This window comes from Kribbella sp. NPDC000426 (genome assembly GCF_040300265.1).
In the GTDB taxonomy this organism is placed as follows: domain Bacteria; phylum Actinomycetota; class Actinomycetes; order Propionibacteriales; family Kribbellaceae; genus Kribbella.
This window is the reverse complement of record NZ_JBEPDK010000001.1, coordinates 507,664-618,762: the sequence shown is the minus strand read 5'-3', so window position 1 is coordinate 618,762 and position 111,099 is coordinate 507,664. Positions and strand designations below refer to the sequence as shown.

General features: G+C 68.5%; 118 protein-coding genes and 1 tRNA gene (2 of these 119 cut by a window edge). 77 read left to right on the top strand and 42 right to left on the bottom strand.

From position 1 onward, the window contains the following. From ABT313_RS03010 to ABT313_RS02985, 6 genes are all read left to right on the top strand, one after another. Positions 1-965, top strand: partial view of a histidine kinase gene (locus tag ABT313_RS03010; protein WP_350848030.1) — the 3' portion only. 148 nt of this gene lie to the left of the window's left edge; the window shows 965 of its 1,113 coding nt (coding positions 149-1,113); its start codon lies off the left edge, out of view; it ends in the stop codon at positions 963-965. Next, entirely contained in the window at positions 962-1,690 is a 729-nt protein-coding gene (locus ABT313_RS03005; protein WP_350848028.1) for a response regulator, read from the top strand. Before ABT313_RS03010 ends, ABT313_RS03005 begins: the two co-directional genes overlap by 4 nt. A 51-nt stretch (positions 1,691-1,741) precedes the next feature. Further along, complete coding sequence (locus ABT313_RS03000; protein ID WP_350848026.1) at positions 1,742-2,431, top strand: FadR/GntR family transcriptional regulator; 690 nt, start codon at positions 1,742-1,744, stop codon at positions 2,429-2,431. Further along, entirely contained in the window at positions 2,428-3,171 is a 744-nt protein-coding gene (locus ABT313_RS02995; RefSeq protein WP_350848024.1) for a creatininase family protein, read from the top strand. Before ABT313_RS03000 ends, ABT313_RS02995 begins: the two co-directional genes overlap by 4 nt. A gap of 93 nt (positions 3,172-3,264) precedes the next feature. Next, a complete protein-coding gene (locus tag ABT313_RS02990; RefSeq protein ID WP_350848022.1) occupies positions 3,265-4,221 on the top strand; it encodes a CE1 family esterase in 957 nt (318 codons plus the stop codon). Between the two features lies 1 nt (position 4,222). After that, the gene (locus tag ABT313_RS02985) at positions 4,223-5,761 is read left to right on the top strand and encodes an AbgT family transporter (RefSeq protein WP_350848020.1); all 1,539 of its coding nucleotides are present in this window, start codon (positions 4,223-4,225) and stop codon (positions 5,759-5,761) included. Here ABT313_RS02985 and ABT313_RS02980 read toward each other — a convergent pair. Together ABT313_RS02980 and ABT313_RS02975 are read right to left on the bottom strand one after the other, a co-directional pair. Then, entirely contained in the window at positions 5,754-6,332 is a 579-nt protein-coding gene (locus ABT313_RS02980) for a nicotinamidase (RefSeq protein ID WP_350848018.1), read from the bottom strand. The genes ABT313_RS02985 and ABT313_RS02980 overlap by 8 nt on opposite strands. A 74-nt stretch (positions 6,333-6,406) precedes the next feature. Then, positions 6,407-7,186, bottom strand: coding sequence for an SDR family NAD(P)-dependent oxidoreductase (locus ABT313_RS02975; protein WP_350848016.1), 780 nt, complete (start codon positions 7,184-7,186; stop codon positions 6,407-6,409). A gap of 136 nt (positions 7,187-7,322) precedes the next feature. Here ABT313_RS02975 and ABT313_RS02970 point away from each other — a divergent pair, with 136 nt between their 5' ends. Both ABT313_RS02970 and ABT313_RS02965 read left to right on the top strand, forming a co-directional pair. Next, on the top strand, positions 7,323-8,474 hold the full coding sequence (locus tag ABT313_RS02970) for a cation:proton antiporter (protein WP_350848014.1): 1,152 nt from the start codon (positions 7,323-7,325) through the stop codon (positions 8,472-8,474). 132 nt (positions 8,475-8,606) lie between these two features. Next, positions 8,607-10,172 (top strand): fibronectin type III domain-containing protein, encoded by a 1,566-nt coding sequence (locus ABT313_RS02965; protein ID WP_350848012.1) that lies wholly within the window; start codon positions 8,607-8,609, stop codon positions 10,170-10,172. Between the two features lie 209 nt (positions 10,173-10,381). Here ABT313_RS02965 and ABT313_RS02960 read toward each other — a convergent pair whose 3' ends face one another. After that, complete coding sequence (locus ABT313_RS02960; RefSeq protein ID WP_350849881.1) at positions 10,382-10,705, bottom strand: hypothetical protein; 324 nt, start codon at positions 10,703-10,705, stop codon at positions 10,382-10,384. Here ABT313_RS02960 and ABT313_RS02955 point away from each other — a divergent pair. After that, complete coding sequence (locus ABT313_RS02955) at positions 10,613-11,512, top strand: MFS transporter (RefSeq protein WP_350848010.1); 900 nt, start codon at positions 10,613-10,615, stop codon at positions 11,510-11,512. The two genes, ABT313_RS02960 and ABT313_RS02955, sit on opposite strands and share 93 nt — an antisense overlap. Here ABT313_RS02955 and ABT313_RS02950 read toward each other — a convergent pair. After that, positions 11,497-14,466, bottom strand: coding sequence for an AfsR/SARP family transcriptional regulator (locus ABT313_RS02950; protein ID WP_350848007.1), 2,970 nt, complete (start codon positions 14,464-14,466; stop codon positions 11,497-11,499). The two genes, ABT313_RS02955 and ABT313_RS02950, sit on opposite strands and share 16 nt — an antisense overlap. 76 nt (positions 14,467-14,542) lie before the next feature. Here ABT313_RS02950 and ABT313_RS02945 point away from each other — a divergent pair, with 76 nt between their 5' ends. Further along, the gene (locus ABT313_RS02945) at positions 14,543-15,307 is read left to right on the top strand and encodes a sulfite exporter TauE/SafE family protein (protein ID WP_350848005.1); all 765 of its coding nucleotides are present in this window, start codon (positions 14,543-14,545) and stop codon (positions 15,305-15,307) included. On the opposite strand, the gene ABT313_RS02940 is transcribed toward ABT313_RS02945, so the two are convergent. Next, complete coding sequence (locus ABT313_RS02940; RefSeq protein ID WP_350848002.1) at positions 15,304-16,299, bottom strand: ElyC/SanA/YdcF family protein; 996 nt, start codon at positions 16,297-16,299, stop codon at positions 15,304-15,306. The two genes, ABT313_RS02945 and ABT313_RS02940, sit on opposite strands and share 4 nt — an antisense overlap. A gap of 82 nt (positions 16,300-16,381) precedes the next feature. On the opposite strand from ABT313_RS02940, the gene ABT313_RS02935 reads away from it, so the two are divergent. Beyond that, positions 16,382-17,617, top strand: a complete 1,236-nt coding sequence (locus tag ABT313_RS02935; RefSeq protein WP_350848000.1) for a D-arabinono-1,4-lactone oxidase — start codon at positions 16,382-16,384, stop codon at positions 17,615-17,617. On the opposite strand, the gene ABT313_RS02930 is transcribed toward ABT313_RS02935, so the two are convergent. Both ABT313_RS02930 and ABT313_RS02925 read right to left on the bottom strand, forming a co-directional pair. After that, complete coding sequence (locus tag ABT313_RS02930) at positions 17,607-18,305, bottom strand: cache domain-containing protein (protein ID WP_350847998.1); 699 nt, start codon at positions 18,303-18,305, stop codon at positions 17,607-17,609. The genes ABT313_RS02935 and ABT313_RS02930 overlap by 11 nt on opposite strands. Continuing rightward, complete coding sequence (locus ABT313_RS02925; RefSeq protein WP_350847996.1) at positions 18,302-19,048, bottom strand: FadR/GntR family transcriptional regulator; 747 nt, start codon at positions 19,046-19,048, stop codon at positions 18,302-18,304. The genes ABT313_RS02930 and ABT313_RS02925 overlap by 4 nt, the downstream gene beginning before the upstream one ends. 119 nt (positions 19,049-19,167) lie before the next feature. On the opposite strand from ABT313_RS02925, the gene ABT313_RS02920 reads away from it, so the two are divergent. The 6 genes from ABT313_RS02920 to ABT313_RS02895 all read left to right on the top strand — a co-directional run bounded on the left by ABT313_RS02920 (position 19,168) and on the right by ABT313_RS02895 (position 25,350). After that, the gene (locus ABT313_RS02920; RefSeq protein ID WP_350847994.1) at positions 19,168-20,604 is read left to right on the top strand and encodes a gamma-aminobutyraldehyde dehydrogenase; all 1,437 of its coding nucleotides are present in this window, start codon (positions 19,168-19,170) and stop codon (positions 20,602-20,604) included. Further along, positions 20,601-21,671 carry an ABC transporter ATP-binding protein gene (locus tag ABT313_RS02915; RefSeq protein ID WP_350847992.1) on the top strand — a complete coding sequence of 357 codons (1,071 nt, stop codon included), beginning with the start codon at positions 20,601-20,603 and terminating at the stop codon, positions 21,669-21,671. The genes ABT313_RS02920 and ABT313_RS02915 overlap by 4 nt, the downstream gene beginning before the upstream one ends. A 35-nt stretch (positions 21,672-21,706) precedes the next feature. Continuing rightward, positions 21,707-22,906: an ABC transporter substrate-binding protein gene (locus tag ABT313_RS02910; protein WP_350847990.1), complete on the top strand. Its 1,200-nt coding sequence runs from the start codon at positions 21,707-21,709 to the stop codon at positions 22,904-22,906. After that, a complete protein-coding gene (locus ABT313_RS02905; RefSeq protein WP_350847988.1) occupies positions 22,903-23,745 on the top strand; it encodes an ABC transporter permease in 843 nt (280 codons plus the stop codon). Before ABT313_RS02910 ends, ABT313_RS02905 begins: the two co-directional genes overlap by 4 nt. Further along, entirely contained in the window at positions 23,745-24,554 is an 810-nt protein-coding gene (locus ABT313_RS02900; protein WP_350847986.1) for an ABC transporter permease, read from the top strand. Before ABT313_RS02905 ends, ABT313_RS02900 begins: the two co-directional genes overlap by 1 nt. A 64-nt stretch (positions 24,555-24,618) precedes the next feature. Continuing rightward, positions 24,619-25,350, top strand: a complete 732-nt coding sequence (locus ABT313_RS02895; protein ID WP_350847984.1) for a hypothetical protein — start codon at positions 24,619-24,621, stop codon at positions 25,348-25,350. Positions 25,351-25,374: 24 nt separating this feature from the next. Here ABT313_RS02895 and ABT313_RS02890 read toward each other — a convergent pair whose 3' ends face one another. Both ABT313_RS02890 and ABT313_RS02885 read right to left on the bottom strand, forming a co-directional pair. After that, a complete protein-coding gene (locus tag ABT313_RS02890) occupies positions 25,375-25,839 on the bottom strand; it encodes a MarR family winged helix-turn-helix transcriptional regulator (protein WP_350847982.1) in 465 nt (154 codons plus the stop codon). Next, positions 25,836-27,125: a nicotinate phosphoribosyltransferase gene (locus tag ABT313_RS02885; RefSeq protein WP_502883944.1), complete on the bottom strand. Its 1,290-nt coding sequence runs from the start codon at positions 27,123-27,125 to the stop codon at positions 25,836-25,838. The genes ABT313_RS02890 and ABT313_RS02885 overlap by 4 nt, the downstream gene beginning before the upstream one ends. A gap of 94 nt (positions 27,126-27,219) precedes the next feature. Here ABT313_RS02885 and clpS point away from each other — a divergent pair, with 94 nt between their 5' ends. From clpS to ABT313_RS02850, 7 genes are all read left to right on the top strand, one after another. Beyond that, positions 27,220-27,507 (top strand): ATP-dependent Clp protease adapter ClpS, encoded by a 288-nt coding sequence (clpS, locus tag ABT313_RS02880; protein WP_130444963.1) that lies wholly within the window; start codon positions 27,220-27,222, stop codon positions 27,505-27,507. Beyond that, positions 27,504-28,055, top strand: coding sequence for a DUF2017 domain-containing protein (locus ABT313_RS02875; protein WP_350847977.1), 552 nt, complete (start codon positions 27,504-27,506; stop codon positions 28,053-28,055). Before clpS ends, ABT313_RS02875 begins: the two co-directional genes overlap by 4 nt. Next, positions 28,056-31,097: an isoleucine--tRNA ligase gene (gene ileS / locus ABT313_RS02870; protein WP_350847975.1), complete on the top strand. Its 3,042-nt coding sequence runs from the start codon at positions 28,056-28,058 to the stop codon at positions 31,095-31,097. It abuts the gene before it with no gap. Between the two features lie 123 nt (positions 31,098-31,220). Then, positions 31,221-32,198: an aldo/keto reductase gene (locus ABT313_RS02865; protein WP_350847973.1), complete on the top strand. Its 978-nt coding sequence runs from the start codon at positions 31,221-31,223 to the stop codon at positions 32,196-32,198. 81 nt (positions 32,199-32,279) lie between these two features. Further along, positions 32,280-32,738 (top strand): M67 family metallopeptidase, encoded by a 459-nt coding sequence (locus ABT313_RS02860; RefSeq protein ID WP_350847971.1) that lies wholly within the window; start codon positions 32,280-32,282, stop codon positions 32,736-32,738. Between the two features lies 1 nt (position 32,739). After that, a complete protein-coding gene (locus ABT313_RS02855; protein ID WP_350847969.1) occupies positions 32,740-33,033 on the top strand; it encodes a MoaD/ThiS family protein in 294 nt (97 codons plus the stop codon). Between the two features lie 2 nt (positions 33,034-33,035). Next, positions 33,036-33,983 carry a PLP-dependent cysteine synthase family protein gene (locus ABT313_RS02850; protein WP_350847967.1) on the top strand — a complete coding sequence of 316 codons (948 nt, stop codon included), beginning with the start codon at positions 33,036-33,038 and terminating at the stop codon, positions 33,981-33,983. 31 nt (positions 33,984-34,014) lie between these two features. Here the strand turns inward: ABT313_RS02850 and ABT313_RS02845 are convergent, their stop codons facing one another. Continuing rightward, positions 34,015-34,308: a hypothetical protein gene (locus ABT313_RS02845; RefSeq protein ID WP_350847965.1), complete on the bottom strand. Its 294-nt coding sequence runs from the start codon at positions 34,306-34,308 to the stop codon at positions 34,015-34,017. Positions 34,309-34,539: 231 nt separating this feature from the next. Between ABT313_RS02845 and murI the strand changes: the two genes are divergently transcribed. The 3 genes from murI to ABT313_RS02830 all read left to right on the top strand — a co-directional run bounded on the left by murI (position 34,540) and on the right by ABT313_RS02830 (position 37,043). Beyond that, positions 34,540-35,343: a glutamate racemase gene (gene murI, locus ABT313_RS02840; RefSeq protein ID WP_350847963.1), complete on the top strand. Its 804-nt coding sequence runs from the start codon at positions 34,540-34,542 to the stop codon at positions 35,341-35,343. A gap of 127 nt (positions 35,344-35,470) precedes the next feature. Then, positions 35,471-36,217: an MBL fold metallo-hydrolase gene (locus ABT313_RS02835; RefSeq protein ID WP_350847961.1), complete on the top strand. Its 747-nt coding sequence runs from the start codon at positions 35,471-35,473 to the stop codon at positions 36,215-36,217. Beyond that, complete coding sequence (locus ABT313_RS02830; RefSeq protein WP_350847959.1) at positions 36,198-37,043, top strand: alpha/beta fold hydrolase; 846 nt, start codon at positions 36,198-36,200, stop codon at positions 37,041-37,043. Before ABT313_RS02835 ends, ABT313_RS02830 begins: the two co-directional genes overlap by 20 nt. Here the strand turns inward: ABT313_RS02830 and ABT313_RS02825 are convergent. Further along, the gene (locus ABT313_RS02825) at positions 37,023-37,859 is read right to left on the bottom strand and encodes an alpha/beta fold hydrolase (protein ID WP_350847957.1); all 837 of its coding nucleotides are present in this window, start codon (positions 37,857-37,859) and stop codon (positions 37,023-37,025) included. The two genes, ABT313_RS02830 and ABT313_RS02825, sit on opposite strands and share 21 nt — an antisense overlap. Positions 37,860-37,933: 74 nt before the next feature. Between ABT313_RS02825 and ABT313_RS02820 the strand changes: the two genes are divergently transcribed. The 3 genes from ABT313_RS02820 (at position 37,934) to ABT313_RS02810 (ending at position 40,786) form a co-directional block, all read left to right on the top strand. Further along, positions 37,934-38,635: a TetR/AcrR family transcriptional regulator gene (locus ABT313_RS02820; RefSeq protein WP_350847955.1), complete on the top strand. Its 702-nt coding sequence runs from the start codon at positions 37,934-37,936 to the stop codon at positions 38,633-38,635. Between the two features lie 61 nt (positions 38,636-38,696). Beyond that, the gene (locus ABT313_RS02815; protein WP_350847953.1) at positions 38,697-40,205 is read left to right on the top strand and encodes a DHA2 family efflux MFS transporter permease subunit; all 1,509 of its coding nucleotides are present in this window, start codon (positions 38,697-38,699) and stop codon (positions 40,203-40,205) included. Then, on the top strand, positions 40,202-40,786 hold the full coding sequence (locus ABT313_RS02810) for an acyl-CoA-like ligand-binding transcription factor (RefSeq protein ID WP_350847951.1): 585 nt from the start codon (positions 40,202-40,204) through the stop codon (positions 40,784-40,786). Before ABT313_RS02815 ends, ABT313_RS02810 begins: the two co-directional genes overlap by 4 nt. Here ABT313_RS02810 and ABT313_RS02805 read toward each other — a convergent pair whose 3' ends face one another. Continuing rightward, positions 40,787-41,587, bottom strand: a complete 801-nt coding sequence (locus tag ABT313_RS02805) for an SAM hydroxide adenosyltransferase (RefSeq protein WP_350847948.1) — start codon at positions 41,585-41,587, stop codon at positions 40,787-40,789. A gap of 164 nt (positions 41,588-41,751) precedes the next feature. After that, the gene (locus ABT313_RS02800; RefSeq protein ID WP_350847946.1) at positions 41,752-42,924 is read right to left on the bottom strand and encodes a Gfo/Idh/MocA family protein; all 1,173 of its coding nucleotides are present in this window, start codon (positions 42,922-42,924) and stop codon (positions 41,752-41,754) included. A gap of 146 nt (positions 42,925-43,070) precedes the next feature. Between ABT313_RS02800 and ABT313_RS02795 the strand changes: the two genes are divergently transcribed. The 4 genes from ABT313_RS02795 to ABT313_RS02780 are packed head-to-tail and all read left to right on the top strand — an operon-like array spanning position 43,071 to position 45,889. Beyond that, positions 43,071-43,967: an SGNH/GDSL hydrolase family protein gene (locus ABT313_RS02795; protein WP_350847944.1), complete on the top strand. Its 897-nt coding sequence runs from the start codon at positions 43,071-43,073 to the stop codon at positions 43,965-43,967. Beyond that, positions 43,939-44,694: a ribonuclease PH gene (gene rph / locus ABT313_RS02790; RefSeq protein ID WP_502883928.1), complete on the top strand. Its 756-nt coding sequence runs from the start codon at positions 43,939-43,941 to the stop codon at positions 44,692-44,694. Before ABT313_RS02795 ends, rph begins: the two co-directional genes overlap by 29 nt. Next, entirely contained in the window at positions 44,691-45,296 is a 606-nt protein-coding gene (gene rdgB / locus ABT313_RS02785; protein ID WP_350847940.1) for an RdgB/HAM1 family non-canonical purine NTP pyrophosphatase, read from the top strand. Before rph ends, rdgB begins: the two co-directional genes overlap by 4 nt. A gap of 2 nt (positions 45,297-45,298) precedes the next feature. Beyond that, positions 45,299-45,889, top strand: coding sequence for a hypothetical protein (locus ABT313_RS02780; RefSeq protein WP_350847938.1), 591 nt, complete (start codon positions 45,299-45,301; stop codon positions 45,887-45,889). Between the two features lie 26 nt (positions 45,890-45,915). Here the strand turns inward: ABT313_RS02780 and ABT313_RS02775 are convergent, their stop codons facing one another. Together ABT313_RS02775 and ABT313_RS02770 are read right to left on the bottom strand one after the other, a co-directional pair. Next, positions 45,916-46,524 carry a transcriptional regulator gene (locus ABT313_RS02775; RefSeq protein ID WP_350847937.1) on the bottom strand — a complete coding sequence of 203 codons (609 nt, stop codon included), beginning with the start codon at positions 46,522-46,524 and terminating at the stop codon, positions 45,916-45,918. Further along, on the bottom strand, positions 46,521-46,889 hold the full coding sequence (locus ABT313_RS02770; protein WP_350847935.1) for a hypothetical protein: 369 nt from the start codon (positions 46,887-46,889) through the stop codon (positions 46,521-46,523). Before ABT313_RS02770 ends, ABT313_RS02775 begins: the two co-directional genes overlap by 4 nt. A 67-nt stretch (positions 46,890-46,956) precedes the next feature. Here ABT313_RS02770 and ABT313_RS02765 point away from each other — a divergent pair, with 67 nt between their 5' ends. Continuing rightward, positions 46,957-48,177, top strand: coding sequence for a PEP/pyruvate-binding domain-containing protein (locus tag ABT313_RS02765; RefSeq protein ID WP_502883927.1), 1,221 nt, complete (start codon positions 46,957-46,959; stop codon positions 48,175-48,177). Position 48,178: 1 nt separating this feature from the next. Here the strand turns inward: ABT313_RS02765 and ABT313_RS02760 are convergent, their stop codons facing one another. From ABT313_RS02760 to bcp, 4 genes are all read right to left on the bottom strand, one after another. After that, the gene (locus ABT313_RS02760) at positions 48,179-48,508 is read right to left on the bottom strand and encodes a nucleoside triphosphate pyrophosphohydrolase family protein (RefSeq protein ID WP_350847931.1); all 330 of its coding nucleotides are present in this window, start codon (positions 48,506-48,508) and stop codon (positions 48,179-48,181) included. 1 nt (position 48,509) lies between these two features. Continuing rightward, a tRNA-Leu gene (locus tag ABT313_RS02755) sits at positions 48,510-48,590 on the bottom strand. A gap of 53 nt (positions 48,591-48,643) precedes the next feature. Next, complete coding sequence (locus tag ABT313_RS02750; RefSeq protein WP_350847929.1) at positions 48,644-50,275, bottom strand: substrate-binding domain-containing protein; 1,632 nt, start codon at positions 50,273-50,275, stop codon at positions 48,644-48,646. A gap of 326 nt (positions 50,276-50,601) precedes the next feature. Beyond that, complete coding sequence (gene bcp / locus ABT313_RS02745) at positions 50,602-51,069, bottom strand: thioredoxin-dependent thiol peroxidase (protein ID WP_350847927.1); 468 nt, start codon at positions 51,067-51,069, stop codon at positions 50,602-50,604. A gap of 54 nt (positions 51,070-51,123) precedes the next feature. On the opposite strand from bcp, the gene ABT313_RS02740 reads away from it, so the two are divergent. The 6 genes from ABT313_RS02740 to ABT313_RS02715 all read left to right on the top strand — a co-directional run bounded on the left by ABT313_RS02740 (position 51,124) and on the right by ABT313_RS02715 (position 56,216). Next, complete coding sequence (locus ABT313_RS02740; RefSeq protein WP_350847925.1) at positions 51,124-52,701, top strand: circularly permuted type 2 ATP-grasp protein; 1,578 nt, start codon at positions 51,124-51,126, stop codon at positions 52,699-52,701. Positions 52,702-52,717: 16 nt separating this feature from the next. After that, the gene (locus ABT313_RS02735) at positions 52,718-53,662 is read left to right on the top strand and encodes an alpha-E domain-containing protein (protein WP_350847923.1); all 945 of its coding nucleotides are present in this window, start codon (positions 52,718-52,720) and stop codon (positions 53,660-53,662) included. Further along, on the top strand, positions 53,659-54,501 hold the full coding sequence (locus ABT313_RS02730) for a transglutaminase family protein (RefSeq protein ID WP_350847921.1): 843 nt from the start codon (positions 53,659-53,661) through the stop codon (positions 54,499-54,501). The genes ABT313_RS02735 and ABT313_RS02730 overlap by 4 nt, the downstream gene beginning before the upstream one ends. A 4-nt stretch (positions 54,502-54,505) precedes the next feature. Then, positions 54,506-55,549: a glucose 1-dehydrogenase gene (locus ABT313_RS02725; protein WP_350847920.1), complete on the top strand. Its 1,044-nt coding sequence runs from the start codon at positions 54,506-54,508 to the stop codon at positions 55,547-55,549. Positions 55,550-55,617: 68 nt separating this feature from the next. Then, entirely contained in the window at positions 55,618-55,881 is a 264-nt protein-coding gene (locus ABT313_RS02720; protein WP_137253290.1) for a DUF3618 domain-containing protein, read from the top strand. Next, positions 55,878-56,216 (top strand): GroES family chaperonin, encoded by a 339-nt coding sequence (locus ABT313_RS02715; protein ID WP_132210994.1) that lies wholly within the window; start codon positions 55,878-55,880, stop codon positions 56,214-56,216. Before ABT313_RS02720 ends, ABT313_RS02715 begins: the two co-directional genes overlap by 4 nt. Here ABT313_RS02715 and ABT313_RS02710 read toward each other — a convergent pair. Together ABT313_RS02710 and ABT313_RS02705 are read right to left on the bottom strand one after the other, a co-directional pair. Continuing rightward, on the bottom strand, positions 56,207-57,271 hold the full coding sequence (locus tag ABT313_RS02710; RefSeq protein WP_350847918.1) for an FAD-dependent oxidoreductase: 1,065 nt from the start codon (positions 57,269-57,271) through the stop codon (positions 56,207-56,209). The two genes, ABT313_RS02715 and ABT313_RS02710, sit on opposite strands and share 10 nt — an antisense overlap. A 29-nt stretch (positions 57,272-57,300) precedes the next feature. Next, positions 57,301-57,678, bottom strand: coding sequence for a DoxX family protein (locus tag ABT313_RS02705; protein ID WP_350847916.1), 378 nt, complete (start codon positions 57,676-57,678; stop codon positions 57,301-57,303). Positions 57,679-57,765: 87 nt separating this feature from the next. On the opposite strand from ABT313_RS02705, the gene ABT313_RS02700 reads away from it, so the two are divergent. The 7 genes from ABT313_RS02700 to ABT313_RS02670 all read left to right on the top strand — a co-directional run bounded on the left by ABT313_RS02700 (position 57,766) and on the right by ABT313_RS02670 (position 64,872). Further along, positions 57,766-58,236 carry a MarR family winged helix-turn-helix transcriptional regulator gene (locus ABT313_RS02700; protein WP_350847914.1) on the top strand — a complete coding sequence of 157 codons (471 nt, stop codon included), beginning with the start codon at positions 57,766-57,768 and terminating at the stop codon, positions 58,234-58,236. Between the two features lie 64 nt (positions 58,237-58,300). Then, on the top strand, positions 58,301-59,401 hold the full coding sequence (dapC, locus tag ABT313_RS02695) for a succinyldiaminopimelate transaminase (RefSeq protein ID WP_350849840.1): 1,101 nt from the start codon (positions 58,301-58,303) through the stop codon (positions 59,399-59,401). Between the two features lie 84 nt (positions 59,402-59,485). Beyond that, positions 59,486-60,832, top strand: a complete 1,347-nt coding sequence (locus ABT313_RS02690) for a M15 family metallopeptidase (RefSeq protein ID WP_350847912.1) — start codon at positions 59,486-59,488, stop codon at positions 60,830-60,832. 149 nt (positions 60,833-60,981) lie between these two features. Then, on the top strand, positions 60,982-61,632 hold the full coding sequence (locus tag ABT313_RS02685) for a hypothetical protein (protein ID WP_350847910.1): 651 nt from the start codon (positions 60,982-60,984) through the stop codon (positions 61,630-61,632). A 42-nt stretch (positions 61,633-61,674) separates the two neighbouring features. After that, on the top strand, positions 61,675-62,829 hold the full coding sequence (locus tag ABT313_RS02680; RefSeq protein WP_350847908.1) for an amino acid deaminase/aldolase: 1,155 nt from the start codon (positions 61,675-61,677) through the stop codon (positions 62,827-62,829). Further along, positions 62,826-64,124 carry a D-arabinono-1,4-lactone oxidase gene (locus ABT313_RS02675; protein WP_350847906.1) on the top strand — a complete coding sequence of 433 codons (1,299 nt, stop codon included), beginning with the start codon at positions 62,826-62,828 and terminating at the stop codon, positions 64,122-64,124. Before ABT313_RS02680 ends, ABT313_RS02675 begins: the two co-directional genes overlap by 4 nt. Before the next feature lie 28 nt (positions 64,125-64,152). Then, the gene (locus ABT313_RS02670) at positions 64,153-64,872 is read left to right on the top strand and encodes a PIG-L deacetylase family protein (protein WP_350847904.1); all 720 of its coding nucleotides are present in this window, start codon (positions 64,153-64,155) and stop codon (positions 64,870-64,872) included. Here ABT313_RS02670 and ABT313_RS02665 read toward each other — a convergent pair. From ABT313_RS02665 to ABT313_RS02650, 4 genes are all read right to left on the bottom strand, one after another. Continuing rightward, positions 64,862-65,278, bottom strand: coding sequence for a hypothetical protein (locus tag ABT313_RS02665; protein ID WP_350847902.1), 417 nt, complete (start codon positions 65,276-65,278; stop codon positions 64,862-64,864). The genes ABT313_RS02670 and ABT313_RS02665 overlap by 11 nt on opposite strands. A 31-nt stretch (positions 65,279-65,309) precedes the next feature. Beyond that, a complete protein-coding gene (locus ABT313_RS02660; RefSeq protein ID WP_350847901.1) occupies positions 65,310-66,239 on the bottom strand; it encodes an alpha/beta fold hydrolase in 930 nt (309 codons plus the stop codon). A gap of 9 nt (positions 66,240-66,248) precedes the next feature. Further along, entirely contained in the window at positions 66,249-66,809 is a 561-nt protein-coding gene (locus ABT313_RS02655) for a DUF6817 domain-containing protein (RefSeq protein WP_350847899.1), read from the bottom strand. A 373-nt stretch (positions 66,810-67,182) separates the two neighbouring features. After that, on the bottom strand, positions 67,183-68,130 hold the full coding sequence (locus tag ABT313_RS02650) for a LysR family transcriptional regulator (RefSeq protein WP_350847897.1): 948 nt from the start codon (positions 68,128-68,130) through the stop codon (positions 67,183-67,185). A gap of 97 nt (positions 68,131-68,227) precedes the next feature. On the opposite strand from ABT313_RS02650, the gene ABT313_RS02645 reads away from it, so the two are divergent. After that, on the top strand, positions 68,228-68,971 hold the full coding sequence (locus ABT313_RS02645; RefSeq protein WP_350847895.1) for an SDR family oxidoreductase: 744 nt from the start codon (positions 68,228-68,230) through the stop codon (positions 68,969-68,971). A gap of 37 nt (positions 68,972-69,008) precedes the next feature. Further along, positions 69,009-70,022, top strand: a complete 1,014-nt coding sequence (locus ABT313_RS02640; protein WP_350847893.1) for an alcohol dehydrogenase catalytic domain-containing protein — start codon at positions 69,009-69,011, stop codon at positions 70,020-70,022. Positions 70,023-70,183: 161 nt separating this feature from the next. Here ABT313_RS02640 and ABT313_RS02635 read toward each other — a convergent pair whose 3' ends face one another. Beyond that, positions 70,184-70,633, bottom strand: coding sequence for a DUF6319 family protein (locus ABT313_RS02635; RefSeq protein ID WP_350847891.1), 450 nt, complete (start codon positions 70,631-70,633; stop codon positions 70,184-70,186). 41 nt (positions 70,634-70,674) lie between these two features. After that, positions 70,675-71,292 carry a TetR/AcrR family transcriptional regulator gene (locus tag ABT313_RS02630; protein WP_350847889.1) on the bottom strand — a complete coding sequence of 206 codons (618 nt, stop codon included), beginning with the start codon at positions 71,290-71,292 and terminating at the stop codon, positions 70,675-70,677. A 70-nt stretch (positions 71,293-71,362) separates the two neighbouring features. Here ABT313_RS02630 and ABT313_RS02625 point away from each other — a divergent pair, with 70 nt between their 5' ends. Both ABT313_RS02625 and ABT313_RS02620 read left to right on the top strand, forming a co-directional pair. Continuing rightward, positions 71,363-71,740 carry a nuclear transport factor 2 family protein gene (locus ABT313_RS02625; protein ID WP_350847887.1) on the top strand — a complete coding sequence of 126 codons (378 nt, stop codon included), beginning with the start codon at positions 71,363-71,365 and terminating at the stop codon, positions 71,738-71,740. Next, positions 71,740-73,167, top strand: coding sequence for an MFS transporter (locus tag ABT313_RS02620; RefSeq protein ID WP_350847885.1), 1,428 nt, complete (start codon positions 71,740-71,742; stop codon positions 73,165-73,167). The genes ABT313_RS02625 and ABT313_RS02620 overlap by 1 nt, the downstream gene beginning before the upstream one ends. On the opposite strand, the gene gnd is transcribed toward ABT313_RS02620, so the two are convergent. Then, entirely contained in the window at positions 73,095-74,534 is a 1,440-nt protein-coding gene (gnd, locus tag ABT313_RS02615) for an NADP-dependent phosphogluconate dehydrogenase (RefSeq protein WP_350847883.1), read from the bottom strand. The two genes, ABT313_RS02620 and gnd, sit on opposite strands and share 73 nt — an antisense overlap. Positions 74,535-74,643: 109 nt before the next feature. On the opposite strand from gnd, the gene ABT313_RS02610 reads away from it, so the two are divergent. After that, positions 74,644-75,165: an isochorismatase family protein gene (locus ABT313_RS02610; RefSeq protein ID WP_350847881.1), complete on the top strand. Its 522-nt coding sequence runs from the start codon at positions 74,644-74,646 to the stop codon at positions 75,163-75,165. Here the strand turns inward: ABT313_RS02610 and ABT313_RS02605 are convergent, their stop codons facing one another. The 3 genes from ABT313_RS02605 to tyrS are packed head-to-tail and all read right to left on the bottom strand — an operon-like array spanning position 75,166 to position 78,378. Then, positions 75,166-75,987: an NAD(P)H-binding protein gene (locus ABT313_RS02605; RefSeq protein ID WP_350847879.1), complete on the bottom strand. Its 822-nt coding sequence runs from the start codon at positions 75,985-75,987 to the stop codon at positions 75,166-75,168. It lies immediately after the preceding gene. Next, complete coding sequence (locus tag ABT313_RS02600; RefSeq protein WP_350847877.1) at positions 75,984-77,180, bottom strand: aminoglycoside phosphotransferase family protein; 1,197 nt, start codon at positions 77,178-77,180, stop codon at positions 75,984-75,986. The genes ABT313_RS02605 and ABT313_RS02600 overlap by 4 nt, the downstream gene beginning before the upstream one ends. A gap of 4 nt (positions 77,181-77,184) precedes the next feature. Next, positions 77,185-78,378, bottom strand: a complete 1,194-nt coding sequence (gene tyrS / locus ABT313_RS02595; RefSeq protein WP_350847875.1) for a tyrosine--tRNA ligase — start codon at positions 78,376-78,378, stop codon at positions 77,185-77,187. A gap of 202 nt (positions 78,379-78,580) precedes the next feature. Here tyrS and idi point away from each other — a divergent pair, with 202 nt between their 5' ends. Then, on the top strand, positions 78,581-79,138 hold the full coding sequence (gene idi, locus ABT313_RS02590) for an isopentenyl-diphosphate Delta-isomerase (protein WP_350847873.1): 558 nt from the start codon (positions 78,581-78,583) through the stop codon (positions 79,136-79,138). Here idi and ABT313_RS02585 read toward each other — a convergent pair. Continuing rightward, complete coding sequence (locus ABT313_RS02585; RefSeq protein WP_350847871.1) at positions 79,115-79,987, bottom strand: NAD(P)/FAD-dependent oxidoreductase; 873 nt, start codon at positions 79,985-79,987, stop codon at positions 79,115-79,117. The two genes, idi and ABT313_RS02585, sit on opposite strands and share 24 nt — an antisense overlap. 80 nt (positions 79,988-80,067) lie before the next feature. Here ABT313_RS02585 and ABT313_RS02580 point away from each other — a divergent pair, with 80 nt between their 5' ends. Next, entirely contained in the window at positions 80,068-80,976 is a 909-nt protein-coding gene (locus tag ABT313_RS02580; protein ID WP_350847869.1) for a GNAT family N-acetyltransferase, read from the top strand. Here the strand turns inward: ABT313_RS02580 and ABT313_RS02575 are convergent. From ABT313_RS02575 to ABT313_RS02550, 6 genes are all read right to left on the bottom strand, one after another. Then, positions 80,941-81,933, bottom strand: coding sequence for a 2-dehydropantoate 2-reductase (locus ABT313_RS02575; protein WP_350847867.1), 993 nt, complete (start codon positions 81,931-81,933; stop codon positions 80,941-80,943). The genes ABT313_RS02580 and ABT313_RS02575 overlap by 36 nt on opposite strands. A gap of 136 nt (positions 81,934-82,069) precedes the next feature. After that, positions 82,070-83,029 (bottom strand): ABC transporter permease, encoded by a 960-nt coding sequence (locus tag ABT313_RS02570; RefSeq protein WP_350847865.1) that lies wholly within the window; start codon positions 83,027-83,029, stop codon positions 82,070-82,072. Between the two features lie 3 nt (positions 83,030-83,032). Then, on the bottom strand, positions 83,033-83,959 hold the full coding sequence (locus ABT313_RS02565; RefSeq protein ID WP_350847863.1) for an ABC transporter permease: 927 nt from the start codon (positions 83,957-83,959) through the stop codon (positions 83,033-83,035). Between the two features lie 76 nt (positions 83,960-84,035). Continuing rightward, entirely contained in the window at positions 84,036-85,052 is a 1,017-nt protein-coding gene (locus ABT313_RS02560; protein WP_350847861.1) for an ABC transporter ATP-binding protein, read from the bottom strand. Beyond that, positions 85,049-86,029 carry an ABC transporter ATP-binding protein gene (locus ABT313_RS02555; RefSeq protein WP_350847859.1) on the bottom strand — a complete coding sequence of 327 codons (981 nt, stop codon included), beginning with the start codon at positions 86,027-86,029 and terminating at the stop codon, positions 85,049-85,051. Before ABT313_RS02555 ends, ABT313_RS02560 begins: the two co-directional genes overlap by 4 nt. 7 nt (positions 86,030-86,036) lie before the next feature. Beyond that, positions 86,037-87,830 carry an ABC transporter substrate-binding protein gene (locus ABT313_RS02550; protein ID WP_350847857.1) on the bottom strand — a complete coding sequence of 598 codons (1,794 nt, stop codon included), beginning with the start codon at positions 87,828-87,830 and terminating at the stop codon, positions 86,037-86,039. Between the two features lie 148 nt (positions 87,831-87,978). Between ABT313_RS02550 and ABT313_RS02545 the strand changes: the two genes are divergently transcribed. From ABT313_RS02545 to ABT313_RS02500, 10 genes are all read left to right on the top strand, one after another. Beyond that, positions 87,979-88,680: a response regulator gene (locus ABT313_RS02545; RefSeq protein ID WP_502883926.1), complete on the top strand. Its 702-nt coding sequence runs from the start codon at positions 87,979-87,981 to the stop codon at positions 88,678-88,680. A gap of 35 nt (positions 88,681-88,715) precedes the next feature. Beyond that, on the top strand, positions 88,716-90,092 hold the full coding sequence (locus ABT313_RS02540) for a HAMP domain-containing sensor histidine kinase (RefSeq protein WP_350847855.1): 1,377 nt from the start codon (positions 88,716-88,718) through the stop codon (positions 90,090-90,092). A gap of 116 nt (positions 90,093-90,208) precedes the next feature. Next, the gene (locus ABT313_RS02535) at positions 90,209-91,807 is read left to right on the top strand and encodes an ABC-F family ATP-binding cassette domain-containing protein (protein WP_350847853.1); all 1,599 of its coding nucleotides are present in this window, start codon (positions 90,209-90,211) and stop codon (positions 91,805-91,807) included. Between the two features lie 118 nt (positions 91,808-91,925). Continuing rightward, on the top strand, positions 91,926-92,408 hold the full coding sequence (locus tag ABT313_RS02530; RefSeq protein WP_350847851.1) for a hypothetical protein: 483 nt from the start codon (positions 91,926-91,928) through the stop codon (positions 92,406-92,408). Positions 92,409-92,426: 18 nt separating this feature from the next. Continuing rightward, on the top strand, positions 92,427-93,575 hold the full coding sequence (locus ABT313_RS02525; protein WP_350847849.1) for a sensor histidine kinase: 1,149 nt from the start codon (positions 92,427-92,429) through the stop codon (positions 93,573-93,575). Continuing rightward, a complete protein-coding gene (locus ABT313_RS02520) occupies positions 93,572-94,204 on the top strand; it encodes a response regulator (protein ID WP_350847847.1) in 633 nt (210 codons plus the stop codon). Before ABT313_RS02525 ends, ABT313_RS02520 begins: the two co-directional genes overlap by 4 nt. Before the next feature lie 103 nt (positions 94,205-94,307). Beyond that, positions 94,308-95,372 carry a Nickel transporter NicT gene (nicT, locus tag ABT313_RS02515; protein ID WP_350847845.1) on the top strand — a complete coding sequence of 355 codons (1,065 nt, stop codon included), beginning with the start codon at positions 94,308-94,310 and terminating at the stop codon, positions 95,370-95,372. Between the two features lie 286 nt (positions 95,373-95,658). Further along, positions 95,659-98,769, top strand: a complete 3,111-nt coding sequence (locus ABT313_RS02510) for a sugar-binding protein (protein ID WP_350847843.1) — start codon at positions 95,659-95,661, stop codon at positions 98,767-98,769. A gap of 101 nt (positions 98,770-98,870) precedes the next feature. Continuing rightward, positions 98,871-99,209, top strand: coding sequence for an ArsR/SmtB family transcription factor (locus ABT313_RS02505; protein ID WP_350847841.1), 339 nt, complete (start codon positions 98,871-98,873; stop codon positions 99,207-99,209). Beyond that, on the top strand, positions 99,206-100,189 hold the full coding sequence (locus ABT313_RS02500) for a cation diffusion facilitator family transporter (RefSeq protein WP_350847839.1): 984 nt from the start codon (positions 99,206-99,208) through the stop codon (positions 100,187-100,189). Before ABT313_RS02505 ends, ABT313_RS02500 begins: the two co-directional genes overlap by 4 nt. Here ABT313_RS02500 and ABT313_RS02495 read toward each other — a convergent pair. Continuing rightward, positions 100,143-100,655: a GNAT family N-acetyltransferase gene (locus tag ABT313_RS02495; protein WP_350849836.1), complete on the bottom strand. Its 513-nt coding sequence runs from the start codon at positions 100,653-100,655 to the stop codon at positions 100,143-100,145. The genes ABT313_RS02500 and ABT313_RS02495 overlap by 47 nt on opposite strands. An 84-nt stretch (positions 100,656-100,739) precedes the next feature. On the opposite strand from ABT313_RS02495, the gene ABT313_RS02490 reads away from it, so the two are divergent. The 3 genes from ABT313_RS02490 to ABT313_RS02480 all read left to right on the top strand — a co-directional run bounded on the left by ABT313_RS02490 (position 100,740) and on the right by ABT313_RS02480 (position 102,671). Next, positions 100,740-101,027: a DUF1905 domain-containing protein gene (locus ABT313_RS02490; RefSeq protein ID WP_350847837.1), complete on the top strand. Its 288-nt coding sequence runs from the start codon at positions 100,740-100,742 to the stop codon at positions 101,025-101,027. 194 nt (positions 101,028-101,221) lie between these two features. Then, positions 101,222-101,524, top strand: a complete 303-nt coding sequence (locus ABT313_RS02485; protein ID WP_350847835.1) for a hypothetical protein — start codon at positions 101,222-101,224, stop codon at positions 101,522-101,524. Between the two features lie 28 nt (positions 101,525-101,552). Continuing rightward, on the top strand, positions 101,553-102,671 hold the full coding sequence (locus ABT313_RS02480) for an epoxide hydrolase family protein (protein ID WP_350847833.1): 1,119 nt from the start codon (positions 101,553-101,555) through the stop codon (positions 102,669-102,671). On the opposite strand, the gene ABT313_RS02475 is transcribed toward ABT313_RS02480, so the two are convergent. Continuing rightward, on the bottom strand, positions 102,661-103,611 hold the full coding sequence (locus tag ABT313_RS02475; protein ID WP_350847831.1) for a quinone oxidoreductase family protein: 951 nt from the start codon (positions 103,609-103,611) through the stop codon (positions 102,661-102,663). The genes ABT313_RS02480 and ABT313_RS02475 overlap by 11 nt on opposite strands. Before the next feature lie 42 nt (positions 103,612-103,653). Here ABT313_RS02475 and ABT313_RS02470 point away from each other — a divergent pair, with 42 nt between their 5' ends. From ABT313_RS02470 to ABT313_RS02445, 6 genes are all read left to right on the top strand, one after another. Continuing rightward, positions 103,654-104,280 carry a DUF2461 domain-containing protein gene (locus tag ABT313_RS02470; protein WP_350847829.1) on the top strand — a complete coding sequence of 209 codons (627 nt, stop codon included), beginning with the start codon at positions 103,654-103,656 and terminating at the stop codon, positions 104,278-104,280. A gap of 93 nt (positions 104,281-104,373) precedes the next feature. After that, complete coding sequence (locus tag ABT313_RS02465) at positions 104,374-105,234, top strand: helix-turn-helix domain-containing protein (RefSeq protein ID WP_350847827.1); 861 nt, start codon at positions 104,374-104,376, stop codon at positions 105,232-105,234. 127 nt (positions 105,235-105,361) lie between these two features. Then, positions 105,362-105,739 carry a hypothetical protein gene (locus ABT313_RS02460; protein ID WP_350847825.1) on the top strand — a complete coding sequence of 126 codons (378 nt, stop codon included), beginning with the start codon at positions 105,362-105,364 and terminating at the stop codon, positions 105,737-105,739. 63 nt (positions 105,740-105,802) lie between these two features. Continuing rightward, entirely contained in the window at positions 105,803-106,090 is a 288-nt protein-coding gene (gene tgmA / locus ABT313_RS02455; protein WP_350847823.1) for a putative ATP-grasp-modified RiPP, read from the top strand. Further along, positions 106,090-107,040 carry an ATP-grasp ribosomal peptide maturase gene (gene tgmB / locus ABT313_RS02450; RefSeq protein ID WP_350847821.1) on the top strand — a complete coding sequence of 317 codons (951 nt, stop codon included), beginning with the start codon at positions 106,090-106,092 and terminating at the stop codon, positions 107,038-107,040. The genes tgmA and tgmB overlap by 1 nt, the downstream gene beginning before the upstream one ends. Further along, a complete protein-coding gene (locus ABT313_RS02445) occupies positions 107,033-108,187 on the top strand; it encodes a methyltransferase domain-containing protein (RefSeq protein ID WP_350847819.1) in 1,155 nt (384 codons plus the stop codon). Before tgmB ends, ABT313_RS02445 begins: the two co-directional genes overlap by 8 nt. Before the next feature lie 31 nt (positions 108,188-108,218). Here ABT313_RS02445 and ABT313_RS02440 read toward each other — a convergent pair whose 3' ends face one another. Beyond that, positions 108,219-109,091, bottom strand: coding sequence for a Sco1979 family transcriptional regulator (locus ABT313_RS02440; RefSeq protein WP_350847817.1), 873 nt, complete (start codon positions 109,089-109,091; stop codon positions 108,219-108,221). A 462-nt stretch (positions 109,092-109,553) separates the two neighbouring features. On the opposite strand from ABT313_RS02440, the gene ABT313_RS02435 reads away from it, so the two are divergent. After that, positions 109,554-109,748 (top strand): hypothetical protein, encoded by a 195-nt coding sequence (locus ABT313_RS02435; protein WP_130445044.1) that lies wholly within the window; start codon positions 109,554-109,556, stop codon positions 109,746-109,748. Beyond that, positions 109,745-109,963, top strand: a complete 219-nt coding sequence (locus tag ABT313_RS02430) for a hypothetical protein (RefSeq protein ID WP_233714578.1) — start codon at positions 109,745-109,747, stop codon at positions 109,961-109,963. The genes ABT313_RS02435 and ABT313_RS02430 overlap by 4 nt, the downstream gene beginning before the upstream one ends. 239 nt (positions 109,964-110,202) lie before the next feature. Here ABT313_RS02430 and ABT313_RS02425 read toward each other — a convergent pair whose 3' ends face one another. Continuing rightward, positions 110,203-110,436, bottom strand: a complete 234-nt coding sequence (locus ABT313_RS02425) for a DUF397 domain-containing protein (RefSeq protein WP_350847814.1) — start codon at positions 110,434-110,436, stop codon at positions 110,203-110,205. A gap of 270 nt (positions 110,437-110,706) precedes the next feature. Here ABT313_RS02425 and ABT313_RS02420 point away from each other — a divergent pair, with 270 nt between their 5' ends. Continuing rightward, on the top strand, positions 110,707-111,099 hold the 5' portion of the coding sequence (locus ABT313_RS02420; protein WP_350847812.1) for a SigB/SigF/SigG family RNA polymerase sigma factor. 429 nt of this gene lie beyond the right edge of the window; only the first 393 of its 822 coding nucleotides appear in the window; its start codon is at positions 110,707-110,709; its stop codon lies off the right edge, out of view.

Here is a 111,099-nt window from a genome sequence, read left to right as displayed (position 1 = left end):
GCGGGATGGTGATCCGTCGGCGGTTCCCCTTGCTGTTCGCCGTGCTCGCCCCGGTGAGTCAGGTGTTCCCGAGCGTGCCGGTGTCGATCGCGGCGTACACGACGGCGAGCCGCAAGGGCCTGCATTGGTATACCGCGATCTCGGCCGTGATCGGGGCGGTAGTGATCGTCGTCTGGCCGGTTCCCGGGCGGAGCCACCTGTCGTGGGCCGAAGAGGCCGCTTCCGTCGTGTTGTTCGTCGGGGGTCCGCTCCTGCTCGGACTTTGGGTATACCAAAGGCGCGCCTTGCTGGCCGCCCTGCGCGATCGCGCCGACCAGGCCGAGCGCGAGCGCGACCTCCGTTCAGAGCGCGCTGTGACCGCCGAGCGACGCCGGATCGCCCGCGAGATGCACGACGTGGTCGCGCACCGCGTGAGCGCGATCGCGCTGCAGTCCGGCGCGCTGACGATGACCGCGCCCGACGAGCAGACCGAGAAGGTTGCCGAGATCATCCGCAAGACGAGTACGTCGGCGCTCACCGAGCTGCGCGAGATCCTCCAGGTACTTCGAGACGAGCTGCCCGGGGAGCCAGGACATGTCGCGCCGTCGATCGGTGCGGTGCCCGTGCTGGTCGCGGATGCGGAATCGACGGGACAGGCTGTTTCGCTGGACCTGCCGGATCCGGTTCCCGAGGTGTCGTCGATGGTCGGCCGGGCGGCGTACCGGGTGGTGCAGGAGGCGCTGACGAACGCGGCCAAGCATGCGCCGGGTGTTCCCGTCGCCGTGAAGATCGTTGCTGAGGGCGACGAGTTGAGCGTCGAGGTGACGAATCCGCGCGGCGTCGCGGCAGTCGCCGTACCGGGGTCGGGGTACGGGTTGCTGGGGATGCGGGAGCGGGTGTCGCTGGCCGGCGGTCGGCTCGAGACCGGGTGGGACGGCGGAGTGTTCCGGGTGAGTGCGGTGTTCGGGTTGAAGGCGGAGGAATGACGATCAAGGTGCTGCTCCTCGACGACGAGGAGCTCGTGCGCAACGGCATCCGGCTGATCCTGCAGGCCGGCCGGACCGCCGAGGTCGTTGCCGAGGACACCGATGGTTCGCGGGTGGTCGAACTGGTCGAGAAGTACACACCCGACGTGGTGCTAACGGACATCCAGATGCCCACGGTGAACGGCATCGAGGTCACCCGCCGCGTGAACGCCTTGCCGGATCCGCCGCCCGTCGTGGTACTCACGACCTTTGACTTGGACGAGTACGTCTACGAAGCACTCCAGGCGGGTGCCACCGGGTTCTTGCTGAAGGACATCGCACCCCGAGCGCTCGTGGATGCGGTGGAGCAGGCCGTCCGGGGTGACGCGATGCTGTCGCCGCAGATCACCAAGCGCCTCATCTCCGCCTACACGGCCCGCCCGGCTCGACGCGCGTCCGGTGGTGCTGCAGGCGCCGGGCAGCGCGAACACCGCGGCAGTGACGGGGGTGACGCAGCTTCGGGAAGCGACGCCGCCTGGGGTCAGGACGTCCTGGCGGAGCTGACGCCGCGGGAGCGGGAAGTTGCTGTGGCGGTTGGCGAGGGGCTCAGCAACGGGGAGATCGCGCGGCGGCTGGAGCTGCGGGAGTCGACGGTGAAGGTGCACGTCACGCACATCATGGCCAAGCTCGGCGCATCCAACCGCACGAAGATCGCCTTGCTGATCCATGACGCGGGCTTGGCCTAGAACCGGCCCGAGGTCTTGACCGCGGGAAAGGCTAAGTGATTTAGTCAGTTTGTGACTTACTCAGCGGCTGAGGTGCCGCCCAGCCTGTCGGACCGGTTGACCGAGTCGATTCTCGGCATCATCCGGGACGGCGGGTTGCGGCCGGGGGATGCGATTCCGTCCGCGCGGGAGCTGGCGAAGCGGTTCGCGATCACGACGCCGACGGTGCGGGAGGCGCTGCGGAAGCTGGAGGCGACCGGGGCGGTCGAGTTCCGGCACGGCTCCGGCACGTACGTCGGTCCGACCATCAACAACGTCGTCCTGGCGAACCCGCACCGGCCGCCGATCACCAAGGACTCGGTGCTGCAGTTGATCAGCGCCCGTCTCGTCCTCGAGCCGGCCGTCGCCGCACAATCCGCGGTCGCACGCCGACCCGAGAACCTGGAGCGCCTCGAGGCCGCCGTCACCAACGCACTCGTCCCGCCCGGCGGTCCGGCGTTCGCGCTCAACTTCCACGTCGAGCTCGCCGCCGCTTCCGGGAACCCTTTGCTGCAAGAGGTTCTGTCGTCCCTGCTGAAGGTGCGCGTCCGCGAGCAGCAGCAGATCCGCGCCCTGTACGACAACCGCGAGCGCGACCACGAAGAGCACCAGGCGATCGTCGAGGCGGTCCGTGCGCAGGATGCCGCCGAGGCCGAACGCCTCACCCGCGAGCACCTCGACAACATCCGCCGCGCGATCGAGTCCGCCCCGGAGTGGTCATGAACCTTGCCGAGATGACGACGGACGAAGCGCTCGTCGCCGTCCGCCGTTCCCCGCTGGTGATCGTTCCGGTTGGGGCGCAGGAGCAGCACGGCGGCGGGATGGCGATGTCCACCGACACCGTTCGCGCGGTCGGCGTGGCCGAGCGGGTCGCCGAGCGGCTGGCCGGTCGTGCGGTGATCGCACCGGCCGTCCCGTACGGCGTCTCGCCGCACCACATGGCGTTCGCCGGCACCATGACGTTGTCCCCGGCAACGTTCATGCAGGTACTCCGGGATGTCGTCGCCAGCCTGTACGAACACGGCTGGCAGCGGTTCCTGGTGATCACCGGGCACGGCGGGAACAATGCCGCCCTGTCCGTGCTGGCGCAGGAGTACGTCCGCAGCGAGCTCACGTTCGCGTGGACCCCGGTCACGTCCGTGGTGTCGGACCTGATCACCGGCGTCAGCGAAGTGCACGGTCACGCCGGCGAGGCGGAGACCGCGCAGATGCTGTACCTGGCGCCGGACCTGGTCCAGGCCGATCGCCTGGAGCCGGGCGCCACCCTGCTCGACGAACTGACCACGACAGCCCGGCTGTCCCGGCAGTCGCGCGGACCGCGGCTGTCCGTCGGGTTCGACGCGTACCACAAGCGTGGCGTACTGGGTGACCCCCGGCGCGCCACCGCCGAGGACGGCCGGCTCCTGGTGGAGACCGCCGCCGACCGGATAGCCGCCTTCGCCGACGAATTGCTCTCAGCCTGACGCCGCACCACCCCGAACACTGGACCTTCGCTCAGGGAGGTCCAGGCGCGAGCCTGCCCGCCCGCAGGCCGCCTGCCCGAGGAGGCACCCCTGATGAATCTCGCACGCCCGAAAACCCCCAGCCCGTCCGGTTGGTATACCACCCGGCGACTTGGCGCCCTGCTGGCGTCGGCGGCTCTGGTGACCGCCGCCACCACGTTGCCCACAGCAACCGCATCCGCCGCGTCCGGCACCTCCGGCTGCGGCAAGCAGGCCGCGCCGAGCGGCGACTACACGATCCAGAGCGGCGGCCTGACCCGCACCTACCGCCTGCACGTGCCGGCCAACTACAAGAGCTCCAAGGCGTCCGAGCTCATTTTGGTATACCACGGTCGCGGCAAGACCGGCGCGCAGACCGAGGCCTTCTCGGACCTGTCGAAACTCGACGCGATCGTTGCCTACCCCAACGGTGTGATCGGCGACGAGGACAAGCAGGCCTGGCAAGGAGCGCCGTACTCAGCAAAGGGGGTCGACGACGTGAAGTTCACCGCCGACCTGCTCGACGACCTGGAGTCGAAGTACTGCGTCGACACCCGCGCCGTCTACGCGACCGGCAAGTCCAACGGTGCCGGCTTCACCGGGATTCTGGCCTGCCAGCTGGCCGACCGGTTCGCGGCGATCGCTCCGGTCTCCGGCGCGTTCTACATCCAGGGCACGCACTGCGCGCCGAGCCGTCCGATCCCGGTCCTCGACATCCACGGCACCGGCGACACGACGATCCCGTACGGCGGCGACGGCGAGCGCGACCTGCCGAGTATCCAGACCTGGGTCCGCGACTGGACGGTCCGCGACCACTGCAACCCCGATCCGAAGACCAGCCAGCTCGGTGACGACGTACTGAAGTTCACTTACAAGGGTTGCAAGGCCGACGTCGTACACGTCGCGGTCACCGACGGCGGGCACAGCTGGCCGGGCTCGGACTCCACGTCCGGGCCGGGCTACGTGACGCAGACGTTCGAAGCGCACGAGCTGATCGGCGCCTTCTTCCAAGCGCACCGGTTGAGGAGCTGACATGAGCACGGCTACAACCACCGACCGCAGGGAGCTACCCCGGCTGGTCCGGGCGATGGCTGTCATCGAGAGGGTCGGGAACGCACTGCCGCATCCGTTCTGGCTGTTCTGGATCCTGTCCGCGATTCTCGCCGTCGTCAGCGCGATCCTGTCGGCGCTGGACGTCTCGGTGCTCTCACCGAAGGACGGCAAGGAGGTCGCGGTACAGAACCTGCTGTCCGGCGACGGCCTGCAGATGGCGGTTTCGACGGCGATCTCGAACTTCGCCGAGTTCCCGCCGATGGCGACGATCGTCGTCGTGATCATGGGCGTCGCGCTGGCCGAGCGGACCGGATTCCTGCAGGCGCTGATGCGGGTCAGCGTGTCCCGCGTGCCGACGTCGATGGTGGTGTTCGCGGTCGCGTTCGCCGGCACGATGGCCCACGTGGCGTCGGCCGCGGCGTACATCATCCTGGTGCCGTTGGGCGGGCTCGCGTTCCGGGCGGTGGGTCGGTCGCCGATCCTCGGCATCGTGGTGGCCTACACCGCGATCGCCTCCGGGTACGACGCAAGCCCGATCCCGACGCCGAACGACGCGATCTTCGCCGGCATCACCACCGCGGCCGCAAAGACGATCGACCCGGACGCACACGTCTCGGTGCTGTCGAACTGGTTCTTCAACATCGCGTCGTCGATCCTGCTGGCGCTGGTCATCACGCTGGTCACGAGATTGGTCCTGAGCAAGCGCGCCGACCTCGACGCGGACCCCGACGCACCGGGCGACGATCCCGATCAGCTCGCGGTATCGGTTGCCGAACGCAAGGGTCTGCGCCGCGCCGGCATCGTGTTCCTGGTCGCCGCGGTGGCGATCGTCGCTGTACTGCTGCCGCACGATTCCCCGTTACGCGGCAAGGACGGCAGCATCGTCGACTCCCCGTTCCTGGACGGGATCGCGATGGTGGTCGCCGTGCTGTTCGGTCTCGTCGGCATCACGTACGGCGTGACCGTGACGGCGATCGAGCGCGCGGCCGACGTACCGAAGCTGATGGCCGAGGGGATCAAGCAGATGGCGCCGGTGCTGGTGCTGTTCTTCGCGATCGCGCAGTTCCTCGCGTACTTCGACTGGAGCAACATCGGCGACCTGCTGTCCGCGGAATCGGCCCGCTGGCTGGGCGACCTCGGCGCCCCGAAGGTGGTGATCTTCCTCGGCATCCTCGCGCTGCTCACGGTGATCAACGTGCTGGTGACGAGCGGATCGGCGATGTGGTCGCTGACCGCGCCGATCCTGGTTCCGATGATGCTCCTGCTCAACGTCCCCGCCGAGACCACGCAGGCGCTGTTCCGCATCGCCGACTCGGGCTCGACGGCCATCACCCCGATGAGCCCGTACTTCGTGATGGCGCTCGGCTTCCTGCAGCGCTACCGGAAGGACGCCGGCGTAGGCACGCTGGCGTCGTACACCGTGCCGCTCGCCGTGGCGATGACCATCGCGTGGACCCTGCTCTTCCTGGCGTGGTGGGCCTTGGGCATCCCTCTCGGCCCGGGCGCGCCGGTCAGGTGACGTTGACCCCGGCCGTGCGCAGGTCGGTCAACGCCTGCTCGGTGCTGGAGGGAGCGACACCCGCCGTCAGATGGATGAGGACGGTTGTGTCGAAGCCTTCCTTACGAGCGTCCAGGGCAGTAGCGCGGACGCAATAGTCGGTAGCGATTCCGCAGACATCGACGTCGGTCACGCCCTTGCCGCGCAACCAGTCGGCCAGGGCGTGACCGCCCTCGTGGGACTTCCCCTCGAACCCGGAGTACGCCGCCGCGTACTCGCCCTTGTCGAAGATCGCGTCGAACGGCTGCGGGTCGAGGTTCGGATGGAAGCTGACCCCGTCCGTCCCGGCCACGCAGTGCCGCGGCCACGAGTTGACGTAGTCGGGCTCCCTGGAGAAGTGGTCGCCGGGGTCGATGTGGTGGTCGCGGGTGGCAACGACGTACGCGTACTGGCGGTCGTCGGGCTCCGCCTCGTGCCACTGGTGGAGGAGTTCGCCGATCCGGAACGCAACGTCGGCGCCGCCGGCGACGGCCAGGCTTCCGCCCTCGCAGAAGTCGTTCTGCACATCCACCACGATCAAAGCCCGGGCCATTGCGACGCTCCTTCATCGGGGAGTTCCCTCTGCCCACGGTACAAGCGTCGACGCCGTCACGGCGGTATTGCGCGTCAGGCAGGAAGCAGGTTCCCGCCGGTCACCCGCAGGATCTGCCCCTGGATGGCCTTGGTCCGCGGCGAGGTCAGGAACAGGATCGCGTCCGCGAGTTCGGTCGTCTCCGGCAGGTGCCGCGCGGTGAACCCGGCCGCGATCTGCTCGAGCGCGGGCTTCGGGATCACCCGGTGTTCGCCGTTCTCGAGCGTGATGCCCGGCATGACCACGTTGACCAGTACGCCGTCCGCACCGAGATCGTGCTGCACGCTCGCGACCAGTCCGTGCAGTCCGGCCTTGGCCGCGCTGTACGGCCACGAACCCGGCAGGCCGCGCTCAGCAAGGTCCGTCGAGATCAGCACGAGCCGCCCGTGACCGGACCGCCGCAGCGCCGGCGCGACCTGCTGGACCAGGTGGTAGTTGCCTTCCAGGTTGGCCCGCATGATCGGAACCCACCACTCCGCCGGCCCGTCCTCGACCTTCGTTGGCCGCTCGTGGAACCCGGCGTGGCCCCAGTCGACCGCGTTCCCCACGACGGCGTCGAGCCCGCCCCAGTGCTCCACAACGGACGAGACCGCTGATGCGATCGTCTCGGGCACGCCCAGCTCCATACCGACGATGTACGCCGTACCGCCCGCCGCCTCGATCTCCGCCGCGACCGCCTCGGCCGCGTCCTTGCGCGAGTTGTAGGTGATCGCGACCCGCGCCCCTTCGGCGCCGTACGCGATCGCCGTCGCCCGCCCGATCCCCGACGATCCGCCGGTCACCAGCACCGCCGCGTCCTTGAATCCCAGGTCCATGACCCGTCCTTCCGGTATTTGTTAGTCGGCTAATCAGAAAACTTAGCCGACTAACAAATGCAATGCAACCCGTCCGCCTCCGCGGGATCTCAGTCGGGTGGGAGCACAATGGCGCTCTCCGGGGAAAGGAGCTGCGGTGAGCTTCACCGTGCTGGCGGTGGTGGTCGCGGTGGGTCTGATCGGTCCGCTGCTGGCGTTGCCGCGCGGCTGGCACCTTCCGGTGGTGCTCGGCGAGCTGCTGGCCGGCGTCGTCCTCGGCAAGACGGGGTTCGGGTACTTCGTCGCGTCCGACGACAAGTTCACCTTCCTCGCCGAGATCGGGTTCGGGCTGGTGATGTTCGTTGCCGGCACCCACGTTCCGGTCCGGGACGAGAGCCTGCGCAAGGCGATCCGGCCGGGGCTGCTGCGGGCGGTGATTGCCGGCATCGTCGCGACCGGTCTGGCGTATGCGCTGAACGCGGTCTTCGACACCGGGCACGTCGCGCTGTACGCCGTACTCATGGCCTCCTCGTCCGCGGCGCTGGTGCTGCCGATCGTCGACTCGCTCGGACTCGGCGGGCGGCCCGTGGTCGAGCTGCTGCCCCAGGTCGCGGTCGCCGATGCCGCCTGCATCGTCGCGCTGCCGCTGGCAATCGATCCGCCGCATGCCGGCCGGGCGGCGCTCGGTGCGCTCGCGGTGGTCGGCGCGGGTGTGGTGACGTACTTCCTGCTGAACTGGGCCGAGCGGTCCGGCGCCCGGCACCGGGCCCACAAGGTGTCGGAGGACCGCCAGTTCGCGATCGAACTGCGGGTCAGCCTGATCGTGCTGTTCGCGCTGGCCGGTCTGGCGACGGCGACGCATGTGTCGATCATGCTGGCCGGGTTCGTCCTCGGGCTGGCGGTCGCGGCCGTGGGTGAGCCGCGGCGGTTGGCGCGGCAGCTGTTCGCGCTGACCGAAGGGTTCCTCGGGCCGGTGTTCTTCGTCTGGCTCGGCGCGTCGCTCGACCTACGGGAGCTCGCGACGAAACCGGAGTTCCTTGGGCTCGGCATCGCGCTCGGCCTCGGCGCCGTGATCAGCCACCTGTCCGGGATGCTGACCCGCCAGCCCTTGAGCCTCGGCGTACTGGCATCGGCCCAGCTCGGAGTCCCGGTCGCGGCGGCCACGGTCGGTACGACGTTGCACGTGCTCCAGCCCGGGGAGCCGTCCGCGCTGATCCTGGGTGCGCTCGTGACGATCGCGGTCGGTGTGGTCGCGGCCGGCATCGCCGTACGACGTGGCCTGGTCACGCCGAAGCCGGTGCCGGGATAACGGCCGATCCAGTGGCGCGTGGGGGGACCTGGTTTCGCGACAAGGTGAGCTGACAGTTATCGTTTGACCGCGCATAGTCACCGAGTCATGGGTCGGCATCTTCCGCCGGAGCGGGCCCAAGGGGGTTCGCTCATGAAGAAGGCTGTCCTGGCAGTTGTCACCGGCGCGGCCGTGGTCGCCGCCGCCCTGGTCCCTTCAGGGCCCGCGGTGCAAGCGGCCGAGTCGGCTGGGTCGGCTGCGTCGGCTGGGCAGGCGCACACCGAGCCGCGTGGATTCGGCTCGGCGTTGTCGTCGGTGGAGCAGACGTCGTGGCAGACGAACGCGAGCGTGAACGCGGTCGCAGCGACGGGCAACCTGGTGTTCGCGGGCGGTCTGTTCACCCGCGTCCGGCCGCCAGGGAAGGCCCGCGGTGTGGGTGACGTGGCGCGGAAGTACTTCGTGGTGCTCAACCGGACCACCGGCGTACCGACGCGGTTCGCGCCGCAGGTCAACGGGCCGGTGTGGAGCGTCGACACGTCGCCGGACGGCCGCTGGGTCGTGATCGGCGGTGACTTCACCGTCGTCGACGGGGTGCCGCGGTCGCATGTGGCGATGTTCAACACGGCGACCGGCAAGCTGGTGTCCGGGTGGGACCCGGTCGTCAACTTCCGGGTCGCGGCGCTGAAGGTCACCGCGAAGACGGTCTACCTCGGCGGCTCGTTCGGCCTGGTCGACAAGATGGCCCGCAGCCGGCTTGCCGCGGTCAGGCTCGACACCGGCACGCTGCTGCCGTGGAGCCCCGACGCGAACGACGACGTCCACGCGATCGAAGTGTCGACCGACGGCGATCGGGTGTTCGTCGGCGGCGGCTTCACCCGGATCGGCGGCCGCAACGATCACGCCCTCGCGATGCTGGACGCAACGACCGGCGCCGTCTTGTCGATGCGCGCGGCCGGGGCGATCCCGGCGAAGACCGAGGGCTGCGACAGTCGCGTGAAGGACCTCGAAGTCCAAGGAAACAAGGTCTTCGCGTCGAACGCCGGCACCGGAAGCGTCAGCTGCTACGACGGCGTACTGGCCGCGGATGCGACGAGTGGCAAGCTGCTCTGGCAGAGCCACTGCCAAGGCGCGACCGAAGCGATCAAGGCGATCGGCAACTGGCTCTACAAGGGCTCGCACGCGCACAACTGCAGCGCGGACGGCGGTTTCCCGGACAAGACCGGGATGCACCACCTGCTCGTCTACAGCACGATCACCGGCAAGCTCGGCCCGTGGTTCCCGAACACCGACGCGGGCGGGGAGACGCTCGTCGGGCCGCTGGCGTTCGCGTCCGGGGGCAACGATCTGTGGGCCGGAGGCGACTTCACCGAGGTGAACGGCGTACCGCAGGAAGGCCTGACGCGATTCACCAGCATTCCGGGCGGAGCAGCCCCGGTCCGGCCGGCCGCGCCGAAGGTCGCGAGCGCGCGGGCCAACAAGGTCACGATCAGCTTCCCGACCGTGCTCGACCGCGACAACCTCGCACTCACCTACCTGCTGTACCGCGGTAGCACGCGCATCGGCAGCTGGTCGCGTACGTCGAACTCCTGGACCAAGCCGACGGTCACAACCGTCACCGACTCACGCCTTGCCAGCGGCAAGACGATGACCTACCACCTCGAGGTCACCGACGGCCGCAACATCCAAAAAAGCCCAACAGCCACCGTCGAGGTCCGTTAGGCTGGCCGTCCGAGTCGAAGCCTTCGAGGAGTTGGGGATGCCCGGTCAACCGGGCACGCGCTGACCGTCACCGTCATCGCGTGCCGCCTGCAGCAGTCGTCGCGGAGCGGCACCTTTCCTTGAGGCTTCGTCATGTCGCTGTGGACGCATCGTGATTTCGTTCGGCTCTGGATCGGCCAGAGTGCATCTCAACTCGCAAGTTTCGCCGCTCAGGTGACCCTGCCGCTGGTCGCGGTCACCTCGCTCGGCGCGGCCGCCGCACAACTCGGCGTACTGCGTGCCGTGCAGCAAGTCCCGATCCTGCTGTTCTCGCTCGTGGTCGGCGTACTCGTTGACCGCTGGCGGTTCCGGACCGTGCTGGTGGCCGCGGATCTGGGCCGGGCGCTGGTGTTCGCCTCGGTCCGCTCGGGCTGGGGCTCGGGCTGCCGTTCCTGTACGTCGTGGGCTTCGTGGCCGGCCTGTTCACGGTCTGCTTCGACGTGGCCTATCAATCCGCGCTGCCGCGCCTGGTCGAGCGGAATCAGCTTGCCCAAGGCAACAGCATGCTCGAGACCACGCGATCGGCCGCACAGATCTCCGGGCCGGCGCTCGGCGGCGGGCTGGTGTCGTTGCTGACTGCACCGATCGCGGTCCTGGCCAGCGCGGTGCTGTTCGCGTTCTCGAGTCTGTCGGTTGCCCGGATCGGCAACCGCACGACGACCGGTGTTCCGCGGACAGGTGTCCTGCGCCAGATCGGCGAAGGCCTCCGGATCGTCCGTCACGACAAGTCCTTGCGGGCGATCGCGGCCGCGACCTGTGTGTACCAGTTCGGCTTCACCGCGCTGACGACGGTTTACTTGCTGTTCCTGACCCGCACCCTCGACCTGCCGAGCGCAGTCGTCGGGTTGGTGCTGGCCGCCTTCGGCCCCGGCGTACTCATCGGTTCGTTGCTCTCCGCCTGGTTGCCGAGACGCTTCGGCTACGGCCCGGTCGTCGTCTTCGCCGCCTTGATCTCGGACCTGGTGATGCTCACTACGTCGACACTGCGCGGCTCGGGCCCGCTGACGATCGCCGCTCTGATCGTGATCAACATCTTGTACGGCGCCCTCAGCCAGTCCGTCGACGTCGCGGTGACCGCAATCCGCCAACTGGTCACGCCCTTGCAGGTGCAGGGCCGAGTCGTTGCTACGATCAACTTTCTCGGGCTGGGCCTGACGCCGTTCGGTGCGTTGCTCGGCGGCGCCGCGGCGGGCGGGCTGGGCACCCGGCCCGCGCTGTTGATCGCGACGCTGGCGCTGTTCCTGTCGCCGCTCTGCCTGAGCCTGTCCCCGCTGGCTAGATTGCGTCAGTTCAGTGAGTGAAGCTTGGTGCGTAGACCGTCCGCGTACGCCGGGAAGCGTTCGTCGGCCAGGGACAGGGCTTGGTTGAGGTATTCGACGGCCGCCGTGGCGTCGTCGGTTGCGGTGGCGTGGTCGGCCAGGCCCTCCAACGACTCCAGGAGGTAGAGGTTGTCCTTGGCCTCCGTGGTCTCCTGCCGGACCTGTTCGTAGTACACGAGAGCAGCGTCGGCGTCGCCGATCGCGAGTAGGCTCGCGCCGAGATTGAGCTTCATCGTCCACTGCGCGGCGAGCCCGCCGGTTCGCTCCGCCGCTTCGAGGCTCTGGCGATGGGCGGTCACCGCGCGCTCGAGATCGCCGCGAAGCCGGTAGGACTTGCCGAGGTTGGCCAGCGCGTACGGAAGGCTGAACGTGTTGCCGAGTTCGAGCGACAGTTCGTAGGCCTCGGTGGATGCTGCGACCGCGTCGTCGGCCCGGCCGAGCGCGAGCGAACTCATCGCGAGTCCGTTCAGCACGTCGGCCATCATGCCGGACGGCCCGAGCTTCCGCAGGATCGTCAGGGCCTCCTCGTGGTGCTCGCAAGCCAACTCGAACTGGTGGGCGTTGCCGTAGAGGATCCCGGTCGCGGCGAGAGTCATCCCGAGCAAGGCGGCGTGGTCTTGTTCGCGGGCGATCCGGGTGGCCTCCTGCAGCAACGGAAGCGCCTCGGTGAAGGGATCCAGAACCTGCAGACACAGCGCAAGACCGATGTTGAGCTGCACCCGGATCAACGGATCCGCATCGGGTGGCAGCAGGTCGAGTGCCACGCGGTACATCTCCACCGCGGCCGCTGATCCCTGGTTCGACCGGGTCAGCCGGCCGGTCGCGTGCAGGACTCGCGCCTCGACCTCACGGTCGCCCAGCCGCCGGGCGGCTTCCAGCGCGCTACTGAGGACGACTCCCTGCTGCTGGATCAGGCCGCGCAGGCGCAGGAACCGCTCGGACGTCAGGGCGAGCATCCAGGTGTAGGTGTCCCTGCCCTCGGCAGCGGCGCGCTCGACAGCAGCAGCGAGGTTGCTCGCTTCGGCATCGGCCCAAGCCCGCGATCGCTCGACCGTGTCGAGCGTCGGCACGTGAACGGCCGGCCGCTCGCCGAGCGGTAGATACACTGAGCCGATCCGGCGGGCGAGTGGGTGGTTGCCGGCCTGCAGGTAGTACTCGAGCAGGCGGTCGGTGGCCCGGTCGAGGTCGGCCGGCGACTCCGTACTGCGGGCGAGGTCGGTCGCGTGATCGCGGATGAGGTCGTGGAACTGGTAGCGCTCGGGAGTGGGTTCGAGGAGGAGGTTGGCGTCGACGAGGGACTCGGCCAGATCGGCGGCCTCGTCGGGGGAGCAGTCCGCGAGCGCGGCCGCGCCGTACTGGTCGATGTCGCGGCCGGGGAGCAGGCTGAGGAGGCGGAACATCCGCTGCTGGGCCGGGCCGAGCTGGTCGTAGGACAGCTGGAAGGCGGCCGCGATACCGAGGCCGTCGGCGGTGAGCTCGGTGAGCCGTCGGCCGACCCGGTCGAGGCGCTGGTTGATGTGGGCAACGGTCCAGGACGGGCGATGACGCAGCCGCGCACCGGCGATCCGGAGTGCAAGCGGAAGGTTGCCGCAGCGCTCGATCAGACCGTTGCTAGCAGCAAGATCTGCGGCGGCCCGTTCGGCGCCGACGAGCTGGGCGAGTAAGGCAGATGCATCGTCGGCCGCGAGCAGTCCGAGGTGCAGCCGGTCCCGGACGTCCACACCGGTGAGTTGGTTGCGACTGGTGATCAGTACGCCGCACGTCGGCGATCCCGGCAGCAACGGCGCGACCGTCGTACTGTCCGGGGCGTTGTCCAGGATGACGAGCAGGCGCCGGCCGGCCACCGTCGTACGCCAGAGGGCCTGGGTCTTCTCGAAGGTGTGCGGGATGCTCGTCCCCGGTACGCCGACACCCGTCAGCAGGTGGTCGAGCGCGGCCTTGACGTCGAGTGCCCGGCGGCCCGCGGTGTGGCCGTGCAGGTCGACGAAGAGCAGACCATCCGGGTACCGCGATGCGAGTTGTCGTGCGGTGTTGACCGCGAGCGCCGTCTTGCCGGCTCCGGCCATACCGTCGATCGCGACGATCGGAGGGACGGCTGCGCCGGTGCTGCCAAGGCCCTCGGCGAGCTGCGCGAGCTCGGCGCTGCGACCGACGAACGTGGCACCGGCGTACGGGAGTTCGTCGCGGGTCTGGGCCGGCTCGTCGTTGCGAAGGATCGTCTGATGGATCGTGCGGAGCGCGGGGCCGGGCTCGACGCCGAGCTGGTCGACGAGCGCATCCCGCGTGTGCGAGTAGACGTCGAGGGCGTCGGCCTGCCGGCCGTCCGCTGCGAGCGCCCGCATGAGTTGACCTGCGAGGCGTTCGTCGAACGGCCGTTGCGCAACAGCTGGGATGAGTTCGGCGACCACCTCGGCCGGGCGCCCGCGGTCCAGGTCGAGATCGACCCGGTCGCTGAAGACCTTGTCGCGCCGCTCGATCAGTCGCCGGCGCTGCGCCGCGAGGTACTGACCCGGGAGCCCGGCCAGCGGATCGCCGTGGAAGAGGTCGAGCGCGCGCTGGTACTCGTCGGCCGCGGCATCGAGATCACCGCGTTCGCGATGCTCGGTCGCCGTACGGACCGCGGACTCGAACGAGGTGATGTCGAGCGCGTCCGCGGCGAGCCGGAGCCGGTAGCCCTCCGGCGTACGGTCGAGGACGTCGGGCGGGAGCACCCGGCGCAGTCGGTAGACGTACGGCGGCAGCACCTTGAGACCGGTGCCCGGAGGGTTGTCCTGCCAGACGAGATCGAGGAGCTCCTCGGGGGTGCAGACCTCGTTGGCCCGCAGCGCGAGCACCGCCAGCAACGTCTGCAGCCGCTGCGCGCCGACGGGCAGTTGGCGACCCTGCCAGTACACCCCCAACGGTCCCAGCAGCTCGATCCGTAGCTGAGAGGTCACCCACCGCAGTCTGCCTTGTCCACGGATCAACCAGCAACGGACGTCTCACCGGATCGGGTGTGATTGGGTGGGCGGCATGACGGGCGCGGAGCACGTGGCGGTGATCGCTGCCGGGTTCGGTGCAGGCATCCTGACCTCGACCGTCGGTGTCGCGTCGCTGCTGAGCTTTCCGGTCCTGATCGCGCTGGGGATCCCGCCCGTGGTCGCCAACGCGTCGAACACGCTCGGGCTGTTGCCCGGCGCACTGAGTGGCGCATTCGGGTATCGGCGCGAGTTGCGCGAGGTGCCGCGCAATCAGTTGGTTGCCGTCGTGGTGATCTGTGCCGTCGGCGCGATCGGCGGCGCTGCGCTGCTGCTGGCGTTGCCGTCGCGCGTGTTCGCATCGGCGGCGCCGTGGCTGATCCTCTTCACCTGCCTGATCGTGGGCGTCCAGCCCTGGATCGCCCGTTGGCTGCGCGCCCGGTCCGATCATCAACACGGACTGCGGCCGTCGATGTCGCCGGCAACGATTGTGTTCACCGCGCTGACCGGTGTGTACGGCGGCTACTTCGGCGCCGGCGCCGGCGTCATGATGATGGCCGTCCTCGGTCTCGGGCTCGACCTGGAGCTGCGGGTCGTCAACGGTCTCAAGACGCTCGCGCTGCTGGCCGCGAACCTGGTCGCGAGCATCATCTTCGTGTTCATCGCCGACCTCGACCTGACCGCGAGCGGCCTGCTCGCGGCCGGCTCCATCGTCGGCGGGTACGTCGGCGCTCACATCGGCCGCCGGCTCCCGGCAACCCTGCTCCGTGTGCTGATCGTGCTGGCCGGCGTGGTCGCCGCCGTACTCATGTTGCGCTAGACGTGCTGGGAGATCGCAGCGGCGGCGATCAGCAGGCAGATGCCGCCGTTCAGGTACGGGTGGCTGAACAGGATCGCGACGAACTCGCGGATCGTTGCCGTCGGCCAGTAGTACGCCGCGGTGGGGGATCCGATCACCTGGCCGTTGACCTTCGCCTTGCGCGCGGTCATCGCGGCCCGGAACGCGTGGAAGTTGTTCGTCACGATCAGGCAGCGGTACTTCGGCGTCCGCGCGACCATCAGCTCGCGGCTGAAGGTCAGGTTCTCCAGCGTGCTGGTCGACCGGTCCTCACGCAGGATCTGGTCGTCGGGGACACCGCGCTCGATCAGGTACGACGCCATCGCGTGCGACTCGGGGACCTCCTCGTCGGGGCCCTGCCCACCTGAGGTGATCATGATCGGCGTACGGCCCCGGCGCAGCGCCCGGTCGTACACCTGCTTGCCGCGGTCCAGCCGGCTGGCGAGCAGTGGCGGGACCCGCGACCCGCGCAGGCCGGCGCCGAGCACGATCACGTAGTCGACTTTCCGGGACGAGCGGACCCGGCTGTAGACGAACGCGTACACCAGGAAGCAGACGAACAGGAACGCGATGTAGGTCAGCACCCCGATCAGCACCGAGCGCAGCGCCGCCAGCGGCTCCCAGCCGATCTTCTGCACGGCCACGCTGAACACGACGAAACCGATGATGCCCAGTCCCGCGAGCAGCGACAGCAGGTTCTTCGGACGACGGCCCTCCCGGCGCAGCATCGTGATGCCGTTGACGACCAGGAACACCGCGAGGACGGCGATCGCCAGCGGGATCACGCCGAGGATCGCCAGCACGAGCCAGCGGGCCGCGGTGTCGTTGAACGCGTCGACGACGAAGATCATCCCGATGCCCGCGAACATCAGCGTCAGGACCAGGAAGATCCCGTTCTTGAACAGCCGCCGGTCCCGCAGGAAGCTGACCGCGAACACGACGAACCAGAACGCGGCGATCAGGAAGGCGTACATCGGGCACATGAAATCACGGCGGGCTGACCAGAAGCTGGAACTGCCGGGTTCGTGAGTGTCCCGCGTGTGCGAGGCTGACGCCATGAGCAGCGTGACCAACTGGGCAGGCAACGTCAGATTCGCCAGTGAGCTGCAGCGGCCTCGGTCCGTCGAGGAGCTGCAGGAACTGGTCGCGGCGGCGGAGAAGGTGCGGGTGCTCGGCACCGGGCACTCGTTCAACCGGATCGCCGACAGCGCCGGGACGCTGGTGAGCGTGCAGGACCTGCCGGCGACCGTCGAGGTCGGCGAGGGCGGGGTGACGGTGTCGGCCGGGCTGCGGTACGGCGAGATCACGGCCGCGCTCGAGGCCCAGGGGCTCGCGCTGCACAACCTCGGGTCGCTGCCGCACATCTCGGTGGCGGGCGCCTGCTCGACCGGGACGCACGGGTCTGGCGTCGGGAACGGGCCGCTGGCCGACGCGGTCAGCGCGATCACGTTCGTCGACGCCGGCGGCGAGCTCGTCACGCTGACCCGTGACGACGAGGACTTCGCCGGCTCGGTGATCTCACTCGGTGCGCTCGGTGTGACGGTGAGCATGACACTGGAAGTCCAACCGTCGTACCAGCTCAGCCAGGTGGTGTACGACGGGTTGCCGGTCGAGCGCCTCGGGTCGGACTTCGACGCGGTGATGGGCAGCGCGTACAGCGTCAGCGCGTTCACCGACTGGGTCGACCCGGACGTGATGGTCTGGCGGAAGTCACGCGATCTCGGCGAGCCCTCGGCGGAGTGGCTGGGCGCGCGTCTCGCCGACGGGCCGCGGCACCCGATCAAGGGGATGCCGGCCGACTACGCGACCCAGCAGGGCGGTGTACCGGGTCCGTGGAACGAGCGGCTGCCGCACTTCCGGCTCGAGTTCACCCCGAGCAACGGCGACGAGCTGCAGTCGGAGTACTTCGTACCGCGCGACCGGGCGGCCGAGGCGGTCGAGGTACTACGGGCCCTGGGCAACCAGTTCACGCCGGTGATCCAGGTGTCCGAGGTGCGGACGATCGCGGCCGACGAGCTGTGGCTGAGCCCGAGCCAGGGCCGGGACACGGTGGCGCTGCACTTCACGTGGATCCAGGACGAGGTCGCGGTCCGCCCGGTCGTCGCTGCGATCGAGGAGGCGCTTGCGTCCCTCGACGTACGACCGCACTGGGGCAAGGTCTTCGCTGCCGATGCCGCGACACTGGCCGAGCGGTACCCGAAGGTCAAGGACTTCATCGAGCTCGCGGCGAAGTACGACCCGGCGGGTAAGTTCCGCAACGAATACCTCGATACTTTCCTGCCTAGGAGCTGAGCTCGACCAGCGACAGCGGGAGGTCCTCGATCCGGTACTCCGGGGCCGGGGTCCGCAGGAGCGTGCCGCCGACGTGGCGGGCGCTGTTGCTGAGCACGATCCGGCCCTGATCGTTGACGATGGCAACCTTCCGGTGGGTCGCCCGCAGGCACGGCAGGATCGCCTTCTCGAACGTGAAGACCCGGACGTCGGCTCCGGCCACGCCGGCGAAGCGGTCCCGGACGACGACCGGCACGGTGAATGTCAGCGTGTAGTCGTCGGTGCAGAGGTAGTCGACGTACGGGCCGGTGATGTGCCGGTGGCCGGTCCGCTGCGGTACGTCGTACCAGGGCAGGGCCTCGTAGTCGTAGAAGTTCTCGCCGTGCGGGTCGGTGTCGACGATCAAACGCTCGGTGACGCCGTTGCTGAGCATGAACCACTCGAGCCACCAGCGGGCATCGGCCAGCGCGTCGATCGCGGCGACGAAGCCGGCGCCCTGGATCAACGCGGCCGGTGCCTCGAGCGCCGGCTGGACCAGCTCGACCACGCCGCCGAGGTCGGCACGCCGGACGGTCGGCTGCCGGTCGAAGACGGCCGCGGTGGCCGCGCCGATCTGCTCGGCCAGCCCGAACGCCTCCCCGACCACGGACTCGACCAGCTCGAGCACCGTCTCGAGACCGGCGTCGAGGGTCAAAGACTCTGTGCTCATGTGTCCTCCAACGCCAGTCTGAGGTCGATCAGGCGTGCCGTCGAGTCGGCCACGCGTTCCTCCGCGGCGGTCCGGGCCGCGTCGCCGTCGGTACGGCCGATCGCGGCGACCACCTCACGGCAGCTCTCCACCGTCCGGCGGTGGCTCTCGTCGTCGCCGAACGCGAGCCAGAGCAACGTGCCGACCTCGGCCTGCAGGCTCACCTCGGCCCGGTAGAGCCGGGTCGACTGCGCGGTCGCGGCCACCTCGATGTGGAACTGCGCGTCCGCGCGCCGGCGTCCACCCAGGCCCTCGGCGTTCTCCAGACTGTCGCAGACCGCCGTGAGTCGCCGTACGTCGTCCGGCGTCGCGCGCTCGGCTGCCAGCCGCGCCGCCGTCCCCGCGATCGCGCTGTAGTGGTCGCCGAGGTCCCGCAGTTGCGCGAGGCTCAGCTCGGCCAGCCGGTCGCGGACGATCGCGTTGGACATCTCCTGGTGTGCGCGGACGAAACTGCCGCCGCCGCGACCCCGCCGGGTATCGATCAGGCCGCGCTGCCGCAACGAGGACAGCGCCTCGCGGATCGTGGTGGTCGACACCCCGAAGATGCCGGCCAGGTCGGTCTCTCCCGGCAGTTGCCCGGAGTCGGGGACGAGGCCGAGCGCGATCGCGTCGGTCAGCCGGCGGGCCACCAGTTCCGAGCGGCTCAGCGTCTCCAGCGGTGCGAACACCGCCGCCGCGCCACTGCCGTAGAACCGCAGCGCCATCCGGTCTCACCCGCCCTCACGACACGACTTCGAAACAGCTCGCGGACATTGTCGTCGATCGCTTGAACTTTAACATCTGATTTCATATGTTTACGCTCAACCAGCGTTCGGGAGTGCTGATGAGAACAGTGCGGAACCTGATCAATGCAGAGCTGCGGGACGCGCAGAGCGGCGCGACCAGTGAGCTGGTCGACCCGGCCACCGGCAAGGTCTTCGGGACGGCTCCGCTGTCCAGCGAGGAGGACGTGGACGCGGCGTACCGGGCTGCGGCCGCGGCCGTGCCGAGCTGGGGCGGGATCACGCCGGCCGAGCGGCAACGCATGCTGCTCCGGTTCGCCGACCTGGTCGAGTCGCGCGGCGACGACCTGGTCGCCGCCGAGTCGCAGAACACCGGCAAGCCGATCGAGCTGACCAGGACCGAGGAGCTCGCGGTCATGGTCGATCAACTGCGCTTCTTCGCCGGGGCTGCGCGGATGCTCGAAGGCAAGTCGGCCGGCGAGTACATGGCCGGCCACACGTCGTGGATCCGCCGCGAACCGATCGGCGTCGTCGGGCAGATCACGCCGTGGAACTACCCGATGATGATGGCGGTCTGGAAGATCGGGCCTGCCCTCGCCGCCGGGAACACGCTGGTGCTGAAGCCGGCCGAGACCACACCGGTGACGACGTCGCTGCTCGCGGAAATGGCGGCCGAGGTGCTGCCGCCGGGCGTCTTCAATGTCGTCTGCGGCGACCGCGCAACCGGTCAGGCCGTGGTCGCACATCCGACGCCGGGCCTGGTCAGCATCACCGGTTCGACCCGAGCCGGTTCGGAGGTCGCGAGTACGGCGGCTCTCGACCTGAAGCGCACGCACCTCGAGCTGGGTGGCAAGGCGCCAGTGCTGGTCTTCCCCGACGCGGACCTGGCCGCAGCGGCCGAGGCGATCGGGATCGCGGGCTACTTCAACGCCGGCCAAGACTGTACGGCGGCCTGCCGCGTGCTGGTCCATGCCTCGGTGCACGACTCGTTCGTGCAAGCGTTGGTCGACTGGGCCCGGGACAACGCGAAGCCGGGGCTTGCCGGGGACGAGGACGCGCTGTTCGGTCCGCTGAACAGCAGCCTGCAGCTCGACCGGGTCCGCGGGTTCCTGGCCCGGATGCCCGAGCACGGCTCGATCGCGCTCGGCGGCCGGCGACCGGGCGGAGCGCTTGCCGACGGCTACTTCCTCGAGGCGACCGTCGTCACCGGGTTGCAGCAGGACGACGAGATGATCCAGGACGAGGTGTTCGGACCGGTCATCACCGTGCAGTCGTTCGCCGACGAGGACGACGGGTTGCGCAAGGCCAACGACGTACAGTTCGGGCTCGCCTCGAGCGTGTTCACCGCGGACCACTCCCGGGCGATGCGGCTGTCCAAGGCCCTCGACTTCGGCTGCGTCTGGATCAACACGCACATCCCGCTGGTGGCCGAGATGCCGCACGGCGGTTTCAAACACTCGGGTCACGGCAAGGACCTGTCGCTGTACGGCGTCGAGGACTACACCCGGGTGAAGCACGTGATGTCGGCGATCGGATGACTTCGGTGGACGCGCAGGTGCAGGCCGTGGCGACGGATGCCGCCGCGGTCAGCCTGCGCGGTCTGCGCAAGACGTTCGGCGAAGTGACCGCGGTCGACGGGATCGATCTCGACCTGACCGAGGGCGAGTTCTTCTCGATGCTCGGCCCGTCCGGCTCCGGCAAGACCACGGTGCTGCGGATGATCGCCGGCTTCGAGGTGCCGACGGCCGGGCGGATCCTGCTCGGCGGCACGGACGTGACCGACCGGGCGCCGTACGCGCGGGACGTGAACACGGTCTTCCAGGACTATGCGTTGTTCCCGCACATGAGTGTGCTGCAGAACGTCGAGTACGGGCTGCGGGTGAAGGGGGTCGACCGGCGGAGTCGCCGTACACGGGCTGTCGAGGCGCTCGAGACAGTCCGGCTGGAGGGGTACGGCGACCGCCGGCCGAGTCAGCTGTCCGGGGGACAGCAGCAACGCGTCGCGCTCGCGCGGGCGCTGGTGAACCGGCCGAAGGTGCTGCTGCTGGACGAACCGCTGGGCGCCCTCGACCTGAAGCTGCGGCGCGAGATGCAGATCGAGCTGAAGGCGATGCAGCGCGATGTCGGCATCACGTTCGTGTTCGTCACGCACGACCAGGAGGAAGCACTCACCATGAGCGACCGGATCGCCGTGTTCAACGGCGGCCGGATCGAGCAGCTGGCCACGCCGGTGGAGCTGTACGAACACCCGGCGAGCGCGTTCGTCGCCGGGTTCGTTGGTACGTCCAATCTGCTCGAGGGGGAGGTCGCGGCGGCGGTCGTCGGGACCGAGGGCCTGTTCACGGTCCGTCCGGAGAAGATCCGGCTGCAGTTGCGCGACACCACCGCCGAACCGGGGACGTGTACGGCGACCGGGGTGGTCCGCGAGGTCGTGTACCTGGGGTCGGCGACCCAGACGGTCGTCGACCTGGACGCCGGCGGCTCGCTGATCGTCCTGCAGCAGAACCAGCACGGATCGGTGCAGGACAAGCTCGAACTTCGCGGAACCGGGGTCCGGCTGACCTGGGCCCGCGAGAACACCGTCGCGATCGGCGGTCCGCAGTAGCAGTCTCCGCCCCGAAACCCATCAGGGAGCTAGAGATGAAGAAGATCAGCGTAGCGGCGAGCCTGGCAGTGCTCGCCCTGGTCGCGGCCGCTTGTGGCACCTCCGGCGGCGGCGACTCCTCGGCCAAGGCCAGCAACGGATTCTCCGCCCCGAACCTGCCGAAGCTGGACAAGCTCGGAGCCGGGGAGGGCAAGCTCAGCGTGCTGGCCTGGCCCGGGTACGCCGAGGACGGCTCGAACGACCCGAAGGTCGACTGGGTGACGCCGTTCGAGAAGCAGACCGGCTGCCAGGTGACGGTGAAGACGTTCGGCACCTCCGACGAGGCCGTCACGCTGATGAAGACCGGGCAGTACGACGTGGTGTCGGCCTCCGGCGACGCGACGCTGCGGCTGATCGCGGGCGGACAGGTCGAGCCGGTGAACACCGACCTGGTTCCGAACTACGCGGACGTCTACCCGTTCCTGAAGAACCGGCCGTGGAACTCGGTGAACGGCCAGATGTACGGCATCCCGCACGGGTGGGGCGCGAACCTGTTGATGTGGCGCACCGACAAGGTCAAGCCGGCGCCGACCTCGTGGGGCGTGGTGTTCGACGCGAGCTCGCCGTACAAGGGCACGGTGACGGCGTACGACTCGCCGATCTACATCGCCGACGCGGCCATGTACCTGATGGCGACCAAGCCGGATCTCGGGATCAAGAACCCGTACGCGCTGGACGACAAGCAGTTCGCGGCCACCGTGGATCTGCTCAAGACGCAGAAGACACTGGTGTCGGAGTACTGGTCGGACTACCTGAAGGCGGCGCAGGCGTTCACCAGCGCCAACACGGTCGTCGGCACCACGTGGCAGGTGATCGCGAACATCGTGACCGGTGAGAAGGTGCCGGTCCAGGTCACGGTCCCGACCGAAGGCGTGACCGGGTGGTCGGACACCTGGATGGTCAGCGCGACCTCCAAGCACAAGAACTGCGCCTACCTGTGGATGAACCACATCATCAGCCCGCAGGCGAACGCAGCAGTCGCCGAGTACTTCGGCGAGGCCCCTGCCAACGGCAAGGCCTGCGCCCTGACCGCCGACAAGAACCACTGCACGACCTACCACGCCGGCGACGCGTCCTACGCCGAGAAGATCTGGTACTGGACCACCCCGATCGAGCAATGCCTCGACGGCCGCACCGACGTCAAATGCACCGACTACAGCAAATGGACCCAAGCCTGGACCCAAGTGAAAGGATGAGCACTCGTCGGGCGCGGGCTCGGTTGGGGGTCTTGCTGGGGCCGCCGATGGTTTGGCTCGGGGTTGCTTATCTCGGGTCGTTGGCGGCGTTGTTCGTTACTGCTTTGTGGACGCAGAACGGGTTCACCGGCGAGATCGAGCGGGTGTGGACGCTGGACAGCTTCAAGACGCTGTTCACGGTCGACGTGTACCGGACGATCGCGTTGCGGACGGTCGGGGTTGCCCTACTGGTGACTGTGATCGATGCGGTGGTGGCGTTTCCGATCGCCATGTACATGTCGAAGGTGGCGGGGCCGGGGCTGCGGCGGTTCCTGCTGGTGGCGGTGCTGATGCCGTTGTGGGCCAGTTATCTGGTCAAGGCGTACGCGTGGCGCGGGATGTTCTCCGAGGGTGGGCTGGTGTCGTCGGCGTTCGAGGCGGTCGGGCTGAAGTCACCCGGGTACGGGTTGACCGCGACCGTGGTGACGCTGGCCTACCTGTGGTTGCCGTACATGATCCTGCCGATCTACGCCGGCCTCGAACGGCTGCCCAACTCGTTGCTGGAGGCATCGGCTGACCTCGGCGGCCGGACCCTGCAGACGCTGCGGCGGATTGTGCTGCCGACCATCGTGCCGGCGATGGTGGCGGGCTCGATCTTCACGTTCAGTCTGACGCTGGGTGACTACATCGCCGTCCGGATCGTCGGTGGCACCAATCAGCTACTCGGCAACGTTGTGTACGACAACGTTGGTGCGGCAAACAACCTGCCGTTCGCGGCCGCGGTGGCGACGATCCCGGTCGTGGTGATGGTGGTATACCTGGCCGCGGTACGTCGTACCGGAGCGATGGAGAGCCTCTGATGACGATGTCGCGCTCGACCCGGATCGTGCTGCGGATCCTGACCGCGGTCATCCTCGGCCTGATCTACGTGCCGCTGCTGCTCGTGCTGGTGAACTCGTTCAACGTGAGCAACACCTTCGCCTGGCCGCCGCGGGAGTTCACGCTCGAGTGGTGGCGGCGCGCGGCCGACAGCCAGGGCGCCCTCGACGCGCTCTGGGTGAGCGTACGGGTCGGGCTGGCCGCGACCGTGGTCGCGCTGGTGCTCGGCACGATGATCGCCTTCGCGCTGCAGCGGTTCCGGTTCTACGGCCGGGACTTCGTGTCGCTGCTGGTGATCCTGCCGATCGCGCTGCCGGGCATCGTCACCGGGATCGCACTGAACAACGCGTTCCGGACCATCTTCGGGTGGCAGCTCGGGTTCCTCACGATCGTGATCGCGCATGCGACGTTCTGCATCGTGACCGTGTTCAACAACGTGATCGCCCGGCTGCGCCGTACCGGGGTCGCGCTGGAGCAGGCGTCCGCGGATCTGGGCGCCTCCGGGTTCACGACGTTCCGGCTGGTGACCTTCCCGCTGATCCGGTCGGCCTTGCTGGCCGGCGCGTTGCTGGCGTTCGCGTTGTCGTTCGACGAGATCGTCGTGACCACGTTCACCGCGGGCGCCGAGGTGCAGACGCTGCCGATCTGGATCTTCAACAACCTCTTCCGCCCGAACCAGGCCCCGATCGTCAACGTCGTCGCAGCAGCCCTGATCCTGATCTCGGTCATCCCGGTCTGGCTGGCCCAGAAACTCTCCGGCGACGCCGAATCGTTAGGAGCGGGTCGCTGACGGTGTTGCGTGGATCACACCGGCGGACAGCAACTGCCGAGCCTGTCGCCTGCGTCATTGAGATGTGGGGATCCTCGACACGACTCGCACGACGATTTTCGCTCTACTGGGTGGTGTTGCCCTGGTCGGTTTCGCTGCCGATCTCAGCACTGTGGTGGCGCCGGACAACGCCCGCGAGCTCCACGCGTACCAGACTGCGCGGCCCTGCACGGTGGCTCCGTCTGCACCGGCCGAATGCCGGTGGACCGACGAGTTCACCGTTTCCGACGTTCATGTCGTACCGGAGTCCAAGAGGGGCGAGCGCAGCGCTGTACTGACCAGCGCGTCGGGCGTCAGGTGGATCACGGGCTTCGGCCACAGCGGCCCTGTCCTGGAGAAGCTCGCCGACGGCGACCGGGTGGTGGGCACGGTCTGGCGAGGCCGGCTGACCGAGATCACGGGCCACGGCGCCGCCCAGGAGACCACAAGGGCTCCGGTCAACGGGAGCGGACCCGACATCCTGGCGCTGGTCCTGGCCTCCAGCGGCCTCGTCACGATCGTCGTCTGCGGCTGGCGGCTGCGACGCGGCCGTGCGACCCCGGAGATGGAGGCCGCCTTCGTCGTCGCCATCGGGCTGCTCCTCCTGGGGCTCCTCTCCGAGGTTCTACTTCTGATCCTCGCCGAGGTCCTGCCGTGGGACGTGGCCGACCACTTCTGGCTGTTCGCGGCCGTCTTTGTCGCCGGTGCCGCCGGGATCACTATTTGGCAGCGGCGGAGCTTCGAGGCGCCGCCGAGCCTCCCGGGGATTCCGATCTAGGCGCGCCGCCGGTCGGCGTACACCTCAGGGCTCGAGGGTGGTGGTGATGGTCCAGAGGAGGTTGCGCATGACGCGGCGGTCTTCGGGGGAGAGGGCGGCGAGCGCGCGGCGGCCGGCGCGGTCGTAGATCTCCTGGACCGTGTGGGCGAGCTCGACGCCGCGGTCGGTGAGCTCGATGCCGACCTGGCGGGCGTCGGAGGCGCTCTTGATCCGGCGCACCAGGCCGGCGGCCTCCATCCGCTGGGTGGTCTTGGTCGCGGTCGGTACTTCGACATCGAGCACCTTCGCGAGTTTCGCGACCGGGAGCGAACCGTGGTGCAGCAGCTTCGCCAGCACCAGCTCCTGCCCGGTGTGCAACCCGCTCCCGGCCAGCTCCTCAGCCACAGCCTTCCGGGTCGCCCGCTCCGCGAACCGCAGCGCGACCAACACATCGGCCTCGTCAGCGGGCGCGTCCGCCGACCAGCCCTCCTTGCCGGGTGCGGTGCTCATGTGTGACTCCGCGGATGGAACGGATTGCGCGCGTCGTAGTCGCCCTGGTACTCCGTCGGGATGGCCGGCTCGCCGCGGCTCAGCTGGCTGGCGGAGCGGGGGAGCTCGTCGCGAACCTTCTCGTGGAACGCCTGCGACTCCGCCGGGGTGGTCCGGCCGATGATCTTCCCGGCCTCGACCAGTGGCTTCAGCAGCACCCGGTCGTCACCGTCGTCGACCGGCTCCTCGCCGACCCCGATCAGCTCGATCTCCGCGACCCCGGCCGCCGACCGCCGCCGCAGCGCCCATTTCCGGCCGCCGATCGAGATCTTGTCCGGGCTCTTCTTCGCGACCGGGACCAGCGTGCCGCTCTCGTCCTCGCGGGCGACCAGCTTGTACACGAACCCGCAGGTCGGGTACCCCGAGCCGGTCACCAGCGACGTACCCACGCCGTAGCCGTCGACCGGCGCCGGGGCGAGCGCGGCGATCTGGAACTCGTCCAGGTCGCTCGTGACGATGATCCGGGTCTTGGTCGCGCCGAGCGAGTCGAGCAGCTCGCGGACCTGGCCGGCCAGCGACGGCAGGTCGCCTGAGTCCAGCCGGACCGCGCCGAGTTCGGGTCCGGTCAGCTCGATCGCGGTGCGGACGGCTTCGGCGACGTCGTAGGTGTCGACCAGCAGCGTGGTGCCCTTGCCGAGCGCGTCGACCTGGGACCGGAACGCGTCCCGCTCGCGATCGTGCAGCAGTGTGAACGAGTGCGCCGCCGTACCGGTGCTGGGGATGCCGAAGCGGCGGGCGGCCTCCAGGTTCGAGGTCGCGGTGAAGCCCGCGATGTACGCCGCCAGCGCGGAGGCGACTGCGGCCTCTTCGTGGGTACGGCGTGAGCCCATCTCGATACAGGGCCGCCCACCGGCCCACCAGGTCATCCGGGATGCCGCCGAGGCGACCGCGGAATCGTGGTTCAGGATCGAGAGGAAAACGGTTTCCAGGAGTACTGCCTCGGCGAACGACGACTCGACCACGAGCACCGGGGAGCCCGGGAAGAAGATCTCGCCGTCGGCGTACCCGGAGATGTCGCCGGTGAACCGGTAGCCTGCCAGCCAGTCCCGGGTAGCCTGGTCCACGACGCCGCGATCGGCCAGGAAGGCGATCGTCTGCTCGTCGAAACGGAACCGCTCGAGCGCGTCGAGCAGCCGGTTGACGCCGGCCACCACGCCGTACCGGCGGCCGTCCGGCAGGCGGCGGGCGAACAGCTCGAAGACCGAGCGGCGTTGCGCCGTGCCGTCGGCCAGGCTGGCCTGCAGCATCGTCAGCTCGTAGTGGTCTGTCAGGAGCGCGGTCGAGTGCGTCACAGGGGCAGCCTATTGCGAGACCGGAGCCGATGATGGGGAGAATGGACAGGTGAGCACCGCACCGAGCGAGTTGGACAGCCCCGAGGTCACCGAGGCGATCCAGCTGAGCCCGCCCTGGATGACGATCGTCTGGAACGATCCGGTGAACCTGATGGACTACGTCACGTTCGTGTTCCAGACGTACTTCGGCTACTCCAAGCAGAAGGCGGAGAAGCTGATGCTGCAGGTGCACCAGGAAGGCAAGTCCGCGGTCTCGAACGGCAACCGGGAAGCGATGGAACGCGACGTGGAAGCGATGCACTCCTACGGCCTGTGGGCCACCTGCGAGAAGTCGTGACGCGGTTCCGCAAGCGCCGCAAGACCGTCGTCGTCAGTTTCGCCGAACACGAGGCGGACATCCTGGCGAACCTCCTCCGCAACCTGGTCGAGCTCCTGTACGACGGCCTGCCGCCGCGCTCGGCCGAGTCCTCGGACCCGCTCGCGGCCCTGCTGGAGTCCGACGGGCCGACGTCGCCGCCGGAGGACGTCGTACTGCAGCGGCTGCTGCCGGACGCGTACAAGACCGACGACCTGGCCTCGTCCGAGTTCCGCCGCTTCACCGAGCGCGGCCTGCGCGAGGGCAAGGTCACCGACGCCAAGCGGGTCCTGTCCGCGTTGGAGGAGTCGGGCGCCGACGAGATCGCGCTCGAGCCCGACGAGCAGCTCTCGTGGCTCCGTGCCTTGAACGACTTGCGGCTGGCGATCGGCACCCGCCTCGACATCAAGGACGAGGACGACTACTCCACCTGGGAAAAACTCCCGGACGAGGATCCGCGGCGGCTCACGTACGACCTGTACGACTGGCTCGGCTACCTCCAGTCGGCGCTGCTGCATAACATGCGCTAGGTGAGCTATCCGAGGGTTGGGGTGCCGGACTTTCCGAGGGTCGAGCATGGGGTGCTCGAGTACTGGGAGGGGGACGGGACTTTTCGGGCGTCGCTGAAAGGTGAGGACGAGTTCGTCTTTTATGACGGGCCGCCGTTCGCCAACGGGTTGCCGCACTACGGGCACCTGCTGACCGGGTACGTGAAGGACGTCGTACCGCGGTACCAGACGATGCGCGGGCACCGGGTCGAGCGGCGCTTCGGGTGGGATACGCATGGGTTGCCGGCTGAGCTGGAGGCTCAGCGGGTGCTCGGGTTGAAGACGAAGGCGGAGATCCTGCAGCTGGGGATCGCGAAGTTCAACGATGCTTGTCGGGCGTCGGTGCTGAAGTACACGGACGAGTGGCGCTCCTACGTGACCCGGCAGGCGCGGTGGGTCGACTTCGAGCACGACTACAAGACGCTGAACCCCGATTACATGGAGTCGGTGATCTGGGCGTTCAAGACGCTCTACGACAAGGGACTGGTGTACGAGGGGCTGCGCGTCCTCCCGTACTGCTGGAACGACGAGACGCCGCTGTCCAACCACGAACTGCGGATGGACGACGACGTCTACCAGCCGCGCCAGGACCCGTCGGTGACGGTCGCCGTCGAGTTGGAGACGGGGGAGCGGCTGCTCGCGTGGACGACGACGCCGTGGACGCTGCCCAGCAACCTCGCGATGGCGGTGGGGCCGGAGCTCGACTACGTCGTGGTCGACGATGCCGAGGGGCGTCCGACGATCCTCGCCGAGGCTCGGCTCGCGGCGTACGCCGACAACCTGGGCGCCGAGGTGCGGCGGCGCCTCAAGGGCGCCGACCTGATCGGCCTGCACTACACCCCGTTGTTCGACTTCCTCGCCGGGACCGACAACGCTTTCCAGGTGATCGCGGCCGACCACGTCACGACCGACGACGGTACGGGCGTCGTGCACATGGCGCCGGCGTACGGCGAGGAGGACCAGCTCGCCTGCGACGCCGTCGGGATCCCCACCGTGCTGACCGTCGACGACGCCGCGCATTTCACCGGGGTGGTTCCGCCGTACCAAGGGCTGCATGTCTTCGAGGCGAACCGGCCGATCATCCGCGACCTACGTGCCGCCGGGGCCTTGGTGCGCGAGGACAGCATCGTGCACAGCTACCCGCACTGCTGGCGGTGCCGGAATCCGCTGATCTACAAGGCGGTCTCGAGCTGGTTCGTCGAGGTGACCCGGATCCGGGACCGGATGGTCGAGCTGAACGAGCAGATCACCTGGGTGCCGGAGCACGTCAAGCACGGGCAGTTCGGCAAGTGGCTGTCGAACGCGCGCGACTGGTCGATCAGCCGGAACCGCTTCTGGGGTTCGCCGATCCCGGTCTGGCGGTCGGACGATCCGGCGTACCCCCGGATCGATGTCTACGGCTCGATCGAGGAGCTGGAGCGGGACTTCGGGGTCGAGGTCCGCGATCTGCACCGGCCGTACGTCGACGAGCTGACCCGGCCCAACCCGGACGACCCGACCGGGCGGTCGACCATGCGCCGGGTGCCGGACGTGCTGGACGTGTGGTTCGACTCCGGGTCGATGAGTTTCGCGCAGGTGCACTACCCGTTCGAGAACACCGACTGGTTCGAGGAGCACTTCCCCGGCGACTTCATCGTCGAGTACATCGGCCAGACGCGCGGCTGGTTCTACACGATGCATGTGCTGGCGACGGCGTTGTTCGACCGGCCGGCGTTCCGGTCGTGCCTGAGTCACGGGATCGTGCTCGGCAACGACGGCCAGAAGATGAGCAAGTCGCTGCGGAACTACCCGGACGTCACCGAGGTCTTCGACCGCGACGGCGCGGACGCCATGCGCTGGTTCCTGATGTCGAGCCCGATCCTGCGCGGCGGCAACCTGATCGTCACCGAACAGGCCATCCGCGACGGCGTCCGCCAGACCCTGATCCCGCTCTGGAACGCGTGGTCGTTCTTCACCTTGTACGCCAACGCCGCCGGCACCGAAGGCAGTTGGTCGACCGCGTCGACGCACGTACTGGACCGCTACCTCCTCGCCCGCCTCCGCACGCTGGTCGCCGACGTCCAGACCCACTTCGACCGCTACGACATCGCGTCGGCCTGTGATGCGGTCCAGGGCTACACAGAGATCCTGACCAACTGGTACATCCGCCGCTCGCGCGACCGCTTCTGGTCCGGCTCCCAGGACGCGATCAACACGCTCTACACCGCCCTCGAGGTCTTGTGCCGTACGGCGGCACCGCTGCTCCCACTGGTGACCGAGGACATCTGGCGCGGGCTTACCGGGGAACGTTCGGTGCACCTGACCGACTGGCCGTCGTACGTCGAACTCCCGGACGACCCCGACCTGGTCGAGCGGATGGAGCGCGCCCGCGAGGTGTGTTCGGTCGCGTCGTCGATCCGGAAGGCGAGCGGGATCCGGGCCCGGCAACCACTGCTCAAGCTGACCGTGGCGACGTCCGCGGACCTGCAGGCGTTGGTGCCGTTGATCGCCGCCGAGGTGAACGTCCGCGAGGTCGTGCTGACCCCGGTGGACGGCGTGGACACGCAGGTGGAGCGGCGGTTGACGGTGAACGCCCGCGCGGCCGGCCCGCGTTTGGGGCGGGACGTGCAGCAGGTGATCAAGGCGTCCAAGAGCGGCGACTGGTCGGTGTCCGCGGCCGGCGTGGTGGTTGCTGGGGGCATCGAGTTGCAGGACGGCGAGTACACGCTGGAGACCACGCTGGCCGACAGCCAGGCCGCCAGCGGATTGCTGGCCGGCGGCGGTTTCGTCGTACTCGACACCACAATCACACCGGAGCTCGCGGCCGAAGGCGTCGCACGGGACGTGATCCGTTCGATCCAGCAGGCGCGCCGGGACGCCGGGCTCGAGGTCACCAACCGCATCCGGCTGACGCTGATCGCCGATCCTGGCACGAAGACGGCCGTCGAGGCACATCGCGAGCTGATCATGGCGGAGACCCTGGCGGTGACCGTCGTTGTCGCCGAAGGCCCCGAGCTGACCGTGACCGTGGAGAAGGCCGCGTAGGCGGATCGCCACCACTCACCAACCGCCCCAGGCGACCGGTCGTTACGCTCGCCTTGCCCACGCTCGGGCCGGCGGGCGGGGCTTGGTGAGTGGCGGCGATCCGCGTACGGGAGACTGGTCCGCATGGAGACGCGGAGGCTTGGTCGGACCGGTCGGGACGTGGGTGTTGTCGGGCTCGGTGCGTGGCAGTTGGGCGCGGACTGGGGCGCGGTGGACGAGAGCGACGCGCTCGGCGTACTGCGGGCGGCGATCGAGGGCGGTGTCACGTTCATCGACACCGCCGATGTGTACGGCGACGGGCGGAGCGAGCGGCTCGTCGGGCAGGTGCTCAAGGAGCACGACAACCTGACCGTCGCGACGAAGATGGGCCGCCGGGTCGAGCAGGTGCCGGAGAACTACTCGCCGGCCAACTTCCGCGCGTGGAACGACCGCTCCCGGCAGAACCTCGGCGTGGACACTATCGACCTGGTCCAGCTGCACTGCCCGCCGACGCCGGTTTACTCGACCGACGCGGTGTTCGACGCGCTGGACGCGATGGTCGACGAGGGCCGGATCGCGGCGTACGGCGTGAGCGTCGAGACCTGCGCCGAGGCCCTCACCGCGATCGCCCGCCCGAACGTCGCCTCGGTGCAGATCATCCTGAACGCGTTCCGCCTGAAGCCGCTCGACGAGGTGCTCCCCGCGGCCGCTGCTGCCGGTGTGGGCATCATCGCGCGGGTCCCGCTGGCGAGCGGGCTGCTGTCCGGCAAGTACGACGAGCACACCACGTTCTCGGCCGACGACCACCGCACGTACAACCGCCACGGCGAGGCCTTCGACGTCGGCGAGACCTTCTCCGGCGTCGACTTCGCGACCGGCCTGGAAGCCGTCCGCCGCCTGATGCCCTGGCTCCCCGCCGGCACCACGATGGCCCAGTTCGCCCTCCGCTGGATCCTCGACCAGCCCGGCGTCTCGGTCGTCATCCCCGGCGCCCGCAACCCCGAGCAGGTAGCCGGCAACATCTCCGCCGCCACCCTCCCGCCACTCACCGACGACCAACTGGCGGCCGTCCGCGACACCTACGACACCCTGATCCGCCCCCAGGTCCACGACCGCTGGTAACGCACTGTCCGCCCCTGTCCAAATCGTGGACCGACTCCGCGGTTGGCGGGGTCGGTCACGCGGTCGCCGTACCGTGGAGTCGTGCTGGTGATCGAGCAGGAGACGTACGACGCGATCGTTGCGCATGCCCGGAAGGATCATCCGGACGAGGCGTGCGGGGTGGTTGCGGGGGCGGAGGGGTCGGATCGGGCTACCCGGTTCATCCCGATGCTGAATGCGGCGATGTCGCCGACGTTCTACGAGTTCGACTCCTCCGACCTGTTCCGGCTGTACAAGGAGCTGGACGAGCGCGACGAGGAGCCGGTGGTGATCTACCACTCGCACACCGCCACCGAGGCGTACCCGTCACGCACCGACATCACCCTCGCGCAGGAGCCGGGCGCGCACTACGTGCTGGTCTCGACGCGGGACGGCGCGGACTCCCCGGCGTACGACGGGCCGGTCGAGTTCCGCTCGTACCGGATCGTCGACGGCGAGGTCACGGAAGAAGAAGTACGCGTGGTTGGTTCCTATACAGAAACCCTTGAAGGAGAACACTGAGATGGCGATCGAGCTGCGCGTGCCGACGATCCTGCGCACCTATACCGGCGGGGCGAAGGCGGTCACCGGCGACGGCGCCGACCTGGCCGCCTTCATCGACGACGTGAACGGCAACCACCCGGGCCTCAAGGAGCGCATCGTGGAGGGCGAGCCGGAGGAGCTGCGCCGGTTCGTGAACGTCTACGTCAACGACGAGGACGTCCGCTTCACCGGCGGCCTGAAGACCGAGGTGAAGGACGGCGACGTCGTCGTCGTGCTGCCGGCCGTGGCCGGCGGTTCCACGAGCACGGTCTGACCATGCGCTTCGACAGCCTGCTCGACTCGGTCGGCGGTACGCCGCTGGTCGGCCTCCCGAAGCTCTCGCCGTCGGGTGACGTGCGCCTGTGGGCCAAGCTCGAGGACCACAACCCGACCGGCTCGATCAAGGACCGGGCGGCACTGCGGATGCTGCTGGACGCGGAAAAGGACGGCCGGCTCCGCCCGGGCAACACGATCCTCGAGCCGACGTCGGGCAACACCGGGATCTCGCTGGCGATGGCGGCCAAGCTGCGCGGCTACCGGATGGTCTGCGTGATGCCGGAGAACACCTCCGAGGAGCGCCGGCAGATCCTGCGGATGTGGGGCGTCGAGATCATCTCGTCCCCGGCCGCGGGTGGATCCAACGAGGCTGTCCGGGTCGCCAAGCAGGTCGCCGAGGACCACCCGGACTGGGTGATGCTGTACCAGTACGGCAACCCGTCGAACGCGCTCGCGCACTACGACGGCACCGCGCGCGAGATCCTCGCGGACCTGCCGTCGGTGACGCACTTCGTCGCCGGCCTCGGCACCACCGGCACGCTGATGGGCGCCGGCCGGTTCTTCCGCGAGCACAAGCCCGAGGTGAAGATCGTCGCCGCCGAGCCGCGGTACGGCGAACTCGTCTACGGCCTGCGCAACCTCGACGAGGGTTTCGTCCCCGAGCTGTACGACGAGACGCTGATCGACGCCCGGTTCTCGGTCGGCCCGCGGGACGCCGTCCGCCGGGTCCGCGAGCTGCTCGACAACGAAGGCATCTTCGCGGGCATCTCGACCGGCGCGATCCTGCACGCCGCGCTCGGCCAGGCCGCGAAGTGCCTGCGTGACGGCGAGACCGCGGACATCGCGTTCGTGGTCGCGGACGGCGGCTGGAAGTACCTGTCCACCGGCGCCTACGAGGGCACGATCGACGAGGCCGAGGACCGTCTCGAAGGCCAGCTCTGGGCCTGACTGTTGCTTCAGGCAATTACGTCATGTCCGCCTACTGTTGTTTGAAGAAGAGCCTGCGGCCCCATCGGGGCTGGATCCCGCGGCCCTTGCAGCTGTTGCACGGGCGTTGGGCGTAGCTGAAGATGCTGCCGTGGTGCCGGCCGGCACCTTTGCATCGGCCGCATTTCGCGTTCGGGTGCAGGGACAGTGAGACGACGTACAGCGCGAACGCCGCCATCAGGAGCAGCACCAGCATGCCGGTCGGCCCGATGGCCGTCAGCACGTCTGCGGCAGTGCTCGTGTTCGGGTCCGTGGCCTGACTGGCCGCCTGTCCTGCGGCGGTCACGTGGTCAGGCTGTGGAGTTGGTGCGGTGCCCAGTACCACCGCGAAGTGGTGCGCCAGGTTCATGGCATCACGAGGGGCGGTCGAACAAACATCGCTCCAGAGTGGCGCGCATCACGCGAAAAGGCAATTCCATAACGTAAAGATGTGGATAACCTCGGCGTGTCTTCTGGTGAGGTTAGGTAAGGCTCCCTTCGGGTCTGCCCGTCCGCGGACCTGTATAAGCTTTCACCCGTGGCAGACGCACCGGTGGGGATCTTCGATTCAGGCTTCGGCGGACTCACCGTCGCCCGCGCGGTTCTCGACCAGTTGCCGCACGAACCGATCCTGTATCTCGGCGACACCGCCCGCCAGCCGTACGGTCCGAAGCCGATCGCCGAAGTGCGTGAGTACGCGCTCGAATGCCTCGACCACCTGGTCGAGGCCGGCGTGAAGATGCTCGTCATCGCGTGCAACTCCGCCAGTGCCGCGATGCTGCGCGACGCCCGCGAGCGGTACGACGTACCGGTCGTCGAGGTGATCCTGCCCGCGGCCCGGCGAGCGGTTGCCGCGACCCGCAATCAGCGTGTCGGCGTGATCTGCACGAAGGCAACTGCTCAATCGCTTGCGTACGAAGACGGTTTCGCCGCGGCCCCGCAGATCGAGCTGTTCACGCAGGCGTGCCCGAAGTTCGTCCCGTTCGTCGAGGCCGGCGTGACGTCCGGGCCCGAGCTGATCGAGGCCGCGCACGAGTACCTCGACCCGATGGTCGCGGCCGGCGTCGACACGTTGATCCTCGGCTGCACGCACTACCCGCTGCTCACCGGCGTGATCTCGTACGTGATGGGTGACAACGTGACGCTGGTCAGCAGCGCCGACGAGTGCGCCAAGGACGTCTACAGCGTGCTGACGAAAACGGGCCTGCTCCGCCCCGACAACCTGCCGGCTCCGCAGCACCGCTTCGTCACGACCGGCAGCCCGGACGAGTTCGCGGCGATCGGCTCGCGCTTCCTCGGCCCGGTCCTGTCCAGCGTCGACCAGTTCGCCTGGGTCCGCTGAAGTGTGACCTGGGTCGCACGCAGATGTTGTCACCGGCATCGGTCACCGGCGGATCGCCTGTCTGGCAGGCGGATCGACGCGTCGGGCCTTCCTGCGAACGGCGGAACTCGCCGGTAGTGTTCCAGGTATGAAGCTCACCGTGATCGGTTGCTCCGGGTCCGTGCCCGGGCCGGACTCGGCCGCCTCGAGCTATCTGGTCACTGCCGACGGGTTCAACCTGATCCTGGACCTCGGCAGCGGCGCGCTCGGTTCGCTCCAACGGCACCTCACCGTGCCGGAGATCGGGGCGATCGGCCTGTCCCACCTGCATCCTGACCACTGCATGGATCTGTGCGGGCTGTACGTCGCGGCGAAGTACGCGCCGGGCTCGCCGATCCCGCGGATCCCCGTCTTCGGACCGCCCGGTGCGGCGCAGCGGATGGCGCTCGCCTACGACCTGCCGCTCGACCCGGGGATGGAGGAGCAGCTGGACTTCCACGCCTGGCAGGAAGTCCAGACCGTCGGGCCGTTCACGATCAGGACCGCGCCGATGGTGCATCCGGTGCCGGCGTACGCGATCCGCGTTGAGCACGGCAACAAGTCGCTGGTCTACACCGGCGACACCGGGCCGAACGACGCGCTGATCGATCTCGCCCGCGGCGCCGACGTACTGCTGTCCGAAGCGGCGCTCCCGGACAACGACCCGGACAATCCGATTGACCTGCATCTGACGCCGGCGGATGCTGGCGAGCATGCGAAGAAGGCCGGCGTGAAACGGCTCGTGATCACCCACGTCCCACCCTGGTACGACCGCGTCACCCAGGCCGAGAATGCCCGCCGGACCTTCTCGGGTCCGGTCGAGATCGCCACGCCGCATGCCGTTTTCGACATCTGACGGCGTGCGGTTGTGGACCGCAACTTCCGGTACGGCGACGTCCAGGCCGCCGGTCGTGATCGTGCACGGCGGGCCGGGGCTCTGGGACGACTACGCCGTGCTTGCGGAGCTGCTCGACGACCTCACCGTCGTCCACCGCTTCGACCAGCGCGGCTGCGGCCGGTCGGATCCGTCCGACCTCCAGACCATGGCCCGGCATGCGCAGGACATCGACGAGCTCCGCGCGTACTTCGGCCATGAGCGGATCGTTGTCCTCGGCCACTCCTTCGGTGCCACCCTCGCCCTGCTGTACGCCGCGACGTACGGCGACCACGCGGCGGGCCTGGTCTACCTCGACGGCGTCGGCATCGGCGACTGGCATACGGCGGCCAGCGCAGAGCACATGCGCCGGATGACCGCGGAGCAGATCGCGCGGCTCGACGACCTGTCCGGCCGGCAACGCACTCCGGCCGAGGAGACCGAGTTCCGGATGCTGTCGTGGTTCACCGATCATGCCGACCAGGACCGGGCGATGGAGTGGGCCTACCGGAGCGCCTCGGTCGACCTCCCGATCAACTTCACCGCCAATCGGGCGCTGATGGCGGACATCCGGAGCTGGCCGGACGACTTCGTCCCGGGTCTGGCGGCCGGCCTCAAGTGCCCGGTCGCGTTCATCCACGGCGACGGCGATCCGCGGCCGGTCCCCGCCGTACGGGACCTGGCCGCGCACGTCCCTCATCACACGTTCGACTTGATCCCGGGTGCCGGGCATTCGCCGTGGCTGGAGCAGCCGGACCTGTTCCGGAGTGTGCTGCGTCGGGTCGTGTCAGGCGAAGAAGGCGCGTAAGGACTGAGCGACCTCGGCCGGGCCGCCGTCGTCCGTGGGGCCGGAGTGGTCGAGCTTCGGAATCGTGATCCGTTGCGACCGGGGCAGTACGCCGGTCAGTGCGTCCAGCGAGCGCCCGAAGTACGCCGGGCTGCGGGATCCGCCGAGCAGCAGGACGTCGGCCTCGATCGTCGCGTAGTCGTTGGTGGTGTCAGCGAGTTGCGCGACGAGCTGCATGTCGGCGGACATCGTCGGGACGAGATCCGGGATCGGCACGTCGTCGCCCTTGGCCTCGCCCTGGAACCGGAAGGCGAGGTTCAGTGACGGGACGAGGACGAACCGCGGGACCGTGCGGAACACCCGATCCGCGCCGAGACCCTTGAGCACCGTCACCAGCGCCGCCGGGATCCTGCCGTCGCCCAGCTCGCGCCGGTATCGCGGCACCCACTTGACCGGGACCGAGCCGTTGATGGACAGCGGCGGCTCGTAGAGCCCGAGCTTCTCGATGGCCGGCGTCACGCGCGCCGTCCGCAGACCGACCAGCGCGCCCGAGCTCAGTCCGAAGACACGCGAAGCACCGGTCTCCTTCAGCAGCGCCTGCAGGTCTTCGACCTCACGCTCGATGCCGTAATCGGCGCCGTGCGGTCCGCTCAGCCCGCGTCCCCGGCGGTCCGGCACGGTGACGGTGAAGTCGTCCGCCAGCGCTTCGGCCAGCTTCACGAAGTCCTGCGCGGCGAGCATCGACCCGTGCAGCAGGACCACACTCGGTCCGCTGCCGAACTGACGAAAGCCGATCGTCGTGCCGTCGGCCGACACCACAGATCCCTTGCGATACATCTGTCCTCCCCAAAACCCGGGCACACTGTACGCAGTAACACTACTGCGAACAGCGTGCGCAGTAAACTCCCGCCATGGACCGACCACCGATCTGGCTCCGCCCGGAGCGGGCCGCCCGCGGGCCGCGGCCGGCGCACAGTCGCGAGGAGATCGCCGCGGCCGCCGTCCGGGTCGCGGATGCCGAAGGGCTCGCGGCGGTGTCGATGCGGCGCGTCGCGACCGAGCTCGGCACCGGCACGACCTCGCTCTACCGCTACGTCGACGGCAAGGACGAACTCTTCGACCTGATGGTCGACCGGGCGATGGGCGACGGCTCACCGCCTGTACCGACGGGCGACTGGCGTGCCGACCTGGCGGCGGTCGCCCATGCGCAGCGCGCCATGATGCTGCGTCATCCCTGGCTCGTCCGGCTGCCCGCGACCCGGCCCGTGCTCGGCCCGAACACGCTGGCCTGGCTCGAGGCGACGTACGCCGCGGTCGATGTTCCGGAGCTGGATGCGGACGAGGTGCTGGCGCAGGCGGCGACCTTGCTGACCTTCGTTCGCGGTCATGCGCTGGAGGAGCTGACCGAGCGGGAGGCGGGCTCGACGATGGCGGACTGGCTGACCAAACAGTCGCAGCAGTACGCCGAGCAGGTCATCGGGAGCGGCGACTACCCGCACCTGAGCCGGATGATGATCGAGGCCGGGACGCCGCATGCGGCCGACCGGTTCGACCGGTTGTTCGCGCGGAGTCTCGACCATGTGCTGACCGGGCTCGCGGCCGATCGGGGCTAGACAGATCGCAATTCTGAGATCTACTCTCAAATTAGAGCTGATCTCAGAAAGGTGTTCTGTCATGACCGCAACGACCCTCGACCCGCGCCGGTGGTGGGCGCTGGGTGCGATGTCCGTCAGCCTGCTCGTGGTCGGGCTGGACCTGACCGTGCTGAACGTCGCGCTGCCGACGCTGGCTACCGATCTGCAGGCGTCGACCAGTCAGCTCCAGTGGTTCGCGAACGCCTACACGCTGGTGCTCGCCTCGCTGTTGCTGCCGGCCGGTCTGCTCGGTGACCGGCTCGGGCCGAAGCGGCTGATGCTCGGCGCGCTCGTGGTCTTCGGGCTGGCATCCGCGGCGTGTGCGTTCGCCGACTCGCCTGGTCAGTTGATCGCGGCCCGGGCGGCGCTCGGGGTCGGGTCGGCGTTCCTGATCCCGTTGTCGATGTCGTTGCTGAACCTGCTGTTCGCACCGGAGGAGCGGCAGCGGGCGATGACGATCTGGCTGATGGCGAACTCGATCGGGATCCCGGCCGGTCCGCTGCTCGGCGGCTGGTTGCTCGACCACTACCGCTGGGGCTCGATCTTCCTGATCAACCTGCCACTAGTTGCAGTCGGACTAGTTGCAGTGGCACTGCTGATCCCGGCGATGGCCGGCCACCGGTCGCGGCGGATCGACGGGCCGGGGATTCTGCTCACCGCGGCCGGGCTGGTCTCGCTGACGTACGGGTTCATCGCGGCCGGCGAGCACGGCTGGGGCTCGGCGTGGGCGCTCGGCGGGATCGCGGGCGGAGTGGTCTTCCTGACCGCGTTCTGGGCGTGGGCCCGGCGTACGGCGGATCCGTTGGTCGACCTGAAGTTGTTCAGGTCGCCGGGGTTCACGTGGGGGACGGTGCTCGCGACGCTGGCGTCGTTCGCCCTGGTGGGGTTGCTGTTCGTGCTGCCGCAGTTGTTCCAGGCCGTGCAGGGGGTGGACGCGTTCCAGGCCGGGTTGCGGCTGCTGCCGATCATCGGCGGGATGCTGATCGGCGCCAAGGCGGCCGAGCGGCTGCTCGAGCGGGCCGGAGCCCGGGTCACCGTGGTGATCGGGTTCTCGCTGATGCTGGCCGGGCTGGTGATCGGGGCGTTCACGAAGGTCGGCGACGGCTACGGGTTCACCGCGATCTGGGTGAGCCTGGTCGGGGTGAGCATCGGGTTCACACTGCCGCCGATGAACGGGCTGGCGCTGGCGGCACTGCCGCTCGAGCGGAGCGGGTCCGGGTCCGCGCTGATCCAGGCGTCCCGGCAGGTCGGCGGCACGCTCGGGGTGGCGATCCTCGGGACGGTGCTCAACGCGGCGTACCGGAATCAGTTGGATGTCAGCGGACTGCCCCCAGCGGCTGCGGACGTGGCCCGTGACAGCGCCTCGGCGGCGATCGCGATGGGCTCGCCGGCGCTGACCCGGTCGGCCCGCGCGGCCTTCGTCCACGGCATGGACGTGACGTTGTGGGCGTGCAGCGGGCTCGCGGTGGTCTCGATCGCGCTCGCGCTGGCGTTTCTGCCACGCCGTACCGCCGTTGCCGACGAACAAGTTGTCACAATCGGAGCATGAGCGGGTTGCGGGAGCGGAAGAAGGCCAAGACCAGGGCGGCGATCCAGGAGCATGCCCTGCGGCTGTTCCGGGACCAGGGGTACGCCGCGACGACCGTCCAGGAGATCGCCGCGGCGGCCGAGGTCTCGCCGGCGACGTTCTTCCGGTACTTCCCGACCAAGGAGGACACGATCGTCCTCGACCGGCTCGACCCGGTGATGATCGAGCTGTTCCGCGGTCAGCCGCCCGAGATGAGTCCGACCGACGCCCTCCGTGCCGCGATCCGGCAGAGCCTCGCCACGCTGACCGAGGAGGAGTGGGCGCTCGAGTCCGAACGCCAGGACCTGGTGATGAACGCTCCCGAACTGCGGGTGCGGATGCTCGACCAGCTGTACGAAGGGATCGATCTGCTCGCCTCGCTGGCGGCCGAACGCACCGGCCGGGCCCCGGACGACATCGCTGTCCGGGCCTGGGCCGGAGCAGTCGTCGGCGTGGTGATGGCGACGTACCGGCAGTTGGAGGTCGACGGTCCGCTCCCGAAGTACCTCGAGACGATGGACCGCGCCTTCGACCAGCTCGGCGGGCTCCGGCTCGAACCGTAGTCAGGCCACCTTCTCGGCCACCTGCACGGACAACGGATCGCCCGGCCGCAGACCGAAGGCGGCGGCCGCCGACCCGCCGCGGATCACCAGCTCGGTGAAGCCGGTGCCCGAGCTGCCCTGGATGATCCCGGGCGTGTTCCGCGGTACGGCGGTCAGGTGCGGGTAGCAGGTGACATTCTTGCTCTGGGCAACTGTAACGACGTCGCCCGGGGTGAGGCCGAGGTCGCGGTCGAGCTTGCAGTTGCCGAAGTTGTCGACGACGGCGACGACCGGGTCCTCGTCCAACGTCTCCGGAATGGCGGTCTCGACGGCGGGTACGGCGCGATCGTCGGCGACCCATTTCGCCAGCAGCGGCAGGTACCAGAGGCTGCGGAACTGCGTGCCGGCGATCTTCTCGATCTCGTCCGGCGCGAATCCGGCCGCGGTCACGGCCTCGCGGATGTCGGTCACGTAGACGTGACTGATGCCGAGCTCACGACGTACCAGCGAGAGGGCGCGGGCGTTGAAGGTGCTGGCCACCAGGTGCTTGCCGTACCAGAAGAAGCAGAACGGGACGCCGTTCGGCCAGACGCCGTCGCGGGGCGCGATGTTCAGCAGCGTGATCGTCGGGTGGCCGTCCTCGCCGAGCGAGGACGTGGCGAGCAGGCAGTCGAGCAGGGTCAGTGCGGCGAACGACTCCGGATCGGGTCCGTCGGCGGCGACGATCGTCGGCGACTGGCCGAACAGGGCGCCGATCCGGGTGCTGAGTCTGGCCCGGGCGTTGCCGTCGTGACAGTCGGTGATGTAGGTGATCGGGTACATAGCAGGCTCCTGGGTGGTTGCAGCGTGTCTGGGAAACGAAAGAGGCCCCCGACATCGGGGGCCTCTCGCTGCAAGCACACGTGCCTACGCCGCTGAAGTCCTCCCGCATCGAGGGCTCAGCATTCGCATCGCGGCGTACCAGGTCACGTCGAGGATGGTAGCACTCAGCGAACCTGGCCGTTGTCGAAATAGCTGACCAGGGTCGGGTCGAGCGGCGGGATGTCCTGCGGTACGCCGTTCGCGCGCAGCGACTGGGTTGCGGCGTAGCCGGCGGCGACCGCGGCACGGGCGGCGACCGGGGAGGTGAGCGTCGCGCCGCCGTCGCGGACGAACTTCACGAACTCGGCGACCAGGTGCGGGTCGGCGCCGCCGTGGTGCTCGGTCTCGCCGGCGATCTCGACCACCTGGTCCGCGTCGTCGCGGTACCCGGAGCGACGGCTGTTCCACACCTTGACCACGCCGCCCGCGGTGTCGCCGAAGTTCTCCAGCCGGCCGTGCGTGCCGATGACGGTGTAGTTGCGCCAGTAGTCGGGCGTGTAGTGGCACTGCTCGTAGTTCATCATCACGCCGTTGTCGAGCAGCAGGTTCACCTGCGAGATGTCCTCGACGTCCATCACCGGAGCCAGGCCCTTCTGCTCCAGCGGCGGCCAGTTCTTCTCGCTGACGAACTCCTTGAACCGCTGGTCCGAGCGATCCTGCCGGTCCGTGATCCCGCCGTACAGGCTCAGTGCGCCCATCGCGTTCACCCGGGTCGTGTAGCCGCCGGCCAGCCAGTGCATCACGTCGATGTCGTGGGCACCCTTCTGCAGCAGCAGTCCGGTGGTACGGCGACGGTCCGCGTGCCAGTCCTTGAAGTAGAAGTCACCGCCGTGGCCGACGAAATGCCGGCACCAGATCGCCTTGACGTCGCCGATCGCGCCGTCCTGGATCAGCTTGCGCATCGTCAGCACGACGGACATGTGGCGCATGTTGTGGCCGACGTACAGCCGCGCGCCGGAGTCGTACGCCGCCTGCAGCACGCGATCGCACCCTTCGGTGGTGATCGCCAGCGGCTTCTCCACGAACACGCTGACCCCGGCCCGGAGGAAGTCGATCGCCGGCCCCTCGTGCAGGTCGTCCGGCGTCGTCAGGAAGACGCCGTCGAGCTTCTGCTCCGCCAGTTCGTTGTGGTCGGCGTACGCCGTTGCCTGCGGGTACAGCTCCAGCGTCGCGTCCCGCTGGGGCGCGGACGGGTCGGCGACGGCCACGACCTCCGACCCCTCGCCGGGGCGGTGCGCGTACTGCGCGATCCGACTCCGGGCACCGAGTCCCACCACGCCAAACCGAAGATCACTCATACCAGCCAACTCCTGCACATAGTTGTTTCCAGAAGCCTAACTCCGCGCAGTTCTGATCCTCAATCACCTGCCTTTGACATGACGTTGCCCCACTCGTCATCCGCCGAACATCACAGTCTCGCTCCGTGCGCCCACCATGGCGGAATGTGAGCCTCCACTACGTGGCACTGGGGGACTCGACCACCGTAGGTGTCGGGGACCCGATGAACGGCAGCAGTACGACCGACCTGTCCGGTGCCGGTGCGCGCCCGGGCGAGGGGTGGCGGGGCTGGGCCTCGCTGCTCGCCGACTCCCTGGCCAGCTCCCACCGTGTGACGTTCTCCAACTTCGCGACCAGCGGCGCCACCGTGCCGATCGTCGCGACCGAGCAACTACCCGAAACCGGCGATGATCCGATCGACATCGCCTCGTTGATCGTCGGGGTGAACGACACCCTGCGGTCCACGTTCGACGCCGGCCGGATCCGGGATCACCTGCACCAGATCGCCGATCAACTGACCGCCCGCGGCGCGCTGCTGCTGACGGTCAGGTTCCACGACCACGGCAAGGTGTTCGGCCTGCCGAAATGGCTGCGGCGGCCGCTGTGGCACCGGATCGAGCAGGTCAACGTCGTCTTCGACGACCTGCACGCGCGGTACGGCGGGATCCGGCTGGACATGGCCGACTACCCCGAGGTGTACCGGCGGGACTTCTGGAGCATCGACCGGCTGCATCCGGGGGAGCTCGGCCACCGCAAGCTCGCCCGCGCGTTCGCCGACGAGTTGGCGGTCCGCGGACTGCCGATCGACGTACCGCCGGATCTGGACTGTGCGTACCGGCCGCCGAGTCGCTGGGCGGACACGATGTGGCTGGTCCGCGAAGGCGTGCCGTGGGTCGGGCGCCGGGCCAACGACCTGCTGCCGTGGGCGGCCCGGATGGCGGTGACGCAGGTTCGGCCACTCGGCCGGCCGTCACTGGTGCTTCCGCCGTCGTCGCTCGACCTCCCGCCGGCCGCCGTACGTCCGCCTTCGTCCAATGCGGAGGTCCAGCGTCTGGAGGCATAGGGTCTGGTTCATGGCCCGAATTGATGGACGTAACGCTGACCAGCTCCGCCCGGTGACGATCACCAGGAACTGGCTCGACCACGCCGAGGGCTCGGTGCTGGTCGAGTTCGGGCGGACCCGGGTGCTGTGCGCGGCGAGTGTGACCGAGGGCGTGCCGCGCTGGCGGAAGGGATCGGGGCTCGGCTGGGTCAGCGCGGAGTACGCGATGCTGCCGCGGGCGACCAACACCCGCTCGGACCGCGAGTCCGTGAAGGGCAAGATCGGCGGCCGGACGCACGAGATCTCCCGGTTGATCGGGCGCTCGCTGCGGGCCGTGATCGACTACAAGGCGCTCGGCGAGAACACGATCCTGCTGGACTGCGACGTACTGCAGGCCGACGGCGGGACGCGGACCGCGGCGATCACCGGCGCGTACGTCGCGCTCGCGGACGCGGTGTCGTTCCTGCGCGAGCGGAAGCTGCTGAAGAGCGAGCCGCTGACCGGGACGGTGTCGGCGGTGTCGGTCGGGATCATCGACGGGGCGCCGATGCTGGACCTCTGCTACGAAGAGGACGTCCGGGCCGAGACCGACATGAACCTGGTGATCACCGGCGAGGGCAAGTTCATCGAGGTGCAGGGCACGGCCGAGGGCGCGCCGTTCGACCGTTTGGAGCTGGACAGCCTGCTTTCGCTGGGTGTCGCCGGTTGTGCGGACCTGGCCAAGCTGCAGCAGGAGGCGCTGGCATGAGCCGGGTATTGCTGGCGTCGAACAACAAGAAGAAGCTCGAGGAGCTGCGGCGGATCCTGACGCCGATCGTGCCCGGTATCGAGGTGCTCGGGCTCGGCGACGTACCGGCGTACGACGAGCCGGCCGAGACTGAGCCGACGTTCGAGGGGAACGCGCTGCTCAAGGCACACGCGGCGCTGAAGGCGACCGGGCTGCCGTCGATCGCGGACGACAGCGGCATCTGCGTCGACGCGCTGAACGGGATGCCCGGTGTGCTGTCGGCGCGGTGGTCCGGGCCGTTGAAGGACAACCACGCCAACAACCTGCTGCTGCTCGGTCAGCTGGAGGACGTTCCGGACGAGCGGCGCGGGGCGTCGTTCGTGGCGGCGGTGGCGTTCGTCCGGCCGGATGCCGACGACGAGGTCGTGATCGGCGAGATGCGCGGGTCGGTGATCCGCTCGTTGCGCGGCACGGGTGGGTTCGGGTACGACGTGCTGTTCCAGGCCGAGGGGTACGACCGGACCACGGCCGAACTGTCCATCGAGGAGAAGGACGCGATCAGCCACCGCGGGAAGGCGCTGCGCGCGCTGGCGCCGCTGGTCGCGAAGGCATTGGGGAGCTAGAGATGCTGTTCGCGGGATCGGATCGGGACGGGGTTGCGGACGGGAAGATCACCGTCGCCTATCGGCGCTGGGCCGAGCCGCGCGTGGTCGAGGGGCGGATCTACCGCACCAACGCGGGCCGGATCGAGATCGACAGCATCCGCACGGTCAACCCCGAGCTGATCGCGGACACCGATGCCGAGGTCGCACTGGCCGATCGTCGCAATGCCAAGGACGTACGGCGGCGGTTACGTGGGGACGAGTCGATGCCGACGTTCCTGATCCGCTTCCACCTCGTCGAAGGTCCGGATCCGCGCGAGGAGCTCGCCGCGCAGACCTCGTTGTCGGCAGAGGAGCTCGCCGACGTCCGAGCCCGGCTGGCTCAGTTCGACCAGCTGAGCCACCACGGCGCGTGGACGACCGAGACGCTCCAGCTGATCCAGTCCCGGCCGGCGACCAGGGCTGCCGATCTCGCGGCCTCGGTCGGCCGGGAGACCGCGCCGTTCAAGCTCGACGTCCGGAAGCTGAAGAACCTCGGCCTGACCCACAGCCTCGAGGTCGGCTACGAACTCAGCCCCCGCGGCGCGGCGTACCTAGATGCCCTAGGCAACTAGCCCCCCAGCGGTTTGCGGGCGTGGTGCTAGATCTCGTTGCCGCGGTAGAGGTTGAGGGTGGCGAGTAGGTCTTCGTGGAGTTCGAACCAGACTCGGTGGCAGGAGTCGACGTCGGAGCGGTCGACCCAGGATGTGTCGCCTGCGGTGGCGCGGGCCAGCGCTGTTGAGAACCGGGTGTCGTAGCCGCGGAAGCGCGGGAGGACGCTCGTGAGGCGGGCCGTGATCGGGGCGAGAGCGGTGTCGAGGACCTCGAGTTCGTGCAGGACGCCGGCGTCCCAGGCGGGGTCGGAGTGGTCGTTCGCGGCGAGCGGGTCGGTGGGTGTTGGGCGGAGTTGCCAGTCGGTGCAGGCCTGTTGGAGAACGGCGTTGAGCGGCAGGAAGTCGGCGTACACGTCCCGTACGGCGTCTGGGTTGCCCAGCTCGACCGCGAGGCGGCGCTCGTTCTCGGCGCGGCCTGCGTCTGTCAGCGACCAGCCGGAGGTGCCGGCGAACGTACTGCGGGTTGTCCAGCCCTCCGCCTCGGCGTCCTTGAGTGCGTCCTCGACTGCTTGCTGCGGGAGGTCGAAGCGCTGGGCGACGGCCGGGGTGTCTGCGAAACCCAGCAGGCGTACGGCGTGCAGCGCCAAATGCATCATGAATCCATCCGCGCGGCGAGCCGGTTGAACCGCTGCTGACAGGCCTGCGGGGAACTGAACCCCATCGCGTCGGCCATCTCCGCCCAGGTCAGACCGGAGCTCCGCGCGAGGAACAGCAGGCCGGACTCGACCTCCTCGACCTCGGCACGCGCGGCCGGCAGCAGGGTCAGCGCGGCCAGCAGGTCGTCGTTGGACAGATCTGGGCGCGAGACCGCGAACTGAGTCAGATCGACCGCCGACAAGGGAATCGGCGCCGGCCGCCACGGCCGCGGCGGCACGTCCTTCGCGCCCTTGGCGAGCAGTTGCTCGCGGGCCTGCCGCTGGCGCTCGGCCTGAGCCTGATCCGGGTCCTGCTTGCTTCGCATCCGCCAACAGTGGATCATCAACAAAACCTTGTCAACGTTTTGTTGTCAACGTTCCGTTGATCGGAGGGTGATCGTGCTGGTCCCGTTGGCAGCCGCGACCGTGCCCTTGCACGGCGGCAAAGCCGGCAGCCTAGGCAGGTTGATCCGCGCCGGCCTACCCGTCCCCACCGGCGTTGTAATCCCGCCGGCACCCACCCCACCAGCTCCGCCCACCGGTCCTGCGCCGCACGGCGTGGGTGGCGTGGGTGGCGGGGACGGCGCGGTGGAGGTGCTGAGCGGTTCGTTGGCGGATGAGCTTGGGGGGTGGCTTGAGCGGATGGGGGATCCGGTGGTAGCCGTACGGTCGTCGGCTGCGAACGAGGACACCGCGCGTACGTCGGCCGCAGGTCAGCACGACAGCTTCCTCGGCGTACGAGGGCTGGCTGCGATTCTGGAGGCCGTGCAGGCATGCCGTACGTCGGTGTGGACGCCCCGCGCGGTGGCTTATCGCGACGGCTCTGAGGCGCCGCCGATGGCCGTGATCGTCCAGCTCCAACTGGATGCGGACGTCTCCGGCGTCATGTTCACCGCCGACGGTACGACGACGATCGAAGCGTCCTGGGGTTTGGGCACGAGCGTCGTCGAGGGCCGTGTGACGCCCGACAGATACCTGGTCGCCGACGGCACGGTCACCCGCACGATCGCCGACAAACAAACCACCCTCACCCTGACCGGCACCCACCAGGTCCCCGCCGGCCGCCGCCGGATCCCGGCTCTCTCCGACACAACCGCCGTACACCTGGCCAACCTCGCCCACCAGGCAGCGTCCGCCCTGGGCGCCCCTCAAGACCTCGAGTGGGCCATCGCCGCCAACACCCCCTGGCTCCTGCAATCCCGCCCCATCACAGCCCAGCCCCCACCCGCCAACCTGAGCCGCACCCCAGGCACCCTCACCAGCACCCCAGGCACCCTCACCAGCACCCCCGGCAGCCACGCCACCCTCACAGGCACGCCCGGCAGCCATGGCACCGCCACAGGCCCCGCCAGGATCGTCCGCGGCCCGGCGGACTTCCCCCACGTCCGCCCCGGCGACATCCTCATCTGCCCCTACACAGACCCGGCCTGGACCCCGCTCCTGTCCATAGCCGCCGGCGTCATCACCGAACAAGGCGGCATCCTCTCCCACGCCGCCATCGTCGCCCGAGAACAAGGCATCCCCGCCGTCCTGGCCGTCCCCAACGCCACCACCCGAATCCCCACCAGCACCCCAACAACCCTCAACGGCACCACCGGCACCATCGAGATCTGAGTCAGCGGTTGTCGCCGCTGCCGCTGAGCATGTTGCGGGACTGGCGGTCGGCGAGTTTGGTGAGGTTGAGGTGGGCTACTTCTTCGAGGGGTACGTCGAAGTGGTCGGCGAGGACCGCGATGTACCAGAGGGTGTCGCCGAGTTCCTTCTTCAGGTCGTCGCGGTCCCAGCGGGTGAAGTCGCTGTCCTGGTCGCGGACGATCTTCTTCGCCTTCTCGGCGAGCTCGCCGGCTTCGCCGACCAGTCCGAGCAGCAGGTGGAAGACCTCGTTGGGCTTGTCCTTCGGGGCGGCGGTCCGGAGGGCGGCCTGCTGGTACTCGTTGAGGTGCATGTGCCAGAGGCGGGAGTTGAACCCGCACGCCCGGGGGCGCCGGCACCTAAAGCCGGTGTGTCTGCCGTTCCACCACTCTGGCTGAAGAGGCGTGGTCGCCTCCCCTAGACGAACATCCTAGGGGAGGCGACCACGTCAGCGGCTCTGCAGGGCGTCGATGAAGACGTTCTTCAGGTCGCCGGGCTGGCGGGCGACGTACGCCTGGCCGCCGGTGGCCTGGGCCAGGGCGCTGAGCTCGTCGGCGTTCACCTCGGGGCCCATGCCGAGCGCGATGATGCGGACCGGGCGGCCGGGGTCCTGCAGACCGCGCAGGGTGCTGACCGCCTGGGCCAGCGTCGGGCTGCCCGGGTCGTCGTTCTTGCCGTCGGTGAACAGCAGGATCGAGTTCACCGCCCGCTGGTCGTAGCCCTGCCGTACGGCGCGGACCGCGGCGATCGCGGTGTCGTACAGCCCGGTTCCGCCGTTCTCGATCGGGTGCTGGATCTTCAGCTGGTCGACGATCTTCCCGCGCTGCCGCTTCGACAGCGGTGAGATCGGCACCAGTTCCTTGTAGTCGGCGCCGTCGGTCCCGATCTTGGTCGAGAACGTCCACAGGCCGAGCGACGCGCTGTCCGGGAACAGGCTCAGACCGCCCACCGCCGCCTCGATCGTCAGCTGCATCCGGGTCTTCGTGCCGACCTTGTCGGCCATCGAGCCGGATACGTCGATGACGGCCAGCGAGTGCGTCAGCAGTGACAGCCGGGTCCAGTTCTGCAGCGTGGTGTCGATCGCCTCGCTGGTCGGCTTGGTCAGCTGGTTGACGTCGCCGACGCCGCGCCCGCCGCTGAGCGGGCTCAGCTGGGTGTCGCGGAACCCGGCCTGGTCGCGCGCCTGCCCGGCCGCGTCGGTCAGCAGCTCACCGGCCAGCGCCTGGGCTGCGTTGGACGCCGCGTCGGTGTCCGACTTGGCGGTGACGACGATCGGGTAGTCCAGGTACAGCGTGCCGGTGGCCGGCTGGATCGCTCTCAGCTGGGCGTCCGGGTGGTCTTCCTGGTACTTCACGAAGCTCTGCTCCGACGCCGGTACGACGATCGTGCTGCCGTCCTGGTCGGCGCGGCCGAACAGGTCGTCGGCCTTCGTGTACGGCTTGGCCATCGAACCGAGCTTCTGCGCCAGCGGGACGACCACCTGCGAGACCGCCGTCTCGGACGCGGACGTCTTGGCCCGCTCCGCCTGTACGGCGAGCAGCGCGAGCGCGCCGGGCGAGGTGCTCAGCGGGTCGAGCAGGGCCGGTTGGGTCGCGCTCATGATGCGCAGCCACGAGGAGGTGTCGGCGAAGTTCGTCCTCCGGCCGACCAGCACCAGCGGGGAGGTCGCGATCGACTGGACCGCGATGGTCGGGACGCTCTGGCCGTCGTCGGCCTGGGCGACCCACAGCGACGAGTCCGGCACCCACAGGTCGGGCCGGTTGTCGCTGCCCTGCGCGACGTCGCGGGCGATCTGCGACGACGGGGCCGCGGTGATGGTGAACTGCAGGCACGGGTTGCCGTCCTTGCCGCCCTTGGCCGCCAGCGACTTGGCCGCGGCTTCGAGCGAGGACTGCATCTCCGGCGTGGTCGCCATCTGGATCTGCGTCGGGTCGTCGCACGCCTTGTTGCCGCCGAGGAATCCGTCGGCACCCGATTCCGATCCGAAGGAGCGGACGACGAACACCGCTCCCAGCGAAAGCACCAATAAGCCGACCGCGGTGATGTACACCGAACGGCGGTTGTTGTTACTTCCCGTCACCGCAGAGGAATGTTTTCCCATCGCGGCAGGTCCCTCCCTCCCAGAGGCTGACTGCGCGCGCAGATTACCCGGTTTCGGCAGGTCAGGGCGAAGGCCGCGACGATTCTTGACACAGCTGTGGTTGAACGCGGGTGGCCCCCGCAGTACCGCTCTTTCACAGGAACGCTGTAAAACTCACCGACGGTATTTGAGTCGTCGCGGTCCGGTGAGATCTCGGTGTGATCCAAATCACAGCAACCAGTTTGGTCAAACGACCGTTCCATGGACCGTGTCCATGAAACGGTCGAAGGTTTCCCTCCGGTAGCACCCGTTCCGGAGGTGCCTTTTCACAGTCCCAGGTCGCGGCGGAGCTTGGCGACGTGGCCGGTCGCCTTCACGTTGTACTGCGCGACCGCGATCTTCCCGTCGGGGTCGACAACGAAGGTCGAGCGGATCACGCCGGTCACCGTCTTGCCGTACATGGTCTTCTCGCCGAACGCGCCGTAGGCCTGCAGGACCTCCTTCTCGGGGTCGCTGAGCAGCGGGAACGTCACGCCGTCGCGCTCGCGGAACTTCGCCAGCTTGGCCGGCTTGTCCGGGGAGATGCCGAGGACGGCGTACCCGTGGGCCTGCAGGGAGTCGAGCGAGTCGCTGAAGTCGCACGCCTGCTTGGTGCAGCCCGGGGTCATCGCGGCCGGGTAGAAGTAGACGATCACGTTCTTCCCGCGCAGATCCTTCAGCGCCACGTCGTTGCCGTCGGCATCGGGCAGGGTGAAGTCGGGTGCGGTGTCGCCGACGGACAGACGTTCGGACATCAGGTCCTCCAGGAATTGATTGAAGTGCCGCAATCGTACGGGCAAGATGCGCCCATGAGCCCCCGCCCGCTTTTTGACGGCTACCTCGATCCGCGCCGCCCGCACGCGGGGGCGTACGACGAGATGTTCGACCCGGTCGACGGTGTGCGTACGGCGTACAAACGGCTGCACGACTCGCTGAAACCGCTGCAGCCGGCGGATCTGACCACGCGGTCCGAGGCGCTGGACCGGGCACTGGTCGACCAGGGGATCACGTTCAGCCTGTCGGGGGAGGAGCGGCCGTTCCCGCTCGATCTGGTGCCGCGGGTGATCACCGCGGCGGAGTGGTCCCGGCTGGAGCGCGGCGTGGTCCAGCGGGTGCGGGCGCTGGAGGCGTTCCTGGCTGACATCTATGGCGACCAGCAGATCGTCGCGGACGGCGTACTGCCTCGTCGGCTGATCACTTCTTGCGAACACTTCCACCGGCAGGCGGCCGGTATCGCACCACCTAACGGCGTCCGCATCCACGTGGCCGGCATCGACGTGGTCCGCGACGAGCAGGGTGACTTCCGCGTGCTCGAGGACAACCTGCGCAGTCCGTCCGGGGTGTCGTACGTGATGGAGAACCGCCGGACGATGGCGCGGGTGTTCCCGGACCTGTTCGCCAAGCACCGGGTGCGTGCGGTCGGCGACTACGCAGTACATCTGCTCCGGGCGCTACGGGCCGCGGCTCCGACCAGTGCGACAGATCCGAACGTCGTAGTGCTGACTCCGGGCGTCTACAACTCGGCGTACTTCGAGCACTCGCTGCTGGCTCGCCAGATGGGGGTGGAGCTGGTCGAGGGGCGCGACCTGTTCGCCCGCAACAACGTCATCTACCTGCGGACCACGGAAGGCGAGCAGCGGGTCGACGTGATCTACAGGCGGATCGACGACGAGTTCCTGGACCCGGTGCAGTTCCTGCCGGACTCGGCGCTCGGTGTGGCCGGTCTGGTCAACGCAGCGCGGTCTGGCAACGTCGTGATCGCCAATGCGATCGGCAACGGCGTGGGTGACGACAAGCTGATCTACACGTACCTGCCCGAGATCCTGAAGTACTACCTCGGCGAGACGCCCCTGCTGCCGAACGTCGACACGTACCGGTGCTGGCTGCCCGCGGAGCAGACCGAAGTACTGGACCGCCTCGACGAGCTGGTCACCAAGCCGGTCGAGGGCTCTGGTGGGTACGGCATCGTCTTCGGGCCGGATGCGTCGCCGAAGGAGCTCCAGGCGCAGCGGCGTCGTATCAAGGCCAATCCGCGCGGGTGGATCGCGCAGCCCGTCGTTCAGCTGTCCACTGTGCCCACGAAGGTGGGCGAGCGGCTGCAGCCGCGACATGTGGACCTGCGGCCGTTCGCAGTCAACGACGGCGACGACGTGTTCGTTCTGCCCGGTGGGCTGACCAGAGTGGCGATTCCTGAGGGCAGCCTGGTCGTCAACTCCTCCCAGGGCGGTGGCTCCAAGGACACCTGGGTCCTGGCGCCCAGAGCGTCCGACGAGGACGCCGAGCTCCGCGGTCCCGGCCTTGGTACGGCGACGGTGAAGCAGGACAGCGCGTCGACGCCGGAGCGCGGTCCGGAATTGAACGTCGCCCAACAGCAGCAGCAACAGTGATGGGGAGGTGCTGACGATGCTCGCACGCAACGCCGAGTCGCTGTACTGGATCGGCCGGTACGTCGAACGCGCGGACGACACCGCGCGGATCCTCGACGTCTCGGTGCACCAGCTGCTCGAGGACGCCACCGTCGACGCGGACACGGCCAGCCGCAGGCTGCTCTCGGTCCTCGGCATCACCCCACCCGACGGCAGCACGCTGGACGTGTGGGGGCTGACCGAGCTGGTCGCGATGTCGCCGGAGACCGGGTCGATCGTGTCCTCGATCGGTAGCGCCCGCGAGAACACCCGTGTCGCGCGCGAGGTCGTGTCCAGTGAGCTGTGGCAGTGCATCAACGCGATGTGGAACGCCGTACCCGAGCGGCAGCGGGCTGCTCGGCGTGTAGGCCCGCACGAGTTCTTCACGTTCGTGGAGGACCGGGCGGCGATGTTCGCCGGGCTGGCCGACTCCACGATGAGCCGCGACGACGGATGGCGCTTCCTCGTGCTCGGCCGCTCGGTGGAACGCGTCGACATGATCGTCCGGATGCTGATGTCCCGGGTCGGCGACCGTCCGACCTCACCGGGCTGGGTGACCGTACTGCGTTCCGCGGGTGCGCACGACACCTACTTGCGGACGTACCGCGGCGCGCTGGATGCCTCACGGGTCGTGCAGTTCTTGCTGCTGGACCGCCTGTTCCCGAGGTCGGTGTTCCATGCGCTGCAGCAGGCGGAGTCCTGCCTCGACGACCTCGACCACGGGCCGGCGGCGCGGATCGGTGCTGGTGCCGAGGCGGCGCGGTTGCTGGGCAAGGCCCGCAGCGATCTGGAGTTCCTGCGACCTGCGGACCTGTTGGACAACCTGACCGGCAGACTCCAAGATCTGCAGACGACAGTCCGCGAGGTAGGCGAGGCCGTGTCCCGCCAGTACTTCCATGCGGTGCCGTGGATCGAGTGGAACAACGCGGGGGTGAACCTGTGAAGTGGCGTCTCCGAGTCGTGCATACGACCGGCTATAGGTACGCCACGGCTGTCACTCAGTCGTACAACGAGGCCAGACTGACCCCGCGCCACGACGACCGGCAGAACCTGATGGTGGCCCGGCTGGAGACCATCCCCACGACCCGTGCGTACAAGTACACGGACTACTGGGGTACTGAGGTCAACTCGTTCGACCTCCACACTCCGCACACCGAGCTGAAGGTGATCGCGGCCTCCGTCGTCGAGACGACCGACCAGACCGCACCGTCTGTCGACGCGACCTGGTCCCAGCTGAGGTCACCTGAGGTGCTGGACGCGTACGCCGAATACAAGGAGTGGACCAGCTACGTCCCGAAGCACCGTGAGCTCGCTGCGGTTGCACGCTCGCTCCGCAAGGGCCACACCCCGCAGGAGACTGTGCTGGCCGTGTCGAAGTGGGTGCACGACACGCTGAAGTACCAGCGTGGCACCACTGGTGTGCACTCGTCGGCTGTCGACGCTTGGCAGGCCGGTGAGGGCGTGTGCCAGGACTATGCGCATCTGACGCTGGCCATGCTGCGCGCGGTCGACGTACCGGCCCGCTATGTCTCCGGATACCTGCACACCAAGCCGGACGCGGCAGTGGGCGAGACGGTCGTCGGTGAGAGCCATGCGTGGGTGGAGGCGTGGACCGGTGAGTGGTGGGGCTTCGACCCGACCAACGACATCCCGATCGGTCACCGGCATGTCTGGGTGGCGACCGGACGGGACTACGGCGACGTGTCACCGCTGAAGGGCATCTACTCCGGAGGTGCGGCGACGGCCATCGAGGTGACCGTCGACATGACCCGGTTAGCCTGAGCCCATGCGGGCCATGACAGTGACGCCGGGCAAGTCCGACTCGGCGAGGGTGGGCGAGGTCTCGGAGCCTCCCGTTGCCGACGGTTCGATCCTCGTGGAGGGCCTGCTGACGGGTATCTGCGGGACCGACATCGAGCTGGTCTCCGGCGCGTTCGGCAGCGGACGTCCGGGATCGGATCAGCTCGTCATCGGACACGAGTCGCTCGGCCGCGTCCTGGAGGCACCTGTGGGCTCGGGCTTCGTGGCCGGCGACCTGGTGGCCGGAGTGGTCCGCCGACCGGATCCAGTGCCCTGTCCGGCCTGTGCGCGCGGCGAGTGGGACTTCTGCCGCAACGGTGAGTACACCGAGCGCGGCATCAAGGAGATGGACGGGTACGGCGCTGAGCGCTGGCGGGTCGACCCGTACTTCGCCGTGCGGGTTCCGGCTGAGCTGGGAGAGCTCGGCGTGCTCTTGGAGCCCGCCAGCATCCTGACGAAAGCCTGGGAGCAGGTGGACCAGGTCGGCGCGCGGTCCTGGTTCGGTCCGCAACACGTGCTCGTGACGGGTGCTGGTCCGATCGGGCTGCTCGCGGCGCTCATCGCCCGGCAGCGCGGGTACGACGTACATGTGTTGGACAGGGTCACGGACGGGCCGAAGCCGGAGCTGGTACGGGCGCTGGGCGGGACCTACCTGACGGACCTGGACCAGCTGGATGTCGTGCCGGATGTGGTGATCGAGGCGACCGGGGCCGGGCAGTTGGTGTTCGACTGCGCGTCGTTGCTCCCACCGGCCGGTGTGATGTGCCTGGCCGGGATCCACCCCGGGCCGGCGACTGTCGACGTACCGCTGGACGCCCTGGTCCGGCAGTTGGTGGTGCGAAACGCCGCATTGGTCGGAACCGTGAACGCGGGCAAACGGCACTACGCAGACGCTGTGGACGTGCTGCTCGCGGCTGATCGGGCCTGGCTGCAGCAGTTGATCACCCGGACCGTGCCGCTGTCGCAGTGGCCGGATGCATTGGTGCGGGAACCGGATGACATCAAGGTGGTCGTGGACTTGCGGGGATGACCTGCGAGGATGGTGGGTGACGAGGGGCAGATCGGGGCATGCCCCGCGGATGGAAGGAGCGTCGACAGGTGTCGGACACGAAGGCTCGGACCGCCGAGCAGATCGAGGCGGACATCGCCGCCACCCGGTTGCGCCTGGCTTCGACCGTCGACGAGCTGGTCGACCGCGCGAACCCGAAGAACGTGGCCCTGCGACAGGTCGAGCAGGCCAAGTCCCAGGTCTTCGACGAGCAGGGTCAGCTGCGGACCCAGAAGATCGTCGCGGTCGCGGGTGCGGTGGTCGGCGTCGTCGGCGTGCTGCTGGTGATCCGCCGGCTGGTGGGTCGCCGGTGACGCCACGCAAGCGGCTGTCCGACGACAAACTCCCGATCCGGATGCTGCACGACCGCGTCCTGGTCTCCCTCGAGCAGGAGGGCGAGCGCAAGTCGTCGGCCGGCATCTTGATCCCTGCCACCGCCCAGATGGGCCGCAGGCTCGCGTGGGCGAAGGTGGTCGCGGTCGGCGCGAACGTGCGGACCGTGGAGGTCGACGACCGCGTGCTGTTCGACCCGGAGGACCGGGCCGAGGTGGAGGTGCGCGGCGACGACTACATCCTGCTGCGCGAGCGGGACCTGCATGCGGTCGCGGCCGGCCGTCTCGAAGACGGTCAGACCGGCCTCTATCTCTGAAAGTGGAAGTGGGCAGGGGTGTCCGGTCCACCCGTCACCAGGTCACGGACGAACGCGCCCACCAGCGGCACGAACTTGAAGCCCTGTCCTGAGAACCCTGCGGCCACGGTGATCGGGCCGGCCCGGTCGATCACGAAGGTGGCCGACGGCGTGTTGTCGTAGAGGCAACTGATCGCAGTGGATCGGGTCGGGTCCAGTCCGGGGTACCACTCCTCGACATACCGCAGCAGGGTCTCGTCCCGCTCCGGCTCCGGCCGGAAGTCCCTGGTGTCGGGGTCCACCTCGGGTCCGCTCGCGTGCATCCCGACCTTCACTCCGGAGCCTGGCTCGTAGAGGCCATAGCTGTCAGGGCCCCAGTGCACGAAGCTCGGCCACTCCAGGTCCTCGGACAGCGGTGGGAAGAACCGGGGCTGCTCCTGTGTCACCGTGAACGGCGGCAACGGCGCCAGACCACGCAGCAGCTTCGGAGTCCACGGTCCAGCAGTCACCACGACGTGCTGCGCCCGCACGGCCCCACCTGGTACGTCGAGCTCCACCATCTCGTCATGAAGTCGCAGCGCCCGTACCGGCGACTGCACGCGGAACTCCGCGCCCGACCGGGCTGCCACCGTCTGCAACGCGTGCACCGCGCGATCGGCGTACAGCCGACCTGAGCCCGGCTGGTAGAGCACCGGACTCTCGAACCGGAAACCGGGCCAGCGCTCAGCGGCTTCCGGCGCCGCCAGCACCGACCCGGTTGCCGCATGCAACAACCGGAACGTCTCGACCGACTCGTCACTCAGTCCGTGGTCGATCCCACCGGTCTCCTCGAGCAACGTCTCGCCGCAGTCCGCCTCCAGCTCGCGCCACAACGGCCGGGCCCGCTCGGTCAGCTCGGCCACCTCGGCGTCATCGGCCGCCGGCCGGAACAGCCGCGTCCCACCGTGCGATCCGCCCCGTTCGTGCCCGAGCGTGAACTGCTCCAGTACGACGACCTCCCGCCCGGCCGCCGCCAGCGCACGGGCCGCCGCCGAGCCCATCGCACCGGCCCCCACCACCGCCACGTCGTACGTCATTGCAGCAGCGTACGGAGACCGGGGCAGCCTCAGAAGGCGTTGGGACCGAACCGGAAGATCGCCACCAGGACGGCCAGGACCAGGATGATCGCGTTGAGGAAGATCTGCGGGATCTCCTTGCGGCGGCCGTGGGTGATGATCGCGCCGGCCATGATGACGGCGAGGCCGGTCGCAGCCAGCGGGACGAGCACCGGCGCGATGTCCAGCGCACCCGGCAGGATGAGGCCGATCGCGCCCAGCACCTCGGCCGTCCCGATCAGCTTGATCGTGCCCGCGGAGAAGTCCTCGACCCACTTCATGTTCGGGTTGGCCAGCAGCTTGCGCCGGCTCTGGCTCAGCTTGGTGGCGCCGGCGGCGAGGAAGAAGGCCGCCAGCACTCCGGCGAGGATCCACAGAAAGACGTTCATGTCCCACTCTCGGTCATTAGTTGATGCGTCAACTCAAAGCTAGAGCCAAGTGACTTGAAGCGTCAAGTATTCCGGTAGAATGGCGTCATGGCGGGGGATGCGCGATGGCTGGAGCGAGACGAGCTCGCGACGTGGATGTCGCTGGCCGCGCTGCTCTTCAAGCTGCCCGGAGTGCTGGACTATCAGCTCCAGCGGGACTCAGGGCTGACCCACTTCGAGTACCTCGTGCTCGCGGGGCTCTCGGAGTCACCCGGGCGGTCTCGGCGGATGAGCGACCTGGCCGGCTTCGCGAACGGCTCGCTGTCGCGGCTCTCCCATGTGGTCAAGCGCCTCGAGCAGCGTGGTTTCGTCGAGCGCCGGCCGGCCGAGGACGACGGGCGGATCACCGTCGCAACCATCACGGACAGCGGTTACGAGTTCCTCGTCGCCGCCGCGCCGGGCCACGTCGCGACCGTCCGCGAGTACGTCGTCGACGTGCTCAGCCCGGAGCAGTTGGCGCAGCTGAAGGACATCGCCGACACGATCCTCGCCAAGGTTGACCCGGGCAAGGATTGCTGACGTTTCTCGCGGAGCGGGCAGGCGGAGGCGGAGCGATCAGGAGGCGGGGGAGAATGGGCCTGTGATCTTCGAGACCTCCAGCCGGTTGCCAGACTTCCCGTGGGACAAGCTCGCCCCTTACCAGCAGAAGGCGGCCGAGCATCCCGACGGCATCGTCGACCTGTCTGTCGGCAGTCCGGTCGACCCGGTGCCCGAGTTGGTGAAGAAGGCGCTGGCAGACGCCGCCGACGCCCCGTCGTACCCGACGACCATCGGTACGTCGGCTGCGCGGCAGGCCGCGGTGGACTGGATGGCCCGGCGTCTCGATGTGAGCGGAGTGGACCCGCAGAGCGGCGTACTGCCCGTGATCGGCACCAAAGAGCTGATCATGATGCTGCCGACGCTGCTGGGTATCGGGGCGGGCGACACCGTCCTCATCCCGGACCTGGCGTACCCGACGTACGAGGCGGGCGCTGCGCTCGCCCGCGCGACCAGCGTGCCGGTCGCGGACCCCACGACGTACGACGGGCCGGTGCGGGTCGCGTACCTCAACTCGCCGCGCAACCCGTCCGGTGAGATCACCTCCGCGGACGATCTGCGCCGTGCGGTCGAGTGGGCGCGGGCGAACGACGTACTGCTGGTCAGCGACGAGTGCTACACCGAGTTCGGCTGGGACGAGAAGCCGGTGTCCGTGCTGCACCCGGACGTGTCCGGTGGCAGCTTCGACAACCTGCTCGCGGTGCACTCGCTGTCCAAGCGGTCCAACCTGGCCGGGTACCGCGGAGGCTTCGTAGCAGGTGACCCGACCGTGGTGACCGAGCTGCTTGCCGTACGCAAGCATGCCGGACTGATGGTGCCGTCGCCGATCCAGGCCGCGATGGCTGCCGCCTTCGCGGACGACGTGCACGTGGAGGAGCAGCGTGCCCGCTACCTCCGTCGGCGTGCGGTACTGCGGGATGCGCTGACCGATGCGGGCTGGGAGATCACGCTGTCCAACGGCGGGCTGTACCTGTGGGCGTCGCACCCGTCGTACGACGCGTACGGGTCTGTCGGGGCTCTGGCGGACCGGGGCATCCTGGTCGCTCCGGGTGCGTTCTACGGGACTGCGGGTGAGCGGCACGTCCGCGTCGCGCTCACCGGGACCGACGAGCGCATCGACTCCGCAGTGAAACGACTGCAGGAGTAAACAAAGTCCCCGCTCCCCTGTGACGTCTCCCGGTGTGGCTGCCTCTTATAGGGGGTAGGAGTCGTCAAGGGGAAGGTGAGGCGGATGAGACGCTTCGTTGGGGTGGCTGTCGCGGTGCTGCTGGGTCTGGGGCCGGTGAGTGTCGCGCACGCGGACGACTCCCCGTCGCCCAGCGTCACACCGACGGAGACTCCAGCGTCGACCCCTGCGTCGGCTGCTGTGTCGACACCGACACCGACGCCCACGCCTAAGCCGGCGGTGACCCCTGCCACTCCCACACCGGCGGCCACTCCCACGCCGGCTTGGTCGATCACCCTGGATCAGCCGGCTGCGTCCTGGGAGGACAAGCCGACCATCTTCACCGGCAAGATCAGCCAGCCGATCACTGGGTCGTACATCACCCTGTGGCAGCGAGTCCCCGGCGCCTGGGTGTTGCGTGGGTCGACTCGCACTACTGCGGGCGGCGTGTACCGCTTCAGCTACGTGTCGGCGTACACCGGGACCTGGGCGTTCCGCACGATGATCGGTGTGAAGGCGGAGACGGCGCTCGCGATCTCGGCGTACCGGACCGTGCCGATCCAGGACCGGAAGATCCTGATCAACACGCCGGCGGCCTGGTACGCCACGCTGACCGGCGTCTCGGTCACCGGGCGGATGGTGCCGGCCGAGCCGGGCAAGGAGCTCGCACTGCAGAGCTATCTGGGCAGTGGCAAGTGGCAGCTGCTCAACATCGGAGTCATGGATGCCAAGGGCAACTTCCGGCTCCGGATACCCGACGACCTGCCGGCCACGCGGACAGTGCGCGTCGTGACCAGGTACGTCAGTCAGGCCGCGATGGAGTACTCCGGCCTGGCGACGATCGTCATCAAGGCTGCACTGAACCCCAAGGTGTACGCCGTCTCCGCCGCCATGGTGCCGAACACGTACCGGGCCGGGTGTCCGGTCGCGCCGGCGTCGCTGCGGCTGCTTCAGCTGAACTACTGGGGCTTCGATGGCCATGTGCACCGTGGCGAGCTGATCCTGCGGGACGCGGCCGTGGCGAAGATGATCACGGTGTGGACCACGACGTTCGCGTCGAAGTTCCCGATCCGGCAGATGCGGCGGGTGGACGTATTCGGCGGCAGCGACGTGAAGTCGATGGCGGCCGACAACACGTCGGCGTTCAACTGCCGGCGGGTGACCGGTGATCCGTACTCGCTGTCGCCGCACTCGTACGGGTGGGCGATCGACATCAACACCGTGGAGAACCCGTACCTGGCGGCGAACGGCGTCTGGTACCCGTCGAACGGCCTGGCGTACCGCACCCGGACGCCGGCACGCCCCGGCATGCTGTTCGCCAGCAGCGTCGCCACCAAGGCACTGGTCGGCCAGGGCTACTTCTGGGGTGCCGGCTGGGCCAAGCCCGACTACCAACACTTCGAGCCGAAGTGACCCGCGTCAGCCGCCTGATCGGGTGGCCTGCTGGTGTGGGTGTGGTGTTGATAGTGGTTGCGGGGTGTAGCTCCAACTCAGCTGCTCAGCAGCCGGGGGTTGTGCAGCAGTCGGCTACGCCGGTTATCCCCAGCACTGTTGGTGGGACCGTGCCTGTGCCGCCCGCGACCATGAGCACCGCCAAGCCGACGGATGCGGCTGTCCCGCCGGAGGTGCCGGAGCAGGCGACTGCGCCGCCGCCTGCCAACGCCGGACCGCTTACTGCCCGCAACCTGCCAACGCCCGACAAGCTCGGCGCGGGCTGGAAGACCTACACGGACCCAGGCGGCGCCGAGGCCGGTTTCATCGGCAATAACACGTGGACCCGCCGCCGAGACCCTCACCAGGCCTCCTACGAAGCCCTGCCCTCCGGCTGCGCAGGCAAGCCCGCCACCGGCACCCTCCCCATCCCGGCCTACGCCCTGACCGGCAGCTACCGCACAGCCGACAACCAGCCCGCCACCGCCCTCCTCCTCCGCTTCAAGAACTCCGCCCAGGCGACGAACTACTACGCCGGATACCAGGCCCGCATGACCGCATGCGGCTCCGGCGGCGACCTGTCCGTCCACCCGCTCTGGTCCTCCGACACCGCTGGCGCTGCAGTCCGCGCCTACGCCGGAGCCGAGTCCTACGTTGACCTCTCCGTCGTCCATGGCTCCACAGTCGCCCTGCTCGCAACCACCTCCGCGCAACCTGACAAGCAGTCCGACTGGGCCCGCACCGTCGTGCCCACTCTCGAACAAGTCGTCGATCAACCCTAAAGTTGTATTACCTTTCAGTATTCTGTGACCTACACTCCGGTTATGGGTGACTTCGACCGGTATGCCCGTCTGACCGCGGGCCTGGACGCGCCGTACGCGGTGATCGATCTCGACGCCTTCCGGCGGAACGCGGACGACCTGGTCCGCCGCGCCGCGGGGACGCCGATCCGGATCGCGTCCAAGTCGGTCCGCTGCCGCGCGCTGATCGCCGCCGCGCTGGAGCGGCCCGGCTTCCACGGCGTGATGAGCTACGCGCTCCCCGAGGCCCTCTGGCTCGCGCACCACGGCGTCGACGACATCCTCCTCGGCTACCCGACCACCCATCGCACGGCTCTGCGCGAGCTCTCCGAGGACCCCGAAGCCGCGTCCCGGATCACGCTGATGATCGACGCGCCGGAGCACCTCGCGTACATCAAGGCGGCCGCGACCGGACCGGCCCGCATCCAGGTCTGTCTCGACGTCGACGCCTCGCTCCGCGTCTTCGGCCAGCATCTCGGCGTACGCCGCTCGCCGCTGCGGACCCCCGCCGAGGTCGCAGCCCTCGCCCGGGCCGTCGCCGCCGACGACGCGTTCGAGCTGACCGGCGTGATGTTCTACGAGGCGCAGATCGCCGGTCTGCCGGACACCTCACCGGCCGTCCGCTGGGTCAAGCGCCGCTCCGCTGCCGAGCTCGCCGATCGCCGCGGCGCCGTCGTCGACGCGGTCAAGCAGGTCGCTGCGCTCCGGATCGTCAACAGCGGCGGCACAGGCAGCCTGGAGATCAGCAGCGCCGACCCGTCGGTCACCGAGGTCACCGCCGGGTCCGGTCTCTACGGCCCGACCCTCTTCGACAAGTACGACGTCTTCCAGCCGGAGCACGCGATGGCGTACGCGCTCGACGTCGTACGCCGTCCTGCGCCTCGTATCGCCACGCTGTTCGGCGGCGGATACGTGGCGTCGGGGCCGGCGAAGAAGTCGCGGTTGCCCTTGCCTGCTTGGCCGTCCGGTCTGAAGCTGCTCGGCACCGAAGGTGCCGGCGAGGTGCAGACTCCGGTCCAGGGACAATCAGCCGATCGGCTGAATCTTGGCGACAGAGTATGGATGCGCTACGCGAAGGCAGGCGAGATGCTGGAGCGGTTCGATGTCCTGCACGCCGTTCACGGTGAGGACGTGAGCGAACTCGTCACCTACCGCGGCGAAGGGAAGAACTTCGGATGAGCACCTGGCGGAACTGGTCCGGCACCGAGTCGGCGACCGGTATCGAGACCCTGCGCCCCGGATCGACCGACGAACTGGCGGCCGCGGTCAAGTCCGCCGCCGAGCAGGGCAAGAAGCTCAAGGCGGTCGGCTCGGGACACTCGTTCACGGGGTGCTCGGTGCCGCAGCAGGTGATGATCCGGCTCGACGGGCTGTCGTCGATCACCCATGCCGACAAGTATTCCGGCCGGGTGACGGTCGGTGCGGGCACCGGCCTGCGGAAGCTCAACGCCGGCCTGGCCGCGTTCGACCTCGCAATGGCAAACCTGGGCGACATCGACAAGCAGACGATCTCTGGCGCGATCTCAACCGGCACGCACGGGACCGGTGCGGGGCTCGGGGGCCTCGCGACGCAGGTCGTCGCGCTCGACCTGGTCACCGCGGACGGGTCGGTGCTGCACTGCTCGGCCGAGGAGAATCCGGACGTTTTCGCCGCGGCCCGGGTCTCGGTCGGCGCGCTCGGCGTGATCAGCTCGCTGACACTGCAGTGCGTGCCGGCGTTCCTGCTGCGTGCACAGGAGATGCCGTTGCCGCTGGCCGACGTACTGGACGGTTTCCACGAGTTTGCCGATGGCAACGATCACTTCGAGTTCTACTGGTTCCCGCATACCGATATCGCGTTGACCAAGCGCAACAACCGGGTCGCGGCGGGCGTCGACGCGTCGCCGGTCGGCCGGATCCGCGGCTGGGTCGACGACGAACTGTTGTCCAACAAGGTCTTCGAGCTGACCAACCGGCTCGCAGTGCGCCGGCCCGGCACGGTTCCGCGGATCAACCAGCTCGCCTCACGCGCCTTGTCCGCGCGGGAGTACGTCGACTCGTCGTACAAGGTGTTCTGTTCCGAGCGCAACGTGATCTTCCGCGAATCGGAGTACGCCGTGCCCCGCGAGCACGTGGTCGAGGTGATCCGCCGGCTGCGCGACTGGATCGACACGTCGGGGTCGCGGATCCCGTTCCCGATCGAGGTCCGGGTGGCGGCGCCGGACAATATCTGGCTGTCGACGGCATCGGGGCGCGAGACGGCGTACGTCGCGATCCATCAGTACCACCGGCTCCCGCACGATCCGTACTTCCAAGCGTTCGAGAACATCGTCGCCGAGTACGACGGACGCCCGCACTGGGGCAAGCTGCACACGCTCACCGCGGCCGACCTCCGAGCGCGTTACCCGCACTTCGACGACTTCCTCGCCGTCCGCGACCGGCTCGACCCGCAACGCAGCTTCGAGAACCAGTACACCCGTCAGGTCTTCGGCTGAGCCCGCGCCGGACGATAGCCTGCCAGGCATGGATGCTGCGGAGGGGCTCGAGCCGTTGGCCGAGGATTGGCAGAAGGCGCTGGCGATTGTCGCGCACCCGGATGATCTCGAGTGGGGGTCGGCGGCCGCGATCGCGCGCTGGACCGGTCAGGGCAAGCAGATCGCGTACTGCCTGCTGACGTCCGGCGAGGCGGGGATCGACGGGGTCGACCCGGCCGAGTGCGCACCGTTGCGGGAGGCCGAGGAGATCGAGTCGGCCCGGATCGTCGGCGTGTCCACGGTCGAGTTCCTCGGCCAGCCCGACGGCACGATCGAGTACGGCGTACCGCTGCGGCGCGTCATCGCCGCCGCGATCCGGCGGCACCAGCCGGAGATCGTCATCACCGGCAACTTCCGCGACACCTGGGACGGCGACGTCGCGCTGAACCAGGCCGACCACATCAACACCGGCCGCGCGGTCGTCGACGCCGTTCGGGACGCCGCGAACCGCTGGATCTTCCCGGACGCCGGCGACAAGTGGGACGGCGTACGGCAGGTCTGGGCGGCCGGCTCACCGAACTCGCGGCACGGGGTCGACACTACTGACACCTTCGACCTCGGCCTGCAGTCGTTGAAGGCACACCAGGCCTACATCGACGGGCTGAACCGCGCGTTCGACCCGGAGGAGTTCCTCGAAGGCGTTTCGCGTCCGACCGGCACTCAGCTGGGCACGAAGTACGGCGCGCGGTTCGAAGTCTTCACTCCGTAGGCAGCTCGCGGGACGCCTGCAGGTGCGGCGGCATCGGCTTCGGGCGCCGCGGCTCGCGATCGCCGGCGGTGTCCGGACCGGGCGGGTTGCCCGGGCCGACCCACGAGCGGACCAGCGCGCGACCGCCCTTGCGGGTCATCCGGACGAGGTCGATCTGCTGGACCTGGGCGGCCGGGATCCCGAGCTGGGCCAGGCTCCGGTTCGCCATCGCGCAGGCGGCGTCGTGCTTGCGCGGCGAGAGGTTCTGCTGGAGGACGATCGCGATCGTCCCGTCCGGTAGGTCTTCGACCCGCTGGAACCGCATGCCCTTGTCGAGTGACCAGGACTTGAGGGCGAGCTCGAGGTAGGCGGAATCGGTCAGTCGTCGATCGGTCTTCGCGCGCGCAACCACTTCGTAACGGGCCATGAATCGATCATCCGTCGCCGGATTCCAGGAATCAACGAAGGGCGTTGATCGCCGCCGCCACCTCGGTCGGGCTGGAGATCAGCGTGAGGTGGTTCGCGTTCGGGATCAGCGTCGGCGCGGGTGCCCCGATCCGAGTGGCAGTCTCGGTCGCGTTGCCGCCGTTGGTGTCGAGCGCCCCGAACACGACCGACTTCGGGACGGGCAGGTCGCGAAGCTTGGCCAGGCGATCGGCCGACACGGCCGGGATGCCGTGCGCGGTCATCTGCCAGACCGCCTTCTCGGCGCCCGGCTGCCGGAACGGCCGGGTCCAGTCGTCGACGTTCATCGCCGGGCAGTTCGGGGAGCAGACGCTGTTGTAGATCTTCTTGAGCAGCCAGCCCTGGTCGAGCACCAGCCGGAACAGCGACGTCCGGTACGGCGGGACGATCAGCCACCGCGGCGGTCCGGCCTGCCCGCCCGGCAACGGCAGCGCGTCACCGTCGAGGAACATGATTCCGGCCATCCGGTTCGGTGCCTCCAGCGTTGCCTCGGCGACGACGCCGGCACCGAGCGAGTGCCCGACCAGGATCGGCCGTGGTTCACCAGGCCCGCCGAGGTGCATGGCGTCGAGGAAGCCGAGCAGCTGCGCCGCGAGATGCTCGATCGTGTACGGCGCCTTGCGCTCGGAGTACCCGTAGCCGGTGATGTCGTAGGCGTAGACGCGGTGGTTCGTCGCGAGCAGCGGGACGAGTCGCGACCAGGTGTCGACGGACTCCGCTGCCCCGTGGACGAGGACGACGGGCGTGCCCGACGTACCCCAGGTGTCATAGCGCGTGTTGATGTCGCCGGCCTCGACGTACTTCAGGCCGGAAGGCGGTGCAGCGGTCCCGTTGGTGGCGAGGTTGTAGCCGAGTGATGCCACGGTGACGATCAGCCAGAGCCCGAGAAGTCCCAGGAACCCCCGCCACAGGAACCGTTTCACGCCGCCAGTCTAGGAGTGCCCTCGGACGCCCTCTTGCAGCTGCAGGATGCGTTGCGACTCGGCGAGGACGGCGGGGGAGGCGAGCGACTGCCAGCGCGGAATCTGCTCGGTCAGGAACGGACCGAGTTTGACCGCGCGCTTGGCATCGTTGTCGAGGACGTCGAGCTCGTTGACGATCGTCAGGTCGACGAAGTCGCGGATGTCCTCGGCGCCGAGCTCTTCCGACGTACCGGTGAAGCGGTCGGTGACCGTGCGGTGCTCGGCGAGGTCGCGCCACGTGGTCTCGCGGTCGCACGCGCCGTACCGGTAGACGATCTGCTCGGCCTCGGTGCCGATCACCGAGTCCAGGACCGGGCGTTCGGTCTGCCAGTCGAACAGATGAGTCGGGAAACCGTCCGTCCCGTACGCCGCGTGGGCCAGGCCGGCGATCACCAGCGTGTCGGAGGCACCGAGCGAGCGCAGGCGCTTCGCGACCCGGTGCAGGTGGACGTACAGGCTTCCGCCGGCGTGGTCGATCTCGTCCGCGCCGCGTACCAGCAGCAACGAACCCAGGTCCTCGAAAGTGCTCATCTGACCCCTTCTCACCCCGGAGCGGCCAAATCGCTCGAACAGATCAGGGCCTTCGGACCGACCCAGGTCACCCACGGTAAGGCCAACCACCCACCCCCGCCCACAGCTGCGGCGTGCCGTTTCGGTCACACCCAGTTCATTTCCTGTTCCCCGAGGTGGCGGTCGGGGCTTCGGCGGTCAGGACTTCACCGGACCGCACCCCGGACCGGCCCCTGAAACCCGGGCCGGCCCATTCCCAGCGGCGGTGCAGGTGCCGACCATGAATCCATGAGTAACGCCGCAGCCCGCTGGACCCTGATCGCCGTCATGGCAACGATGACCCTGCTCACCATCACGCTGACCAGCGCCCTGAGCTAGGCCGCGCTGGACCGCGTCAGGTCGTTGCTGTCGGCAAGGGATCAAGGGCGCGGCGGGTCTCCTCGAGGAGACGGTGCAGGAGCGGGTTCGCGGTGTGTTTGGGCCAGATGAGGGCCAGCACGTTCGGAGTCGCGTCGACCAGCGGCAGCCACGTCAGCTTGGGATGGGCGAAGTACGTGACGGTCGACGCCGGCGCGATCCAGCAGCCGTGGCCGGCCGCGACCAGGTGGAGGCACTCCTCCGGGGTCCGCGCCTGCGGTCCGAAGATCGCGCGGCTGCCGTCCGGCCGCGGGTCGATGAACCAGAAGTTCACCACGGCCTCCGGCATCCCGTCCCGTGGCCCGACCACCGGTACGTCGGCGAGATCCTCGATGGACAACGCTGTGCGCGTCTCCAGCGGATGTCCGGGCGGCAGCGCGACCCAGCGGTCTTCTTCGAGCAGCGGGTGCACGGTGAACCGTGGATCGTCGCCGATCGGCAGCCACAGGAACGCCGCGTCCGCCCGACCCTCGACGAGTGCGGCGATCTCGTCAGGCAACGTGTGCGACGCGATCGGCCGTACTTCGACCTCGGGCGCGCCACGGCGGAGTGCGGCCTCGACCGCGGGCATGAAGTGCGCCGTACTCTGCGCCTTGAACGTGATCCGCAGCGGATCCGGCCGCCCTGCCGCCGTCAACCGCGCCTCGGTGACCATCGCCTGTGCTGACGACAACAGCGCCGCGCCCTGCTTGAGGACGACCTCGCCGGCCGGGGTCAGTTCGATGCCGGTCGGGCGCCGCTCGACCAGTGGGGTCCCGATCACTCGCTCCAGTTGACGGATCTGCCCGCTGACTGCCTGCTGTGTCAGGTTCAGGACGCCTGCCGCCCGCGTCATGCTGCCCTCGGCCGCAACGGCTTCGAGTGCCTCGAGCAGCCGCAGGCTCAGATCCACGCCGTCCTCGCATCCACCCAGCCATCGTGCCACAACGGCTTGTTGTGGCCTCGCCAACAAGTCTCTGTTTCCGCCCGCCGCGATCTGGCAGGACGATCGAAGCAGGTCTGCTGAAGGGAGAGACAAGAGGATGACGCTGAAGGGAAAGACGGCGCTGGTCACCGGCTCGTCGAAGGGCCTGGGCCGGGCGATCCTGCTCCGCCTCGCCGCTCAGGGCGCGAACGTCGTGGTCAACTACTCCCGCGACGAGTCCGCGGCGAACGAAGTACTCGACGCGGCCAAGGCGCTCGGCGTGCAGGCCATCTCGGTCGCCGCCGACGTGTCCCAGGTCGACGGGATCCAGCGGCTGTACGACGCGACGGTCGACGAGTTCGGCCAGGTCGACGTCGTGGTCGCGAACGCCGGCATGGAGAAGGTGAACGTCCCGGTCGCGGACGTCACCGAAGAGGACTTCGACCTGCTGTTCCGGGTCAACACCAAGGGCCCGTACTTCGTCCTGCGCGAGGCGGCCCGCCGGATCGCGGACAACGGCCGGATCATCACGATCTCGTCGAACACCACCACGGTCCCGCAGTTGGGCGTCGGCCTGTACGGCACCAGCAAGGTCGCCACCGGTTACCTGGCCCGGGTGCTCGCGCTGGAGCTGGGGCCGCGGGGAATCACCGTGAACACGATCGTGCCGGGGCCGATCGACGGCGCGGGGATCTTCACCGACCCGGCGAACGACGAGTACAAGCAGAGCCTGATCGCGATGGTGCCGATCGGGCGGCTCGGCACGACCGAGGACGTGGCCGGGATCGCGGCCTTCCTGGCCGGCGACGAGGCCGGACTGATCACCGGTCAGCAGATCGTCGCCGACGGCGGAATGCACTGAGCCGAACCTACTGAGCTGGACCTATTGAGGGAGAGAGATGACTGGAACGATGCGTGCGGCCCAGGTGCAGCAGGCCGGCGGCCCGTTCGTCGTGACCGATGTGCCGATCCCGGAACCCAAGGCCGGGCAGATCCGGGTGAAGGTGCACGCCTGCGGGATCTGCGGCGGTGACGCGATTCCGCGGAACGCGCTGTTCGGCACCGTGCTGCCGCGGATCCCGGGACACGAGATCGCCGGTGTCGTGGACGCGGTCGGCGAGGGCGTCACGGTCTGGGAGGTCGGTCAGCGGGTCGGCGTCGGCTGGTCCGGCGGCGTCGACTTCACCTGCGAGTACTGCCGGCGCGGCGACTTCACGAACTGCGTCAACCGCACGATCGTCGGCACGTCGTACGACGCCGGGTACGCCGAGTTCATGGTGGCGCCGCAGGATGCGGTGGCGCGGATCCCGGAGGCCTTGTCCTTCGAGGACGCGGCACCGTTGATGTGCGGCGGGATCACGGCGTTCAACGCGCTCCGGCATGCGAATGCGGGGCCGGGGGACACGATCGCGGTGCAAGGGGTCGGTGGTGTCGGCCACCTCGCGATCCAGTTCGCCGACAAGATGGGCTTCCGGACGGTGGCGATCAACCGCGGCCGGGACAAGGAGAAGCTCGCTCGTCAGCTCGGTGCGGACGAGTACATCGACAGCGAGGAGGGTGATGCAGGCGAGGCACTGCAGGCTCTCGGCGGTGCCGCCGTCGTGCTCGCGACGGTCTCGCGCGCTGATCTCCAGTCGGACCTGGTCAAGGGCCTGCGCCCGAACGGCGAGCTGATCGTCCTCGAGGGCAGCGACCCGATCCAGGTCACCGGCCATGCGCTCTCCGAGGGCCGGTTGTCGGTGTCCGGGTGGTACTCCGGGGTTGCGCAGGACTCCGAGGACACGCTGAACTTCGCGGTGCTCAAGGGCATCCGGCCGATCATCGAGACGTTCCCGCTCGAGCAGGCCGAGGACGCTTGGCAACACCAGCCCAAGGCGAACCTGCGCATCGTGCTCACGACCCAGGCCGGCTAGATCCCCAGAACCCGTCCGCAACCACCTCACACAGCTGCGGACGGGTTCTGCATTTGCTGCCCGTGGTGATCAGGGAAGGTGACTACCACGGGGAGTCCTGCGCCGGGATCAGCCCAACCTCAATCGGCCTGGCTCAATCGGCCAACCTCGATCGGCCGGGCTCAGTCGAGGTCGGCGAGGGCCTTCTTGGCGGCCTCGAGCTCGGCCTCGAGCGCGGCCACCTTGGCGGCCTGCTGGGAGCGGGCCTCCTCGATGACCTCGTCGATCGGGGTCGAGAGGTCCTCGTGCAACTCCTTGGCCGCGCGGGACACCGCGGCCGCGGCAACGGCCAGGTCGCGAGCCAGGTAGGTCGTGCCCTGCTTGAGCTCGGCGTGCCACTCGCCGTCCGCCGTCCCGGTGACGGTGAGCGTGAGCTCGATGGTCTTCGCCTTCTTGCCGGCCGCCTTCTTCGCCGGCGCCTTCTTCGGCTTCGGCGCCTCGGCGGGAGCTGCGTCAGCCGTGTCGGGCGTTGCTTCGGCCGTCGTTTCGGGCGTGGCTGCCGACGGGTTGATCAGGTCGGGAGTGTCGGCGAGGTCGGACGGCGTCTCTACTGCCAGAGTGTCTACAGTCATCGTTGCGGCGATCTCCTTCTGGGACTGGCGCTGTGTGACTATTAGAACACATGTTCGATTCGCAGGCCAACCAGCTTCACCAGGAAGCGGTCGATCTGGTCTGCCAGCGGCGGCAGATCGGCCTCCGGCTCGTTGATCCGGATCGAGACCGCGCCGTGCACCGCGGCCCGCAGATCGAGCGCCACCGCGGTCGCGTCGTCCGCGGGCGCCAGGCCGGCGTCCATACAGGCCTGCACGGCGGCCTTCGCGCGGATCCCCAGCTCCTCCTTGAAGGCGAGATTCATCCGCCGGTTCAGTGAGCTTTCGTGCAGCACCTTGTAGAGGCCGGAATACTCGCGCACCCACGTGCCGAGGAAGATCAGCCGCGCGCGTAGCCGGCGTACCGGGTCGTCGCCGGCGCTGTCCTCTGCCTGCTCGAGGTCGCGGAGGAGGTCGGTCGTGGACTTCTCCAGCGCCGCGAAGACGAGCTCGTCGCGATCGGCGAAATGGATGTAGACCGACGTCGCCGCGATCCCGACCTCCCGGGCGACCGCACGCAGCGACAGCGCCTCGTCGTCCCCGAGCTCGTTCAGCATCCGCAGTGCGGCCTCGATGATCTCCTGCCGCAGCAGTTCCCCCTGCCCGCGACGGTTCCGGTTCCGCGACGTTCCAGCGTCCATAAAGCCGATTGTATTGCAACGGACGTTGCCTTACAGTCGTAGCACTACAGCTGTTCACTTAAGGATGACCATGAGCGAACGCAACAAACAAGCCGTCCTCGACTTCTACGAGACAGGCTTGAACCGGAAGGACTTCCACGCCGCCGCCGAGTTGCTCGGCGACACCTACACGCAGCACAACCCGCGGATCGCGGACGGCATCGCCGGCTTCGAGGAGTTCGTCGCGACGATCCGCGCGGACTTCCCGGACCTGAAGGCCGACGTCAAGCGCCTCTTCGCGGACGGCGACTACGTGATCGCCCACGTCCACGGCGTCCGCGTGCCGGGGCAGACCGGCACCGCGATCGTTGACATCTTCCGCCTCGACGCGGACGGCCGGATCGTCGAGCACTGGGACGTGATGCAGCCGGTTCCTGACGAGGCGTCCAACGCGAACGGGATGTTCTGATGGCTGCCGTGGAGGCGTCGCCAGAGGTCGACGTCCGGCGGTGGTGGGCGCTTGGGGCGGTGGCGACTGCTCAGTTGATGGTCGGGATCGATCTGACCATCGTGAATATCGCGTTGCCGTCGGTGCAGCGGGACCTTGGGATGTCGGATCCGGCGCGGCAGTGGGTGATCACGCTGTTCGCGCTCGGGTACGGCGGCCTGCTGCTCCTCGGTGGACGCATGAGCGACCTGATCGGACGGCGCCGTGCCCTCCTCGTCGGGCTAACCGGTTTCGCAACCGCGTCAGCGCTTGGCGGTGCGGCGACCGGTCCGGCGATGTTGCTGACCGGACGTGCCCTGCAGGGAGTCTTCGGGGCGCTGCTGACTCCGGCGGTGCTGGCGACCCTGGCGGCGTCGTTCCCGTTGCCGGCTGAGCGAGGGAAGGCGTTCGGCATCTACGGCACGGCGATGGGCAGCGCGTCCGGTCTGGGCGTGCTCGTCGGCGGCGTGCTCACGCAGTACCTGGACTGGAGGTGGTGCATGTTCGTGAACCTCCCGATCGCCGCACTGGCTGCAGGAGGCGTCCTGTACGCCGTACGTCCGGTCCCGCGAGCCAGTGGGGTGCGAGTGGACCTGGTGGGTGCGTTGCTGGCGACCGCAGGGCTGATGGCGGTGGTCTTCGGGTTCGCCAGGGCGGAGTCGGATGGCTGGAGCGCACCGGCGACGTACGCATCGCTCGCAGGTGGAGTGGTGTTGCTGGCGGCCTTCCTGGCTGTGCAGGCTCGCGTGAAGTCGCCACTGCTGCCGCTGAGGGTTTTGGCGAACAGCCGGCGAAGTGGCTCGTACCTGGCCGTGTTCAGCCTGGCGATCGGCATGTTCGCTGCGCTGTTCTTCCTGACGTTCTACCTGCAGAACATCCAGCACTACTCACCGGTGAAGGCCGGTGTGGCCTTCCTGCCGTTGACAGTCGGGCTGATGACTGGAGTGCGCGCAGTGAGCCGTCTGCTGGCCAAGACGCCAGTGCGGACCCTCATCTGCCCTGGGCTACTCACCATTGCCGCCGGGCTCGCACTGCTCGGGTTGCTCAGAGCTGACAGCAGCTACTGGCTACACGTCATGCCGGTGTTCTTCCTCGTCGGTCTGGGGACCGGATGGGTTCTGATCGCCGCCAACAGCACCGCAACCCTCGGCGCCGGTCCCGACACTGCGGTGGCCGGTGCCATGGTGATGACCTCTCAGCAGGTCGGCGCATCACTCGGGACTGCGCTGCTCAGCACAGTCGCCGGCACGGTCGCCGCCCACTCCGATGCTGTCCACGGGTTCAACGTGGCGAGCCTCGGAGCGGCCGGCTTCCTGTGCGTAGCGGCGGTAGTTGTCTACTGGGTGCTCTCGGAGCGGTCGCCCGACCACTCCAGGTGGAAGCTGCCCTCACGGTCGACCCGCTTGTAGGTGTGCGCACCGAACAGGTCACGCAGCCCCTGGATCAGCGCAGCCGGCAGGCGTTCGGCCCGCAGCCCGTCGTAGTACGACAGCGCAGCCGAGAACCCCGGAGCCGGTACGCCGACCGTCGCGGCGGCAGCCACCACCCGACGCCAGGACTCCTGCCCGTTGGCGACTGCTTCCTTGAAGTAGTCGTCGACGAGCAGCGAGGGCAGGTCCGCGTTCCGGTCGTACGCCTCCTTGATGCGGTCGAGGAACCGAGCCCGGATGATGCACCCGCCGCGCCAGATCGTCGCCATCGCACCGAGATCGATGTCCCAGCCGTACTCGTCGCTGGCCGCCCGGATCGCGTCGAAGCCCTGCGCGTACGCGACCAGCTTCGACGAGTACAGCGCGTGCCGTACGTCGTCGATGAACGCCTGCCGGTCCACGTCGAGCTTCGCCTCAGCCGGACCGGGCAGCACGCCGGCCGCCGCCTCCCGCCGTACGACGTCACCCGACAGGGACCGGGCGAACACGGCCTCGGCCATGCCGCTGACCGGGATGCCCAGGTCGAGCGCGGACTGCACGGTCCAGCGGCCGGTGCCCTTCTGCTCCGCCTGGTCGAGGACGATGTCGACGAACGCGCCGCCGGTGGTCGGGTCGGTCTGGCTGAGCACCTCGGCGGTGATCTCGATCAGGAACGACTCGAGGTCGCCGGTGTTCCAGTCGCGGAACACGTCGGCCAGTTCGGCGGGGGACAGGTCGAGCACGTGCCGGAGCAGGTCGTACGCCTCCGCGATCAGCTGCATGTCGGCGTACTCGATGCCGTTGTGCAGCATCTTCACGAAGTGGCCGGCGCCGTCCGGACCGACGTGCACGCAGCACGGCTCGCCGTTCACGTGCGCGGAGATCTTGGTCAGCATCGGCTCCAGCGCCGCGTACGACTCCGGCGAACCGCCCGGCATGATGCTCGGGCCGTTCAGCGCGCCCTCCTCGCCGCCGGACACGCCGCTGCCGACGAAGTGCAGGCCCTTCTCCTTCAGCGCGCTCTCCCGGCGCCGGGTGTCGAGGAAGTGCGCGTTGCCGGCGTCGACGACGATGTCGCCCTCGTCGAGCAGCGGCACCAGTTCGTCGATGACCGCGTCGGTCGGGGCGCCCGCCTTCACCATGATGATGATCTTGCGCGGCTGCTCCAGCGACTCGACGAAGCCGGCCAGGTCCGTGGACGGGACGAAGTCGCCCTCGGAACCGAACTCCGCGACCAGCGAGTCGGTGCGGGCCTGGGAACGGTTGTGCAGCGCGACGCTGAAACCGTTGCGCGCGAGGTTCCGGGCCAGGTTGCGACCCATCACCGCTAGTCCGGTGACACCTATCTGGGCCTTCTCAGAGCTCATCGAATCTCCCGCAGTCTCAAGGTGTGTGCGAGGTCCAGTCTGCTGCCCCCGGCAACCCCGCCGTCCAGCGGGGCCGGGTCGTGGACAGGTCGGCCCTTAGGCTCGGCTCGTGAATCCTCTCGAGTCCCGTTGTACTTCGCTCATCCTGATCGACCTGATGCCGCGGATCATCGCGCTGGACACCGCGCCGTTGAGCGGGCCGGCGGTAGTCCAGCGGTCGGTGGAGCTGGCCGCGGCGACGCGGGCGGCGGGTGGGTTGGTGGTGAACGTGCGGGTCGAGCGGCCGGGCGTCGACGTACAGCCGGAGGGGAGCGGGTTCGCGGATGAGGTGGTGCCGCAGCCGGGCGACCTGGAGATCGTCAAGCGCACGATCGGCGCCTTCGGCCGCTCACCCCTCGACGCCGAACTCCAGTCGCGCGGAATCGCGAACGTGGCCCTCGCGGGGATCGCAACCAACTTCGGCGTGGAATCCACCGGGCGCGCGGCATCCGACCTCGGCTACGAGACCTTCTTCATAACCGACGCGATGACCGGCCTGGACGCCCCGGCGCACGAGTTCGCGCTCTCCCAGATCTTCCCCCGAATCGGCGAACTCTGCACCACCAACGAGTACTTGACCGCCCTGAAGTAGCTACCCGAACAGCCTGGCGTTCTCCTGGACCCAGGTTTGTAGGGTGCGGGGTGGGTGGCCGGTGACCTGGGTGACTGTGTTGTTGACGGTGGTTTCGTCGATGGTTCTGTCGGCGAAGAAGGACTCGATGGCGGTGGCGTACGGCGCGGGCATCGAGGCCTCCAGCGCGGCGTGGGTTTCCGCGCGGGTCATCGGGTACGCCGTCAGCGCTCGGCCGATTCCCTCGCCCAGAATCGCGACCTGCTCGACCGGGGTCAGCGCGACCGGGCCGGTGAGCCGCAGTACTTCGCCGTCGGCCGAGCCCTGCAGAGCCCGCGCCGCGACGTCCGCGATGTCGCGCGGGTGGATCGTCGACACCGGCACGTCCGGGAACTGCACGCGCACCTCGTCGCCGGCGCGAAGTTGGTCCAGCCAGCGCAGGGTGTTCGACATGAACGAGTTCGGCCGCAGGAAGGTCCAGTCCAATCCGGAGACCCGGACGGCCTCTTCGGTCGCATGGTGGTACGCCGCGACCGCGTTCGTCAGCTCACCGTCGAGGGAGCTGCTCGACAGCACCACGACCTTCCGAACCCCCGCGTCCACCGCATTCGCGAGCAGTTCCTCGAGGCGGTCGTACCCGCTCAGCAGGAAGATCCCGGTGACGCCGGCGAGCGCGTCCACGAACGTGTCCGGCTTGTTCAGATCGCCGTACACAGGCTCGATACCAGTCGGCAGGGACGTCGCCGAGCGGATCAGCGCCCGTGCCGGAATGCCTTGTGCTGCGAGCGATTGCACGACCGCCCCACCCGCGTTGCCGGTTGCGCCGGTCACCAGGATCGTCATAGCTCGCAGCCTGCCATATCGAGGGCCGACCGCAGGCAGATCGCCGGGTCGTCCTGGTGGTAGATCCGTTCGTCGGGTTCGATGTTGTCGAGGAAACGCTGGTAGATCAGCGCATACGTCAGCGGCCCCAGCACACTCATCGGCCCGAGCGCGCGCAGCGGCTCGCACCCAGGGAGTTCATCCCGCCAGGCCGCCGCCCACACCTCGCACGCATGCTCGCGCTTCTCCGCCGGCAGGAAGTCGCGCAGACGCCTGATGTCGGTCGCGGGGTGACCGATGAACGTGTCCGCCCAGTCGACGATCACCCGATGCGTACCGTCCGACCGCCAGTTCCCTGGATGGAAATCCCCGTGCACCAACGTGATCGGCAGCCCCGCGGACTCGAGCTCACCGACGATCGCCGGCAGCCGATCGACCAGCTTCACCAGACCGCTCACCTCGTCGTCGGACAAGGCAACCCGCGGAATCAGCGCCGAGACCTCATCCGCCAACGAGGACGGCAACAACCGCGGAGCATCGAGCTCGTCCACCTCGCCGGCGAGAGCAGCCTGGGCCGCGACCCAACGAGGCACGACACTCTCGACCGACGCCCGGTCCGGCTCCCAGCAGTCCGTCCCCGGCGCGTGCGCGAGCAGCGACCAGCGGTCGACCCGGGATGTCGCGAGTACAGCAGGCGCGAGCGTCTCGTCGTACCGCCGGATGTGTTCGATGATGTCCGCGTCGACACTGCAGAACCGGCTCGTGGCCTTCGCCCACGCACCCGGAAACCGCACCAGACACGACAGGTTCCACGTCTTCACTTGTACGGCGTCGTGCGGCCCGATGACGCCCTGGGCCCACGCGATCAGCCGCGCCGGCCCGCCGACCTCGGCCCACGTCGACCGGTGCGGTTCCGCCGCAATGACCGAATCCCACTGGGGCGACGGCGTCTCATCCAGTACGCCGGGACGCGGCTCGCCCATCGCCTCGACGTGGTACACCGCCCGCCCGCCGCGCCCGATCACAGCCTCGTCCGCGTGCACGAGCCGCAGTACCAGCGTCGGAACACCGAGCAGCTCGTCCAGGTGCCGGGTGATGGCCTCGACCTCCGACCACCACCCCGGCTCCACGTCGAACGCCGGCGCCCGGCCGACGTACCGGGCGCCGACGCTCACCAAGGCCTCTACGGTCTTGAATTCCGTCTTGAATTCCACCGGCCTACTGTCGCGTGATCCGGTGCCAAGTGCGAGCACCCGACTTGAGTACGACGTCTGCACCGAGGTCGACAGCCGCCGCCGGGTCTTCCGTCCGTACGCCGTTGATCGTCACGGCCCCCTGCCGCAGCAGCCGGCGCAGCTCGGAGTTGCTGTCGTCGGGTCGAGCCGCTCGCAGCAGGTCGAAGGCGGTCACCGCCGAACCGTCCACCACCACCGAAGGCATCTCCTCGGGCTGCCCGCGATCCGAGAACGTCTGCCGGAAGGCGGCCAGCTCTGCACGTGCGACGCCCGCGCCGTGGTACCGCGTGACCACGGCCGCGGCCAGCCGGAGCTTGGAGTCGCGAGCCGCCGGACCACCGGTCGCCGCGGAGTCGGCAAGGGCAGCGACCGTCTCCAGCGGCAGCTCCGTGTAGACGCGTGCGTACGGCTCGACCAGTTCGTCCGGGATGCTCATCAGCTTGCCGAACTTGTCGCGCGGGCTGTCGGTCAGCCCGATGTAGTTGTTCAGCGACTTGGATTGCTTGGCCCGACCATCAATTCCGGGGGTGATCGTCGTCGTGATCACCACCTGCGGCGGCGCCCCCAACCGCTGCTGGAAGTGCCGTCCCAGCTGCTCGTTGAACAGCTGGTCGGACCCGACGATCGTCAGATCGCTTTCCATCGCAAAGCTGTCGTAGCCCTGCAGCACGGGGTATACCAATTCGTGGACGGCGATCTCCCGCCCGGCCGCGACCCGATCGCGGAACATGTCCCGGCTCATCAACTGCGCCTGCGTGACCTGGGCGAACAGACCCAACAGCTCGGCCACCGGCATCCCGTCGTACCACTCGGAGTTCCGCCGTACTTCGAACACCTCGGGGTCGGTGCGCAGCACCAGCGACACCTGCTCGAGGAACGACGCGGCGTTCGCGTCGATCTGCGCGGGAGTGAGCACCGGACGAGTCTCGGAGCGGCCGGTCGGGTCGCCGACGCGAGTGGTGAGATCGCCGAGCAGGAACACGACCCGGTGGCCGAGGTCCTGCAGTTGCCGCATCATCCACAGGTTGACCGCGTGGCCCAGATGCAGATCCGGCGCGGTGCAGTCGACGCCGTACTTGATCCGCAGCGGGCGCCCGGAGTCCAGCCGGTCGCGCAGGTCGTCCGCGCCGATGACGGTGTCGGTGGTACGGCGTAATCGCTCGATCACGAAGTTCACGTGGGGATTCCTCTCAGCGGCGAGGCACCGCCAGTGCCTCCGGCAACGGAAAGAGGCAGGAACCGGACGGTTCCTGCCTCGGAGGCTCTGGGTGGAGCGAGTGCGGGTACTACCGAATACCGGCTCCTCCCAGAGCCGGTCGATATGCCACGCGTCGCTTGATCACGCGATCAGGTTAGCAGACAGGACTTAAGCTCTGGGCGTGAGTGATGAGCGGGTAGTGCTGGTGGACGAGGGCGGGCACGCGATCGGGACCGAGGCGAAGGCAACGGTCCACCACGCGGCGACCCCGCTGCATCTCGCGTTCTCCAGCTACGTGATCGACGTGGACGGCCGGGTCCTGCTCACCCAGCGTGCGTTCGGGAAGCCCACCTGGCCGGGCGTCTGGACCAATAGTTGCTGCGGGCACCCACTTCCGGGCGAGCCGGTGGAGCACGCGGTACGGCGTCGGCTGGCCGACGAGCTCGGGATCGTCGTGGACTCGATGGACCTCGTGCTACCCGAGTTCAGGTACCGCGCCGAGATGCCGACCGGCATCGTCGAGAACGAGATCTGCCCGGTCTACCGGGCCAGGTGGACCGGCGACCCCACGCCGAACCCGGCCGAGGTCGCGGCCTACCGCTGGGTCGACTGGGACGAGGTGCGCGACGTCCCCGGCCTGTCGCCGTGGTGCCTGCTGCAACTGGACGTGCTCAGCACGCCGCCGGACGACTGGCCGATCGCCGACCCGGCCCGCCTACCACCCGCCGCCCAGGTCTAGCTCCAGAAGATCGTTGTGTACGGCGACGGCCGCCGTACTCGCGTGACCGGCCGCCCCGATCGCGAGCAGCGCCGGCGCCGCCGTCGTACCAACCGCGTAGACCCCGGGCACGGTGGTCCGTCCGCCCTCGTCCGCGACGACCGCGCCGTCGGCGACCTGGCAACCGAGCCGCTCGGCGAGATCGCTCTGCTGATGCTGCCGCACGACGACGAACACCCGCCCCGGCGCGAGCACCTCTCCGGTCGAGAGCACTACCCGAGGCGCTGACACCTCCGCGACTCGCCCGGTCCGGACCTTCACCCCGGCCAGGGACAGCCGCTCGAGCTGCGGGTCCGTCAGCTCGTCCCCGTCCGTGCACAGGACGACGTCCGAGCTCCATCGGCTGAGCAACAACGCCCGTGCCACCGAGCGGTCCGGCGCGCCGCGCATCCCCAGCTGCACCAGCGGCTGATCCCGCACCTCCCACCCGTGACAGTGCGGGCAGGCCACCACCGACCGGCCCCATCCCTCGGCCACGCCGGGCACATCGGGCAGTTCGTCCCACAACCCGGTCGCCAGCACGACGGACCGGACCTGTACCCCGTCGACCACGAACCCGTCGTCGTCCAGCGTCACGTCGTCGACCCGCGCGTCCCGGACCTCCACGCCGTACGCCGCGAGCTGCCGACGTCCGACGGCGAGCAACTCACCTGGCGCGGGATCCTCCGCGCCCAGGTAGTTGTGCACGTGCTCCGCCGCTCGGTTCCGCGGCTGCCCGTCGTCGAACAACACCACCTGCCGCCGCGCCCGGCCCAACGTCAACGCCGCCTGCAGCCCGGCCAGGCTCCCACCGATCACCGCTACGTCCATCTGATCAATATACGAGAAGATTCGTCTCATACTCTAAAATTGGTGAGCGGTGAGATGACCGCAGGCCGCCTAATGGGCAAATGATCGAGATCCGGCCGGTGACGACGGACGCGGACTACGAGGCCTGGCGCCAGGTCCGCATCGCCGTCCTCCCGCACGAGCGCTGTCCGAGCGTGGCCGAACTGCGCGAGCTGGAGACCGAGGAGCGTGTGCTGGTGCTGGCCGAGCTGGACGGCGCGGTCGTCGCCAACGGGCTCGCGGACAGCTCCGACGAGGCCGGGCGTGGGTTCGTGTCGCCGCGGGTCCGGCCCGAGGCGCGCCGGCGCGGGGTCGGCACGAAGTTGCTCGGGGTGCTGGCCGGTCATGCCGGTGCGCTGGGCTACGAGGTCGTCGGATCGGGCGTCGAGGACGAGGGCTCGTTCGCGTTCGCCCAGCGGTTCGGCTTCGTCGAGACAGGGCGCCAGGTCGAGCAGGTACGCCGGATCGGCGCCGAGACGTGGCCCGCCCGGCCGACGGAGTACGACATCGTCACCGTTGCGGAGCGCCCGGAGTTGTGGGCGACGGCGTACGAGCAGGTCGCGTTGCCGACGTTCCCGGACATGGATACGCCGACGCCGCTCGACGTGTCGGCCGAGGAGTGGGCGACCGAGTGGATCAACGAGCCGGCGGCCATGTTCCTGGCCGTGGTCGGGGATGACGTGATCGGCCTGGCCGGGCTGATGCTCGACACCGACAAGCCGGAGCGCGCCGAGGTCGCCTACACCGCCGTACGCCGGGATTGGCGTGGGAAGGCGGTCGCGTCGACACTCAAGCGGACGAGCATGGCGTGGGCGGCCGAGCACGGCATCAGCGAGGTCTATACGTGGACCCAGCAGGGCAACGCGAACATGCGGCGGCTCAACGAGCACCTCGGCTTCAGCTACGGCGCCGTGAGTATCAACGTCCGCGCGAACCTACCGCTGGAGTTCCCCGAGCAGCTCGGCTCCTGACCAGGCGCGGCGATCGGTCTCGGCGACGCGGATCAACTCGACCAGCTTGCTGTTGACCGGCGCGGACCGCCCGAGCGATTCCGCGAGCCGGACGACCTCGCCGTTCAGGTAGTCGATCTCGGTCGGCCGTCCCGCCTCCAGGTCCTCCCACATCGAGGTCCGGGCGAGCGGGTCGATCGCGAGCATCTTCGACGCGAGCCGGCGGAACAGGAAGTCGGGCAGCCGCAGGATCATCGGGAACCGGTGCATCGGAACCGCGAGCAACTGCGCCGGCTCGATCCCGGCAGCCTGCAGAATCCCCAGCGTTTCCGCTTGCGCTGCAGCCAGGCAACGCCGGTACGCGCGCTGGGAGAGCTCGTCGCGCAGAGGCAGGTTGGACAGCGCGTTGATCGGGTTGTTCAAGTTCAGCAGGAGTTTCGCCCACTGCACCGGCAGGATGTCGTCGTGCTGCGTCAGCGGCAGCCCGGCCCACTGGAACGCCTCGACGTACGGCGCCAGCGCGGCCTCCTGCTGGACGTCGAGCGCGCCCTCGGTGCCTTGATGAAACACGCCGGCGCCCCGGTTGAGCACGTTGAACGGAACCATCCCGGGCACCACGACCTGCTCGGTCAGCCGCGACCGCAACAGCTCCCCGTTCCGGACGCCGTTCTGAAAACTCACCACCACCGCACCAGGCTTCAACACCGACGCCAACTCGGCAGCCGCCCCCTCGGTAGCTGCCGACTTCACCGTCACCAACACCAGATCGGCCCCGGCCGCAACATCCGGCGTCGTCTCGAAGTCCACGTCCGACACCCGAAGATCCGCACCCAAATAATCGGTCAGACGCAGCCCGTGCGCCGCCAGTTCGTCGGCCATCCGCTGCCGGCCGACGAACGTCACGCGCGTCCCGGAGGCTGCCAGCCGGCCGCCCACGTAGCACCCGATCCCGCCGGCGCCGTACACAACGATCTTCACGGGTCACAACGTACCTAAGGACAGGAGGTGTTCGGGAGGTTCCGCCTGGCGTCCGCCCAAGACCGCCAGGTAGAACGCACACCTCCTGTCCTTCGGTACCACCCCAGGGCGAAACCCGACCAAGGAACCCCGGGAGCTAATGCAATCGCACGCGCGGATCGAGTACGGCGTACCCGATGTCGACCAGGATGTTCGCCACCACGACCGCCGCAGAGGCGAACAGCACGATGCCGATGATCACCGGCAGGTCCTGCTGGTTGATCGCGACCACGGCGGTCTGGCCGAGGCCGGGCAGGCTGAACACGGTCTCGATGACGACCACCCCGCCGATCAGCTGGCCGAGGTCGATGCCGAACTGCGTGATCACCGGTGTCAGCGCACTCCGCAGACCGTGGACCACGACCACCCGGCCCTCCCGGATGCCCTTCGACCGCGCGGTCCTGATGTAGTCCTCGCCGAGCACGTCCAGCATCGAACCGCGGGTCAGCCGGGTATACGTTGCCGCAAGCAACAACGCGAGCGCGATCCACGGCAGCACCAGGTGCTGGAACCACGGCCCGACGCCGCCGGCGATCGGCGCGTAGCCGCCGGCCGGGAACCAGGTGAACCCTGCCAGGGTGAGGCGGAAGTACAGGAAGTACAGCAGCAACAGCCCGAGCAGGAACGACGGGAACGAGTAGAAGAACAGCGAGAACAACGTCAGCCCGCGGTCCGCCAGCGACCGTGGGTGCGTCGCCGAGATCACGCCGTTGAACACACCCAGCAGCAACCACAGCACGGCCGCGCCGAGGGCCAGCGACACCGTGATCGGCAGCGCCTGCGCGATGATCTTGGTCACCGCAACCTGGTGGTAGTAGTCGTACCCGAGGTTGCCCTTCAGCGCGTTGCCGAGGAAGTGCAGGTACTGCTTCCAGACCGGCAGATCGAGTCCGAGGCGGTGCTTGATCAGCGCGATCGTCTCCGGCGTCGCCTGCCGGCCGGCCAGCGTCTGCGCGACGTTGCTCGGAGCAACGAAGAACAGGCCGAACACCGCGATGCTGATCAGCCACAGGACCAGGATCCCGTGGCCGATCCGGCGAATCAGGAACATGGCCATGGTTCAGGTCCGATCTGCGCGCGGGTCGAAGGCGTCCCGGACGCCGTCACCGAACAGGTTGAAGGCGAGCGTCGTGATCAGCAGCGCCAGACCGGGGAACAGGATGAACCACCACGCGGTCGTGTAGTAGTTCTGCGACGCGCTGATCATCCCGCCCCAGTCCGCGGTTGGCGGCGGCAGACCGAGCCCGAGGAACGACAACGTCGCCTGGGTGACGATCACGACCGGGATCAGCAGCGTGGTGTAGACGATCACCGGCGCCATCACGTTCGGCAGTACGTCGACGAACATGATCCGGCCGTCGCCCGCCCCGAGCGAGCGCGCCGCCTCGACGAACTCACGCTCCCGCAGCGACAACACCTGGCCACGCACGATCCTGGCCACGGACGCCCAACTGAAGCAGCCGATCACCAGCACCGTGACGGTCAGACTGGGACCCGTCACCGACACCAGCGCGATCGCCACCAACAGGAACGGAACCGACAGTACGACGTCGATCAGTCGCGCCAGGATGGTGTCGGTGATCCCCCCGAGGAACCCCGCAGCCAGTCCCAGCACGACTCCGATCACGACGGTGATCGCGGTGGCGATCACACCGACGAGCAGGGAGACGCGGGCGCCGTACGCGATCCGGACCAGGATGTCCCGGCCGAGGTCGTCGGTCCCGAGCCAGAACGTCCCGTTCGGCCCGCGCGGCAGGCCGTCCGGTGTCAGCCCGATGTCGCGGTACTGCTCGTTCGGCGGATGCCCGGTGATCGCGGTGAACACCGGCGCGAAGATCGCCATCAGCACGATCAGCAGGATCACGGCAAGCGAGATCATCGCCACCTTGTCCTTGCGCAACCGGTGCACGGCAAGGGAGAACGGACTCCGGCCCTCGATCGCCTTCGGCTCGTCGAGGACGTCGACCATCTCAATGGCGGAACTCATCGTCGTCCTCGCTTCGCTCCGGGCGCCGATGAGGCACGAGACGGACTGTGTTGTTTGATGACCTCGCTCCGCTCGGTCATGATGCCTTCAGATCAGGTACGGCGGTGGACAGGTCCTCGCCCACCGTCAACGGATAGAAGCACGCGGTGCGGTGTTGCCAGGAGTCGTCGAGCACGGACTCCAGCGGCGGCTCCTCGCCCGCGCAGTCCAGCCTCGCCTTCGGGCACCGCGTGTGGAACCTGCACCCCTCCGGCGGGTTCGTCGCGGAAGGGATGTCGCCGCCGAGGATGATCTGTTCGCGGCTGTCCGCCGTGTCCGGATCCGCCACCGGCAACGCCGACAGCAGCGCGCGGGTGTACGGGTGTCTGGTCTGGCTGAACAGCTCCTCGGTCGGCGCGAGTTCGACGATCTTGCCCAGGTACATCACCGCGATCCGGTCGCTCACATGCCGGACCACGGACAGGTCGTGCGAGATGAACACGTACGTCAGGTCGAACTCCTGCTGCAGATCCGCCAGCAGGTTGATGATCTGTGCCTGGATCGACACGTCCAGCGCCGACACCGGCTCGTCGCAGATCACCAGCTTGGGCCGCAGCGCGAGCGCCCGGGCCACCCCGATCCGTTGCCGTTGGCCACCGCTGAACTCGGCCGGGAACCTGTTGTAGTGCTCGGGGTTGAGCCCGACCAGCTCCATCAGTTCCTGGACCTTCTTCTTCCGTTCGTTGCCTGAAGCAATATTGTGGATCGCGAACGGGTCGCCGATGATCGAGCCGACCCGGCGGCGCGGGTTCAGGGAGCCGTACGGGTCCTGGAAGATGACCTGGACGTCGCGCCGCAGCGGACGCATCGCCTTGCGGGAGAGCCGGGTGATGTCCTGGCCCTCGAACGTCACCGTGCCCGACGTCACGTCGTACAGATGCGCCATACAGCGCGCCAGCGTGGACTTGCCGCAGCCGGTCTCGCCGACCAGGCCGAGTGTCTCGCCCTTGTGCACCTCGAGCGAGACCCCGGCGACTGCCTGCACCACTTCTTTGGAGTGCGTGGGGAACTCCTTGCGGACGTTCTCCACCTTCAGCAACACGTCCTCATTCATGAAGCGATCGCCTCGCTGTTCTCATGCGGCAGCCAGCAGGCCGACTGGTGCCGCGGGTCCCGGGCGACGTCGACCAGCGGCGGCGCCTCGGTGCGGCACTTGTCGAACACGTGCGGGCAGCGGGCCGCGAACGGGCAGCCCTTGGGCAGACTGATCAGGCTCGGCGGGGTCCCCGGGATCGGGGTCAGCCGGTCACCGCTGCGGGCCGGCAACGACGCCAGCAGGCCCTGGGTGTACGGATGGTGGTTGCGGTAGAAGATGTCGCGCCGCGGTGCCCGTTCCATCACGGCGCCGGCGTACATCACGACGACCTCGTCGGCCATCTCGGCCACCACCCCGAGGTCGTGCGTGATCAGGATGATCGCCGTACCGAACTGCTCCTGGAGCCGGCGCATCACGTTCAGCACCTGGGCCTGCACGGTCACGTCGAGCGCGGTGGTCGGCTCGTCCGCGATCAGCAGGGCCGGGTCGAGCGCCATCGCCATCGCGATCATCACCCGCTGCCGCATCCCGCCGGAGAACTGGTGCGGATAGTCGTCGATCCGCTCCGCGGCCCGGGGGATGCCGACCAGGGTCAGCAGTTCGGCGGCCCGTTTCCGGGCGTCCTGCTTGCTGATCTCGCGGTCGTGCGCCCGGATCATCTCCACGATCTGCCAGCCGATCCGGTACTGCGGATGCAGGCTGGACAACGGGTCCTGGAAGATCATGCCGATCTGGGCGCCCCGCAGCCGGCGCAACGTCGACTGCTCCGCGGTGATCAGGTCGGTGCCGTCGAAGAACGCCGTACCGGACACGGTGGCGCCGCGGGTGAGGCCGGTGATGGTCTGGGTGGAGACGCTTTTGCCGGAGCCGGACTCGCCCACCACGGCGAGGGTCTGGCCGGCTTCGACGTCGTACGACAACCCCCGGACGGCGCGGACGGTGCCGTCCGGGGTGTCGAAGGAGACCTTGAGGTCCCTTACTTCAAGCAGAGCCATGAGGTTGTCAGCCGCCCTGCTTGTCCTTGGACAGCCACACGTTCGTCGGGTCGTAGTTCTGCATCGACGGGACGTAGACGGCGTTGTGGACCTGCGCGGCGTGGTAGTTCGCCTGCTTGTTGCTGGTCAGCGGGTAGAACGCGGCCTGGTCCATCACCCGGGCGTCGGCCTTGGCCCACAGGTCGGCGGCCTGGTCGTCGGTCGGTGCCGCGATCGCCTGCTTGATCAGCGTGTTGGTCTCCGGGTCGTTGTAGAGCCCGAAGTTGCTGCCGACCGGCGGGAACGACGGCTCACCGGAGAACAGCGGGTTGAAGAACGACAGCGCCGCGTTGCCGTACCAGTCGGCGCCCCAGCCGGCCAGCGACAGGTCCCAGACGCCGCGCTGGGCGACGGTCGGCACCTGCAGGTACTTCACGTAGAAGTCGGCGTTCGGCGACGGTACGCCGACAACCGTGATCCCGACCTTCGACAGGTCCTGCTGGATCGTCTGGAAGGACTTGCTGCTGCCCTCGGTCGCGTTCCGGTACAGGAACTTCAGTGTCAGGTGCGGGAACCCTGCCTCGGCGAGCATCTGCTTGGCCTTGTCCGGGTTGTACGGGTACGGGTCGATCTGCTTGGACCCCAGGATCACGTCCGGGAGCACGTGGGTCAGCGGCGGGTTCAGCGTCTTGCCGCCGAGCACCTGCAGGATGTGGTCGCGGTTGATCGCGAAGCTGATCGCCTGGCGCACCTTCGGGTTCTGCAACGCCTTGTTGTTGTTCGGCGAGGCGGTGTTGTAGATGACGTACGGGTTCGAACTCGCGGTGTCACCGATGTTCAGGTTCGGGTCCTTCTTGGCCTGCAGCGCGGGCAGCTGGGACGGCGGCGGCGCGACGTCCCATTCCATGTCGGCCGACGGCGATCCGGTCTGCAGCTGCTGCTGGACCGAGTCCTGCGTGACGGTCTCGTTGACCAGGATCTTGTCGACGTACGCCTTCCGGACCGGGTCGGTAGCCGGGTCCCACGCGGGGTTTCGGGAGTACGAGATCGACTTGGTCGGCACCCACGAGTCGACCTTGTACGGGCCGTCCGACGGGAAGTGGTTGCCGAGCTCGGTGCTGGCCGGCAGGTAGTTGAGCGACTCGACCGGGGCGGGGGAGAAGGCCGTCAGCGTCAGCATGCCGGTGAAGTACGCCGCCGGCTGGTTGAGGTGGAAGACGACCGTGGTGGCGTCCTTGGCCTCGACACCCGGGAGCGGGGTCTTGTCGATGTAGTCCTTGATCCCGGCGACCGTCTTCGGCGCCTTCGCGAACCCGGCGGCGAACGCCTTGTAGCCGACGATCAGGTCGGCGAAGTCCGGGATACCACCGAACGGCTGGACCGGGTTGGCGGTGCGCTTCACGCCGAGGACCATGTCGGCGGCGGTCACCTGGCGGGCCGGAGTCGTGTTCCACTTGGCGCCCGGCCGGATCTTGAACGTGTACGTCTTGCCGTCCTTGCTCACGCCGCCGTTGTCGACGGTCGGGAGTTCGGTGGCCAGGTCGGCGACCGGCGTGGTGTTCTTGCCACCTGGATCCGCGGGATAGGTGAACAGCTGCCGGCTCCACATCCGCAGGTTCTGGTAGCCCACGGCGTAGTAGCTCAGGTTGGGATCCATGTAGTCGACATCGCCGGCGCCGAGGACGTTCAGGGTGCCTCCGCTGACAGGGGTGCCGGCGGAACCTCCGGATCCGGATACTGTTCCGCCGCCGTTACTACAAGCCGCGAGCACGATGCTCGCGACGGCGGCAAGGGATAGTGCCGCCAGCCGTCTTCTGGCCATTGGTCCTCCTCCGGGACTCGATAGCGCCGAAGTTAGGACTTCCGGACCCAGCCGGAACCGCGGTCACGCAACCGTCAAACAGATGTCAATCGCCGCCCGCCCGAACATGACGGATTCATGACAGCCGTAACCGCCATAAGGTCCGTCCGTGAGCGACACTGGGTCCGTGGCACACAGCTTGCTGCTGGTCGACGACGAGCCGCGGATCCGGCGGGTACTGCGGCTTGCCCTGGAGGACGAGGGCTACGAGGTGGCGGAGGCGGCCAACGGGTACGACGCCCTGGCCGCGCTGCGCCGGGAGCCGCCGGACGTGGTGCTGCTGGACCTGATGCTGCCCGACCGGGACGGATTCACCGTCTGCCGGGAGATCCGGCGCTCCAGCGACGTACCGGTGATCATGGTGACCGCGCGGACCGACAGTCACGACGTGGTCGCCGGGCTGGAAGCCGGCGCGGACGACTACGTGACCAAACCGCTGGTCGCGAAGGAGCTGTCGGCGCGGATCCGGGCGCTGCTCCGCCGGGTCGAGCCGTCCAACGCCCGGCAGGCCGAGCTGGTCGACGTCGGCGACCTGCGCATCGACGTACCGGGTGCGGAGGTGACGCGGGACGGCGAGACGCTGCCGCTGACCAGGACCGAGTTCAAGCTGCTCGCCGAGCTGGCCGGCGCCGAGGGCAAGGTGCTCAGCCGGGAGCAGCTGCTGTCGAAGGTGTGGGGCTACGGGTACTTCGGTGACAGCCGGATCGTCGACGTCCATATCCGCCGGCTGCGGCTGAAGATCGAGCGTGACCCGGCCAGCCCGAAGCATCTCGTCACCGCCCGTGGCCTGGGCTACCGACTGGTGAGCTGACCTTGCTGGGACGGTTCAGCCTGCGGAATCGCGTCATGCTGGCCTACGGGCTGCTCGCGCTCGGCTTGTCGGCTGTCCTGGCGATCGTGACCTGGAGTGTGGTCTCGGACTACCTGACCCAGCAGCGCGCCGAATCCGCGGAGTCGGTCACCTCCGACAACGCGGCAGCGCTGCGGTACGGGCTGTTCGGGGCGCCCCAACCTTGCGTCCCCGCCCGGGAACGCGCCGACTGCTCCGGTCTCGAGCTCCAACCCGGCGTTGAGGTGCTGCAAGTCCTTCGAACGTTGCCCTCCACCGACGCCGCCGCATCGATGGCGTACGTCGGCGACAAGTGGTACTCGCTGACCGGAAAACCCTCCGACCTGCCGCCCGACCTGATCCAGAACGCGCTCGCCGGCAACATCGTGCAACGGCGGATCGAGGTGAGCGGGCAGCGGGCGCTGGCCGTCGGCGTACCGATGGGCCGGCCTGACGAGGCGTACTTCGAGTGGCATCCGCTGGGCGCCCTCGACAGCACGCTGCTGAAGCTGAAGCTCACGCTGATCGCGGCGGCGATCGCGACCGCGCTGGTCGGGCTCGCGGTCGGTCGGCTGGCAAGCACGCTGGCGCTGCGGCCGCTGGCCGAGCTGACCCGGGTGGCGGACGAGGTCGCGCGCGGGAAGCTGGACGCGCGGCTGCTGGCCGAGCAGGACCGCGACCTCGGCGGGCTGGCGCGTTCGTTCAACCAGACGGCGGCGGCGCTGGAACGCCGGGTGGCCGCGGATGCGCGGTTCGCCGGTGATGTGAGCCATGAGCTGCGGACGCCGCTGATGACGATGCTCAACTCGATGCAGCTGATCCAGAACCACCGCGCGGAGCTGCCGGCCGCCGTACGGGAGCCGGTCGAGCTGCTCGGTGACGACCTGGACCGGTTCCGGCGGTTGGTGATCGACCTGTTGGAGATCTCCCGCGACGACGGCGGCGACCGGGGGAGCCGGGAGATCGTCCGGATCGCCGACCTGGTCCGCGCGGCGGCCGACGCGACCGCCGGGCGCGAGGTGACCACGGTCGAGCCAGAAGCCGAAGGGCTTACCTTGCAGGCCGACAAGCGCCGGCTTGAGCGCGTGATCGCCAACCTGGTCGAGAACGCCGAGGACCACGCCGGCGGCTGCAAGGGCGTCGGCGTCGAGGCCGGCGGTCTGGGCGTGATCATCACGGTCGACGACGCCGGTCCGGGCATCGCCGCCGAGGACCGCACCCGCATCTTCGAACGCTTCGGCCGCGGCGAAACCTCCGGCCGCGGCCGCGGCGTGGGCCTGGGCCTCGCGATCGTCGCCCGCCACGTCCAATGGCACCACGGCACCATCCAGGTAACCACCCGCCCCGGCGGCGGCGCCCGCTTCGTCGTCGAGCTGCCGGCAAAAACCAGCTGACGGTTCTTGAGGCCTCCGGTTACTGTGGAGGCATGGCTACTTGCCTCTGTGTCTAGCTGGCGCACTCCATCTGACAGGTGAAGTGCGTCTACTAGTATTCACGGAGAGTAACCATCATGATCACCGCTCGCGGTGTTGATATTCGTGTCGGCGCTCAGCTGCTGCTGGCCGATCTTTCGTTCACAGTCGGCGCGGGGGACCGCGTCGGGCTCGTCGGCCGTAACGGCGCCGGCAAGACCACCCTGCTCACCACGCTGGCCGGCGAACGTCGCCCGGCGGCGGGCGACATCGCCGTGACCGGCTCCGTCGGCTACCTGCCGCAGGACCCGCGAGCGGCCGACCCCGCGATCACCGTCACCGATCGCATCCTGTCCGCCCGCGGCCTCGACACCGCCGTCCGCGATCTCCGCGCGGCCGAGACCGCGATGAGCACGGCGACCGGTGAGGCGCAGGAGAAGGCGATGGCGGCGTACGCCCGCGCCGAGGCCGCCTTCCAGGCCGGCGGCGGCTACGCGGCCGAGGCGGAGGCGGCGCGGCTCGCGGCCGGTGTCGGACTGCCCAACCGTGCGCTCGAGCAGCCGGTCGGTCACCTGTCCGGCGGGCAGCGTCGCCGGGTCGAGCTGGCCCGGATCCTGTTCGCGCAGCACGACATGTTGCTGCTCGACGAGCCGACCAACCACCTCGACGCCGACTCGGTGCTCTGGCTGCGGCAGTTCCTGCTGTCGTACGCCGGTGGCCTGATCGTCATCAGCCACGACACGGAGTTGCTCAAGGCAACGGTCAACCGGGTCTTCCACCTGGACCCGCTGCGGCTGACGATCGACATCCACAACACCGGCTGGAAGAAGTACCGCGAACAGCTGGAGGTCGACGAGCGGCGGCGGCAGCGCGAGCGTGCGGTCGCCGAGCGCAAGGCCGCGGTCCTGCATGCCCAGGCGGCGAAGATGCAGGCCGGGGCGAGCACCGCGATGGCAGCCAAGAACATGGCCCGCCGCGCGGACAAGCTGCTCTCCGACCTCGAGCCGGTACGCCGGTCCGGGCGCGTCGCCAAGATCCGCCTGCCCGCTCCGGCGCCGTCCGGCAAGACCCCGCTGTCCGCCGTCGGCCTGAAGAAGGCGTACGGCGGACTGCAGGTGCTGAACGGTGTCGACCTGGCCGTCGACCGGGGCAGCCGGGTCGTCATCCTCGGACTGAACGGCGCCGGCAAGACGACGCTGCTCCGGCTCCTCGCGGGCCGCGAACAGCCGGACGCCGGCCGCGTCGTACCCGGTCACGGCCTCCGGCTCGGGTACTTCGCCCAGGAGCACGACACGCTCGACCTGGCCGGCACCGTCCGCCAGAACCTGGCCGCGGTGGCCCCCGGGCTCACCGACGGCGAAGTCCGGAACGTGCTCGGGTCGTTCCTGTTCAGCGGCGACGACGTCGACAAGCCGGCCGGCGTACTGTCCGGCGGCGAGAAGACGCGGCTCGCGCTCGCCGGGCTGGTCCACTCCAGCGCGAACGTGCTGCTGCTGGACGAGCCGACCAACAACCTCGACCCGGTGTCGCGGGACGAGGTCCTGGGCGCGGTCGGCAGCTACCCGGGCGCGATCGTGATGGTCACGCACGACGAGGGTGCGATCGAGGCGCTCCGTCCGGATCGCGTGCTGATCCTGCCGGACGCGACCGAGGACCTGTGGTCCGACGACTATCTGGACCTCGTGTCGCTCGCATGAGTCAACCCTGGGGTTGAGGCTCGGGTTCCACCCGGGTCTCACCTCCGGGCTGACGTCCGAACGGCCGATTCCGGGGAGTGTTGTCATCAACAACAACTCCTCGGAAGGAACCCCAGAAATGTCGGCCGTGATCGGTATCTTGGTGGGTCTGCTGGTGCTGGTGCGTGTCATCGGCCGGCAGGTGACCGGTTCGCTCGTCACCCAGAAGTCGCTGTTCCTGATGCCCGTGATCCTGCTGGGCGTCGGTCTGTTCTCGCTCTCGTCGAGCGTGCACAACGCGACCTCCGGTCAGCTCGCCTTCCTCGTCCTCGACTGTGTCGTGCTGGCCGGTTTCGGTGTCGCCCGCGGCGCCAGCGTCCGGCTCTCGCCGACCGACCAAGGCCTGTTCCAGAAGGGCACCGCGGCGACTCTCGTCCTGTGGCTGGTGACGATCGCACTCCGGGTCGGTACGTCGTTCGCCTCCGCCGCGCTCTGGCCGCACAACACCTTCGGTACCTCGACCCTGGCGCTGACGATCGGCGTCACGCTCGCCGCCCAGAGCGCGATGATCTACCGCCGCGCACTGGCGATGAACGTCCCCTTCGCCACCGAACGGGTCTGATCCGGGCATGATGAGGGCATGAGTGCCAGGCTCGCGGACCAGGTGCGGGAATCCTCCGTACCTGGTCTGCTGCTGCGTGCGGTCCCCGGCGTCCTGACCGTCCTCACAGTCGCCTTCGCCGCCCGGGACCACGACCGGCAGCGCCTGCCGTACGGCGTGATCGTCGCCCTCGGCGTGATCGTTGTCGTCAGCAACATCTCGCTGTTCCGGCTGCGGTACGGCGAACCGCCCGGCCGGACCGCCTACGCCCTGCTGGCGTTCGCGATCGCCGGGTCGTTGCTGTGGTACGCGCTTCCGCAGAGCGTGATGCTCTTCGTCCCGTTCTGGGTCAGCCGGATCGCGGTCCGGTACTACCGCGCCGGACCGCTGGAATGGATCGTCGTGGCGATCGCCATCCTCGGCGGGAGCGTGCCGCTGTACATCACGACCCGCTCGGCGCCGGGTGCGATCGGGGCGGCCTTCGGCGTGGTCGCGCTGACCCTGGCCGCGGTGAACAGGCGCAACCGGGAGCAGCAGCTGGAGGACCTCGAGGTGTCGCTGGCTCGTAAGCAGGCGGCGATCGAGGAGCACGAGCGGGCCGCGGCGCTGGCCGAGCGGGCGCGGATCGCGCGCGACGTGCACGACGTACTCGCGCATTCGCTGGCCGGGTTGTCGCTGAGCCTGCAGGGTGCGCGGTTGATGCTCGTGCGGGACGGCGCGTCGGCGGAGGCGGTCGAGCAGGTGACGCGGGCGCAGGGGCTGGCGGCCGAGGGGCTGGCCGAGGCGCGGCGGGCCGTCGCGGCGCTGCGGGAGGACGCGGTTCCCGACGTACGGACGCTCGGCGATCTCGTGACGGCGTACCGGCTGGAGACTGGGGCGGCGGCGGAGTTCTCGGTGGAAGGTACGCCGCGGGAGCTGCCGGCTGATGTGATGAGCACGATGTACCGGACCGTGCAGGAAGCGCTGGCGAACACCCGCAAGCACGCGCCGGGCGCGCCGGTCGAGGTCAAGCTGTCGTACGGCGAGCGGGTTGGTCTGACTGTGGAGGACAGGCCGGGGAAGCGACCGGACCGGGCGGCGCCCGGCGGCTATGGTCTGGTCGGGATGCGTGAACGGGCCGACCTGGTCGGCGGATCAGTGGAGGCTGGCCCGACCTCCACGGGCTGGCGAGTGGAGCTCAACGTATGAGTGTGCGAGTGGTGGTCGCGGACGACCAGACCGTGGTGCGGGACGGGCTGGTCACGCTGCTCAAACTGCTGCCCGGGATCGATGTGGTCGCGGCGGCCTCGGACGGCCGTGAGGCGGTCCAGCTGGTCGCCGAGCACGACCCGGACGTGCTGCTCGTCGACCTCCGGATGCCGACCATGGACGGCGTCGAGGCGACCCGTCAGGTGCGCGCGGATCATCCGCGGACCGAGGTCGTCGTACTCACGACGTACAGCGACGACGACTCGGTGCTGTCCGCACTCCGGGCCGGCGCCCGCGGGTTCCTCACCAAGGACGCCGACGCCGAGTCGATCGGCCGCGCTCTGGAGGCCGCCGCCAACGGCCAGTCGATCGTCGACGCCGAGGTCCAGCGCCGCCTGATCTCAGGTGCCACTACCAAACCGGTGGAGCCGGCCGACACAGGCCTCACGCCGCGCGAGTTGGAGGTCCTTCGCCTGATCGCCGAGGGCCTGTCCAACACCGAGATCGCCCGTCACCTGGTCGTCAGCGAGGCCACCGTCAAGACCCACATCAACCACCTCTTCGCCAAGGCCGGCCTCCGCGACCGCGCCCAAGCCGTCGCCTACGCCTACCGCCTCGGCCTCGCCTGACCCATCCGCTCGCCTGCACGGTCCGAACACCGGTTGTTCTTGCGACTGGGTTGCATCTGCTGAGCCCACGGGCGTTTACTGGCGGATTGTGAGGCGATGGGAAGTGACTGGGCGGGAGCGGATGTCGGTCCTGGCGATGGCGGCGTTCGTGCTGCTGTTGCATCTGGCCGGTTGGGGTGTGCTGGCGCTGATCGTGGCGCCGCGGCATTACCTGCTCGGATCGGCGGGCGTGTTCGGGGTCGGGCTCGGCGTGACGGCGTACACGCTCGGGATGCGGCACGCGTTCGACGCCGACCACATCGCCGCGATCGACAACACGACCCGGAAGCTGATGGCAGACGGGCGGCGGCCGTTGTCGGTCGGGTTCTGGTTCTCGCTCGGGCACTCGACCGTGGTGTTCGTGCTGTGCTTCCTGCTCGGGATCGGCGTCCGTACGCTCGCCGGACAGGTCGCCGACGACTCGTCCCGCCTGCAGCAGATCACCGGCGTCATCGGTACGGCGGTCTCGGGCGTCTTCCTGTACCTGATCGCCGCGCTCAACCTCGCCGTCCTGGTCACCGTCGTGAAGGTGTTCCGCCGGATGCGCACCGGCGAGTACGACGAGGCCTCGCTCGAGCAGCACCTCGACAAGCGCGGCTTCATGAACCGGATCCTGGCCGGCGTCACCAAGGCGGTCACCCGGCCGTGGCAGATGTACCCGATCGGCTTCCTGTTCGGCCTCGGATTCGACACCGCGACCGAGGTCAGCCTGCTGGTGCTGGCCGGCGGCGCGGCCGCGTTCAGCCTGCCGTGGTACGCCGTCCTGACCCTGCCGATCCTGTTCGCGGCCGGGATGAGCCTGCTCGACACGATCGACGGCTGCCTGATGAATTTCGCCTACGGCTGGGCCTTCGCGAAACCGGTCCGCAAGGTCTACTACAACATCACGATCACCGGCCTGTCGGTCGCGGTCGCGCTGGTGATCGGCAGCATCGAGCTGATCTCGATCCTCACCGACAAGCTGCACATCGACCACGGCCCGCTGGCCGCGATCGCCGGCGTCGACCTGAACTACGTCGGCTACGCGATCGTCGGCCTGTTCGTCCTCACCTGGATCACCGCCCAGGCGATCTGGAAGTACGCCCGCATCGAAGAACGATGGTCCCCCCGCCCCACCACCGACTCGTAAGACCCAGCTCCCCACCCCAAAACCCACGCCTCGCCCCCACCCACCGCCGTCGGGTTGGCCGCGGGGCGGACCGACGTGGGTGGGCATGGGCGGTGGTGACTGGGGATAGGCAATAGCAGCACCCCAGACGCCGGGTGGTGGTGGGTAGTTGGGGGTGAGGCGTTGACAGTTCCTTGGGTGGGGGCCATCGTTTGATCTTGCGAAAGCGGTTTCGCGAGCTGATCTACACGTGTAGGCATCGACGAGAGGGCCGTTCATGGTTGGTTTGGTTCGGAAGGTGGTCGCGGTGGTGGCTGTTGGGCTGCTCGCCGTCACCCAACTCACGACGACCGCAGAGGCGGCAGGTGATCCCGGGATTGTCTTCAGCAACCCGGCGGCCGCCGACGGCATCACCGCCTGGCCCGGTGACGCGGACAAGACTCCGGAGCATGCCGCGTCGACGCGGCTCGGAGTGCCGTGCTGGCAGACGAGCAACGACCCCAAGGACCAGTACATCTACCTGAACATCGACGCGGCCCGGATCCCGGCCGGCGCGACCGACGCGGTGCTCACGGTCAACTACTTCGACACCCCGGGGCAGCAGCTCACGGCGCAGTACGACAGTGTCAGCGCCGCGTTCACCCCGCTGCCGTGGTTCACGTTCCCGGGTACAGGCGCGTGGGCGAGTACGCAGTTCCGGATGTCCAACATCAACTTCCAGAACCGCGCGAACGGCGCCGACATCCGGCTGATGGCGAATGCACCTGGTGGTGTCATCAGCTCGGTCTGCATCAGTTCGGTCAGCGTCTCGTTCGCGGACACGACAGGCATCACGGTCACCAACCAGAGCCTGGTCTTCCAGCAGGGCTCCGGCAGTATCAGTCTCACCTCGACCGCGCCGTCGGTTGCCTGGAGCATCACCGACGACCAGTACCTACCCGTTGCCTCCGGCAACACCACCACAGGCTCGATCAGCACGTCGTCGCTCGGCGCCGGGTTCTACAACCTCCGCCTCACTGCCGGCGACACAGTCGTCGGTACGACGCTGGCCGTCATCCCACCCCTGCCGGCGGGAATCCAGTCCCCACAGGGCAAGTGGGGTGTGAACACCCATATGAACCACTACTACGACCTGAGCGGCGCGCTGATCCGCACCCTCGCGCTGGCAGGCTTCTCGCACATCCGCGACAGCCTCTCCTGGGACCACCTCGAGTCCGGTGCGCCCGGCAACTACTCGGTCGAACCGCAGTACGACGCGATGACCGCCGACGCGAAGGCCAACGGCATCACTCCGCTGCTGGTCACCGGCTACCGCAACTCGCTGTACGACGGCGGCCACACCCCGAGCACCGCGGCGGGTCTGGCAGCGTTCGGTCGGTACCAGAGCTTCTGGCTCAAGCACTTCGCGGGCACGACCAACGACATCGAGACCTACAACGAGTACTACCAGCCCGGGTTCAACGACAGCGCGTGCGGCGTCACCGGCGCGTGCTTCGTCCAGCTGATGAAGGCGGCGTACGAGCAGACGCACGCGGACAACCCGAACGCCAACGTCATCGCCGACGTCGGCCCGAACAGCGGCGACACCTCGTTCCGCGACCAGGTCCTGTCGCTCGGCGGGCTCGCGTACGTGGACTCGATCAACGCGCACATCTACACGTTCGGCGGCCCGGAGGGCGCCCTGGACACCCAGGTCCAGAGCCTGCGGGCGGCGTCCGACGCGCACGGCGGCGCCGGGAAACCGATCTGGGTCAGCGAGGAGGGCTACCCGACCGCCCCGAGCTTCGGCGGCTCGATGCTCGACCAGGCCCGCAAGTCGATCCGCAACGACACGCTCCTGATCGCGAACGGCGTCAGCCAGTTCTACTGGTACGACGCGCTCAACGACGGCACGAACCTCGACGACAAGGAGAGCACGTTCGGCCTGCTGCAGGCTCCGGCCGGACCGATCGCCGGCATGGCGCCGAAGCCGGGCCTGGTCGCGAAGGCGACCACGATCCGCGCCCTCACCGGCCTCGCCTACAGCGGCCGCGATTCGTTGGCAGCCCCGCTCTACTCGTACCGCTTCGGCTCGGGTACGTCGACCACCCGCGTGCTGTGGTCGACCGGAACCGGAACCTCCTCGGTGCAGCTCAACACCACTGTCCCGCTCGAGGTCACGGACATGTACGGCCACAAGACGACGCTGACGCCGACCGCCGGCGTTGTCACGATGACCGTCGACCAGGACCCGGTCTTCGTGAAGGGTGCGGCCACGGGCGTCGCGGTGACCAGCACGCCGCAGGCAACGGTCGCCGCCGCCGATCCGTCGAACTCCCAGGAGCCGACGGCGGTGACGGTGACGATCAAGGGCTCCGTGCACAACGCCGGCCCGGCAGCCGTCACGGTTGCTGGTCAGACCAAGCCTGCTTTGGTGCTGCCGGGGAAGAACACCACGGTCACGATCCCGGTCCCGGCGAGTGACACGCTCGGTCTGCGGCACGTCGTCGCTACCGTCTCCCGCCTTGGTAGGACGACGGCTCGTCTGGTTGCGTGGACCAGCGTCGAACCGGCGACGAAGATCCGGGTCGTCCCGCAGCTCACAGCGGCCGCGCCGACCGGTCTCGGCGTCGAGCTGACCAACACCAGAGCCAGTTCGGCGGCGACGATCCAGGACCTGAGCTGGACCATCGCCGGCCAGCACGGTACGGCGGGTGCCGGCCAGTCGATCGCACCGGGGCAGAAGGCAACAATCGCGATCCCGGTATCAGGCCTCCAGCCCTGGAAGGCCTACGCCTACACGGTCGACCTCACCACCTCCGACGGAAACAAGGTCTCTGCCAAGGGCACCACGGCCTTCGACCCGATCGTGCCCTCGGCAACCACTCCGACGACCTCGATCAACCTCGCGACCGACGCCAGTTGGCTCACCTTCACCCGGCCGTGGGGCGGCACCGCCGACCTGTCCGGTTCGGCCAACTTCCAGTACGACGCAACTGGTCTGACCATCAACGCCGCCGTCACTGATGACGTCTTCTCGCAGACCGAAACCGCCCCGAACCTGTGGCGCGGCGACAGCCTGCAATTTGCCATCAGCAACGGCCTCCCCGGCGAGAACGCGACCGCGACAGAGCTCGGCGCCGCGCTGCTGCCGACCGGTCCTGCTGTCTACACGTTCGGTACGTCGGACGGCAGCCCGGCCGGGACCACGCCCGGCGCGACCGCGGTGATCACGCGCGCCGACGGGGTCACGTCGTACCAGGTGAAGGTGCCGTGGGCGTCGCTCGGGTTCGCGAGTCAACCGGCCGGACCGGTCGCGATCTCGCTGGCGCTGAACGAGAACGACGGCGCGGGAAGGGCCGGAGCGCTGCAGTGGGCGAGCGGGATTGTGACCGGCAAGACCACGACCTTGTTCCTGCCGGCGACCTTCACCAGTTAGTTGCGGGGGCGGGTGGTGCCCCTTAGTGTTGACGTATGAAGAGTTCTGCAGATGTGCAGGGTATCGACGATTGTCGGGTTCGTCTGGTCAATCCTGAGCGCGTGGCCAGTGTCAACGCCAGGATGCCGGGCCAGGACGACATCGTCGATACCGCTGACGTCTTCGGGCTGCTCGGCGACCCGCGGCGGCTGAAGCTGCTGGTCGCCCTGCTCGATGGGGAGCTGTGCGTCTGCGACCTCGCCGCGATCACCGGGCTCAGCGAGTCCGCGACATCGCACGCTCTGCGCCTGCTCCGCGCGCACCGGGTGGTCTCGGTGCGGCGTGACGGGCGCAACGCGTTCTACCGCCTCGACGACGCGCACGTCCGGATGCTCGTCGACCTGGCCGTCGCCCACACCGAGCACACGGACGCCATCCACCCGGAGAGGTCGGAATCGTGAGCGCCGACCACGGGCATGGTCATGGCCATTCGGTGAGCGCTGCGGCGGACAAGAAGCTGCTCGGCGGCGCGCTCGCGTTGATCGTCGGCTTCATGATCGCCGAGGTGATTGTCGGGTTGGCGGCCGGTTCGCTGGCCCTGGTGACCGACGCGGCGCACATGCTGACCGACGCGATCGCCATCGCGCTCGCGCTGCTCGCGATCCGGCTGGCCGCGAAGCCGCCGGCCGGCGGGTTCACGTACGGCTTCAAGCGGGTCGAGATCCTGTCCGCGCAGGCCAACGGCATCACGTTGCTGCTGCTGGCGGCGTACTTCGTGTACGAGGCCGTCAACCGGATGATCGATCCGCCCGAGGTGAAGGGCGCGCTGGTGCTGATCACCGGCGTCGTCGGCATCGCGGTCAACCTGCTCGCCACCTGGCTGATCAGCAAGGCGAACCGCTCCAGCCTGAACGTCGAGGGCGCGTTCCAGCATATCCTCAACGACTTGTTCGCGTTCATCGCCACCGCGATCGCCGGTCTCGTCGTACTGCTGACCGGGTTCGCCCGGGCGGACGCGATCGCCGCGCTCGTGGTCGCCGTACTGATGCTGAAGGCCGGTATCGGACTGGTTCGTGACTCGGGCCGGATCTTCCTCGAGGCCGCGCCGAGCGCGATCGACCCGCAGGCGCTCGGCGCCGAGCTGTGTGCGATCGAGGGCGTCGTCGAGGTGCACGACCTGCACGTCTGGGAGATCACCTCAGGTGAGCCGGCCGCGTCCGCGCACATCCTCGTTGCCGAGGGCCTCGACTGTCACCAGATCCGGATCAAGATCGAGCAGGTACTGGCCGAGCGCCACCATCTGACGCACTCCACGCTCCAGGTCGATCACGCCACCTCGGCGACCGGTGAGGCGCACTGCAGCGACGCCCACGGCGCCGTACACCGCTCCTCGATCACAGACGCTGCACGAGCACCTGACCCGGCCAGTCCGGCTCACTGACCCGCGGTACGGCGAAGGCCACGTCGCGCGTGAAGCCCTGCGACTCGTAGTACCGGACGAGGGCGCCGTCGCCGCCAGCGAAGCAGTCGACCCGCAGCAGGCGCACACCCGCGGCCCGGGCCAGCTCGCGGGCGTGGCCGAGCAGGATCCCGCCGACGTTCTGCCCGGCGGACGCGCGCTCGGTCACCAGCAGCCGGACGTACAGCTCGGGCTCGGACGCCCGCGGCACGTACTCCATCGCCGCCCCGACCGCGAGCGCGCCGACAACCCGGCCCGCGTCCTCACCGACCCACAGCCCGCCGTAGTCGGCGAACCCGGTGATCTGGGCCACCCGCCGCGGGCTGGTCGAGTGCGGCGCCGTACCCCACTGCTCGGTCTGTCCGCGAGCAACCAGCCACTCGGTGGCCCCGTCGAGCAGGGCCAGCACCGCCGGTACGTCGTCCCGCGCGGCCCGGCGGATCGTCATCTGCACATTTCCCAGAATAGGTTGGCCGTGGATGTCGAAAGCCCGTCCGCAGTCTCTACCAAGGGGTGTAGAGAGGAGCTCACGATGAGCAAGAAGACCGGAAAACTCGACAAGACCTTCACCGCACCGCTGCTGAAGAGCGAGGCCAAGGGCGGCTGGACCTACGTGCAGATGCCGGACTCGGCCGAGTACTTCGGCACCCGCGGCCTGGTCAAGGTCCGCGGAACCATGGACGGCCACCCGTTCGAGAGCTCGTTCATGGCCCTCGGCGACGGCACCCACAAACTCCCCGTCAAGGGCAACCTCCGCACCCAGCTCGGCAAGGACCCGGGCGACGAGATCACCGTGCACCTGGAAGAGCGCCTCGGCTGAGAGTGACTTTCATTTGATCTGAGATCACCGTCACAGCCGGTCATGTTCTGAGTAAGGACTCTGTGAAGAATCGGTCCTGACCGGCTGCTCGGGTGGGGATCATCGCGGGCCTGACCGTAAGTTCGATTCCTGGGTGGTCCGTCGAAGTCAGGAGTGAACGAAGTGCTACGGGGCTCACGGGGCGTGCCGTCGGCATGCCCACGACCAGCAGATCCGGTCTGACCGTGATCACGCTGAACAAGATTCTCGGCGCGGCCGGGGTGGTGCTGCTGCTCGCCGGCGGCCTGCTCGGGTTCCGGTCGGTCTCGGCCAGCGGCACCCGCTGCGGCTCGGCGTTCCAGCCGGCCGGCGGGATCACGCCGATGGCCTGCGACAACGCGCTCAACGGTGCGAGCACGCTGGTCACGATCGTGATGAGCGCCGGGGCACTCTGCCTGATCGCCGCGGTGGCGGTCAAGGTGGTCCGCGACCGGGCCCACGCCAAGGTCGCCGCCTGAAGCATCCGCCCTGTGACAGGGTGCCGGGGTGACGATCGAACCGTTCCGGCTGGATGTGCCGGACAGCGAACTGGACGACCTCCGCCGGCGCCTCGACCTGGTGCGCTGGCCCGCCGAGCTGCCCGGCGCGGAGTGGTCGCGCGGGGTCCCGCTGGCCTACCTCCAAGACCTGGTTGCCTATTGGCGGGACAGGTACGACTGGCGCGCGGCGGAAGCGCGGTTGAACGAGTGGCCGCAGTACACGACGGTGATCGACGGTGCTCGGGTCCACTTCGCGCATGTTCCGTCGTCGGATCCGTCGGCGATCCCGCTCGTTCTCACCCACGGTTGGCCCGGGTCGGTCGTCGAGTTCACCGAGGTCGCGAAGCTGCTGACCGACTTTCACCTGGTGATCCCGACCATCCCGGGGTTCACGCTGTCCGGTCCCGTGCAGGAGCCGGGCTGGGAGTTCAAGCGTGTGGCCGGCGCGTGGACCGAGCTGATGACCCGGCTCGGCTACCAGCGGTACGGCGTACAGGGTGGCGACTGGGGTGCCGCGATCTCCCGCGAGGTCGGGCGGATCGACGCCGAGCGCGTGATCGGCGTACACCTCAATCTCATCCCGGGCGCGGGCGCTACGTCAGAGCCGACGCCGGAGGAGCTTGCATCCCTCGACGCGGCTGAGCAGGAACGCACGTGGGCGTCGTGGCGCCGGCAGCAGGCGTTCGTCTCGGAGCAGCAGGGGTACGCCGATCTGCAGTCGACGCGGCCGCAGACGCTGGCTTATGGGTTGACCGATTCACCCGTGGGGCAGCTGGCGTGGATCGCGGAGAAGTTCGCGACCTGGTCGGATCCGGCGTCGCCGATCGACCGCGACGCGCTGCTCACCAACGTGATGCTCTACTGGCTCACCCGGACCGCGGGATCGGCCGGCGCGATCTACTACGAGCGCGCGCATGCGTCGTACTGGGGCCAACCGGCCGAGCCGTCCCGTACGCCGACGGCGCTGCTCGACCTCGCGCACGAGAACTTCATCCCGCTTCGGCACACGGTCGCCCGGACCGACAACGTCGTTCGCTGGACCAGTCATCCGGACGGCGGCCACTTCGCCGCGCTTGAACAGCCTGCCGTGCTGGCCGCCGACATCCGGGCGTTCTTCAGGGCTTGAGGATCAGCTTGCCCGTCGACCGGCGGGCCAGCAGGTCCTCGTGGGCGCGACGGGCTTCCTCGAGCGGGTACTCCGCGCCTACTTGCGGACTGAGCTTCTTGGCGGCCGTGAGCGCGAGGAGCTCAGCCAGTGGTTCGACGTACCCGCCGGGGAGATCCATCGCCGGGACGAGCCAGAAGCCGGCCACCGAAAGGTTGCGCTGGGCAAGCGCACTCGGGTCGACCGACGGCCGTCCTTCGCGACTGGCGTTGCCGTAGTTGACCAGCCGGCCGAACGGGGCAAGGCTTTCGAGACCGGCGAGCATCGTCGCGCCGCCGGCCGAATCCAGCACGACGTCGGCGCCGCGGCCATCAGTTGCCGCCAGCACCCTCTCGGCGTACCCGTCCGGATTGTTGTTGATGGCAACGTCTGCGCCAAGCTGGCGGGCGATGTCCCGCTTGTCGCCGGTCGACGCGGTGGCAACGACCTGCCCGGCCCCGAAGTGCTTCGCGAGTTGCACGGCCAAGGAGCCCACTCCGCCAGCGGCGGCGTTGACCACGACGGTCTCGCCGGGCCGCAGCCGTGCGCTGCTCTTCAGGAGGTGCCAAGCGGTCAGCCCTTGGATGAGCAATGCGAGGGCCGAACCGTCGTCGACCTCGTCCGGTACGTCGACGGCCCGGTGTGCTGGCGCTGCGGCGTACTCGGCGTACCCGCCGCTGGTCTCGAAGAGCGTGGACAGGACGCGCCGGCCGTAGGCGCGGCCGACGATCTCGACGCCCGGGACGAACGGGAGCGTGACGCCGCCGCGGTACGAGCCGTCGGTGCGGTGGGTGTCCGCGAAGTTCACGCCGGCCGCGCTGACCTCGACCAGCAGCTCGCCCGGCCCGACGACCGGTGGATCGAGCTCGGTCGGGACGAGGACCTCTGGACCGCCGAACTGGGTGACCTGGATCGCGCGCATGGGGGTGTCTGTCCGATCTGCCGGGCGAACTATCGTTGCCGCATGAGTTTTACCGGGTTTCCGGCTGCGGCGCTGGATTTCTACGACGATCTCGAAATGGACAACACCAAGTCGTTCTGGACGGCGCACAAGCAGGTGTACGAGGAGTCGGTCCGCGCACCGATGACCGCGCTGCTCGCGGAGCTCGAGGAGGAGTTCGGCACGGCGAAACTGTTCCGCCCGTACCGCGACGTCCGCTTCGCGAAGGACAAGACGCCGTACAAGACCCATCAGGGCGCGTTCATCGACCTCGCTCCGGCTCTGGGCTGGTACGTGCAGGTCTCGGCACCCGGCGTACGAGTGGCCGCCGGCTTCTACGACGCATCCTCCGACCGCCTGGCCCGAGTCCGCACCGCCATCGATGACGACCGCCGCGGCAAACAACTGGAGAAGCTGCTGGCCAAGCTCACCCGAGCCGGCTGGACCGTAGGCGGCGACAAACTCAAAACCAGCCCCCGAGGCTACGACCCCGACCACCCCCGCATCGACCTGCTCCGCCACAAGTCCCTCACGGTCTCCAAGTCCTACGGCTTCGAGCCCATCATCCACACCCCCGACCTAGCCACCCAGATCCGCACCGACTGGCAATCCACCAAACCCCTCCTAACCTGGCTGACCGACAACTCCTGACGGGTCGTGATGGTGCTTGTACCGTGCGAATCCGACCCGCGATAATTGCGGCGATCTCGAATCCACGAGGTCGGAAACGCGAGGTTGTGGAAAATGCCGAGGCCAGCTGGTCCGCCGACCGTCCGGCTGCGCCGGCTTGCCGCTGAGTTGAAGGGCCTCCGCGCCGAGGCACAGCTGACCCGCGAGCAGGTCCAGGAGCAGAGCGGCGTCAACCAAGGCACCCTCTGGCGCATCGAAAAAGGTCAGGCCAAACCCCATCCCGGCACCCTCGAGACCCTCTTCGACCTGTACGACGTCCCGGAAGCCCGCCGCGCGGAGCTCCTCGAGATGATCAGAGGAGCTAGGCAGCCCGGCTGGCTGCGCCAGTTCAAGGACGTGATTCCGCAGGACTACGCCACCTACATCAACTTCGAGTCCGAGGCGAAGCTCCTACACAACTACGAATCGTCCTACATCCCGGGCCTTCTGCAGACCGAGGAGTACGCCAGGGCGACCGTGGCCGACTTCCTTCCGCTCGAGCCTGACGTGATCGAGCGGAACGTGCAGACGCGGATGGAACGTCAGGCCGCCCTGACCAGGAAGCGTGAGGGTCGTGCGCCGCTCGAGTTGTGGGCAGTGATCGACGAGGCCGCGCTCCGCCGGGAGGTGGGCAGCCGGGCTGTCATGCAGGCCCAACTCAGGCGTCTGCTGGAGATGAGCGAGCGACCGAACATCACGGTCCAGGTGATCCCGTTCGACCGGGGGGCCCATCCCGGGATGACCGGTGCGTTCGCCCGGCTCGCCTTCGGGTCCGTCGCACCCGACCTTGTGTACGTCGAAAGCCTCGCCGGCGACATCTTCCTGGAAGCCGAGGCGGAGATCGACCGCTACGGCCTCGTGTTCGATCACCTCCGGGCGATCGCGCTCAGCCCGCGCGACTCCACAGCCATGATCGCCGGCCTGACCAGACCTTAGTTATCCACAACCTCGCGTTTCTGCCGCGCTCCGGTACGGCGTCATCCTCGAACGGTCCGTGAGCGGACCGTTCTGGCAGCCTGGATTCGGATGGTGCCGGCGCCCGTCCGATCCGTACGGTCGTTGCATGGCGATCGCGGAGACGAGTCTGGTGTTCTGGCCCGGCGGCGAACCGGGCCCGCACTCGAACCCGCAGCGAATCCTGTACTGCTACGCCCACGAGCGCCTCGCTCGGCGGCTCCGTGATGTCGTCGAGCTTCAGAAAGCCGCGTTCGAGGCGGCGGAGCAACGCGGATATCGCCTGGGCCCGCTCTTCGTCGAAGAAGATGATTCCGGTCAGGCCATGCAAGCGCTCATCGACGCCGCCGTAGCACGCATCGGCAAGGCTGCGGTGGCAGTGCCCCACCGCGGCCACCTCATCCCGCTCGGCGCGCCACGCGAGTGGCAGCAGTTCCTGGAAGAGCTGGTCGACCATCCACTCGTCTTCACCGGCCACACCTCATGAGCAGCGGGGCGGGCATGCCGGTTCCCTGTCGCCCGTGCCCGTCCCGCTTTCCAAACTCACGCGATGAAGGGACCGACTATGCCTGGTACGCCGACTGCACGCCCGTGGGGTCTGACCCGGGCAACCGTGTTCGAGGAGGAGATAGCCGAGACGCAGCCCGCCTCGATGTCGATCGATCCGAGCACGCAGTTGACGACGTACCGCGACATCGCCGGCCGGATCCTGCACGCGGGTCCGCCGAAACACGGCACATCGCGGCAAACCGTGACCAGCCAGCCCACCAGCGGCGGCGACGGTCAACACAAGAACTCGCCGGACGACGCGCGTGTCGTCACCTATGTGCCGGACTGATGACCGTGACTGATCCCGTTCTTGTTCTTACCTGTATCGACGACCCGACCTCCGACGCAGTGATCGAGGAGCTGAATTCACGCGAGGTCCCGGTCGTGAGATGTGATCCAGCCGATGTCTTGACCGGCCGGCTCAGCGTCGCTGCCCAGTACGGCGCGGGGGCGAGCAGCTTGCGTACGACGAGCCGTGACCTGGACCTGGCCAAGGTTCGCTCGGTCTATCACCGTCGCCCATCGCCGTACCGGCCACCGACGGGACTGGCCGATCATGACGGACGCTTCGCGGCAGACCAGGCCCGTCATGGGATGGGCGGCGTCTTGGCGGGGATCCGGGCTCGCTGGGTCAATCACATCTGGCGCTCTCTGGAGGCCGACTTCAAACCGTCGCAGCTCACCGTCGCACATGAGCTCGGCTTCGTCGTTCCTCCGACCCTGGTGACGAACGTTCCCGGTGAAGCCCGCGCATTCGCCAACGCCCACGACCACGTGCTGTACAAACCACTCCACGCCAGCCAGTTGCAGAGCGAGGACGGCTCCTTGTCGGTCATCTGGGTTGATGAGGTCAGCCTTCACGACCTCGACGACAGCATCGGGACCACGCTGCACATGTTCCAGCAACGGGTCGACAAGGTTGCCGACGTACGGACCACTGTCATCGGTGCGAACGTGTTCAGTGTTCGCATCGATTCGCCTCACCTCGACTGGCGGCGGGACTACGAGGCGGTCACCTACAGCGTGATCGACACACCTGATGACGTCGCCAAAGCCTGCCGGAGATACCTCGAGCGGTTCGGCCTGCTGTTCGGTGCCTTCGACTTCGGCCTCGGACCTGATGGGCAATGGAGCTGGTACGAGTGCAACAGCGGGGGCCAGTGGCACTGGTTGGAACTCGAGACGGGCTTACCCATGACCGCGGCGATCGCTGATCTCTTGGAGTACGTCGATGACTGACGACAACGCTGCCGGCGACTGGACGTCTCTTGCCGAGGCGATGGTCGAGGCGATCAAACGCGCGGGATATCTGCACAGAGCACCGCTCGAGCTGGCCTTTCGCGAGACACCGCGGCATCTGTTCGTCCCGGAGTTCTTCCGGCTGAAGCCGAACGCCGAGGGCTTCAGCGCGATCGACGGGGTCGTCAGGGCTGACGATCCTGATTGGCTCGCGACGGTCTACTCGAACGAAGCGCTGATCACTCAGGTGAAACCGATCGCCGGGCAGACCGGTGCCACCGCCTTCACCAGCTCATCGTCTGCGCCGGCGTTGATGGCGGACATGATCGACGAACTCCGGATCGACCGCGGAATGAACGTGTTGGAGGTCGGTACCGGCACCGGCTACAACGCGGCCATCCTTTGCCACCTGCTGGGGGACCGAGCTGTGACGACGATCGACATCGATCCGGAACTGACCGAGCGGGCACGAGAACGCCTCGCGGCCCTGGGCTACCGGCCCTCATTCGAGCCTGCTGACGATTCCCACGACCGCATTCTGGCCACGCACGCTGTCGCCGAGGTCCCACCCGAGTGGATCCGCTGGAGCAGGCCCGGTGCTGTGATTCTGGCGGACTTCCGGGCGCCCGCGAACAGCAACATCGGGGCCTGGCTGAAGTTGGTGGTCGATCAGGACGGTGCGACAGCCACCGGGACGCTGATGGATCCGCGTGGCTACTTCATGAACGCTCGCAAGGTGCCGGAGTTCGCGTACGCCGGTGAGCCCGCGCCGGAGTTCACCGATGAGGAGCACCGGCAGCGTGCGCAGCAGACCGAGCGGCGTCGTACGGCGCTGCGATCCGGCGTACTCGATCTGCCGGACTTCGCGCTGTACCTCTGGCTGACTGCGCCTGGTCTGGCCTTCGCGATGACGCCGGACGGCGACGCGTCGCTCAACGGGCCTCGGGCCGAGTCTTGGGCCTACGTCGCCGACGGCACCGTGTACTACGGCGGAGCCGAGGACCTCTGGGCGGTTGTCGAGCATGCCTACAGAGTCTGGGAGTGGTGCCGCCGGCCACCGAAGGAAACCTGGACGCTGAAGGTCAGCGCGCGCGGGACTACGTCCGTACACCTGCCCGGCGAGGACGGCAGTGTCCGCGCCGGGTGACCGCACCGCAGCCTGTGGCTGCGGCCAGGGATCAGCGTTCGAAGTCTTTGCGGATGTCGGTGAGGATGTCGCGGGTTTTGTTCGGGGGCGGGGCCGCGACGCAGAGGGCTTCCATCGTCGCTGTGTACTGGTCGAGGTCTTCCAGCTTGTCCAGGTAGAGGGCGCTGGTGAGGTGCTCGATGTAGACCATGTCCGGCAGGTCCTGCTCCGGGAAACGGAGGATGCTGTACGCACCGCCGGTGGCTGCGTGGCCGCCGACGCTGAACGGCATCACCTGGAGCGTGACGTTCGGCAGCTGGGAGGCGTCGATCAGGTAGTTGAGCTGCTCGATCATGCTCTTGACGCCACCGATCGGCCGCCGAAGCACTGCCTCGTCGACCACAGCCCACAGTCGGACCGGCTCCGGACGGGTCAGGACGCCCTGGCGGTTGGTCCGCAGCGTCACGCGACGCTCGACCTCGTCGGCCGGGATCATGCCGCGGCCCAGCTGGACCACCGCACGGATGTACTCCGGCGTCTGCAGCAGGCCGGGAATGAACTGCAGCTCATAGACACGGATCAGCTGCGCCGCGGCCTCGAGGTCCAGGTAAGAGTGGAACCAGCTCGGCAGTACGTCGCCGTACCGGTGCCACCAGCCCGGGTTGTTCGCCTCGCGCGCGAGGCGAAGGAGGCGCTCGCGCTCTTCGTCGTCATCGAGCCCGTACAGACTGAGCAGGTCGCCGACGTCGCGTTCCTTCAGGCCGACGCGGCCCAGCTCCATCCGGCTGATCTTGGACTCCGACGAGCGGATCTCCCAGCCTGCGTCGGACCGGCTGATACCGGCGGCCGCCCGCATGCGGCGAAGGTGCGCTCCGAGAATGACGCGCAGCGCGGTCGGTCCGCTTTGCGCGCCCGACTCCGTCACCCCAACCTCCCAGCGGCCCCAGCGGTCTCCATCAACAGCAACCTCACCCGCAAGTGCACATCATCGCACGGCAGCGCTCTGATCTGCCGAAGTTCTTACAAAAGAGCGTCGAATCCGCAGCAGCGATCACGGAGCGTAAGCCTAGCCGATGCCGCAGGCGGCGATTTTGTCAGTACATACTATCCGCTCAACGTGCCGGCGAACACCGTTCGGCGGCCGTCGATCCAGCCTGATTCAGGCGGGAGGAGGATCGAATGGGGGTCGATGTGGTCTCGAATTGGAAAACGTGCGGATGCACGTGCATCGGGCGCTTGCATTCGTCGCGTGCCAACGCCATGATTGCTTCATGCACAGAAGGTGAGCTGAATCTCGCGAAAAGTGACATCGCGTGATCCGGCAGGCCGGTCCTTACAGAGCGCCAATGGCCCCCCGTTGGCTTGACTGGTTGGGGAACCCGAGTCGATGAACGACAACGACAGTGAAGTTGTGGAGCAGACCGCCGGCATGGTCGACGGCCGCGCGCCCGAGGAGCTGACGGAGCGGGAGATCCAGGATCTGGTTGCGCGTTGCCCTGAGCAACAGCGCTGGGCCTTCGAGGGCTGGTTGCGCGGCGTTCGTCAACTCGACGGCGACCCCATCGTGAGCCTGGCTCCATGACCACCGACAGAGCAGTAGGAGGACGGAAGATGGTGCGGATCTGGCTGGGCGACCACCTGATCGCCGAGTACGTCGCCGAGCCGGACCGCGCGTCGCGGTACCAGCGGGTGATGACGCCGAAGTTCACCGGATTGCGAATCACCGTTGACAATGCGGCCACCGGGAAGGCATCAGAGCTGCCGAGCGAACAGCTCTGGCCGCTCACCGTCCAGTAGTTCCGTTCTCGCCCCTCAGACACGCCAGGGCTGACTCTCGCCGGAGAGTCGGCCCTGGCGTTTCCATGTGCCGGCCTGATCGTCGGGGCCGGCGCCGGACGACCCGCCGTCAGCTGCGTGATGTGGTTGTCCGGGCGGGCCTGTTCCAGCGCTGAGCCGGCCTCCGGACATACGAAAGGGCCCCTTCGTCACTCGCCTGGCGAAGGGGCCCTTGCTTCGGTGTTGCCGCTGTGTGTTGTTCAGGCGAGATAGTCGAACTCGCCGTCCTGAACGCCGCCGAGGAACGCCTCGATCTCGGCCTTCGTGAACACCAGGGCCGGGCCTTCGGTGAAGCGCGAGTTGCGCATCGCCACACCGCCGTCCGGCAACTTTGCTACCTCGACGCAGTTGCCTTGCGGCCCGCTGCGCTGGCTCTTCTTCCAGATCAGCTCACTGTTCGAGTCGCCGGGCATGCCGTTGTAGATCGCAGTCATCAGCTGCACCTTCCATACGTCCTTGGCATATGCACGTGCATTTGGCCTTGCATCTGCATCGTACACACTTTTGGGTCGCGTGTCCGCTCCCTTACTTCGAGTGATCGTGTCGGCGTCAAACGCCCGTTCTCCGGCGTGTCCGGTCGCGATCAGTGACGGTTTCAACAGATGTGCATGAGATCCGGAGAGCTGGGTACGACTTCTCCTGCAGGCATGACCGTGGTTCAGCGAAGTGCCACGCCGTGACGAGACAGTCGCGAGGTCATACCAATGGTTACGAGCATCATGGAGCGGGTTTCCACCCGCTGCGCCACTCCGGCCGATCGGGCCGCACGTGAAGCAGCCACCCGGGAGCTGATGGAACGCCGGGCTGCCAGCACCGCCGAAAGCGAGCGGCAGGAACTTCTCGAACAGGTCGTCGAGCTCAACCTGGAAATGGCACAGGGCATCGCGCGCCGTTTCCGCGGGCGCGGCGCCGAGGCGGACGACCTGGAGCAGGTCGCCTACCTCGGGCTGGTGAAGGCAGCCCATCACTACCGGCTCGAGGCGGAGACCCCGTTCATCGGGTTCGCCATCCCGACCATCCGCGGCGAGGTCAAGCGGTACTTCCGCGACTGCGCCTGGACGGTCCGGATCCCGCGCCGGCTGCAGGAGATGCAAGGC

Coding starts and splice junctions, on each gene's coding strand:
- ABT313_RS02520 (WP_350847847.1), top strand. CDS start 93,572: ATGAGTGTGCGAGTGGTGGTCGCGGACGACCAGACCGTGGTGCGGGAC.
- ABT313_RS02430 (WP_233714578.1), top strand. CDS start 109,745: ATGACCACCGACAGAGCAGTAGGAGGACGGAAGATGGTGCGGATCTGG.
- ABT313_RS02815 (WP_350847953.1), top strand. CDS start 38,697: ATGACCGCAACGACCCTCGACCCGCGCCGGTGGTGGGCGCTGGGTGCG.
- ABT313_RS02585 (WP_350847871.1), bottom strand. CDS start 79,987: ATGGACGTAGCGGTGATCGGTGGGAGCCTGGCCGGGCTGCAGGCGGCG.
- ABT313_RS02740 (WP_350847925.1), top strand. CDS start 51,124: ATGAGCCCCCGCCCGCTTTTTGACGGCTACCTCGATCCGCGCCGCCCG.
- ABT313_RS02495 (WP_350849836.1), bottom strand. CDS start 100,655: ATGACGATCCGCCGGGCCGCGCGGGACGACGTACCGGCGGTGCTGGCC.
- ABT313_RS02665 (WP_350847902.1), bottom strand. CDS start 65,278: ATGGCCCGTTACGAAGTGGTTGCGCGCGCGAAGACCGATCGACGACTG.
- ABT313_RS02865 (WP_350847973.1), top strand. CDS start 31,221: ATGGAGACGCGGAGGCTTGGTCGGACCGGTCGGGACGTGGGTGTTGTC.
- ABT313_RS02425 (WP_350847814.1), bottom strand. CDS start 110,436: ATGACTGCGATCTACAACGGCATGCCCGGCGACTCGAACAGTGAGCTG.
- ABT313_RS02580 (WP_350847869.1), top strand. CDS start 80,068: ATGATCGAGATCCGGCCGGTGACGACGGACGCGGACTACGAGGCCTGG.
- ABT313_RS02770 (WP_350847935.1), bottom strand. CDS start 46,889: ATGCGAAGCAAGCAGGACCCGGATCAGGCTCAGGCCGAGCGCCAGCGG.
- ABT313_RS02885 (WP_502883944.1), bottom strand. CDS start 27,125: ATGCTGCAGGCCAGCCTGGCCGACGGCACGGCGCAACGCCGCTCGGTC.
- ABT313_RS02910 (WP_350847990.1), top strand. CDS start 21,707: ATGAAGAAGATCAGCGTAGCGGCGAGCCTGGCAGTGCTCGCCCTGGTC.
- ABT313_RS02920 (WP_350847994.1), top strand. CDS start 19,168: ATGAGAACAGTGCGGAACCTGATCAATGCAGAGCTGCGGGACGCGCAG.
- bcp (WP_350847927.1), bottom strand. CDS start 51,069: ATGTCCGAACGTCTGTCCGTCGGCGACACCGCACCCGACTTCACCCTG.
- ABT313_RS02705 (WP_350847916.1), bottom strand. CDS start 57,678: ATGAACGTCTTTCTGTGGATCCTCGCCGGAGTGCTGGCGGCCTTCTTC.
- ABT313_RS02460 (WP_350847825.1), top strand. CDS start 105,362: ATGGCGATCGCGGAGACGAGTCTGGTGTTCTGGCCCGGCGGCGAACCG.
- tgmA (WP_350847823.1), top strand. CDS start 105,803: ATGAAGGGACCGACTATGCCTGGTACGCCGACTGCACGCCCGTGGGGT.
- ABT313_RS02620 (WP_350847885.1), top strand. CDS start 71,740: ATGGCTGCCGTGGAGGCGTCGCCAGAGGTCGACGTCCGGCGGTGGTGG.
- ABT313_RS02905 (WP_350847988.1), top strand. CDS start 22,903: ATGAGCACTCGTCGGGCGCGGGCTCGGTTGGGGGTCTTGCTGGGGCCG.
- rdgB (WP_350847940.1), top strand. CDS start 44,691: ATGAGCCGGGTATTGCTGGCGTCGAACAACAAGAAGAAGCTCGAGGAG.
- ABT313_RS02560 (WP_350847861.1), bottom strand. CDS start 85,052: ATGAATGAGGACGTGTTGCTGAAGGTGGAGAACGTCCGCAAGGAGTTC.
- ABT313_RS02540 (WP_350847855.1), top strand. CDS start 88,716: ATGCTGGCCTACGGGCTGCTCGCGCTCGGCTTGTCGGCTGTCCTGGCG.
- ABT313_RS02710 (WP_350847918.1), bottom strand. CDS start 57,271: ATGACGTACGACGTGGCGGTGGTGGGGGCCGGTGCGATGGGCTCGGCG.
- ABT313_RS02680 (WP_350847908.1), top strand. CDS start 61,675: ATGGGTGACTTCGACCGGTATGCCCGTCTGACCGCGGGCCTGGACGCG.
- ABT313_RS02525 (WP_350847849.1), top strand. CDS start 92,427: ATGAGTGCCAGGCTCGCGGACCAGGTGCGGGAATCCTCCGTACCTGGT.
- ABT313_RS02485 (WP_350847835.1), top strand. CDS start 101,222: ATGCCCACGACCAGCAGATCCGGTCTGACCGTGATCACGCTGAACAAG.
- ABT313_RS02670 (WP_350847904.1), top strand. CDS start 64,153: ATGGATGCTGCGGAGGGGCTCGAGCCGTTGGCCGAGGATTGGCAGAAG.
- ABT313_RS02940 (WP_350848002.1), bottom strand. CDS start 16,299: ATGTACGCCTTCCTGATCGCCGCGTTCTGGTTCGTCGTGTTCGCGGTC.
- ABT313_RS02985 (WP_350848020.1), top strand. CDS start 4,223: ATGAGCACGGCTACAACCACCGACCGCAGGGAGCTACCCCGGCTGGTC.
- ABT313_RS02470 (WP_350847829.1), top strand. CDS start 103,654: ATGAGTTTTACCGGGTTTCCGGCTGCGGCGCTGGATTTCTACGACGAT.
- ABT313_RS02760 (WP_350847931.1), bottom strand. CDS start 48,508: ATGCACCTCAACGAGTACCAGCAGGCCGCCCTCCGGACCGCCGCCCCG.
- ABT313_RS02555 (WP_350847859.1), bottom strand. CDS start 86,029: ATGGCTCTGCTTGAAGTAAGGGACCTCAAGGTCTCCTTCGACACCCCG.
- ABT313_RS02935 (WP_350848000.1), top strand. CDS start 16,382: ATGAGCAGCGTGACCAACTGGGCAGGCAACGTCAGATTCGCCAGTGAG.
- ABT313_RS02830 (WP_350847959.1), top strand. CDS start 36,198: ATGCCGTTTTCGACATCTGACGGCGTGCGGTTGTGGACCGCAACTTCC.
- ABT313_RS02850 (WP_350847967.1), top strand. CDS start 33,036: ATGCGCTTCGACAGCCTGCTCGACTCGGTCGGCGGTACGCCGCTGGTC.
- ABT313_RS02690 (WP_350847912.1), top strand. CDS start 59,486: ATGAGACGCTTCGTTGGGGTGGCTGTCGCGGTGCTGCTGGGTCTGGGG.
- ABT313_RS02780 (WP_350847938.1), top strand. CDS start 45,299: ATGCTGTTCGCGGGATCGGATCGGGACGGGGTTGCGGACGGGAAGATC.
- ABT313_RS03005 (WP_350848028.1), top strand. CDS start 962: ATGACGATCAAGGTGCTGCTCCTCGACGACGAGGAGCTCGTGCGCAAC.
- ABT313_RS02915 (WP_350847992.1), top strand. CDS start 20,601: ATGACTTCGGTGGACGCGCAGGTGCAGGCCGTGGCGACGGATGCCGCC.
- ABT313_RS02980 (WP_350848018.1), bottom strand. CDS start 6,332: ATGGCCCGGGCTTTGATCGTGGTGGATGTGCAGAACGACTTCTGCGAG.
- ABT313_RS02445 (WP_350847819.1), top strand. CDS start 107,033: ATGACTGACGACAACGCTGCCGGCGACTGGACGTCTCTTGCCGAGGCG.
- ABT313_RS02625 (WP_350847887.1), top strand. CDS start 71,363: ATGAGCGAACGCAACAAACAAGCCGTCCTCGACTTCTACGAGACAGGC.
- ABT313_RS02890 (WP_350847982.1), bottom strand. CDS start 25,839: ATGAGCACCGCACCCGGCAAGGAGGGCTGGTCGGCGGACGCGCCCGCT.
- ABT313_RS02550 (WP_350847857.1), bottom strand. CDS start 87,830: ATGGCCAGAAGACGGCTGGCGGCACTATCCCTTGCCGCCGTCGCGAGC.
- ABT313_RS02930 (WP_350847998.1), bottom strand. CDS start 18,305: ATGAGCACAGAGTCTTTGACCCTCGACGCCGGTCTCGAGACGGTGCTC.
- ABT313_RS02995 (WP_350848024.1), top strand. CDS start 2,428: ATGAACCTTGCCGAGATGACGACGGACGAAGCGCTCGTCGCCGTCCGC.
- ABT313_RS02975 (WP_350848016.1), bottom strand. CDS start 7,186: ATGGACCTGGGATTCAAGGACGCGGCGGTGCTGGTGACCGGCGGATCG.
- ABT313_RS02825 (WP_350847957.1), bottom strand. CDS start 37,859: ATGTATCGCAAGGGATCTGTGGTGTCGGCCGACGGCACGACGATCGGC.
- ABT313_RS02805 (WP_350847948.1), bottom strand. CDS start 41,587: ATGTACCCGATCACCTACATCACCGACTGTCACGACGGCAACGCCCGG.
- ABT313_RS02810 (WP_350847951.1), top strand. CDS start 40,202: ATGAGCGGGTTGCGGGAGCGGAAGAAGGCCAAGACCAGGGCGGCGATC.
- ABT313_RS02565 (WP_350847863.1), bottom strand. CDS start 83,959: ATGAGTTCCGCCATTGAGATGGTCGACGTCCTCGACGAGCCGAAGGCG.
- ABT313_RS02990 (WP_350848022.1), top strand. CDS start 3,265: ATGAATCTCGCACGCCCGAAAACCCCCAGCCCGTCCGGTTGGTATACC.
- ABT313_RS02490 (WP_350847837.1), top strand. CDS start 100,740: ATGAGCAAGAAGACCGGAAAACTCGACAAGACCTTCACCGCACCGCTG.
- ABT313_RS02570 (WP_350847865.1), bottom strand. CDS start 83,029: ATGGCCATGTTCCTGATTCGCCGGATCGGCCACGGGATCCTGGTCCTG.
- ABT313_RS02645 (WP_350847895.1), top strand. CDS start 68,228: ATGACGCTGAAGGGAAAGACGGCGCTGGTCACCGGCTCGTCGAAGGGC.
- ABT313_RS02945 (WP_350848005.1), top strand. CDS start 14,543: ATGACGGGCGCGGAGCACGTGGCGGTGATCGCTGCCGGGTTCGGTGCA.
- ABT313_RS02630 (WP_350847889.1), bottom strand. CDS start 71,292: ATGGACGCTGGAACGTCGCGGAACCGGAACCGTCGCGGGCAGGGGGAA.
- ABT313_RS02475 (WP_350847831.1), bottom strand. CDS start 103,611: ATGCGCGCGATCCAGGTCACCCAGTTCGGCGGTCCAGAGGTCCTCGTC.
- ABT313_RS02965 (WP_350848012.1), top strand. CDS start 8,607: ATGAAGAAGGCTGTCCTGGCAGTTGTCACCGGCGCGGCCGTGGTCGCC.
- ABT313_RS02435 (WP_130445044.1), top strand. CDS start 109,554: ATGAACGACAACGACAGTGAAGTTGTGGAGCAGACCGCCGGCATGGTC.
- rph (WP_502883928.1), top strand. CDS start 43,939: ATGCGGAGGTCCAGCGTCTGGAGGCATAGGGTCTGGTTCATGGCCCGA.
- ABT313_RS02800 (WP_350847946.1), bottom strand. CDS start 42,924: ATGAGTGATCTTCGGTTTGGCGTGGTGGGACTCGGTGCCCGGAGTCGG.
- ABT313_RS02465 (WP_350847827.1), top strand. CDS start 104,374: ATGCCGAGGCCAGCTGGTCCGCCGACCGTCCGGCTGCGCCGGCTTGCC.
- ABT313_RS02925 (WP_350847996.1), bottom strand. CDS start 19,048: ATGGCGCTGCGGTTCTACGGCAGTGGCGCGGCGGCGGTGTTCGCACCG.
- ABT313_RS02900 (WP_350847986.1), top strand. CDS start 23,745: ATGACGATGTCGCGCTCGACCCGGATCGTGCTGCGGATCCTGACCGCG.
- ABT313_RS02820 (WP_350847955.1), top strand. CDS start 37,934: ATGGACCGACCACCGATCTGGCTCCGCCCGGAGCGGGCCGCCCGCGGG.
- ABT313_RS02725 (WP_350847920.1), top strand. CDS start 54,506: ATGCGGGCCATGACAGTGACGCCGGGCAAGTCCGACTCGGCGAGGGTG.
- ABT313_RS02735 (WP_350847923.1), top strand. CDS start 52,718: ATGCTCGCACGCAACGCCGAGTCGCTGTACTGGATCGGCCGGTACGTC.
- ABT313_RS02655 (WP_350847899.1), bottom strand. CDS start 66,809: ATGAGCACTTTCGAGGACCTGGGTTCGTTGCTGCTGGTACGCGGCGCG.
- tgmB (WP_350847821.1), top strand. CDS start 106,090: ATGACCGTGACTGATCCCGTTCTTGTTCTTACCTGTATCGACGACCCG.
- ABT313_RS02700 (WP_350847914.1), top strand. CDS start 57,766: ATGGCGGGGGATGCGCGATGGCTGGAGCGAGACGAGCTCGCGACGTGG.
- ABT313_RS02605 (WP_350847879.1), bottom strand. CDS start 75,987: ATGACGATCCTGGTGACCGGCGCAACCGGCAACGCGGGTGGGGCGGTC.
- ABT313_RS02640 (WP_350847893.1), top strand. CDS start 69,009: ATGACTGGAACGATGCGTGCGGCCCAGGTGCAGCAGGCCGGCGGCCCG.
- ABT313_RS02855 (WP_350847969.1), top strand. CDS start 32,740: ATGGCGATCGAGCTGCGCGTGCCGACGATCCTGCGCACCTATACCGGC.
- ABT313_RS02530 (WP_350847851.1), top strand. CDS start 91,926: ATGTCGGCCGTGATCGGTATCTTGGTGGGTCTGCTGGTGCTGGTGCGT.
- gnd (WP_350847883.1), bottom strand. CDS start 74,534: ATGAGCTCTGAGAAGGCCCAGATAGGTGTCACCGGACTAGCGGTGATG.
- ABT313_RS02535 (WP_350847853.1), top strand. CDS start 90,209: ATGATCACCGCTCGCGGTGTTGATATTCGTGTCGGCGCTCAGCTGCTG.
- ABT313_RS02835 (WP_350847961.1), top strand. CDS start 35,471: ATGAAGCTCACCGTGATCGGTTGCTCCGGGTCCGTGCCCGGGCCGGAC.
- ABT313_RS02775 (WP_350847937.1), bottom strand. CDS start 46,524: ATGATGCATTTGGCGCTGCACGCCGTACGCCTGCTGGGTTTCGCAGAC.
- ABT313_RS02675 (WP_350847906.1), top strand. CDS start 62,826: ATGAGCACCTGGCGGAACTGGTCCGGCACCGAGTCGGCGACCGGTATC.
- ABT313_RS02635 (WP_350847891.1), bottom strand. CDS start 70,633: ATGACTGTAGACACTCTGGCAGTAGAGACGCCGTCCGACCTCGCCGAC.